Genomic DNA, 115,343 nt, shown 5'->3' with positions numbered 1-115,343 from the left:
TGCAGCGCCAGTCCGACAAAAATCAGCCAGTAAATCACCCAGAACAACACGTTCAATCCGGAATTGAAGTCCGGCACCGGGGAATTATCCCAGAATCCCTGCAGAAAGCCGGTGTTGAAGCGAATCATATCAATCATCACGTGCGCAAAATCCTGCATCACCGCGTTGATCCCTTCCCGTTGTTCACGGCTTTTTTCCATAAACCCCAGCAGTGAAATCACCGTTGATATCAGTGCCGGGATAAAAACGATCCAGCCTGCGATGCGCTTTAACAGCGCAACCCTGCCAGCCTGTTGATAGGTCATGCTTTCTCCAGTCGATCCGTTGTCTGGCAGTAAGTCTACCTGCACTGACAGAAAAGTGCCCGCTAAAAGCCTGTTTTTACGCGGCACCCGCGTCGGGAGCCGCCGCCAGTGCATTTTTTCAACGCCCGCTTCGTGCTAAGGTGAAGCAAACTGTTAAATGGAGCCGTAAAATGTCACATCGTCGCCCGGTACAGGCCGCAATTTTTGATATGGATGGTTTACTGATCGATTCCGAGCCGTTCTGGCACCAGTCCGAGCTGGAAATTTTCAGCGAACTGGGGCTGTCACTGACGGAAGCCGAGGGTATGCCCGATACCCTTGGCCTGCGCATAGATCAGGTGGTCAGCCTGTGGTACGACGCGATGCCGTGGACCGGCCCATCTCAGGCCGAGGTGGCCGAACGGATTATCGCCCGCGTGATTGCCCGGGTAGAAGAAACCCGCCCCTTGCTGCCCGGCGTGCGAGAGGCGCTTGAGCTGTGCAAACGCGAAGGCCTGAAGATCGGCCTCGCCTCTGCATCCCCGCTGTTTATGCTTGAGCGGATGATGGCGCTGTTTGACCTGCGCGGCTACTTTGACGTACTGGCCTCCGCCGGTGAGCTGCCGTACAGCAAGCCGCATCCGCAGGTCTACCTGGACGCCGCACGCGGGCTGGGGATCGATCCGCTCAACTGCGTGACGCTGGAAGATTCCTTTAACGGCATGATCGCCACCAAAGCGGCGCGGATGCGCTCCATCGTGGTGCCGGCGGCGGAGAACCGTCAGGATGCGCGCTGGGCGCTGGCCGACGTGCAGCTGGGTTCGCTGACCGAGCTGACCGCCGCGCACCTGAAAGGATAAGCGTCAGCCGCTGCGACCGCATCACGCTGGCATTATCTGGCCACTCCCCCCGGTGGTGGCCAGGATCATCGCTGTCACTCCAGTGCAAATCTAAGAAACATCTCCTTAAAATATTTGCTCTTCGTTACAGCGTCACATATTTATTCTACTGTATATATTCCCTATACTGGATACATCGACAGCTATGTAGCCAGGGATCCCCATGACGGCCGAAGGCCATCTTATTTTTGCCATTGCCAGCGCCATCTTTGCCAAGCGCGCTGAACTGACGCCGGTGCTGGCCAGCGCCGACTGGTGGCATATTATTCCGGCGGCGCTGCTTACCTGCCTGCTGCCGGATATCGACCATCCGAAGTCACTGCTCGGGCAGCGGCTGGCCTGGCTGTCGAAACCGATCGCCCGCGCGTTTGGCCACCGCGGCTTCACCCACAGCCTGCTGGCGGTGGCCGGTGGCGTGATGCTGCTGCAGACGCCGCTGCCGGCAGGCTGGCTGATCCCTGCCGATGCCTTTCAGGGGCTGGTGCTGGGCTACCTCAGCCATATCGTGGCGGATATGCTGACCCCGGCCGGCGTACCGCTGCTGTGGCCCTGCCGCTGGCGCTTTCGCCTGCCGATCCTGCGCAGCCAGAAAGGCAACCAGCTGGAGCGCGTACTGTGCCTGGCGCTGGTCGGCTACGCGATGTGGTTTCCACCGGGGGTTGCGCCTTTTGGTCAGAATGGCTGGGCCAGCGGCATGGTCAGCAGCGTGCAGAACAGCGTCAGCAGCCTGATTAACCACCAGAAAGCGCAATAATTCGGCGATTAAATACAAAAAGTTATAATCAATTCCTTTTGGATATAAGCCATGCGCTAACAAGCTGATACCATCCCGCCCCTGTACGACTTGCTGCGCGGCACAAATCAACTGCCGCCAGCCGTGACCTGCTTTGCACACCCTTCTGGAGAACCGGAAATGAATTTTCCTCTGATCGTTAACCTCGTCGCCTTTATCGCGCTGCTGCTGCTGGTCGGCAAAGCCGGCCGTAAGGGCTGGAGCCTGTCGAAGAAAGTGCTGTTTGGCCTGGTAGTCGGCGTCCTGTTCGGCCTCGCCCTGCACACCGTCTATGGCGAAGGCAGCGACGTGATTAAACAGTCCGTCAGCTGGTTTAACCTGGTCGGTAACGGCTACGTCCAGCTGCTGCAGATGATCGTGATGCCGCTGGTGTTCGCCTCGATTCTCAGCGCCGTCGCCCGCCTGCATAACGCCTCTTCACTGGGTAAAATCAGCGTGCTGACCATCGGCGTGCTGCTGTTTACCACCGCAATCTCAGCCGCTGTTGGCGTGTTTGTCACCTGGCTGTTTGGCCTCAACGCCAGCGGGCTGGTGCAGGGCGTGCAGGAGACCGCACGTCTCGCCGCAATCCAGACTAACTACGCCGGCAAAGTGGCCGACCTCAGCGCGCCGCAGCTGCTGCTCTCCTTTATTCCAAAGAACCCGTTTGCCGATCTGACCGGAGCCAACCCCACTTCAATCATCAGCGTGGTGATTTTCGCCGCCTTCCTCGGCGTGGCTGCCCTGCAGCTGCTGAAGGATGATGCGGAGAAAGGCCAGCGGGTGCTGAAAGCCATCGATACCCTGCAGTCGTGGGTGATGAAGCTGGTACGCCTGATTATGAAGCTGACGCCGTACGGCGTGATGGCGCTGATGACCAAAGTGGTCGCCAGCTCTAACCTCAGCGACATCATCAAGCTCGGCAGCTTTGTACTGGCCTCCTACCTCGGCCTGGCGATTATGTTTGCCGTGCACGCGCTGCTGCTGTCGGTTAACGGCGTCAACCCGCTGCGCTTCTTCCGTAAAGTGTGGCCGGTGATCACCTTCGCCTTTACCAGCCGCTCCAGCGCCGCCACCATCCCGCTGAGCGTGGAAGCGCAGACGCGTCGTCTGGGCGTGCCCGAGTCGATTGCCAGCTTTGCCGCCTCATTTGGTGCCACCATCGGCCAGAACGGCTGTGCCGGCCTCTATCCAACCATGCTGGCGGTAATGGTAGCCCCGACCGTGGGCATCAACCCGTTTGACCCGCTGTGGATCGCCACCCTGATCGGCATTGTCACCCTCAGCTCGGCCGGCGTGGCTGGCGTGGGCGGCGGTGCCACCTTCGCCGCACTGATCGTGCTGCCGGCAATGGGCCTGCCGGTCACCCTGGTGGCGCTGCTGATCTCCATCGAACCGCTGATCGATATGGGCCGTACCGCGCTGAACGTCAACGGCTCGATGACCGCCGGTACCCTGACCAGCCAGTGGCTGAAGCAGACCGATAAGCAGATCCTGCTGACCGATGCCGATAACGAAGCCGAACTGGCGCAGCGTTAATCGCCTTATCCGCACAGCATTATCCTCCAGCCCGGATCGCCATCCGGGCTTTTTTATATCTTAATTTCGCCCAATCGTGGCGGTCAGGTAAAGGAATCGTTAAGCGCTGTAAGCAGCAGATAATGCGGTAAGGTTAGCGCTTGTGTTTTGGCCGGCAAGCGCCGATGCTGGCGACAGTTGCAACAGGAGAACCCCCTATGAAAAAGGTGATGACCACGCTACTCGCCTTCACGCTGCTGGCCCCGACGCTCGCCTCAGCCCATCCCGGCGGCTGGGGACCCGGACCGGGCTGGCACGACGGCGGCCACGGCGGCCCGGAATGGCGCCACGGCGGCCCGGGACGGCTCTCATTTCTGTCGGATGCCGCTGCAGCGGTGCTGATCGGCGGCCTGACCTATTACGTGCTGAACGGCACTTATTATCAGCGTGAGCGTGATAACAGCTACGTGGTGGTTGACCGACCGGTTGAACGTTACAGGGGCGGCAGCATGCACGCGCTGGACTACAACGGCGAGCGCTTCTACGTTGAGGATGGCCACTACTACCGGCGCAATATCGACGGCCAGTATCTGGAAGTGCCGCGCCCGCCGGGTTTATAATTCACAGGCATAAAAAAATGGCCGCTGAACTTACAGCGGCCATTTTTATGCTCTGACGGCGGCACGGCGCGGATTCAGCGACGTACCGACGAGTGCGGTTACTGATTGGTCTGCGGGTCGGTATCGTACTCTTTACAGCTCTGGAAGCCGTAGTTCATCACCCGACCGGTGTCGTTGTAGCTGACAAAGTAGGTCTGGGTTTTGCCATCGCGCTCTTTCAGCACGTAGGTCTGGCAGGTACCGCGGGCGTGCACCATGGTGATCTCCGTGGCAGGAGGCCCGGCGAGGTCACGCACCTGAGCACGCGTCATGCCTTTTTTAACGTCCTGCACCACCGGCTTGGTGACATAGCTTTCGGCGCGGTCATAGGCAGTACAGCCCGATAAAATTGCCAGAGTGACTGCGGCACCGATCAATCCCGTCATTTTACGCATTTGTTATTCCTCATTTTTTATCCATGTCCCACTAATCCTGGAATACAAATTCAGATTAATCAAATCTGTTACAGAAAATGATACCGCAGGCGCGGCACGATGTTTATAATAAAAAATTGAGAACGATCGTTCGCATCATGCTGGCCGCTGCGGCCTCAGCGTGGGCGGCCCCCAGCAGGAGCGCATTACCGATGGTTACCCCCGCCGAAGCGCGCGATGAACGCCATCGCCTGCGCAAAGACGAAATCATTACTGCCGCCCGCCGCTGCTTCCGCCAGCACGGCTTTCACGCCGCCAGCATGGCCCAGCTGGCAACGGAGGCGCGGCTCAGCGTCGGCCAGATCTATCGCTACTTCACCAGTAAAGACGCAATCATCGCCGAGATGATTACGCGGATTATCGACTTCCGCCTGCAGGAGATGAAGAGCACCAGCGACAGCAGCCACCTGTGCGAGCTGCTGGCCTGGCGGCAGGTGCTTAACGAAGACGATGAGGCGCTGATGTTCGAGGTCGCCGCTGAAAGCACCCGCAACCCGGCGGTGGCGCAGATGATGGCCGACGCCGACGCCCGCCTGTTCAGCCACGCCTGCCAGAAAGTGCAGCAGCAGCACCCGCACCTCAGCGATGAACGTGCGCGCGCCTGCGTCGAGCTGCTGGCGGTGATGGTGGAAGGCACCTCGTGGCGGCGGCTGATGCCGCAGAAGGCATCACCGGAACAGCTCTACCCGCTCTACCAACAGTTTTATCACCTGCTATTTGATTCCGAGGCATCATGACATCTGCACACCCTAACCGTATGGGTTACGCCATTACGCTTGGCCTGCTGGCGGCCCTTGGCCCGCTCTGCATTGACCTGTACCTGCCCGCCCTGCCTTCCCTGGCCAGCGACCTGCAGACCTCCACCGCCAGCGCCCAGCTGAGCCTGACCGCCGGGCTGCTGGGCCTTGGCGTAGGTCAGCTGTTTTTCGGCCCGCTGAGCGACAAATACGGACGCCTGCGCCCGCTGCTGCTGTCGCTGGTACTGCTGCTGATCGCATCGATTGGCTGTGCGCTGGCACAGGATATTAACCAGCTGCTGCTGGCACGCCTGTTTGAAGGGCTGTCGGGTGCCGGCGGAGCCGTACTGTCGCGCGCCATCGCCCGCGACATGTACAGCGGCCACGATCTGACCCGCTTCTTTGCGCTGCTGATGCTGGTCAACGGCCTGGCTCCGATCGCCGCCCCGGTGATGGGCGGCGCGCTGATGGCGTTCCTCGACTGGCGCGGCCTGTTTATGACCATCGGCGTGATTGCGGTGCTGCTGTTTATCCTCGCCCGCCTCAAACTGCATGAGACGCTACCCGTCGAGCGGCGCAGCCAGGGCAGTATCTTCTCGGCGTGGGCCGCGCTCGGCCAGGTGGTTAGCTGTCGGCCGTTTATGGGCTTCTGCCTGACCCAGGGCTTTATGATGGCCGGGATGTTTGCCTACATCGGCGCGTCACCCTTCGTGCTGCAGGAGATCTACCAGCTGACCCCGCAGCAGTTCAGCTTCTGCTTTGCCGCCAACGGCATCGGCCTGATTATCGCCTCGCAGACCGCTGCCCGCCTCAGCCGCCATTTTGGTGAGTACAGGGTGCTGAAAGCCGGCCTGACGCTGGCGTTTGTCGCCTCTGCCAGCCTGCTGCTGGCCGGCATCAGCGGCGCGGCGCTGCCGGTAGTGCTGATCGCGCTGTTCTGCAGCGTGGCCAGCAACGGCGTCATTTCGGTAACCGCCTCGTCGCTGGCGATGCAGAGCCAGGGCCACCGGGCAGGCAGCGCCTCGGCGGTGCTGGGCGTCACCATGTTCACCCTCGGCGGCATCAGCGTGCCGGTCACCGGCATTGGCGGCACCTCGGTGATGACCATGACCGCCACCATCTTCGGCTGCTACACGCTGGCGATCCTGATGTTCACCCTGCTGGCGCAAAAGCCCAGGTCCGCCTGATTTTTCAGCAACCGACGCGAGACATAAGGGATTGATGATTGTTGTTTCGCGTCATGCGCGTTAGCTTAATCAGACGCAACTGCTTACCGCCACCGCCGGTGGCGCTGAATCTGAGGAGTACCAGATGTCTCTGCAACAGGAAATTATCACCGCGCTCGGCGTTAAACCGGCCATCGACGTTGACGCCGAAATCCGCACCAGCGTCGATTTTCTTAAGGCTTACCTGAAAAGATACCCGTTCCTGAGGTCGCTGGTGCTGGGCATCAGCGGCGGGCAGGATTCGACCCTGACCGGTAAGCTGTGCCAGACGGCAATTACCGAACTGCGCGCAGAGAGCGGCAACGGCGACTATCAGTTTATCGCCGTGCGCCTGCCGTTTGGCGTGCAGGCCGACGAGCAGGACTGCCAGGACGCCATCGCCTTTATCCAGCCCGATCGCGTGCTGACGGTCAATATTAAGGCGGCGGTGCAGGCCAGTGAGCAGGCGCTGCGCGAGGCGGGCATCGTCCTGTCCGATTTTGTGCGCGGCAACGAGAAAGCCCGTGAACGGATGAAAACCCAGTACAGCATCGCCGGCATGACGGCGGGCGTGGTGGTCGGCACCGATCACGCGGCGGAGGCGGTCACCGGCTTCTTCACCAAGTACGGCGACGGCGGCACCGATATCAACCCGATTTTCCGCCTCAACAAGGGCCAGGGTAAACAGCTGCTGCAGGCGCTGGGCTGCCCGGAGCACCTGTACCTGAAACAGCCGACCGCCGATCTGGAAGACGATCGTCCGGGGCTGCAGGATGAAGTGGCGCTCGGCGTCACCTACCAGCAGATTGACCGCTATCTGCAGGGTGAAAGCATCGAGCCGGACGCCGCGAAGACCATCGAAGGCTGGTATCTGAAAACCGAGCATAAGCGCCGCACGCCGATCACGGTATTTGACGATTTCTGGAAACAGTAACACGTTGTGCAGGGCGGAAATTTCTGCCCTGCGTACTTCTCTCAGCCAGATTACCCATTCGCCTCCTCCATGCCGCTCCTGTGTCCGGCGTTGCATCACATTATCTCTTCCCCAGCCTGTGTCACCTGTCATCTGTCATCTGTCATCTGTCATCTGTCATCAGCATTCGCAATCCGCAATCCGCAATCCATTACGATCGTCGATGCCCGCTTCGCCACCCGGCATAGCCTGCCACCGCGCATTTTTGCTGCTATACTGTACAGGCAAACAGTAATCGGAGTGATGTGTGAGTAGAAGAGCCACAAGCCCCCGCCTGGCGTTCGAGGCAGCGGCCATTTATCAGTATCCTGAGCACCTGCGGCCGTGGCTGGAAGACCTGCCCACCCTGCCCGGCGTCTATATCTTCCACGGTGAAAGTGAAACCCTGCCGCTGTATATCGGTAAGAGCGTCAATATCCGCAGCCGGGTGCTGTCGCACCTGCGTACCCCGGACGAAGCGCGCATGCTGCGGCAGGCGCTGCGCATCAGCTGGATCCCCACCGCCGGGGAGCTGGGCGCGCTGCTGCTCGAGGCGCAGATGATCAAGCTGCAGCAGCCGCTGTTTAACAAACGCCTGCGCAAAAACCGCCAGCTCTGCTCGCTGCGGCTGGATGACCAGCGCCCGCAGGTGGTGTCGGCACGCGAGGTCGATTTCTCGCACACCCCCAATCTGTTCGGCCTGTTTGCCAGCCGGCGGGCGGCGCTGGAGGCACTGCAGAAGATCGCCGACCAGCACCAGCTCTGCTATGGCCTGCTCGGGCTGGAGTCGGTGACCGCCGGGCGCGGCTGCTTCCGCGCGGCGCTGAAGCGCTGTGCCGGTGCCTGCTGCGGCAAAGAGAGCGTGGAGGCCCACCAGCAGCGGCTGCGTGTCGCGCTTGACGCGCTGCGCGTGCAGTGCTGGCCGTGGCCGGGGGCGGTGGGCGTGGTGGAAGAGCGGCCGGGTCAGAAGCAGATCCACGTCATTAACAACTGGCTCTACCTCGGTTCGGTCAGCGAGCTGGCGGACGCCACGGCGCTGACCAGCACGCCGCCGGGCTTTGACAGCGACGGCTATAAAATCCTCTGCAAGCCGTTAATCAGCGGCAGGCTGCCGGTTATCCCCCTCGGGTAAACGTTAAAAAAAACCGCCGGGGCTGACCACCGTCCTCGGACGGGTGGGCAACACCGGCGGTTTCAATTAATGCCGCGCGAGGCTAAGGCTTCAGCGCGGCACCGGACTGCTTACGGCGCGAAGTTTAGTCTTCGGCTGGCAGCATTTTACCTTCATGACGCGGCTTTTCAGTCAGACGTTTCTCAAAATTCTGGTTGAACTGTTTTTTCTGATCGGCGGTCAGCACGTTATACAGCTTGTTTTCGGTTTCCAGACGCGCCAGCGCCATCGCTTTGCCGTTGACCGTCATTTTCTCCGCCTGGGCTTCCGCTTTAGCCTTATCGAAGCTGTCCGCCGCGACGATGCTGTGCAGCGCACGGCGCTCCTCCAGCGAAGGACGTTTAAAATCTTTGTGCGCCGTTTTCAGAATGTCACGCATCTGCTGTTTCTGCGCGTCGGTCAGGTTGAGGCCTTTAAACTGATGCAGGCCGTCCGGACGCGGCGGCTTATGGTTCATCGGTTTTTCAGCCCCGGCCGGCGGCGGCGTCAGGTTGTCTGCGGCGGCATGAACAATATTGGCCGCGCCCAGAGCCAGTGAAGCGGCAACGAAGAGAGAAGTTAATTTACGCATATTATTTATCCTTACTTTTCAGTTCTCTGGCGACCGTATTGTCGCGATGTCGAAAGCAAGTTTACGGTGCTGAACGTCAATCAGTCAGAGGGTAGGTAAAGCCCTGCAAGCATAAAAGACAACTTCACGCCGATCGTGGAGAGATTACGAAGATTAATGATAAGAATTGAAAAAGAGTATGAATCAGTGGCGGGTTTGTGCAGAAATTAAGGAGGAGTGTAATAGGTCCGTAAGTCCGACGGAAGAAAAAAGTCATGGTTTTTCCTTAGTCGGACTGAACGTGCCCTGGGTAACCGCACCGGCTAAAGCGGGTCCGGCGGATAATCACTCTCCTCCACCAGCATCAGCCCGGCCCGCTGGCCGATGGCTACCGCCGGATTAGGGAACAGCACCCTCTCACGCGGCTGCTCCACCACCCAGCGCTGCTCTCCCGCTTCGGCCAGCAGCGTACCCTGCCCGAAGGCGGTAAAGTTCAGCGTCTCCGGTCCCATATGCAGGGTAAACGCCTCTGACGCCCGGGTGATCTGCTGCACCACGCGATAGCGTACCGGCGTGGCCTCCGCCAGCGGCCAGGCTTCACCCGACAGCAGCGCGCTCAGCGCGGCGTCCGCGGCGTTGAACTGCGCCAGGTCGTTGGCACCAAACGGCAGCGCCTTACCCAGCTCCAGCGTACAGCTGGCCGCCTGAAAATGTTCACCGGTGAAGTGGGTAAAAGTGCCACCCGGCGCGCGGTGGAACACCAGCGCCTCCAGCCCGGCGGCGGCCAGCCAGCACAGAAAATCCGCAGGCCAGGGGCCAACGCGCTGCGGCATCACGCCAAAACGCGGGTGCAAAGACCCGCGAATGGCGGTATGCATATCCAGGTGCCAGCGCGTCCCGGCTGACTCACCCGCCTGCCAGAACTGTTCAACCGCCTGCTCAAGGCGCAGCGCACGCCGCGCCTCGGTGCAGTCGGCCACCTTCTGCCAGCGGCCGCCGAACAGCCGGTTCATATCGACATCAAGATAGCGCCTGTTTTGCCGCAGCGCGTGCGGGTTGCCGTAAATCACCAGCAGCCGCACCGCCAGCGGCCGTTCGCCGCTCAGCAGGCGGTTAAGCAACCGATCGACAATCTCCACCGGCGCGGTCTCATTGCCGTGGACGCCGGTGGACAGCACCAGCGCCATCGTCGCCGGCTGCACCGGGGTCAGCTCCAGTATTCCTTCGTCCAGCCAGCGCCAGTCGAAACCGACCTGCCGGCCAGCGGTGCGATCGGGCTGAACGCCCGCCAGCGTCAGGGCAAGAAAATCCTTCATCGGTACTCCTTAAGTGCGTCTGCGACCGGTGCAGAGCGCGGCGCACGCCCGCCCTGCACCGCCCTGTTACTGCTGGAAACGGTAAACGTTGCCCAGGTCGAGCAGTTTTGTCAGCTCATCCAGCGCCGTGCGCCCTTCCAGCAGCAGCTGCGGGTCGGCGAGATCGGCCTGGGTAAGACGGTCGCGGTAGTGACGCTCCACCCAGCCGTTCAGGGTGGCGAACAGCGCATCGTTCATCATTACCGCCGGGTTGACCGCCGCCTGCTGCTGCGCGGTCAGCGCCACCCGCAGGCGCAGGCAGGCCGGGCCGCCGCCGTTGCACATGCTTTCGCGCAGGTCGAACACCTTCAGCTCGTCAATCACTCCGCCGCTGGCCGCCAGCTCGCTCAGGTAAGCCCAGACGCCCGGGTGACGGCGCGCCTCTTCCGGCAGCACCAGCAGCATTTTGCCGTCGGCCTTGCTGAGCAGCTGGCTGTTAAACAGGTAGGTCGACACCGCGTCGGCAACGCTGACGCGGTCGGCCGGCACCTCAATCGGCTGGAAGCCCGGCAGCTTCTCCGCCAGTTCGGCCAGCAGCTGCGGCTGGTTAACAAACGCCTGCTGGTGGCAGAACAGCGCCTGCTGGTTGCTGACCGCGATCACGTCGTTATGGAACACGCCCTGGTCGATCACCTGCGGATTCTGCTGCGCAAACACCGTCCGCGCCGGGTCCAGCTGGTGCAGCCGGGCCACCGCCTCGCTGGCCTCGCGCGTCTGCCGCGCCGGGTAACGGGTGGGTGCCAGCGCCGGGCTGGCCTCTTCACGGCCGTAAACAAACAGCTGCACGCCAGGCTCAGCGTAGCCGTTACTGAAGCGGTTATGGTTGGCGGCACCTTCATCGCCGAACATCGCCACCTGCGGCAGCGCGTCGTGTACGGTAAAGTGGTCGCGATCGCGGAATATCGCCCGCAGCAGCGCGGCGGTGGTCGGCGCTTCAATTGCCCGGTGGAATTTGTTGTTCAGGTTGGCCACCGTCAGGTGCACGCGGCCGTCGGCGCTGTCGGCGGACGGCGATACCGTGGCGGCATTAGCGACCCACATCGATGAGGCGGAACTGACGGCGGAGAGCAGCTGTGGTGCCTGTTTCGCCGCCCCCGCCACCACCCCGGCATCGCTGCCGCTAAAGCCTAACTGGCGCAGCGCCTCAACGTTCGGCCGCTCGTGCGGGGGGATCACCCCCTGGGCAAAGCCGAGATCGGCCAGCGCCTTCATCTTCATCAGCCCCTGCAGCGCCGCCAGTTTCGGGTTAGAGACCTGATGCTGAGAGCGCACCGATGCCTCGTTGCCAAACGACAGCCCGGCGTAGTGGTGGGTCAGACCGGGTAAACCGTCAAAATTGACTTCACGGGCGCTCATGGCGTCTCTCCTTTAGCGCTAAAATCGAGGCCCGGCGACAGGCTGGCGGGCAGGGATAACCCGGCGGACTCCATCGAGGCCATCGGCCAGGCGCAGTAGTCAGCGGCGTACCAGGCGCTGGCGCGGTGGTTGCCGGAGGCACCCACGCCGCCAAACGGCGCGCTGCTGGCGGCACCGGTCAGCGGTTTGTTCCAGTTAACTATCCCGGCGCGGGCTTCGATCAGCAGCTGGTCAAACTTCTCGCGGTCCGGTGAAATCAGGCCGCTGGAGAGGCCGTAGCGGGTATCGTTGGCGATGCGGATGGCGCTGTCAAAATCGTCATAGCGGATCACCGCCAGCAGCGGGCCAAACACCTCTTCGTCCGGCAGCCCGGCCACGCCGGTAATATCAACAATCCCCGGCGTGAGGATGGCGTTATCGCGCTGCGGCCAGCGCATCTCCAGCAGCACCCTGCCGCCGGCCGCAATCCGGGACTGCCACTCGGCATACACCTTCTCCGCCGCCTGCAGCGAGATCACGCTGCCCATAAACGGCTGCGGCTCGTCGTTCCAGCCGCCGGTGCGGATGTTCGCCGCCACCTCCACCAGCCGGGCGAGAAACGCATCCCCCGCCGCCCCGCGTTTCACCAGCATGCGCCGGGCGCAGGTGCAGCGCTGTCCGGCGCTGATAAACGCCGACTGGATGGCGATATGCACCGCCGCGTCGATATCCGCCGGATCGTCAACGATCAGCGGGTTGTTACCGCCCATCTCCAGCGCCAGCATCTTCTCCGGCTGACCGGCGAACTGGCGATGCAGCTGATAGCCGGTGGCGGCGCTGCCGGTAAACAGCACGCCGTCGATCTGCGCGTCCTGCGCCAGCGCCTGGCCGGTGTCACGCCCGCCCTGCACCAGGTTAAGCACCCCGGCCGGCAGTCCGGCCTGCAGCCACAGCTGCACCGTCTTCTCAGCGGTCAGCGGCGTCAGCTCGCTTGGCTTAAACACGATGGTATTGCCCGCCAGCAGCGCCGGTACGATATGGCCGTTCGGCAGGTGGCCGGGGAAGTTATACGGCCCGAACACCGCCATCACGCCGTGCGGGCGGTGGCGCAGCGAGCTTTCGCCTTCGGCCTGTTCACCGGTGCGGGCGTGCCAGGCACGCAGCGAAATCGCCACCTTATTAATCATCGCCTGCACTTCGGTCAGGGTTTCCCAGCGCGGTTTGCCGGTCTCGCGGGAGATAGTTTCGCTGAGCTCGGTTTTGGCCCCGTCCAGCAGCCGGGCAAACGCTTCGGCGATCGCCTGGCGCTCGGCAAACGGTCGCCGCGCCCAGGCGGAGAAGGCGCCGCGCGCGGCCTGAGCGGCGCTGGCGACCTGACCGGCCGAGGCGGCGTTCCCCGTCCACAGCACCTCACCGCCGACCGGACTGGTCTTGCTGAAGTGCTCCCCGCTGCCGGCCAGCCACTGGCCATTAATACAGTGCGTCATGCCTGTTTCTCCTCACGACAAAGTGTCACTACCCGCAGGCGATCGCCCGGCCGGCAGCCTAAAATTTCCGCCTGCGCGGCGGTCACGTCAATCTCGCTGGCCAGCGGGTCGGCGGGCAGCAGCATTACGCGGAAGTGCTGATAGTCCTGATTCGCCACCAGGCACAGCGGCAGGTCGCCGTTCTGTGACGCCGTCACGTTAACGCTCAGCTCACGGCTTTTGCGCACCGCACGAATGCGGTCGATATCGCACTCCAGCGTCGGGCCGCCGTCGAAAATATCGACGTAGTGCTGGAAGCTGAAGCCTTCCGCTTCCAGTACCGTCCGCGCCGGTGCGGTTTGCGGATGAACCTGGCCGATCACCGCCTGGGCTTCCGGTGACAGATAATCGATATACAGCGGGTGCTTCGGCATCAGTTCGGCGATAAACGCCTTCTGGCCGGTACCGCTCAGGTAGTCGGCATCGGTGAATGACATAGAAAAGAAGCGGCTGCCGACGCTGTCCCAGAACGGCGAGTGGCCGTGTTCATCGCTGACGCCGCGCATCTCGGCCACCACCTTCTGCATAAAGCGCTCGCGAAACGCGGCGATAAACAGAAAACGCGACTTCGACAGCAGGTAGCCGTTTTTGCCGTTACGGTAGTCGGGGTCGAGAAACAGCGTACAGAGCTCGCTGCTGCCTGTGTGATCGTTACACAGCGACAGCGTCGGCAGGCGGTTGTAGACGTTAAGCTCCTTCGAAGCGTGAACCTGGGTACCGACGCGAAAGTTGTACCACGGGTCCTGCAGCCCCACCGCCACCTCAATGGCGCAGATGCCCACCGCCAGGCCGGTTTCGCCGTCGGCCAGCACAAATACGTAGCCCTGCTCGGCGCGCGGCAGCTTGCCCTGCCAGGTGAGCAGCGATCGTTCGATGCGGGCGGCGAGCGTGGCGCTGTCTGCGGGCAGCGAGGTTAATCCCCCGCCGGTCTTACCGGCGAGGTTCATCAGCTGTGCCAGATCGTCTCGTTCAACGGGACGAATAAACATCATACGCCGGCTCCTTCAATCACCGCGCGACAGGCGCGTTCAAAACGGGCCAGCCCCTCGTCCACCTCGTCGCGGCTGATAATCAGCGACGGCGCGAAGCGCACCACGCTGGCGCCGGCGATCAGCACCATCAGCCCTTCCCGCGCTGCGGCCTGGTTAAACAGTTTAGCCTTGCCGCTGTAGTCCTGATTCAGCACGCAGCCGATCAGCAGGCCCAGCCCGCGCACTTCGCTGAACAGCTTCAGCCGCTGGTTGATCGCCTCCAGCCCCTCAACAAACCATTGATGGCGCTCGGTTACGCCGGCCAGCACGTCCGGGCGGTTGATCAGCTCCATCACTTTGCCGCCCACCGCACCGGCCAGCGGATTACCGCCGTAGGTGGTGCCGTGGCTGCCGACGTTCAGGTGCGCGGCCAGCGTTTCCGTGGTCAGCATCGCACCGATCGGGAAGCCGCCGCCGAGCGCTTTGGCGGTGGTCAGCACGTCCGGCGTCACGCCATAGTGCATATAGGCGTACAGCGAACCGGTGCGGCCAACCCCGCTCTGCACCTCGTCGAAAATCAGCAGCGCCTGGTGTTTATCACACAGCTCGCGCAGGCCGCGCAGGAACGCCGGCTCGGCAGGCAGCACGCCGCCTTCGCCCTGGATCGGTTCTACGATCACCGCGCAGGTGCTGTCATCGATCAGCGCCGCCGCCGACGCCAGGTCGTTAAAGGCCGCGTGCTGAATGCCGCCGGGCAGCGGCGCAAAGTCTTTTGAATAGGCGGGCTGGCCGCCGGCAGAGACGGTAAACAGCGTGCGGCCGTGGAAGGCGTTGTTAAACGCCACAATACCGTTTTTCTGCGGGTTGCCGTTATCCAGCGCCACCTTGCGCGCCAGTTTCAGCGCCGCTTCGTTGGCTTCCGCGCCGGAGTTACAGAAAAACGCGCGATCGGCGAAGGTGGCGTCAATCAGCTGCTTTGCCAGCCGCAGGATCGGTTCATTGGTGTAGCCGTTGCCGGTGTGCCACAGCAGCGCCGCCTGCTGCTGCAGCGCCTGCTGCAGCTCCGGGTGGGCGTGGCCCAGCGCGTTAACGGCGATACCGCCGGCAAAATCAATATAAGAGCGCCCCTGCTGATCCCACAGCGTCGATCCTTCTGCTCTGACCGGGATAAAGCTGGCCGGGGCATAGGTTGGGACAATCCATTGATCAAAGTTCTCACGGCTGACTGAAGGTTGCATGCTGGCCTCTTTTATCGCGTCATCCGGCGGCGCCGGGTGAAATTAAAGTTTAAAAAGTGTTACTGGAATGATTCATCACGCCTTCACTCTAATCTGCACGCGGCGTGCCAGCCAGCAAATAAAATGCATAAACCGATCGCAATAACAGAATATCAATAACTTACAGCAAGCCACTATTCACACCGAATGCATATAAAGTGCATAAACAAGCATATCCCTGCGATTGTCAGGCCCAAAAAAAGCGGAATTATGCAGCCGGAAAAAAAATCGTATTTCTGTGATCGCGAAAACATTTCGGTTTTAAAAAGAGGCAGTTAACGCACCTGAAACGGACGTATAGCACCGCTCTGGTGCAATCCCCCCTCAGCGTGGCTCTATCGTCCGGCCAGGCCAGGCCAGGCGAACGGGAACAGGAACAGGAACAGGAACAGGAACAGGAACAGGAACGAAACAGAAGCAGAAGCAGAAGTAGAAGCAGAAGCAGAAGCAGAAGCAGAAGCAGAAGCAGAAGCAGAAGCAGAAGCAGAAGCAGAAGCAGAAGCAGAAGCAGAAGCAGAAGCAGAAGCAGAAGCAGAAGCAGAAGCAGAAGCAGAAGCAGAAGCAGAGTGCCTGAAAAGTGAACTCTGCGGCACGGCATTTTGCCTGCCATTGACTACCACCGGCGCAACTGGTTTTTATTTGCGCAATTTAATAATACAAATTACCTATTTACACATACACATTTTGTATGACTGAGAAACCTTACAAATAATTGTTATTTAGAAAACAAAAAAACAATCTACGCTCAAAAAACATGCAAAATTAATTAGCACGCTTAGGTTGGTATTGGAAAACTTCATATTTAATCCAGCCAGAGTATTTTATAACACTATGTTCATAAACACAATTTATAAAAAACCCTCGCCCGCTAAGTGCAATTCAGACTAAACATTTCACTTTTATGAATAAGCGTTAGTTTCATTTCACACAGGCTAAAAACCGTAAAAACCAGAAATATACATTTTGTTACAAGTATTGAGTTTTTATGAAACACTTATTTATGTCATTTTCATAACCGCACTAAATGCAAAAAAAATATAAATTCGAAAACAGGATACCGTAATGATGAAGCGTTCTTTATTAGCAGTGCTGTTGCCGGTTCTTCTGGCGTCTACCGCCGCTCAAGCCAGCGAAATTTATAACAAGGACGGTAACAAGCTGGATCTGAACGGCAAGATTAACGTCGGCCATCTGTTCTCCGATGACATCAACAACGATGGCGACGTTTCTTATGCGCGTTTTGGTTTCAAAGGTGAGACCCAGATCAATCAGTATCTGACCGGTTACGGCCAGTGGCAGTACAACTTCCAGCTGAACAAATCTGAAGGCAGCGATGCGCTGAGCGGCGACAAAACCCGCCTGGGCTTTGCCGGTCTGAAGTTCGGCCAGTTCGGTTCATTCGACTACGGCCGCAACTATGGCCTGGTGTATGACACCCTTGCCTTCACCGACGTGCTGCCGAAATTCGGCGGTGACTCCGGCTTCAGCGACGTATTCCTGTCATCGCGCTCTACCGGCGTGGCGACGTACCGCAATAAGGACTTCTTCGGCCTGGTCGACGGCCTGAACTTCGGCGTGCAGTACGAAGGCAAAAATGAGCGCACCGGCACCGACGCGGTACGTCGTTCTAACGGTGACGGTTTCGCCCTCACCGCCAGCTACACCTCTGACTTCGGTCTGGGCGCGGTGGCCAGCTACGCCAGCATTAAGCGCCTTGCCGTGCAGAACGCCGCCCCGCGTGGCGACGGCGACCGCGCCGAGCACTGGGCGACCGGCGTGAAATATGATGCCAACCAGGTGTACGTCGCCACCATCTACGGCAACACCCACAACGCCACCCCGATCGGCGGCGGCTTCGCCAACAAAGCGGTGAACTTTGAAGCGGTGGCACAGTACCAGTTCCTCAACGGCTTCCGCCCGTCACTGGCCTACGTGACGTCGAAAGGTAAGGATATCGAAGGGATTGGTGATGCGGATATCGTTAAGTACGCTTCGCTGGGCGCCTACTACTACTTCAACAAAAACTTTAACGCCTATGCGGAGTACAAGTTTAACCTGTTGAAAGACAACAACGCGCTGGCGCTGAAAACCGACGACGTGAGCGGCGTAGGTCTGAACTACCAGTTCTGATCGACTAACGCTGGCGGGAAACCGTGCTGAATATAAGCAGGGGGCGGAGCGATCCGCCCCCTGCTGCGTTTGTAGCGGCGATCAGGTCAGACGGTAGCAGCGGTCCGGCACCATCGGCTCGGGCAGATCGCTCTCGAGGCTCATTTCGCGCAGGTTGATCTCAATATTCACGCACATGGCGTTCAGCGGCAGGTGGTTATTCTCCAGCCCGAACGGCATCTCCAGCTCTTCCGCCAGCGTGTCGAGCGACAGGAAGGTATAGGCGATAAACACCGACACCAGCGGCGTCATATAGTGCAGGTCCGGCACCAGCGCAAACGGCAACAGCGTGCAGAACAGGTACACCGTGCGGTGCAGCAGCAGGCCGTAGGCAAACGGAATCGGCATGCTCGCCAGCCGCTCACAGCCGCCCAGCACCTGCGACAGCTGATTGATATTGCTGTCCATATGCGCGTAAACGATATCAGAGATATTGCCGTTGCGCCGCTGCTGCGCCAGCCAGCTGGAGAGCTGCAGCTCAATAAAGTTGGTCGGCGAGCGGCGCTGCAGCACCTCGTCCGCCTCGTCCCCCAGGTAGCGCTGCAGATCGGCGCGGGCGTCGGTGCGGCGCAGCTGGTGCTTGAGGCTGTAGCAGAACGCCAGCAGCAGCGCGTTGACCCGCGGCGCGTCTGCCGGCGAGATAGCCAGCGCCATGCGCGACAGGGTCCGGCAGGCGATCAGCAGATTCCCCCAGAACATGCGTGCTTCAACAAAGCGCGCATAGCAGACGCTGTTACGAAAGCCGAGGAAGATGGCGATCGACACCCCCAGCAGGCTGAACGGCGACAGCGTCAGCTTGATGCCCAGCGTTTCGTACCAGTCAAGGCAGTAGATGGCGATTAACGACATCATTAAGTTCAGGGTCAGGCGGAACCAGATCCCGGGCAGCACGGAGCCGTGCCAGGCAAACAAACGAACAAACCAGTGGCGGTGCGGACGAATGATCATGTTTTGCAGGTGAGTAGTATTTTTCGCAGATTGTGCAGAAAAACCCTGCGGCTGGAAAGGAATTTATTGTGACTTTGATCACGTATATTTGCGGGCGGCCTCTTGACGAAAATCGCTGGCAGGCGTAATGGCGCAAGCCCCATCCCGCCTCAGGGAGCCATCAGATCGTACTGTTCCGGGTGCCAGGATTCGGTGACCGGCGTGGGCAGCGTCAGGGTGATCCAGTTTGAGGTCACCCGCTGCTGCCGGCTGTCTTCCAGCGTCACCGACAGATGATACGTATTGCTGGCCCCCGGAGTGGCATCCCACGGCGGGATAATCACGCTCCAGCCCTGCGGGTTGCGGTTATCAGCGGGCGGCGTCAGGCTCAGCGCCTGGGTATCACCCTGCCAGCTCACCGCTTTAATGCTGTTGCTGTGGCGGATCTGCAGCCGCAGCGGCAGGGTCTCGCCGGGCTGCACCTGCCACGGCGGCGTGGCGAGAAACACCGACAGCGTCTTACGCTGGCGAAACGCCATCACCGGCGTGTTGTTACGCGTCACCGTATCGTAGCGGCTGCCGCTCAGCGACTGGGCGGCGGCAACGTTGTCGGCGCTGAGCTGCCGGCGCAGCGGCACGCCGATGCGGTAGTTCATCTTCAGCGCCAGCTGATCCTGCGACTCGCCGCCTTCGCCCTCTTTATGGCTGGCGCTGAGGGTGAACAGCGGTACCGGGGTGTAGTTGATCCCCAGCGTCACCGCCGTCGGATTGCTGCGCAGGTTGCCGCTGTGAAACAGATCGACCTGATTGCCCAGATACTGCTCGTAACGCAGCGACGCGCCCAGCTGGCGGTAGAACGGCAGATAGCCGCGGGTGGTGATGTCGTATCCGCGCGCCATGCGCTGCTGCGTCTGAACGCTGGTGCTGCGCCAGCCGCCGAGCGGCTGATAGTAGTTGGCCGACAGGCGCAGGTATTCACCCCACGCCTCCGCCCCCAGCGAGCCGCGCCGCTGCGGCGTGCTCAGCAGCTGGTCGATAAAGGCGTTATAGCCCAGCCGCCAGCGGCCGAGCATCCAGCGCTGCCCCAGCCCGGCGTTGCCGACCGCGCCGTACTCCCCCTCTTCCACCCCCAGCTGGCTGAAGGTCAGGTAGCGGTAATTATCGTGGAACGGGGTAAACAGCTGCGCCGAGCTGCCGTCAAAGTTGCCGCGCTGATCGACCGCCAGCGCCACGCTGGCCTGGCCAAACGGCGACAGCAGCTGCTCGCCCTCGCTGGCGGCCCGTTCACTGGCAACGTCACGCAGCTGGTTAAACGCCCAGATGCCGGCCTGCTCGCGCAGCGAGTGATCGTTATCGCTGTTCATACTGGCTTCGCCGATGCTTTTTGCCGCCTCGGCAACGCGGGTGGCCAGCGCATTCTCCGTCTCAACGCCGCCCAGCTGCGGCAGCCGTTGCTGCATCGCGCTGAAACGGGCAGGATCGGCGAAGGGTGCGTCACGGACAGGGCTGACATCCGCTAAGGTGGCACTCATTTCACGGGCGGCATCACCGGATAACGATGCATCTGCTGAACGGTGAGCGGATTCGGTAAGCGGAAAAGCGGAAGACTGGCTGGCGGCATCGAAGGCATCAGCGCTACGCAACGGTAGCAGCGTGACCAGCAAGAGTTGTGTTGGGATCGAACGGCGAAAAACTTTCTGCATATCCTCAGCGACTAATGTAGCGAACGGTGCTGCACAGAAAACTGTGCGCTGTATCACGAAAATTATCTAATAACCTTAGCACAGGATCCTCCGCCCGACGAACCGCGAGGGCTTAATCAACTTAACACCAACAGAAACGATGCAGAACGTACACCAGACGGCCACAGCAAAACGCGTTCAGGGCACACGTCAGTACCGGCGCAAAGCGCGCACCTATTGCCCCGGCAATATCGCGAACGGCAACGACGTCACCTGATAACAGCACGACGTGCTCCGCGCCTTCAGGCGCCTGTCAGTACGGCGCAACACATAGACGTACCTGCTATGTTGAACCACACTGAGTTGTCACCGTTTAATAAGGAGAATCCTGGATGAAGAAGACGTTGTTGTGCAGTGCCCTGCTCCTCGCCAGCCTTAGCGCCGGTGCACAGGGGGTGTTTACCCTCAGCTCGCCGGATTTCAACGATAACGCGCTGCTGGATAAAAAATTTGCCGGGGCCACCAAAGGCAACCCGAGCTGTACCGGGGAGAACGTTTCACCGGCGCTGAGCTGGCAGAACCTGCCCGCCGGCAGTAAAAGCCTGGCGCTGCTGGTGTTCGATCCGGAAGGCGCGAAGGGTCTGGGCGTGTCGCATCTGGTGGCCTATAACATTCCGGCCAGCGCCAGCGGCTTTGCCCAGGGGGATTTGACTGAGGGTAAAGGCTTTACCGGCGGCAAAAACAGCCCCGGCAATAACCACTATCACGGCCCCTGCCCGCCGGCCGGCAGCGGCGCGCACCACTACGTGTTTACGCTGATCGCCAGCGACCTGCCGCCCGACGCCCTTAAAGCGGGCTTAACGCGGGAACAGCTGCTGGCGGAGCTGAAGGGGCACGCGCTGGGCGGCGCGGGGATCGTTGGCCGCTACGGCAACGATTAAGACATGATCAGGCCGCCGTCGACGTTAATCGTCTGCCCGGTAATATAACGGGCGTCGTCGGAGGCCAGAAACGCCACCAGTCCGGCCACGTCGCCGGGCTGGCCGGCGCGCTTCAGCGGAATGCCCTGCACCCACTCGGCCATCAGCTCGCCCTTGCCATATTTTTTCGTCTCGCTGCTGAGGATCTCACCCCACACGCGATCGTTGTAGTCCCACATCTCGCTCTCGATAATCCCCGGACAGAAGGCGTTCACCGTGATGTTCCACGGCGCCAGCTCCTGCGACAGGCTCTGGGTAATGCCGATCACCCCCATCTTACTGGCCGCATAGTGCGGGGTGTAGATAAAGCCCTGACGCCCCTGGCCGGAAGAGGTGTTGATCAGGCTGCCGGACCGCTGCTTCACCATATACTTCGCCGCCTCGCGGCAGCACAGCCAGACGCCGGTGGTGTTGACCGCCAGAATTTTGTCGAAGTCGGCCTTTGGCATTTTGTCGAAGGTGTCGATGGTGATCACCCCGGCGTTCTGGATCGAAACGTCGATGGTGCCGAAGCGCTCCGCCGCCTGTTGATACAGCGACTGCACCTGGGCTTCATCGGTGACGTCCACCTGCAGCGCGAGGATCTCGCCGCTGGCGATGCCGCGCAGCTGCTCTGCGGTTTCCAGCACGCGTTCGGCGTTGGAGACCATTACCAGGTTCGCGCCGTCGCGGGCGAAGCGCTCGGCGATACCGGCACCGATGCCGCGGCAGGCGCCGGTGATCACCACGGTTTTACCACTGAAATCTCGTTTCATCTGCGTTTCCTGTTCAAAAGCGTTCAGGGCGGCGAGGCTGCCGCCCGGCATTAAATTAACCACTCAGACGGGGCACGCCCGCCGCTTACGGCTGCCACAGCGTGCGCTGTACCGCCTCACGCCAGCCCTTCCAGCTCTGCTGCAGCTGCTGGTGGCGGACCGGGTCGGGCTGCCACAGGTCATGCTGCGGCATCAGCGCGGTCAGCTGTTCATCGCTGAGCCCGTCAAGCTGGCGGCGTGCCAGCAGGCCGGCACCCAGCGCGGAGAGCTCCGGCGTGGTGCTGCGCGCCACCGGGCAGCCGAGCAGGTCGGCCTGAAACTGCATCAGCCAGGCGTTCTGCGTTGGCCCGCCGTCGACCATCAGCTGGTCGAGATGGAAGCCCGGATGCTGGCGCATCGCCTCGATCACGTCAGCAATCTGGTAGGCGATCGCCTCCAGCGCGGCGCGGATCAGGTGCGCCGGGGTCACGCCACGGCTGAGGCCGCAGATCACCCCGCGCGCCTGGTCATCCCACCAGGGCGCGCCGGTGCCGGTCAGCGCCGGGACAAAATAGACGCCCAGGGTAGAGTCAATGCTGGCCGGCAGTTCGTTCAGCGCGCTGGCCAGCACCTGGCCCTTACCGTCGGTCAGTCCGGCGGCCTGCGCCATCCACGCCACGCCGTCGCCGGTGTGCGGAATATTGCCCTCCAGGCCGTAGACCATTCGTTCGCCGTCATGCCAGGCCACGGTGGTCGCCAGCGAAGTAATGCTGGTGTCGGCGGTGGGCAGCGGGGCCATCACTGACGATCCGGTGCCGTAGGTGGCTTTCACGCCGCCAGGCGCGCCCAGCCCGTGGCCGTAAAGCGCCGCGTGCGAATCACCAACCATCGCCAGCACCGGAATATCATCCGGGATGCCCTGCAGCCCACGGGTAACGCCGAAGCGGCTGGCCGACGGACAGATTTGCGGCAGCGCCGCGCGTGGGATGCCGAACAGCGCCAGCATCTCCGCGTCCCAGTCGCCGCTGTGCAGGTTCAGCAGCTGGGTGCGTGCGGCATTGGAGGTGTCGCAGCGGAATTCGCGTCCGCCGGTCAGGTGCCACAGCAGCCAGCTGTCGATGGTGCCGAGGCAGATCTCGCCGCGCGCCGCCCGCGCCGCGCCGTCTGCGGTGTTATCCAGCAGCCAGCGCATTTTGGAACCGGAGAACAGCGGCGCAACCGGCAGGCCGGTGATTTCACGAATGCGCGCGTCCTGATGATCGTGACGCAGCTGCTCACAGAAGGCCGCCGAGCGTGAACACTGCCAGGTCATCGCCGGCGCGATCGGCTGGCCGCTGGCGCGATCCCAGCCCATCGCGGTTTCCCGCTGGTTGCTGACGGCCAGCGCGGCCACCCGCTCCGCGCCGACCTGGGCAATCACCTCGCGCAGCACGGTCAGCGAACCGTTGAGCAGCGTCATGCCGTCCTGCTCCACCCAGCCCGCCTGCGGCGTGGCGACGGACAGCGGGCGGGATGCTTTGCTCACCACCTGCCCCCGCGCATCGATGGCCACCGCCTTAACGTTGCTGGTGCCCTCATCCAGGGCAATAATCAGATCCTTAGCCATGGCTCACCTCAGTACCCGGCGTCGCCGCCAGCTTTTTCTCATGACGGCGCATCAGCACCACCTTGCTCTGTAGCTTCTGCTGGAACTGGTCGATGACCACGGCGGTAACGATCACCAGCCCTTTAATCACCATCTGCCAGAAGTCGCTGACGCCCATCATCACCATGCCGTCGGCGAGGAACACGATGACGAAGGCACCGATAATCGAACCGGAGACGCGGCCACGGCCGCCGGCCAGGGCGGTGCCGCCGAGTACGGTGGCGCCGATGGCGTCCATCTCAAACATGTTGCCGGTCATCGGGTGGGCGGTCTGCAGCTGTGAGGCCACCACCAGCCCGACCAGCGCGGCGCACAGCCCGGAGAAGGCGTAGACAAACACTTTGACCTTAATCACCGGCACGCCGGCCAGACGGGCGGCGGACTCGTTGCCGCCGGCGGCGTAGATATAGCGGCCGAGCGGGGTTTTACGGGTGATATACAGGCCGACCAGCAGCAGGCCGACCATCAGCCAGATCGGGAAGTAGACGCCGAGAAACGACCCGCTGCCGAGCAGCGCAAAGCCGGTGTTGCCCAGCTGCGGCGTGCCGACCAGGTTGGCGTAGGTGCTGCCGTCGTTAAACAGCAGCGCCGCGCCGCGCGCCACGTACATCATGCCCAGCGTACAGATAAAGGGGGCCACGCCGAGGCGGGTAATCACCGTGCCGTTAATCAGCCCCAGCACCACGCCAAACAGCGCCACGCAGAGGATCACTTCCGGCACGTTGAGAAACAGCGTCTGGCCGCCCCAGATCGGCACGCCGCTGGTCAGCAGCGCCCCGGCGACCATGCCGCAGATGCCCGCCACCGCGCCCACCGACAGGTCAATGCCGCCGGTGAGGATCACCAGCGTCATGCCGATCGCCAGCAGCCCGGTGATCGCCACGTGCTGGGTCATGATCAGCAGGTTAGACGGGGTTAAAAAGTTCGGCACCATAATGCTGAAGAAACCAACCACGATCAGCAGCGCAATAAAGGTTCTGGCCTTCAGCAGGTACATGTACAGCAGGTATTTCTGATTCATTTTATTATCCTCAAGCCAGCTTATTCTTGCGGTGTTGATGCGGTGATTAACCGTTCCCGGGTCGCTTCGGCACGGGTTAAATCGGCGGCGATACGGCCGTCGGCCATCACCAGAATGCGGTCGGCCAGCGCCATCACCTCGTCCAGTTCGGAGGAGGAGAACATCACCGCCAGCCCTTCATGCGCCATGCGGCCAATCAGCTGATAGACGTCGGTTTTCGCGCCCACGTCGATGCCGCGCGTCGGTTCATCCAGCAGCACCACCTCCGGCCCGGTCATCAGCGCCTTGCCCAGCACCACCTTCTGCTGGTTGCCGCCGCTCAGCGAGGTGATCGGCAGTTCGCTGTCGCTGACCTTGATCGCCAGCCGCTGGATCATCCCGCCAACCTGCTGTTCCTCCTGCTTAGGGCGCAGCAGGCCCAGCGCCCGGCGGAAGCCGCGCAGGCTGAGGTCGCTCAGCGTCATATTGGTTTTGATCGACATCAGGCTGATAATGCCTTCGCCCTTGCGGTCTTCCGGCACCAGCGCGATGCCTTTTTTCAGGCGATACGCAAAGTCGCGGCGCTCAAGGGATTCGCCGTTCAGCGTCACCCTGCCGTTCTGGCACGGCATCAGGCCAATCAGCCCCTTAAACAGCTCGGTGCGCCCGGCGCCCAGCAGGCCGTAAATGCCGACCACCTCGCCTTTGCGCAGGCTGAAGCCCACCTCATTAAGCTTATAGCCGCCGTCCTGGCGCAGCGCGGTCATGCCGCTGACCTCCAGCACCACTTCGCCCTGCGGCGCCGGGGCGTAATCAAACTGTTTCTTCTTGTCGCCGACCATCTGGGCGATGATCCACGGCACGCTGGCGTCACGCACCTCGCGTTCGCTGATAAAGCGGCCGTCGCGGAAGATGGTGATGTGATCGCCGATCTCCATCAGCTCTTCCAGCCGGTGAGAGATGTAGATAATGGTGACGCCGCGGCGCTTCAGCGCCTCGATGACGTTAAACAGCACTTTCACTTCCGACTGGCTGAGCGCCGAGGTCGGTTCATCCATAATCAGTACCCGGGTGTCTTTCGACAACGCACGCGCAATCTCCACCAGCTGCTGGTGGCCGATGCCCAGTTCCCCGAGCGGCGCGTAAGGATCCACATCCAGCTCCAGCCGTTCCAGCAGCGATTTCGCCAGCTGGTACTGGTATTTTTCATTAATCCGGCCGCGCTGGAAAAACTCATTACCGATAAAGATGTTGTCCATCACGTTCATGTTCGGGAACAGGTTCAGTTCCTGAAAGATGATGCTGATGCCGTGCTTCTCCGCCGCCATCGTCGAGTGCAGCGATACCGGCTCGCCGTCGAGCAGGATCTGACCGGAGGACGGCACTTCCACCCCGGCCAGCATTTTCATCATCGTCGACTTACCGGCACCGTTCTCGCCGATCAGCACGTTGACCTTGTTGCGGTAAACGCGATAGTTCACCTGGTCCAGCGCGGTGACGCCGGGGTAGATGCGGGAAACGTCGCGGGTTTCAATAATCACGTCCGGCTGCGCGTCAGCGGCCGGCTCGCCTGCGGTCAGATGTTCTGCCATTCCCAGCTCCTCACTGACGAACTACGCGTGCGGGGGTAATGTCCGCCGGGGTTTGCGGCACGTCCCAGCTGCTGAATACGCCGTCGACTTCAACGCTGTCGCCGACTTTCGGCTGCAGCTTTTTAATCTCATCGGACGCGAGGGTGTTGATCGCCTTGCCATAGTCGCCAAACAGCACCTGGTCGTTAAAGTCCTGATAGCTCACGCCCTTATAGGCGTCGCGCAGCGCGGTACCGCGGATGGTCGGCCCGATCTGCACCGCAACCTCAAGCCCGCTGGCGTCTCTGACGGTCATTTTGCCGCTGCGTGAGGTGGTATTCACCGCGGTAACGGTGCCCAGCACCTTCACCGTGAACACGCACGGGTTCTCTTCCTGACTGCGGTAGCCGAACTGCTTACAGGCGGCGTCAAAATCTTTTGCACCCTTAAGGGCACTCATCAGCTCAGCCAGCGGCTTCGCCTCGCTGAGGATCTGCGGCACAATTTTCTGCTGATAGGTGGTGGTTACATTGGCCAGCGCGGGATTCGGTGGATTTTTCAGATCCTGAAGCTCCTGCTGCGACACAATACGGCAGCCCCCGAGGGCTAAAGTGGCTACTGCCAGCCAGACACGCCTGGACATAATTCGCTCCTTTGCGCCCCTTGCGGGGCGCAGCGTTAACATCAGGATTTGAAGTTGAAGTCCTGGACCTTGTCAGCATTCTCCTGGTTGATCAGAATGCCGCGGAACATCACGCGCTGTTTCTCCGGCTTCACGCCTTTCTGAATGAAGTTATCCAGGTCGGTCACGCCCTGCGCGGCAATCGCCTGCGCCTGCAGCATCACCGTTGACTTCAGGGTGCCGGCTTTCACCGCGTCACGCTCGTCGTTGCTGCCGTCGATGCCCACCACGATCACATCGCTGCGGCCGGCGGCCTTCAGCGCGGCGATCGCACCCAGCGCGACCGGGCCGTTACCGCAGATCACGCCCTTCACGTCCGGGTGCGCCTGCAGGATGCTGTCCATGATGCGCTTGCCGTCGATCAGGGTGCCTTTGGCATCCTGCTTCGCCACGCTCTGCATGTCCGGGTACTGATCCAGCACCTGGTGGAAGGATTTAGAGCGGGTCACGCAGTTGTTGTCGGCAAGGTTACAGGCCAGTTCGGCGTATTTGCCCTTCTCGCCCATCTTCTCAACGAAGACGTTGGCGACGTCAGAACCTGCCTGGAAGTTGTTGTGGGTGATCTGCTCCAGCGCCACGTCATCCACCGGGATTTCGCGGTTGATCAGCACCACCGGGATCCCGGCGTCCTTGGCCTTCTGGATCGCCGCCACGCTGGCGGTGGAGTCGGCGTTGTCCAGAATGATGCCCTGCACTTTTTTACCGATGGCGGCGTCGATCAGTTCGCTCTGCTTCTTCACGTCTTCACCGTGGGACAGCACCGACGTTTTGTAGCCCAGCTCCTGCGCCTTCAGGTTGGCCCCTTTGGCTTCGGAGGCGTAGTACGGGTTATCCAGGGAGTTAACCAGGATCATGATGGTGCCTTTTTCCGCCGCGCTGACCGCGTGGGAGAAGGAGCAGGCGGTAGCCAGGGCTAACAGGGTTAAACGCATTTTCATGGTGACGTTCTCGCTATAATTGTTATGTGTAGGTACAGCGTTTTTTGGGTACTGCGGTTTCACTGGTGTGGCGGGCGGCGATTACCAGATGGTAAAGCCACCGTCGATCATCAGATCCGCACCGGTGATCATGTCGCTGCCGTTGCCGGCAAAGAACAGCACCGCGGCGGCAATCTCATCGGTGTAGGCAAAACGCCCCATCGGGATCAGCTTCTTCATCGCTTCGCCCTTCTCACCGCGCCAGGCCTTCTCGCCCATCGGCGTCAGCACCACGGTCGGTGACAGGGTATTCACGTTAATTTTGTGCGGCGCGAACTCTTTCGCCATCACTTTGGTCATGCCCAGCAGGCCCGCTTTGGCCGAGGTATAGGCCACGTGGTTGTCGATGGCGATCGACGCCGCCTGTGAAGCGATATTGATAATTTTGCCGCCGCGGCCGGCCTTAACCATGCGTTTGCCCACCGCCTGCGAGGTGAGGAACGGCCCGGTCAGGTTCACCGCCACCTGCTTCTGCCACTCGGCGAAGTCGGTTTCCAGTACCGGCTGCAGCATCACGTAGCCGGCGCAGTTGACCAGAATATCGATGTGGCCGTAGTGCGCTTCCACCTGGGCAATCGCCTGCTCGACGGAATCCGGGTCGGTGACGTCGCACTGGACGAACTGCACGCGGTCGGCGTCAAACTGGCTGGCAACGTCGGCGACTTTGCCCTGCTCAAAGGCCGGGTAGAGCAGCGCCAGGCTGGCGCCTTTCGCCAGCAGCATCTCGTTGCTGGCCATGGCAATGCCGCCCAGCCCGCCGGTCACCACGGCAACCTTGCCGCTGAGGTCAGTGTTGATATCCACGCCGTGACGCAGGTTTACGTCGTATTCGTTACTCATGTGCCGTTGCTCCTTAAGCGGTGACGGTCAGTTGTTCTGAAGGGGTTCGCAGGCCGAAAAGCTGACTTCTTGCGGGTTCAGTAGCGACCATTGATTTTCGAATAAAAATATACGCTATCGTTTGTCGACAGAATGTGGAGAAGATCATGTTTCAAACAAAAACAAACGAAAACGTTAAATACCTGTAAAACTTAGTTTTTTTGATTAACACCGCTGTGTATGCTGCTGCCTTGTCAGACAAATCTGATATAAATCAAGCATGTGCCAAAAAATGACTTTCGTTCGAAAATGAAAAACCTTTTATGGCAGCCCTCGCATTTGCCTTAGTCGGCGGGTAATATCCAGCGCAAGGGGTTGACTGGCATGCAGGTTTGGCGGTAATCAGGCAAACGGAGTGTTTCACTTGAAAAGCAAAAATGAACAATTGGCTGATATGCTGCAGCGGCGTGAAAAGATTCTTGAGATGATCCGTGAGGACGGCACGGTGACGGTGAAGGCGCTGACCGAAGCGTTTAATCTGACCGAAGCCACCATCCGCACCGACCTGCGCGTGCTGCAGAAAGAGGGGTACGTGCAGCGCTATCACGGCGGGGCCACGCTGATGACCGGCAAGCAGAACACCGGCGCGCTGCTGCTGGAGCGGCAGACGCATATGGAAGCCAAGGACGCCATCGGTCAGCTGGCGGCGCAGCAGATCGAAAACGGTGACACGGTGATTTTCGATAGCGGTACCACTACCACCGCCATCGCCAACCATATGAACCATATCCGCCGCCTGTCGGTGGTGACCAACGCGGTGAATATTGCCCTTAAGCTGGGCGGTGAACCGGGCATTAATATCCTGCTGACCGGCGGCACCTTCAAATTTCCGACGCTCTCCACCTCCGGTGAGAAGGCGGCCGGTTTCTTTGAAAACGTGCTGGCCGAGAAGCTGTTTCTTGCCACCGCCTGCATCTCACCGCGCCTCGGCCTCAGTTTCCCCAGCGAAACCGATATCAAGGTGAAAAACGCGATGATCAACTCGGCCAACACGGTTTACGTGGTGGCCGACTCCAGCAAAATTGACAAGGTGTCGATGTTTGCGCTGCCCTGCGACTGGAACAAAATCCAGTACCTGATCACCGACAGCGGCATCTCTCAGCAGTCGGTGGCGGCGTTTGAGGCGTTAGGCGTGAAGGTGCTGGTGGCCGCCTGAGGTGCGGCCGCCGGGTCAGCACCCGTTATCCTCCTGCCCGTTATCCTCCTGCCCGTTCTGCGCACGGCGCCGACTCCGCATGATGCATCGCGGCCTGCGCCGCCGTGTATAACCCCACCACGTCACCAATAATCAGCAGCCCCGGCGACTGCGGCTGCTGCTCCGCTACCGTGGCAGCCAGCCTGTCCAGCCGGGTGACCAGCACCCGCTGATCGGCGCGGGTGCCGCGTTCAACGATCGCCACCGGGGTGGCGGCGTCGCGGCCGTGGGCGATCAGCTGTGCGCTCAGCTCCGCGCACCAGGTCAGCCCCATATAGAACACCAGCGTCTGCTGCGCATCGCGCAGGCTGCGCCAGTCGTGCTCTGGCTTGCCGCTGCTGTGGTGGCCGGTGATAAAGCGCACCGACTGCGCCAGCCCGCGGTGGGTCAGCGGAATGCCGCTGGCCGCCGCGCAGCCGGTGGCGGCGGTGATCCCCGGCACGATATGGCAGGCTATCCCCGCCTGCTGCAGCCACTGCATCTCCTCGCCGCCGCGGCCGAACACAAAGGGGTCGCCGCCCTTCAGCCGCAGCACCTGCTGGCCGGCGCGGGCCAGGTCGACCAGCAGCTGGTTGATCTGCTGCTGGCTCATGGCGTGAAAGCCCGGCGTTTTACCCACGTCGATGCACAGCGCCTCAGGTGGGATCAGCGCCATCACCCCGGCGCTGACCAGCCGGTCATAAACCACCACCTGCGCCTGTTCGATCAGCCGCAGCGCCCGCACCGTCAGCAGATCGGCGGCCCCCGGCCCGGCCCCCACCAGCCAGACGCTGCCGGGGACGTTTTCGCCGCCGTTGGCCTCGCCGTTATCCCCGCTGCCGTCAGCGTTATCGCTTCCCGAACCGTTAGCGCGGTCGGCGCTGGCTTTCGCGCGCGCCAGCAGCGTTTCAATGCCGGCAATATTCAGCGTCATGGTCGCTCCTTACGCGGTAATCGCGTCTTTTATGCTGGTGACAATCAGCGGCGCGGCCGCTACCCACACCTGGCCCTGCTCTATCTTCACCGGCCAGCAGCGCAGCGCCAGCTGCGGATTATCGAGGCTCTGGCCGTCGCGCAGGCGGAAGCGCTGTTTGTACAGCGGCGAAACAACCAGCGGTTCACCGGCGGCGTCGCCGAGCAGGCCGCGTGACAGCACGCTGGCCGTGGTGCCCGGTTCGTTATCATCCAGCGCCCACACCCGGTCGCCGTGGCGGAACAGCGCGATGCGCTGGCTGCCGAGCCGCGCGCCGATCCCGGCGTCAGACGGGATCTGCTCCAGCCGGCACACCGCGTTCCAGGCGGCAGGCGGCGCCACCACCGGCAGCACCGGCGGCAGGTCGCTGGCCGGGCGGATCTGGCCGCGGGTCTGCTGCCAGCGGATGGTTTCGTCCGCCTCGCTGCTGTTCACCGTGCTGCGGAACAGCGCCAGCCGGTCGTCGTCCGCCAGCGTGGTCTGCCACTCGCACTGGTAGCTCGCCACCACCTGCGCCATCTCCTGCTCCAGCTCGGCATTGATGCCCAGCACGTCCTCAATCACCACCTGGCGCAGGTAGTCCAGCCCACCCTCAAGGTTATCCATCCACACGCTGGTGCGCTGCAGACGATCGGCGGTGCGGATATAGAACATCAGCAGGCGATCGACGTAGCGGATCAGCGTGTCATCGTCCAGGTCGCTGGCGAACAGATCGGCGTGGCGCGGCTTCATGCCGCCGTTGCCGCAGACGTAGAGGTTCCAGCCGTTCTCGGTGGCGATCACCCCGATATCCTTGCTCTGCGCCTCGGCGCACTCGCGGGTGCAGCCGGAGACCGCCATTTTGATCTTGTGCGGCGCGCGCAGCCCTTTGTAGCGGTCTTCCAGCCGGATGGCGAAGCCGGTGGAGTCCTGCACGCCGTAGCGGCACCAGGTGGAGCCGACGCAGGATTTCACCGTGCGCAGCGACTTACCGTAGGCGTGGCCGGTCTCAAAGCCGGCGTCGGTCAGCGTCTGCCAGATGGCGGGCAGCTGCTCAAGGGTGGCACCAAACAGGTCGATGCGCTGGCCGCCGGTGATTTTGGTGTACAGGTTGTAGCGCGCGGCCACCTCGCCGATGACGATCAGCCCCTGCGGGGTGATCTCGCCGGCCGGAATGCGCGGCACCACCGAGTAGGTGCCGTCCTTCTGGATATTGGCAAAGTAGCGGTCGTTGGTGTCCTGCAGCGGCAGGTGCTGCGGCTTAAGCAGATACTCGTTCCAGCAGGAGGCCAGCAGCGAGCCGACCAGCGGTTTACAGACTTCACAGCCGCGCCCGCGGCCGTGGGCGGCGATCAGCTGGTCAAAGGTTTTGATGCGGTTAACGCGGATCAGCGAGTGCAGCTCCTGGCGCGACCACGGGAAGTGTTCACAGACGTCTTTCTTCACCTCCACACCCTGCGCCGCCAGCTGGTACTCCATCACCTGTTTCACCAGCGCGGTGCAGCCGCCGCAGCCGGTGCCGGCTTTGGTACAGCTTTTGACCGCCGGCAGATCGCCGCAGCCGTCCTGCACCGCGCGGCAGATATCACCCTTGCTGACGCTGTAGCAGGAGCAGATCTGCGCGCCGTCCGGCAGCGCGGCGACGCCCAGCGCTCTGGCCGGTGCGCCTTCACTCTGCGGCAGGATCAGGCTCTCCGGTGACGCCGGCAGCGCCATGCCGTTGAGCATCATCTGCAGCAGCGTGCTGTACTCGCTGCTGTCGCCGACCAGCACGCCGCCGAGCAGGCTTTTGCCGTCCGCCGACACCACGATCTTCTTGTAGACCTCTTTCGGTTCACTGGTCCAGCTGTAGCTCTGGCTGCCCGGCGTGCGCGCGTGGGCGTCGCCCAGCGACGCCACCTCCACCCCCAGCAGCTTCAGTTTGGTGCTCATATCCGCGCCGATAAACGCCGCGCTTTCGCCGGCCAGCGTGGCGGCCAGCACCCGCGCCATCTGGTAGCCGGGGGCCACCAGGCCAAACAGCTGACCGTTCCACAGCGCGCACTCGCCGATCGCCGAGATGCTGGGGTCTGAGGTCGTGCACAGGTCGTTGATCTCAATGCCGCCGCGCGCGCCCAGCCGCAGCCCGCAGGCCGCCGCCAGCCGATCGCGCGGGCGGATGCCGGCCGAGAACAGCACCAGGTCGGTGGCCAGGCTGCTGCCGTCGGCAAAATCGAGCCGCAGGCTACCGTCCGCTTCGGTGACAATCTGCTGGGTGGACTTGCCGGTATGCACCGCGACCCCCAGCGCGCCGATCTTGCGCCGCAGCATCGCCGCGCCGCCGTCGTCCAGCTGCACCGCCATCAGGCGTGGGGCAAACTCGACCACCGCCGTCTCCAGCCCCAGCTGCTTCAGCGCGTTCGCCGCCTCCAGCCCCAGCAGGCCGCCGCCGATCACCACCCCGCGCGTGGCCCCCGCCGCCCTGGCGGCCAGCGCGTCCAGATCGTCCAGCGTGCGGTAGACAAAGCAGGCCGGCCCGTCGCCGCCCGCCAGCGGCGGGACAAACGGATAGGAGCCGGTGGCCAGCACCAGCCGATCGTACCGCTGCTCGCGGCCGTCCGCCTCGGTGACGCACTGCCGCTCGCGGTCGATGGCCACCACCTCGCGGCCGGTACGCAGCTCAATGCCGCTCTGCTCGCTAAAGCCTTCTGCCACCAGCGACAGCTCGGCGTGGCCCTTACCGGCAAAATACTCCGACAGATGCACGCGATCGTAAGCCACGTGCCGCTCTTCACCGTAGACGATCACCTGATAACGCAGGTGCAGCCCTTTACTGACCAGTTGCTCAAGAAAATGGTGGCCGACCATGCCGTGCCCAACCACCACTAATGTTGCTTTACTCATTGTTATCCTCCGGCAGTCTCAGCTGCGCTAAATGTGACAACGTCACCTGGCCTCAGGCGGCCCGCTGTTTTTCATACAGGAACTGCAGTATCTGCTGGCGCAGATGGTGGTAATGCGCGTCATCTGCCAGCGCCACGCGGTTACGCGGGCGCGCTAAACCGGTACTGAGGATCTCGCCGACGGTGGCCGCCGGACCGTTGGTCATCATCATCACCCGGTCGGAGAGCAGCACCGCCTCGTCAACGTCGTGGGTGATCAGCACGATGGTGGTGTTCAGCTTCTGCTGGATGGCCATCACCGCGTCCTGCAGGTGCGCGCGGGTCAGCGCGTCCAGCGCGCCAAACGGCTCGTCCATCAGCAGCACCTTCGGCTTCATCGCCAGCGCGCGGGCAATGCCGACCCGCTGCTTCATGCCGCCGGAGATCTCCCCCGGCCGCTTGTGCTGCGCGTGGCCCATCTGCACCAGCTCAAGGTTGTGCGCGATCCACTCCTGCCGTTCGGCGCGGCTCATGCGGCCGCGGAACACCTGGTCCACCGCCAGCGCCACGTTGTCAAAGGCGCTCAGCCACGGCAGCAGCGAGTGCTGCTGAAACACCACCGCCCGCTCCGGCCCCGGCCCGGCGATTTCGCGGTTATCGCACAGCAGCACCCCTTCGGTCGGGCGGGTCAGCCCGGCGATCAGGTTGAGCAGCGTTGACTTGCCGCAGCCGGAGTGGCCGATCAGGCTGACCGTTTCGCCTTCGGCAATGTCAAAGCTGACGTTGTCCAGCGCCAGAAACTCGCCGCTGGCGGTGTTAAAGCGCTGGCTGACCTGCTGTACCTGAATAATCGGTTTCATTATTTGCCCCCTTTGCTGGCGTCATCCCAGGAAAACCGCCGGGCCAGCAGCATCAGCGCCTGCTCCAGCAGCAGCCCGATCGCGCCGATAATGAAAATGGCGATCAGAATGTGTTCCACGTTGAGGTTGTTCCACTCGTTCCAGATCCAGAAGCCAATGCCGAGGCCGCCGGTGAGCATCTCCGCCGCGACGATCACCAGCCAGGCGATGCCGATCGACAGACGCACCCCGGTCAGCAGCGCCGGCAGTACCGCCGGGAACAGAATTTTGCGCATCACCGTCCACTCGGAGAGCTGCAGCACCTGGGCGACGTTGAGGTAGTCCTGCGGCACCCGGCGCACGCCTTCGGCGGTGTTAATCACCATCGGCCAGATCGAGCAGATAAAAATGGTCCAGCTGGAGGCCGGCTCGGCCTTCTGAAACAGCAGCAGGCCGATCGGCAGCCAGGCCAGCGGGCTGACCGGGCGCAGCAGCGCGATAATCGGGTCAAACATGCGGCCGACAAACGCAAAGCGGCCGATCAGGAATCCGGCCGGGATCCCGACCAGCGCGGCGAGGCCAAAGCCCACCGCCACCCGCTGCAGCGAGGCCAGCACGTTCCAGCCAATCCCCTGGTCGTTCGGGCCGGCGTTGTAGAAGGGATCGGCGAACAGCGTCACCGCCGCGTGCCAGGTGCTGAGCGGGCCGGGGAAGCCGTGGGCGTTCAGCGCGGCAATCTGCCAGACGGTCAGCAGCAGCAGCGCACCGCAGATGGCCGGGATCAGCCGCTGCAGCAGCGGACGTAACGGATTAGTCATAGTGATGCTCCTCAGCGTTTCATCGCAAAGCTGGCGGCGTACTCCGCCGGTTTCGTGCCGTCCCACACCTTGCCGTCCATCAGCGTGCTGCTGCGCAGCGGGCTGGCGGGGTTGCTGATGCCGCCTACCGCCGTCGCCGCCTGCTGCCAGATATCCGTGCGGTTGACCTGTTTCGCCACCGCCAGATAGTCCGGATCGGCTTTCAGCAGCCCCCAGCGCCGCTGCTGGGTCAGGAACCACATGCCGTCCGACAGCCACGGATAGCTGACCCGGCCCTCGTCAAAGAAGCGCATCGGGTGCGCGTCCTGCCACTGGCGGCCGATGCCGTTGTCATACTGGCCAAGCATGCGGCCTTCGATGGTCTCCGGTCTGGTATTCAGGTACGCGCGTCCGGCGATCACCTGCGCCGTCTCGCGGCGGTTGGCGTCAGAGGCATCAATCCAGCGCGCCGCCTCCAGCACCGCGGCGGTCAGCGCGCGGGCGGTGTTCGGGTTCTCCTGCACCCACTGGCTGCGGGTGGCGAGGATCTTCTCCGGGTGATCCGGCCAGATCTGCTGGCTGGTGGCGGCGGTAAAGCCGATGTTTTCCGCAATCGCCCGCTGGTTCCACGGCTCGCCGACGCAGTAGCCGCTCATATTGCCGATCTTCATGTTCATCACCATCTGCGGCGGCGGCACCACCACGGTGCGCACGTCGTTAAACGGGTGGATGCCCGCCTCGGCCAGCCAGTAGTAGAGCCACATCGCGTGGGTGCTGGTCGGAAAGGTATGGGCAAAGGTGAAGCTGCCCGGTTCCTGCCCGCTGACCGCCTTTTTCAGCGCGGCGGCGTCGGTGACGCCCGCCGCCTTCAGCTGTGCGGAGAGGGTGATCGCCTGGCCGTTCTGGTTCAGCGTCATCAGGTTCGCCATGTCGTGCTGCGGCCCGGCCACCCCCAGCTGCAGGCCGTAAATCATGCCGTACAGCGCGTGCGCCGCGTCCAGTTCGCCGGAGGTCAGCTTGTCGCGTACCGCCGCCCAGCTGGCTTCCTTACTCGGCTGCAGGCTGATGCCGTACTTTTTGTCGAAGCCTTTTATCGCCGCCATCACCACCGGCGCGCAGTCGGTCAGCGGAATAAAACCAACGCGCACCACGCTTTTTTCCGGCGCGTCCGACCCTGCGGCCCAGGCCCGGTTCAGCATGCCCGGCAACAGATAACTGCCGCCTAGCGCCGCGCCGGCGGTAAGAAAATGACGCCTGGTCAGCGTTAATCCCGGTTTGCTCATCGTCTGGCTTCCTGAAAAAAGAGAATAAAAAAAGGCGTCCTCCGACATGCACGGGGCATGCGGCTGGACGCCTTTATCCAAAGCACTCGCTCTGCCGCCATTGGCAAAACAAATGCATGTTTGTTGTTACTCTCTCTTGCAAGCCCTGTGCCAGAGCCGGAATTTTCCTGCACCCCCCGCCGTTAGCGGGACGGAGCGGTTGGTACTTTCCCCCTGACCGTGGTGAGACCGTCCTGCTGCCCTGCGGTGAAGCAGGATATGCACACTCTTCGTGCAGGCTTTAGCCCTGCTCCTCGCCGAAGGCCGGCGCGACCGCCAGCAGCGCGGCGGCGATCTCACCGATGCGCTTATTCTGGTTCATCGCCATTTTGCGCAGGGTCTGGAACGCCCGATCTTCACTGTAGCCCTGCAGGCGCATCAGCAGCAGTTTGGCGCGGTCCACCTGCTTACGCTCCTCGATTGAGGCGCGCATCGCCGCCAGCTGGTCGTCCTGATCCTGCAGCCGCTTCGACTGCTGCTGAATCAGCTCCAGCACCGAGCGGCCGAGCTTTGGCGTCAGTCCGCCCGCCTCAAGCGGCGCCTGCTGCGCACCCTGCCACGCCTCCCCGGTCAGCACCAGGCTGAACGCCGGGGCCGCCTGCGCCTGCGGCACCCGCAGCTGCAGTTCGGCCGCCGACAGCGGCGCCCCGGCCTCGGCGATGCTCTGGCGGCAGCGCTGCATCAGCGCCACGGCCAGCTGGTCTTCCACGGTTTTCAGGCCGTCGATGCGCCGGGTCAGCCGCTGATACCAGTGCAGCGCCATCGCCGCGCCCTGCCGATCCGGGCGGGAACCGGTACAGGCGATGCGCCGCAGCCGTTCCATCTCCCCTTCCGCACCGCCCAGCCCGTGCCAGCACTGCAGGCTGTTCGCGTCGGCAAACTGCTCAAAATAGCTGAAGCAGCGCTCCTGCGCCTCAATCAGCGCCACCATCTGCTGGCTCTGCGCCGGGGTAAACTCACCGGCGGCAAAGCCGGCAGACCCGATGGCACGCTCCTGCCCGGCCAGCTCCTTGGCGTGCATAAAGCTGAACATCGCCAGCAGCGCCCGCGAGACGCCCGGATCCGAAGCGGTATCCACCATCTCAAACACCAGATTCAGCAGCTGACCGATGGCGTTATTAAAGGTGCTCATCGCGGTGGCGTGGCTCACCGCCAGCAGCCGGACCGACTGACGCAGCGCGTCCAGCGCCTCCAGCGCGCAGAGCGCGGCGGCGATGCGGCTGAACAGGCGACTGTTACCGGCGCGCGGGCTGTCGGCAGCGGGCAGCGGCGGCAGCAGCGCCAGCACGCTCTGCAGAGAGCGGCCGACGTCGCGCCCGCGCTGCGGCAGCTCGTCGCCAAACAGCTGCCCCTGCGAGCAGAGCCAGATATTGCTGGCACCGCGCTCGCGCTGTAAAACGTGGATCAGCTGACTGATTTCACCGGTGAGTCGCCCGGCCTGCAGCAGCTGCTGCAGGCCGGCAATTTCGCTCTGGCGTGAGGCCGCCAGCCAGGCAAGGGCGGAAGAGGAGGCGAGGCGCATTCTGTTCTCCAGTCATAAAATACTGACCACAAACAAGCAAAAACCATGCCGTTGCTGCGGACATACGCGTAGTGCAGGCTCAGCGAGCTGATTATAAAGCAGTGCGCGCGCGCGTTATTGACGCTAATCAAATTGCCGTTTCCACGGCTATCAGGCACACTCTGCCAGAGCGGACCTGCGGCGGTAACATGTTCAACCTGACTCTGCAATGGTTCCCATTCTTAAAAGCGTCAGGTAAACTTATGGCCGATTTTATCTTGATGTAATTCAGGGCAATTTTCCTGACTGCAACCTTACGGGGATCATAGTGAAAATTTATCTCGCGTTAACCCTGCTGGCCGTACTGAGCGTGGCGGGATGTAAAGCCCCTGGCACCCCCCCGACGGATGACACCCTGGTGACCAGCGAGGTTAACGGTGTCCGCCTGACGCATCGCTATGCGGTACAGCCGCCGCAGACTTTTACACCGATCGATCGGGCGTATCGCGCCCTGTATAAGGCGTCGGTGATGACCCGCCCGGACTACAGCGGCAAGGTGGTACGTTACCTGGAGAACGGTAAGCCGTTTACCGCGCTGGGGATGGCGGACGGCTGGCTGGCGGTAGCCGACACCGACGGCACCGAGTTGCTCGGTTACGTGCCGCAGAAGGCGGCGGTAAAAAGCGAGCTCTATGATGCCACCCTGCGCAACGACCGCCCGCGCCCGCGTAAGAGCAGTAAAAAAGTCTGCGTTGACGTCGGCGGCGAAGGGAAAGCCTGCCGTAACGGCAGCACGGCGACCTGGATCATTCAGTAAACGCCGGCACGCCCGCACAGTTATCCCGTCAGGATCGCGCCACCCGCGCCTGACGGTTCACAGCCGAGAATAACGACACCCAATGACGCCGGAACTTCCTGCCAGCACGGCCGCCGTAAAGGTCCAGGATTATCGCCTGCTGACCGCAGCCGCCCCGTTGCTCAACGCCATTGTGCAGATCCGCCAGGCCGCCACCCATGACGACCCGGCCGGCCTGCGCCAGCAGCTGGTGGATGAAATCCATCAGTTCGAGGCCGTTGCCCGCCAGAGCGGGTTGCCCTTCGAAACGCTGATCGGTGCCCGCTACTGCCTGTGCGCGGTGCTGGATGAGGCGGCGGCGAAGACGCCGTGGGGCAGCCGTGGCATCTGGTCCGGCAACGGCCTGCTGGTCACCTTTCATAACGAAAGCTGGGGTGGCGAAAAGGTGTTTCAACTGCTGGCGCGCCTGTCGCAGCATCCGGCGGCACATCTGGAGCTGCTGGAAGTGATCCACTACTGCCTGCTGCTCGGCTTTGAGGGGCGCTATCGCGGTGCGGAACAGGGCCGCCAGCAGCGGGAAGCGCTGCGCGAACGCCTGGCGCAGCTGATCCGTGATACCCGCAGCCGGCAGGCAGATGCCCCAATGCCGGCGGAGGAGGAGCCGGCGATCGTGCGGCCGCGCTGGCAGGCGCCGATCCCGCTGTGGGTCTGCGCCGCCTGCGCCCTGCTCTGTGGTTCGCTGGTGTTCTCCACCCTGAACTGGCGGCTGGGTAAGGCCACCGAGCCGGTACTGCAGCAAATCTGGCAGATTCCGCTGCCGGCGGCGCTGCCGGGGCTGCGCGGTAACCCGTCGCAGACCCTGCAGGAGCTGCAGCAGCGGCTAAGCGATCTGATCAACGCCCGTCAGCTGGACGTCACCGACAGCGAAAGCGGCAGCAAGATTATTTTGCCCGCGGACCGCCTGTTCGTCGCCAACAGCGCCGAGCTTACTGCGCAAGGCCGGGCGCTGATCGCCCGCGTGGCGGCGGCGCTGGAAACGGCAAAAGGCACGCTGCTGGTCTGCGCTTACACCGACGACAGCCCCGTTGAGTTCAGCCGCTTCCCCACCCGCTGGGACTATACCCAGGCTCAGGCGCACAGCGCCGGGACGCTGTTACAGCAGCTGCTGGCCCAGCCGGGCATGACGCTACGCAGCGAGGGCCGCGGCGACAGCCACGCGCGCCTGCCGAACGACAGCGGTGAAAACCGGGCAATCAACCGTCGGCTGGAGATCATTCTGCAGCCTGCACCGGACGACGGCGGCAATGACAGCAAAAATTCTGGAAAATCCTGATGCCTCACCTCGTGCGTTTCCTCTCTAACCGCCGCCTGTTCTGGGGGCTGACCGGCGTGCTGGCGCTGTCGGCGCTGATCTGGCTGGTCGCCCCGCTGCTGCCCGCCACCCGGTTTGGCGATCCCGGCAGCCGCCTGAGCCGCCAGCTGCTGATCGCGCTCTGCCTGCTGCTGTGGTTCCTGCTGCAGCTGCTGCCGCAGCTATGGCGCAGGCGGACGAACGCCCGCCTGCTGGCTCGTCTGCAGATGAGCGGCGAGGAGCAGGCCGAACTGCAGGCGACCGGCGAGATGCTGGACGACCGTTTTCTGCAGGCGCTGCAGCTGCTGAAAACCGCGCAGTTTGGCAGCGCTGCGCCGCGTGGACTCGCCGGCTGGCTGGCCCACCGCCGCGCGCCTTACCTCTATCAGCTGCCCTGGTACCTGATTATCGGCGCGCCCGGTGCCGGTAAAACCAGCGCGCTGGTCAACTCCGGGCTGGAGTTTCCGCTGGCAAGCCCGCTGGGCAACACCGCGATGCGCGGCATTGGCGGCACCCGTCACTGCGACTGGTGGTTCAGCCGCCAGGCGGTGCTGCTGGATACCGCCGGGCGCTATGCGCTGCAGGAGAGCCAGCGCACCCGTGACGCCGGCGAATGGCAGACCTTTATCAGGCTGTTAAAGCGCTACCGCCCGCGGCAGCCGATCAACGGCGTGATCGTCACCCTCAGCGTCGCCGACCTGCTTGGCGACGCCGCCTCGGCGCGTCAGGCGCAGGCCAGCGCGTTGCGTCAGCGTCTGGAAGAGCTGCATCAGCAGACCGGTATTACCTTCCCGGTCTACGTGATGGTCACTAAAACCGATCTGCTGCAGGGCTTTGTTCGCTACTACCAGCAGCTGGACAAGAGCGAGCGTGCGCAGCGGATGGGCATCAGCTTCCCGTGGCCGGAACCGGTCAGCCACGCGCAGCTGCTGGCCGAGTTCACCCCGCGCTTTCAGCAGCTGTGCGGCCAGCTGACCGCCGGGCTGGCGGATCGCATGGCCCAGGAAACGGATCTCAGCCTGCGCGCCGAATGCTTTCAGTTTCCCCAGGAGTTCGCGGCGCTGGCCCCGCTGCTGACCGACTATCTCAGTACGCTGTTTGCCAGCGACCGGCAGCCGGCGGGCTGCATTCCCCGCGGGCTCTTCTTCACCAGCGCCACCCAGGAGGGGCTGCCCTTCGATCGGGTAATGGGCGAGCTGTCGCGCAAGCTGCAGCTGCCGCCGCGCCGGCAGCCGTCGCTCTCCGACTGGGACAGCGTCAGCCGCCAGACACCGATCCCGGCCGGTAAAGGCCAGAGCTTCTTTATCCACGATCTGCTCACCCGGGTGGTGTTTGCCGAGCACAGCCTGGCGGGCAGCGACGGCCGCTGGGAACAGCGCCAGCGCCTGCTGCACCGGCTGGGGTACGCCGCGCTTGGCGGCGGCCTGCTGCTGTGCTGCGCGCTGTGGCTGACCAGCTATCAGCGCAATCAGCAATGGCTGCAGCAGGTCGGACAGCAGCTGCCCCGGATGCAGCAGCAGGCCAGCCGCATCGGCAACCCTGACGGCGAAAGCTTTGCCGATCTGCTACCCTTGCTGAATTCGCTGGCGTCGCTGGCCCACGGCGACGCCTTCGCGCTGGATGCGCCGCCGGCCGCGCTGCGCGCCGGGCTGTATCGCGGCGATCAGGTCGGGGAAGCGGCGACCAGCGTCTACCAGGTCGCGTTAAAATCGCTGCTGCTGCCGCAGGTAACGCTGTTGATTACCGCCACCCTGCGTAATGACGACGGCCAGGACCCGCGCTACAGCCGCCGGGCGCTCAGCGCCTATCAGATGCTGTATCAGCCGCAGCATTACAACGGCGCGTTTCTGCGCGGCTGGGTGATGCAGCAGTTAACGCTGAGCGCGCCGCGGCTGACCGACCAGCAGCGCTCGCAGCTTGAAGAGCACCTGAGCGCGTTGCTGGTCGGTCAGGTGCAGCGCTCACCTTTTGCCCGTGACAACCAGCTGCTCAGAAGGGGGGACGATGATCGCCAGCAGTGAACTACAGTGGTACGGCAAGCTGCCTGCGGCGGGAGACTTCGTGCAACGACGGATGCCACCGGCGCTGAACACGCGCTGGTCACACTGGTTCCAGCAGGGACTGATTGACCGCCAGCATCACCTGCCTGCGGGTGACGTACCGCTGAGCAGCGGGCCGGTGTGGAATTTTGTACTGCCCGCCACCCTCGGGGTGCAGAAGGTCCAGCTGGGCTGCCTGCTGCTCTCGCGCGATCGCGTTGGCCGCACCTGGCCGCTGCTGGCGCAGCACAGTCTTACCGTCTGCGAGTGGCACCCGGCGCAGCTGGACGTCGCCGGGCAGTGGTTTAACGCGCTCGGCGCCACCCTGCTCGCCGCCGTGAACAATGCCACCCCGGCCGACCAGCTGGAGCAGGCGCTGCAGGCGCTGGCGCCGCTGAGCCGCCCCGCGCAGGATGTCAGGCTGGCGGAGCTGGAGTCCGGGGATCGGCCCTGCCGGCTGGCGTGGCAGGAGGTTGCCCGTCGGTTCGATCCGCTGCACTACACCAGCTACTGGTGGACCAATCAGGCCGGCCACGCTCCCCTGCAGACCCACCGCCACAGCGGTAACCTGACCGCCCGGCTGTTTACCCAGCTGTTTCATCCCACCGCCGGCAAACGGGCGGGCCGTCACGGCTTCTATCCGCCGATGTTTGACTAGCCGCGCGTTACAGCAGGAAAATCCTATGCGACTGACCCTTTTATCTCCGCCCGCGTCACTGGCCGTCCACTACTACGATTTTATCGCGCCGGGCGGCACGCTGGGGCGCAGCCCCGATAACCAGCTGGTGCTGCCCGACCCTGAACGGGCCATCTCGCGGTTGCAGGCGCTGATCCACGTCGCCCCCGGCGGCGAATGTCGCCTGACGTCACAGGGCAGCGTCACCCCGGTGTGGCATAACGGCGTGGCGCTGACGCGCGGCGACCAGGTGCTGCTGACCCACGGTGACCGGCTGGCGATCGGCCCCTGGCAGCTGGCGGTCAGCGACCCGCAGCGGCAGCGGGATGAGCCGGTACGCGACGATCCGCTGCTGCTGTTTGGCGAAGACGCAGCGGACGACGACCCGCTGGGCCTGCTGGATGAACCGGTACCGGCAGCGGATCGCATCCCCCCGACGTTCAGCGCTGAACAGCTGGAAGAGCGCGCGGCCCGTGACGCCGCCGCCCGGCTGGCGATCGACCCGCTGCGCCCGCCGCGCGACGACGCGGATGCGGCGCTGCCGGAACAGCAGCGTCTGCTGCAGGCGCTGGTGGACGGGCTGGGGCTGGAAAACGCCAGCGATGCCCCGCCGCTGACCGAACAGCAGATGTACACCACCGGCCGCATGCTGAGCCTGTTCACCCAGGGCACCGTGGCGCTGCTCTCGTCCCGTTCGATCCTCAAGCGCGGGGTAAAGGCCGAGATGACCCAGATCCTCAACGAGGCAAATAACCCGTTTAAAATCCTGCCCTCCGGCAAAATGGTGATGCGGCAGATCTACCAGAACCCGCTGCCCGGCTTTATGCCGCCGGAACAGGCGGTACGCGATGCGCTGGTCGATCTGCAGGCGCATCAGCTGGGGATGATTGCCGGCATCCGGGCGATTATCGCCGCCATGCTGCAGTCGTTTAACCCGCAGCGGGTGGAGGACGACGCCGTGCGCGAAGGGGTTCTGCCGCGCATCGGGCTGAGCGCCACGCGCAAGGCGGCGCTGTGGGACGCCTTTACCCGCCACTATCAGCACACCGCCGGCGAGATCGAAGATGACTTCCATACGCTGTTTGGCGAGGCTTTCCTGCACGCCTACGAGATGGAGGTTCATCAGTACAAAGACTCGCAGACGCCGGTGGAGGAAGGATGAAAATCAGCGTCGCCTCCTGCTCTGAGGCTGGCCACCGCCAGCGCAATGACGACGTGCTCGGCAGCTGGATCGGCGAGCACGGTGCCTGTTTCGTGGTGTGTGACGGCGTGGGCGGCTACGCGGGAGGCGATCGCGCCGCCACGCTGGTGCGCGATCTGCTGCTGGCCCAGGTCAGCCAGCTGGAGCAGCTGACCCTGCAGAACACCACGGCGGCGGTTGCCGGCGTTGAGGAGGCGATCTGCGCGGCACAGCTGAACGATGCCGGGTGCGCGCAGATGAGCACCACTCTCGCCGCGCTGTTTACCGACCGCGAGCGGCAACGGGTGTGGTGGGCACACGCCGGAGACAGCCGCATTTACCATTTCCGGCGAGGTCAGCTGGCGGGCGTCACCCGCGATCACAGCCTGCGCCAGCAGTTTGCCGACGCCGGTTATGAAAATGCAGGCATAAACGGCCATCTGCTCTATAATGCGCTCGGCGGCCATCACGCGCCCTACGTCAGCTGGCACAGCGAGCTGAACGTGGAAGACGGCGATGCCTTTCTGCTGTGCAGCGACGGTTTCTGGAACCCGCTGAGCGCCGGGGATATGGCGCTGGCGCTGCGGCTGGTCAACTCTCCCGACGAGTGGCTGGCGCTGCTGCTTCAGGCCATCGCGCCGGCGGCCAGAAATGACAATCTTAGCGCCGTGGCGGTCTGGTTTGGTTCGCCGCAGGAAACCACCTTACTGATCTCGCCGACCGACGCCGCCCGGTTTCTGCCGCCACGAGAATAAACGCAGGGATTACGATGAAATTTTGGTCGTCCGCAGCCGCGATGCTGCTGTTCGCCGCCGCCGCCCACGCCGGTGATTATCGCGTCGTCTACTCCCCCAGCCTGGCGCTGGAGGTGTATATCGACGACGTCAGCAGCAGCGAGGCGCAGGCCTGGTGCCGCCAGACGCTGCCGCTGCGTATCGTCGCCGGTAAACCCGCTGATGCCACGGTGCTGAACGGCTTTCTGCCGCAGGTAGGCAATCTGTTACAGAACCAGTGTTCGCGGCTGCTGGAGCTGCCGTGGCAGCTCACCGACGGCCAGGGCGCGGTGCTGGCCAGCGGCAGCGCGGTAAAAGAGCAGCGCTGGCGCCCCATCGTCACCGCCGGTGATGAGGCGCTGCCGACCGACCTCTCGCCGCCGGCCAACGCCGAGCCGCTGCCGCGCTTTGCGCTGCCCGGCGGCTGCCATTTTCGCACCGGCTGGGATCGCAACAGCGGTTCGCTGTTTATTCCCGCGGCCGCCACGCTGCGCTGCAATGCGCAGGGCTGGCTGGAGGGCAATGGCCAGCTGGAGCTGCTGAAGGCGGATAAAACCGACGCGCGGCCGGTGACCTTTATTGACGGCTACCCGCTGGCGCATCTGCAGCCTGCGGCGACCGGTGCTACGGTGCTGGCGGCCAACAATCAGCGCCTGGTACTGGCCCGGCAGGATGCCGCCGACAGCTGGCTGCTGCTGCCCTATGACGCCCGCCAGCAGCTGTGGTCGTTCAGCGGCACCCTGCTGGTCAAAAGCAGCCGCGACGCCGCCGGTGATGCCGCCGCGCTGAAGCAGCGCGTCAGCGATCTGCATAACCGCTGGGCGGCAACGGTCGACCCGACGGTGACTATTCATGTGCTGCTGGTTGATGACCTGCACGCCGAGCTCGCTGACCCGGCCATTGCGGCCTGGCGCAGCGTTAATTAAGCAGCGGCTCAGCCGACCTGCAGGAGAGTGGCGTTCATGTCATCGAATCTTCAGTCTACGCCGCCCGCCGGTGCCCTGGCCGCCGGCTATCGCTTTAACGAATTTGAAATCAGCGAAGCCATCGGCGGCGGCGGCTTCGGCATCGTCTACCGCGCCTGGGACCACCAGCTGGAACGCACGGTGGCGATCAAAGAGTATATGCCGGCCACGCTGGCCAGCCGCAACGCGGACGGATCGCTGCAGCCGCGCAGCGAGCGCCAGCAGAAACTCTACCAGGCCGGGCTGACCAGCTTTATCCAGGAGGCGCGCCTGCTGGCCCGCTTCAACCATCCGGGGCTGCTCAACGTGCTGCGCTTCTGGGAACAGAACGGCACCGCCTATATGGTGACGCTGTTCTACAGCGGTTCCAGCCTGAAGGCGCTACAGCTTAACGACCCGGCGCGCATCAGCGAAGCCTGGATCCGCCAGCTGCTGCCGCCGCTGTTCAGCGCCATCGCCACCCTGCATCAGGAGGGCTACCTGCACCGGGATATCTCGCTGGACAATATCCAGATCCAGGATAACGACCAGCCGGTGCTGCTGGACTTTGGCTCGGCGCGCAAAGAGATCGGCAACCTGGAGGATGAAACCGAAATCATGCTCAAGCCCGGCTATGCGCCGATTGAGCAGTACAGCGAAGAGGGCGAGCGCGAACAGGGGCCGTGGACCGATATCTACGCGCTGGGTGCGGTGCTGCACACGCTGATCGCCGGCAGCCCGCCGCCGGTCAGCGTCGTGCGCTGTATTGAAGACCGCTACCCGCCGCTGACCGACCGTCGGCCAGCCGGCTGGTCGCTGCCGCTGCTGTACGCGGTGGACCAGGCGCTGGCGATGGCGCCAGGCGAACGGCCGCAGTCGCTGGAGCAGCTGGCGGCGCTGATCGCGCTGCCGGAAGCCGAGGTTGAAGCGCGGCTGCAGCGGGCCAACCTTACCTCCTCAGCGTTACCGGCATCGATGGTGACAGCGGAGAGCAGCGCAGGAACTGACGTGGTTGCCGGGGCAGCACCGGCAGCGATTCCCGCCGCTGATATTGCTGCACAGCCGGCAGCAGCATCAGCGGGTCTGACGCCAGCCGCCGCTCAACCCGCCTCCGTGGCGATTAACCACGCGGCGGCAGCGGCGGCGCCAGTCACCCAGGCGGCGACGCCGCGGCGGCTGTCGCCCGCGCTGCTTGGGTTAAGCCTGCTGTCGCTGGCGGCGGTGGCGGGCGTGGTGTGGATGCTGAATCGCGATGATGCGCCGGTCGCCGCCGCACAGGGTTCTGCCGTCGCCACGCCAGCGGCCCCTGCGGCCAGCTTAGCCACGGTCTATCTGCGGCTGAACAGCGGCGAGTCGCTGCTGGTGAACGGTAAGGTGCAGGCGGTGAAGGCGGACAGTGATGGCCTGGCGGTGCTGAACCTGGCAGCGGGCAGCTGGCAGCTGCAGGTGAAAAGCGCCGGCGGCGTGCGCCAGCAGCAGCTGACTATCGATCGTGCGGGCACCTGGCTGGTAAACCCGCAACCCTGAGGCCGACGTCAGCCGGCCAGCCCGTTATGGTTCTGCTGCAGGTCGCGCACCTTCTCCACCAGCCCGGTCAGGCAGTTATCGGCCATTCCGCGCTGCTGCAGCTCCTGCTCCAGCGAGAACAGATACTGCGCGTTGGTACCCAGCGGCCCGCTGGCCTGGGCGATCAGCGGCGCGATGGTCTGCGGGCAGGAGTCGGACTCATACAGCGGATGGCGCGGGTCCATAATAAACACCAGCGCCGTCACCGTACGGCCGTCATCCAGCGTCAGCCCGCACCAGGTCGGCAGGTAGCAGCCGGTGATCATCTCCCGCTTCCACAGCAGCTCCAGCTCCTCCTGCAGTTTCTCCTCCGGCAGGCGAAACGCCAGACCGCTGGTCTGCCCGCCCTCTTTCAGCGCCAGCATCCGTCCGGGCTGGTTGCGGGTGGCACGCCCGGCGGTCAGCCGCAGGCAGAATGCGCGGTGCCAGCCCTGCAGGGTGCCCGGCGCCGCTTCATCGGCCTCAAATACCGGGTTCCACATCAACGAGCCGTAGCCAAATATCCACACCGGGCTGTGATCGGGCCGGCTCGCCAGCGTCGCCGCCAGCGAGGCCGCACGCTGCTCTTCGCTTAACAACAGCGCCAAATCAATATCGCCAAAGGCGGTCTTACAGTCCGCCCGTGCTAAAAAATCTCTGGTTAACATACCCCTCCTGCACCACTGCGTAACGTCCTGTTATTCATTGACTCACTTCCTGAAACTGGCCGTTTTACGATAAAAAACCGACCCGTCTGATGACCATATGCATTTCAGGGCCGTTCGGCAAGCCTGTAACCGGCTTCATAACAAAAAAGTGTTTTTTATCCCGCTGAAACACTAAGCGTTCTCACGGACAGCGCCCGCAGTATCAAAAAACGCCGGCTGAATCGTGCAAAATGGTGGGTGCAGAACCTACAAAAATCATGGTTAACGTTCAAAATAATGGGTATTATACCCATACTTACTGACAGGGACAGCAGATGAGTAGCGAGGAGTTGATCCGGCAATTGCGGGCTGATGGTTGGCTCAGGCAGCGGCAATCTGGCAGTCATGTGACGCTGAGCAAGCCTGGAGTCATTAAAATTATTACCGTTCCCTATCCTCGCAAGGATCTGTCAAAGGGGATTATCAGACAGGCACAGGAAATATCAGGACTGAAACTGTTTTGAGCCTGATATCCGATTTGCCTGTTTACTGTTGAAATCGTCATTCTTAATCTGGTGAGGCTACGATGCTCTATCCAATCTTTGTTTTCATTAATGAAAGTGGCACCTATGACGGCTATTTTCCCGATGTTGACGGGTGCTTTTTCTCCGGTGATAACCTGGAAGCGGCCGTACGTGATGCTGAAACGGCATTCGGCCAGCATATGGAAGTGTTCACTGAGATGGGCAATCCGGTGGTCGTTCCCCGCGATCCGGCCGCCTGGCTGGGGGACAGCCGTCTGAAAGAAGATGGTGGCTTTCTCACCCTGATTGAGCTGGATCCGGCGAAATATGAGAGAAAAGCGATCAAATTCAATCTGACGATGCCGGGGAATTTGCTCACGGCGATAGACCGTTATATTGAGAAAAACGGTCACTTTCGCAATCGTTCTTCCTTCCTCTCTGAGCTGGCGCGGAAAGAACTGGCCAGAGGGTAACGCCCTAAAAAGTCTCTGCGGGCGCCTGGTTTCGTGATACAGGTGCCCGCCATACTTTTTACCCCGCCGCTGCATGCGTACTTTCCTTTATCGCATCGCATCGCATCGCATCGCATCGCATCGCATCGCATCGCATCGCATCGCATCGCATCGCAGTCAGCGTAATTCCAGGTCGCAAAACAAGAACGGAATTCTTCCATTTTTTGCTAAACCAGTTTAGCTTACGCGTAAATGACCTTAAGGAGAGTGACGATGAGTAACAAAATCTGGGTGCTGGGCGATGCGGTGGTGGACCTGCTGCCGGAAGCGAATAACCGGCTGCTGCAGTGCCCCGGCGGCGCGCCGGCCAACGTGGCGGTCGGCGTGGCCCGGCTCGGCGGCGAGAGCGCCTTTATCGGCTGCGTCGGCGACGATCCGTTCGGTGAGTTTCTGCGCAGCACGCTGCAGCAGGAGCGGGTGGACACGCGGTATATGACCCGCGAAACCGGGCAGCGCACCTCCACGGTGCTGGTCGGTCTGGATGCCGACGGCGAGCGGCAGTTTACCTTTATGGTGCGCCCTTCCGCTGACCTGTTTCTGACCGCTGAACGGCTGCCGCGCTTTGCCGCCGGTGAAGGGCTGCACCTCTGTTCGATCGCCCTGAGCGCCGAACCGAGCCGCAGCGCGGCGATGCAGGCGATGGCGGCGGTGAAGCAGGCGGGCGGCTGGGTAAGCTTCGACCCCAACCTGCGCGACGACCTGTGGCCGGACGCCGCCGAGCTGAACCGCTGCCTGCAGGCGGCGTTTCAGGCGGCAGATATCATTAAGCTGTCCGAGGACGAACTGAACGTGCTGAGCGCGGCGGCCAGCCTGAGCGATCGCATCCACGATTTTGCGGCACGTTACCAGCCGGCACTGCTGCTGGTGACGCTGGGCGGCGCGGGCGTTTACGTCTGGCACCGTGAGCAGCTGCAGCACTATCCTGCCCCGAAAGTCAGCGTGGTGGATACCACCGGCGCGGGGGATGCCTTTGTCGCCGGGCTGCTGGCGGCGCTGGCGCAGGAGGCCAATCCGCTGGCCCCGGCCCGGCTGGCCGCAGCGATTGACCAGGCCCAGCGCAGCGGTGCCGCCGCCACCACCGCCAAAGGGGCGATGACCGCCCTGCCGTACGCCCGCGATCTCGCCGCAGCAGACTGAATACCGGCAGTAACCGCCCACACGAAGGCACAAACTGCTAACCCGGTCACAGTTCCTGAACCGGGTTAGCAAATCTGATTGAAAGGATCGGCCACGATCTTTTACCCTTCCTATCGAACCGGTTTAGCAAAAAAATAAAACAACGCATACTCAGGGAACCGTTACGATGAAAAAAATAAGCACGCTGGCGCTGGCAATCGGTATTGCCCTTGCCACCCCTCTTTCCCAGGCCGCCACCCTTGATAGCCTGGAAGCACGGCTGATCGCTATGGAACAGCGCCTGCAGCAGGCGGAAAAACGCGCCAGTGACGCGGAGCAGCGCGCCGCCAGCGCAGAGAAAACCGTCGCCCGGCTGGAAACGCAGCGCGGCAACGCGCAGGCAACGGCCGGTGCTGCGGGTGCGGGTACGGCGGCCTTTGCCAGTGCGCCAGCCTCTACAACTCCGGCAGCCCCAAATACCGGCACCGCGTCTGCCGCAACCCCGGCCACGCCTGCGGCACCCGCCCCCGCGCCGGTGGCCGGCAAACCGTCCTTTGCCGATGGCTTTGAATTCCACGGCTACGCCCGCTCCGGTCTGATTATGAACGACTCGGCGGCCGGCACCCAGAGCGGCCCTTACCTTACCCCGGCCGGCGAGACCGGCGGCGCGGTCGGGCGTTTAGGCAATGAAAACAACACCTACGTTGAGCTGAATTTCGAACATAAGCAGCAGCTGGCCAACGGTGCCACCACCCGCTTCAAGGCGATGCTGGCCGACGGTCAGCGCAGCTACAACGACTGGACCGGCGGCACCAGCGAGCTGAACATTCGTCAGGCCTTCGTCGAACTCGGCGAGCTGCCGGCGTTTAACGGCGTCTTCGATCACAGTACGCTGTGGGCCGGTAAACGCTTTGACCGCGACAACTTCGACATCCACTGGCTGGACAGCGACGTGGTGTTCCTCGCCGGTACCGGCGGCGGCATCTACGACGTGCAGTGGCGCGACGGGCTGAAAAGCAACTTCTCGGTCTACGGACGTAATTTTGGCAATATTGAAACCATCGATAACACCATCGAGAACTATATCGTCACCGCCAACACCTTTGCCGGCCCGTGGCAGCTGATGGTCAGCGGCATGCGCGCCAAAGACAACGATGAACGTATCAATGAGAGCCGCAACAACGCCAGCGCCGGCGACACCGGCGCACACGCCATGCTGGCGCTGCATAACGACAGCTTCTGGGGGCTGGCCGACGGCCAGGCGAAAACCGCGCTGCTGTACGGACGCGGGCTGGGGGCGGAAGTCAAAGGGCTGGGCTCTGACGGCAACCTGACGCAGCAGGCGCAAACCTGGCGGCTGGCCAGCTACGGCGTGACCCGTCTGAACCCGAACTGGAGCTTTGCCCCGGCCCTGCTGGCGCAGAGCAGCCGCGATCGCTATGCCGCCGGCGACGACTATCGCTGGGCGACGCTGAACGCCCGCTTTATTCAGGAGATTAACCCGAACTTCGCCATGGCCTATGAGGGCAGCTATCAGTATATGGATCTCGACCCGCAGGGCTATAAGCAGCGCCAGGCGGTTTCAGGCGGCTTCTGGAAGCTGACCGTGGCACCGACCTTCAAGGTGGCGGATATCGGCGACTTCTTCACCCGTCCGGAAATCCGCCTGTTCACCAGCTGGATGGACTGGAACAGCTCGCTGGACCGCTACGCCAGCGATGACGCCTTTGGCAGCAGCGGCTTCAGCGCCGGCGGCGAGTGGAATTTTGGCATTCAGATGGAAACCTGGTTCTGACCAGCGGCCACCGTCTTAACGTATAACAGGGGATAACATGGATATTGAAAAAACGGCCCGCGAACTGCTGCCGCTGCTTGGCGGCCGCGAGAATATCGCCAGCGCCGCCCACTGCGCCACCCGCCTGCGGCTGGTGATGGTGGACGACAGCCTGGTTCAGAAAGAGGCCATCGAGGCGCTGGAGGGCGTGAAAGGCTGCTTCCGTAACGCCGGGCAGATGCAGATTATTTTTGGCAGCGGGCTGGTTAACAAGGTGCATGCCGCCTTTATCCAGGCCGCCGGCATCAGCGAGTCGAGCAAGAGCGACGCGGCGAACATCGCGGCGAAAAAACTCAACCCGTTCCAGCGCCTGGCGCGGGTGCTGTCGAACATCTTTGTACCGATCATTCCGGCGATCGTCGCCTCCGGCCTGCTGATGGGCCTGCTGGGGATGGTCAAAAGCTACGGCTGGGCCGATGCCAGCAGCGCGCTGTTTATCATGCTGGATATGTTCAGCTCGGCGGCGTTTATCATCCTGCCGATCCTGATCGGCTTCACCGCCGCCCGTGAGTTCGGCGGCAACCCCTATCTGGGGGCGACGCTGGGCGGTATCCTCACCCACCCGGCGCTGACCAACGCCTGGGGCGTGGCGGGCGGTTTCCAGACCATGAACTTCTTCGGCCTCGACGTGGCGATGATCGGCTATCAGGGCACGGTGTTCCCGGTGCTGCTGACGGTGTGGTTTATGAGCCACTGCGAGAAGCGGCTGCGTCGGGTGATCCCGGACGCGCTGGACATCATCCTGACGCCGTTCCTGACGGTGGTGATCTCCGGCTTTGTCGCGCTGCTGATTATCGGCCCGCTGGGGCGCGGGCTGGGCGACGGCATTTCGCTGGTACTCAGTACGCTGATTGCCCACGCCGGCTGGCTGGCCGGGCTGCTGTTCGGCGGGCTCTATTCGGTGATCGTGATTACCGGGGTTCACCACAGCTTCCACGCCATTGAGGCCGGGCTGCTGGGTAACCCGTCGATCGGCGTCAACTTCCTGCTGCCGATCTGGTCGATGGCCAACGTCGCCCAGGCCGGGGCCTGTCTGGCGGTGTGGTTCAAGGTGCGCGACGTGAAAACCCGCAGCATCGTGCTGCCTTCCGCCTTCTCCGCGATGCTGGGCATTACCGAAGCGGCGATTTTTGGCGTAAACCTGCGTTATATCACGCCGTTTATCGCCGGCCTGGCGGGCGGCGCGGCGGGCGGCGCCTGGGTGGTGATTATGCACGTCAATATGACCGCCGTCGGGCTGACCGCCCTGCCGGGCCTGGCGATCGTGCAGGGCAGCTCGATGCTCAGCTATCTGGTCGGGATGGCGATCGCCTTCGGCGTGGCGTTCACGCTGTCGCTGCTGCTGAAAATCAGGCCGGAGAGTAAAGCATGAGTGAGTCCCGTTTACTGAACCAGGCGCTACGCGCGGTGCTCAGCGGCCAGCCGCGCGCTGCCGCCGACCGTCATCGCCCCGCCTGGCACCTCGCCCCCACCGTGGGGCTGATGAATGACCCGAACGGCTTTATTCAGTTTAACGGCCGCTATGTGCTGTGCTACCAGTGGAACCCGCTGGCCTGCGCCCACGGTGCCAAGTTCTGGGGCCAGTGGAGCTCGGCCGACCTGGTTCACTGGCGGCACGAACCGCTGGCGCTGGCTCCGGCAGAAGAGTATGAGAGCCACGGCTGCTACTCCGGCAGCGCGGTGGATAATCAGGGGGTGCTGACGCTGGTCTACACCGGCAACGTCAAATTTGCCGACGGCGGCCGCACCGCCTGGCAGTGCCTCGCCGAACAGCAGAGCGACGGCAGCTTCCGCAAGCTGGGGCCGGTGCTGGCGCTGCCGGAAGGGTACACCGGCCACGTGCGCGACCCGAAAGTGTGGCAGCACGACGGGCAGTGGTACATGGTGCTGGGCGCACAGGATCAGCAGCTGCAGGGCAAAGTGCTGCTGCTGCGCTCCGCTGACCTGCACGACTGGACGCTGCTCGGCGAAATTGCCGGCAGCCGGGTCAACGGGCTGGGTGATTTTGGCTATATGTGGGAGTGCCCGGACCTGTTTACGCTGGACGACAGCGACGTGCTGCTGGTCTGCCCGCAGGGGCTGCCCGCCGAACAGTACCGCTGGCGCAATACCTTCCAGAGCGGCTACTTCTGCGGCACGCTGGATTACCCGGGCGTGCAGTACCGCCACGGCGACTTTCACGAGCTGGATCACGGCTTCGAGTTCTACGCGCCGCAAACCACCCTGGCCGACGACGGTCGCCGGCTGCTGATCGGCTGGATGGGCATTCCCGACGGCGATGAATTCGCGCAACCAACCCGTGAGCACGGCTGGATGCACACTATGACCTGCCCGCGCGAGCTGACGCTGCACGGCGACCGGCTGCGCCAGCGGCCGGTGCGGGAGCTGCAGCAGCTGCGCGGGCAGGAGACGCAGCTGCGGGGCATCGCAGAGAACCTGCCCGCCGTCGATATCGGCAGCGCCGAGCTGGAGCTGACGCTGACCGGTAGCTGTCATTTCAGCTTTGCTGACACCCTGCATTTGAGCGCCGATCGCCACGGCCTGACCCTGCGGCGGCATAATCTGCGCAGCGGTGAAGAGGAGACGCGTTACTGGCGCGGCGAGGTACGGCAGCTGCGTATTCTCTGCGATCGCTCCAGCGTCGAAATCTTTATCAACGACGGCGACGCGGTAATGTCTTCACGCTATTTCCCGCAGCCGGAGCCGCGGCTGCGCCTGACCGGCAACGCGCAAATTACCCTGCGTCACTGGAGGTTGCAGCAATGCGTGATAGAATGAGCCATTGAGCCTTTACGCGTAAGCCACTGTGACCAAAAGCAAACGTATCACCATCAACGATATCGCCAGGCTGGCCGGAGTCTCCAAGTCCACCGCCAGCCTGGTGCTCAACGGTCGTGGCAAAGAGCTGCGCGTGGCCGAAACGACCCGCCAGCGGGTGCTGGACGTGGCCCGCGAACAGCACTACCAGCCGAGCATTCACGCCCGCGCCCTGAACTCCAGCCGCAGCAACACCCTCGGGCTGGTGGTCCCGGAGATGACCAACCACGGCTTCGCCCGTTTTTCCCACGAGCTGGAGATGCTGTGCCGCGACGCCGGGCTGCAGCTGCTGATCGCCTGTACCGCAGAGAACGCCAGCCAGGAGACGCTGGCGGTAAGCAATCTGATCCAGCGCCAGGTTGACGGGCTGATCGTGGCCTCCAGCCAGCTAAACGACAGCGACTATCAGAAAATTAACCAGCAGCTGCCGGTGGTGCTGTTTGACCGCCATCTCGGCGAGTCGACGCTGCCGCTGGTCATCACCGAAGCCACCTCTCCCACCGCCACCCTGCTGGAAGCCGTGGCGCGTGAGGGCTATGAAGAGATCTACTTTTTCGGCGGCCAGCCGCGCATCTCACCGACCCGCGATCGGCTGGCGGGCTATCGGCTCGGGCTGGAACGCGCCGGGCTGGCGGTCAGGCCGGAGTGGATTATGCACGGCCATTACCATGCCAGTTCAGGCTATGAGATGTTCGCCGAGCTGTATGCGCGGTTGGGCCGGGTGCCGCAGGCGCTGTTCTGCGCCGCCTGCGGGCTGCAGGAGGGGGTGCTGCGCTACCTGAGCCAGCACGGGCTGTTAAACACGCCGATGCACCTGTGCAGCTTTGACGACCACTATCTGTATGATGCGCTGTCGGTGCGTATTGATACCGTTGAGCAGGACGAGCGTCTGCTGGCGTGGAACTGCTTTGAGATGATCGGACAGCTGATTGAGGAGCGCCCGCTGGAGCAGCCGCAGCGCTGTCTGCCGGCGCGGCTGAAGTGGCGGCGGGCAAAACCGCTGTAATCTTCACTGGTTGAGAGCGGTTGTTTTTCAAGCTACCATTTATAACTGCCTGACTAACTTTTAGTTGTTACAGTGCTGTTTTAGGGCTTAACCAGCCGCATTAACATCACTTTAACCCTGCAAATGACGTTTATCGCAGTCGCAATATCACTAATTTATATAGTCTTATTCAGGATGCTTATGACAAATAGCATCTCCATTCATTTTTTACGATTATTCCGTAAAATTCCGTAAAGTCTCCACGAGCCCCCTTAAAAAAGGTTACACTTTAGGCACTTGTCGCTGATACTTCATGCGACACCTTTAAACTGACCGGGAATTTCCCTTTTCAGGTCATGGAACAGAGCAGGAGCGTTAGCCTATGAGTGCATCCGAGAGCAAGACCCGTCACAAAGAGTACTCCCTGATTTTGACTGCTGCCGCGATGGCCGTTTTATGGTTATGGGGCGGAACTAACTCATTACCCGCAGTGATCGGTATTAACCTGCTGGCGCTGGTCGCCATTCTCAGCAGCGCCTTTAGCGTGGTGCGCCACGCCGACGTGCTTGCCCACCGTCTCGGCGAACCTTACGGCTCGCTGATCCTCAGTTTGTCGGTGGTGATCCTTGAGGTGAGTCTGATTTCTGCGCTGATGGCGACCGGCGATGCCGCACCGGCGCTGATGCGCGATACGCTTTATTCCATCATTATGATCGTTACCGGTGGTCTGGTCGGTTTTGCGCTGCTGCTTGGCGGGCGCAAGTTTGCCACCCAGTACGTGAATCTGGCCGGGGTGAAGCAGTATCTGATTGCGATTTTCCCGCTGGCGATGATCGTGCTGGTGTTGCCGGACGCGTTGCCGGGTGGCAATTTCACCACCGGCCAGGCGCTGCTGGTGTCGGCGATTTCCGCGGCGATGTACGGGGTGTTTCTGCTGATCCAGACCAAGACGCATCAGAGTCTGTTCGTGTATGAGCATGAGGATGACGGTGACGATCCGCATCATGGTAAGCCTTCCGCGCATTCCAGCGCCTGGCATACCGGGATGTTAGTGGTGCAGTTGATTGCGGTTATTGCGGTGACTAAGATGAACGCCAATACGTTGGGTTCATTGCTGGAGACGCTGAAGGCGCCCGAGGCCTTTACCGGTTTCCTGGTGGCGTTGTTGATTCTGTCTCCCGAGGGGCTGGGGGCGATTAAGGCGGTGCTGGCCAATCAGGTGCAGCGCGCGATGAATCTGTTTTTTGGTTCGGTGCTGGCGACGATTTCTCTGACGGTGCCGACGGTGACGATTATTGCCACGCTGACCGGGCAGGAGTTGATTTTCGGGCTGGAGTCGCCGCAGATGGTGGTGATGGTGTCGGCGCTGGTGCTGTGTCAGATTTCGTTTTCGACCGGGCGCACGAATGTGCTGAACGGGGCGGCGCATCTGGCGCTGTTTGTGGCGTATCTGATGACGGTGATGCTGTGATCCTTTTTGGATTCGGTGCTTGAGTTTTCTGTGGGCTTCGGTGCTTAAGTCGTCTGTGCGATCGAGAGTGCCAGCCGTCATGCGGGCGACCCTCCGCGGGTTACCCCGCTACGGGCTCATCCCACTGCCCTCCCTGATAATGGGCGTCAGTGTTGTCTGAGTTAGCTACATTGACTAGGTTGGATGGGTTGGCAAGATTAGGCTGGTTGGGTGGGTATTATGCGAAAAAAAGCCACCTTTTTAGGGTGGCTTTTTTGCGTCTGGCGATCGGGCGCGGGTTTAGTTGCTGGTGTCGAGCGCCGGGAAGCTTTTGACCAGGTCGTCGATGGCTTTCATCTGGGCGAGGAACGGCTCAAGTTTGTCCAGCGGCAGCGCGGATGGGCCGTCGCATTTGGCGTTGGCCGGGTCCGGGTGGGCTTCGATAAACAGGCCAGCGATGCCGACGGCCATGCCGGCGCGCGCCAGTTCTGCCACCTGGGCGCGGCGGCCGCCGGAGGCAGCACCGAGTGGGTCGCGGCACTGCAGGGCGTGGGTGACGTCGAAGATCACCGGGCTGTTGCCGGAAACCTGTTTCATGATGTTGAAGCCGAGCATGTCTACAACCAGGTTGTCGTAACCGAAGTTGGCTCCGCGATCGCAGAGGATCACTTTGTCGTTGCCGCCTTCGGCGAATTTGTCGACGATGTTACCCATCTGGCCGGGGCTGACGAACTGTGGTTTTTTCACGTTGATCACCGCGCCGGTTTTGGCCATCGCTTCCACCAGATCGGTCTGGCGGGCGAGGAACGCCGGCAGCTGGATGACGTCGACCACGTCGGCCACCGTCTGCGCCTGGCTGGCTTCGTGCACGTCGGTGATGATTTTAACGCCGAAGGCCTGTTTCAGCTCCTGGAAGATTTTCATCCCCTCTTCGAGGCCCGGGCCACGATAAGAGTGGATAGAGGAGCGGTTGGCTTTGTCAAACGACGCTTTGAATACGTAAGGGATGCCCAGCTTCTGGGTCACGGTAACGTAATGCTCGCAGATACGCATCGCCAGGTCGCGTGACTCCAGCACGTTCATACCGCCAAACAGGACGAATGGCAGGTCGTTTGCGACCGGGATATCGCCAATATTAACCACTTTCTGATTCATTTCATCGCCTTATCATTCAGGTTCACTGAAGTTAGTGAAGGGTAATCTGTTTCTGTTCAATCGAGTGGATCTGCAGCTTAATCATGTCGCTGATCGGATCTTCCGGGCACTGTTCAACAAAGTAGGTCAGGTCGTTCACCGCCACGTGCTCGCAGTCGAGCTGGGCGAAGATCAGCCCACGGTCGCGGATTTCATAAGGGTCTTCCGGATCCATATCAATCAGCAGCTGGCTGACCTGCAGCGCCATTTCCATCTGCTTTTCATCCATCAGCGCCGCTTTCAGGGTGTCGAGCATTTTGCGCAGCACGCTGAGCGGTTCCGATTCCTGTAAATCTTCTTCATACAGCTCGGCCACCGGGCCAATATTGCCCTTCAGCCAGACTTCCAGCGTGTGGTCGTCGAGGGTATCACCGTCAAACGGGTTAATCAGCGACACCTCCTCGTTTATCCACTCGGCACGCAGGATCAGCTGGGTGGGGAAAATTACCGGGTAGAGCGGCAGCTCCAGTTCGCCGGCGATATGCAGGAAGATCACCCCCAGCGAGACGGCGGTTCCCTGGCGGGTATGCAGTACCTTATCCAGCCACAGGCAGTCAGACAGGCGATACACGCCGCTGGCACCGCCAAACCCCCACTGGTGCCAGAACAGCGCGATCAGCTGCTCCAGCTGTAAGTCGGCGGCCAGATCGGTCGGGATGGCGGCCCGCGCCTCGGCGACCAGCTGCGCCAGCTGCGCGCGTACCTCGGCCGACGGGAAGTCACCGCGAATGCTTTCTGACGCGCTCAGCACCGCCTCACTCAGCGGCGCGGCGGTAAAATCAAATTCAGCTATGGACGTCATACAAACCCCAACAGTGGCATTTTAGTTGTAGCTATCCTTACGATTGCCACCAGCGCGGCCAGGGCCACAATAAACGCAATCCAGCGCACCTTCTGCGCGCGTGGACGTTTGCCCAGGGCGATAAAACCGAGAGCGATATAGATAATAACGCCAAACAGCTTCTCAGTCAGCCAGCTGCCCTGCGGTGAAAAGGGATAAAAGTGGGTAACCGTGACCAGCAGCACGCCGGACAGCAGCAGCAGCGTGTCGTTAAGGTGGGGGATAATGCGCACCCAGCGCTGTTGTAACAGCGGTGAGCCGCGCAACAGCCAGCAGAAACGCAGGATAAACATCAGCGCGGTAAGGACAACCGTCAGCAGATGAAAGTGTTTCAGCGGCAGATACCATTCGGCCATAAGACTCCTTAAATACGCGTTTTTTGCCCGCAGGTGACCCGATCGTTGCCGCCGTAGTCCTGGCAGGTGGCAATATGGGCAAACCCCTGAGCGGCGAGGATCTGCCGTACGGCAGCCCCCTGCTGCCAGCCGTGCTCCAGCAGCAGCCAGCCGTTGTCCAGCAGATGCGCGGGCGCGTCGGCGGCAATCGCCCTGATATCGGCCAGGCCATGATCGTCCGCCACCAGCGCGCTGGCCGGTTCAAAGCGCACGTCACCTTCGGACAGGTGGTGGTCGGCGGCATCAATATAGGGGGGATTGCTGACGATCAGCGCAAACTGCTGCCCGGTCAGCGCGCTGAACCAGTGGCTGTGCAGGAAACGGGCGTTGGTCAGCGAGAGCTTCGCGGCATTATGCTGCGCCACCGCCACCGCGGCCGGGATACGATCGACGCCAGCGATCGCGCACTCCGGCCGCTCGCTGGCGATGGCCAGCGCAATCGCGCCGGTGCCGGTGCCGAGGTCGAGCACCTGGCCGGGGCCGGCGGGCAGGCGCAGCAGCGCCTGTTCCACCAGCACTTCGCTGTCCGGCCGCGGGATCAGCGTCTCCGGTGACACGCTGAGCGGCAGCGACCAGAACTCGCGCTCGCCGGTCAGGTACGCCACCGGCTCCCCCGCTTCGCGGCGCGCCAGCAACGGCTCCAGCGCGGCCAGCTGCTGCGCGTCCAGTTCGCGATCGTCAAAGGCGATCAGCCAGCTGCGTGTTTTGCCGGTCACCTGCCCCAGCAGGATCTCCGCATCACGCTTCGGGCTGTCGCTGGCGGCCAGCCGCTGGGTGGCCGCACGCAGCCAGCTGCGGATCTGCATCAATCCTGCCCGGCGAGTGCCGCCAGCTGGTCGGCCTGATACTCCTGCACGATCGGCTCGATCAGCGCATCAAGCTTGCCTTCCATCGCCTCATCCAGGCGGTAGATGGTCAGGTTAATGCGGTGGTCAGTAACGCGCCCCTGCGGGAAGTTGTAGGTACGGTTACGGTCGGAGCGGTCGCCGCTGCCCAGCAGGTTACGCCGGGTAGAGGACTCTTCCTGATGGCGACGGGCCATCTCGGCGGCGTGAATACGCGCGCCCAGCACCGACAGCGCCTTGGCTTTGTTTTTGTGCTGCGAACGCTCATCCTGACACTCCACCACGATGCCGGTCGGCAGGTGGGTGATGCGGATCGCCGAGTCGGTGGTGTTCACGTGCTGACCACCGGCCCCGGAGGAGCGGAAGGTGTCAATTCTCAGATCGGACGGGTTAATGTCCGGCAGCTCGGCCTCCGGCAGTTCCGGCATCACCGCTACCGTACAGGCCGAGGTGTGAATACGCCCCTGCGATTCGGTTTCCGGCACGCGCTGCACGCGGTGGCCGCCGGATTCAAACTTCAGACGCCCGTAAGCGCCCTCGCCGATCACTTTGGCAATCACCTCTTTGTAGCCGCCGTGTTCGCCTTCGTTAGCGCTCATCACCTCCACCTTCCAGCGGCGGGATTCGGCGTAACGGCTGTACATACGGAACAGATCGCCGGCGAAAATCGCCGCTTCGTCGCCGCCGGTGCCGGCGCGCACTTCGATAAAGCAGCTGCGTTCGTCATCCGGATCCTTCGGCAGCAGCAGGACCTGCAGCTGCTGCTCAAGGCTTTCGCTGGCGGCGCGGGCCGCGGTCAGCTCTTCCTGCGCCATTTCACGCATTTCAGGATCGCCGAGCATCATTTCTGCGGTTTCGATATCTTCCTGGGTCTGCTGCCACTGGCGGAAGCACTGGGTGACATCCGTCAGCTGCGCATACTCCCGCGAGAGCGCGCGAAAACGTTCCTGGTCGGCGATCACGCCGGCGTCGCCCAGCATCGCCTCCACTTCTTCGTGGCGCTCCTGCAGGGCTTCCAGTTTAGCAACAATAGAAGACTTCATTGATGGTGTTTTACCTTGTCAAAAAGAGGCGTAAACGCTATTCCAGCCCGAGGCCGTCGCGTAAAATTTGCAGGCGTTCGCCATCGCCATCGCGGGCGGCCTGCTGAAGGGATTTGGTTGGCGCGTGGATCAGGCGGTTGGTCAGTTTGCGGGCGAGGTCACGCATCACCTCTTCGGCGTTGGCACCGTTCTGCAGCGCCGCCAGCGCGCGCTCTTCCAGCTCGCTGCGCACCTGCTCGGCCTGCGACCGGTACTCGCGAATGGTTTCCACCGCGCTCTGCGCACGCAGCCACGACATAAATTCGCCGCTCTCCTGCACCACGATGGTTTCCGCCTGCACGGCAGCGGCTTTGCGCTGCGCCAGGTTGCTTTCAATAATCGCCTGCAGATCATCCACGCTGTAGAGGTAGGCGTTAGCCAGTTTGCCGACTTCCGGCTCCACATCACGCGGTACCGCAATATCCACCAGCAGCATCGGCTGGTTACGGCGCTGCTTCAGCGCGCGTTCAACCATACCTTTACCGATAATCGGCAGCGGGCTGGCGGTAGAGCTGATAATAATATCGGCTTCGGCCAGCCGTGCATCAATCTCCGGCAGGCTAATCACCTCCGCCCCCACTTCATCGGCTAACGCCTGAGCGCGTTCGCGGGTGCGGTTGGCGATCATCAGTTTTTTTACTTTATGCTGACGCAGATGGCGCGCGGCCAGTTCAACGGTCTCGCCCGCCCCGACCAGCAGCACGGTCACGTCGGCAAGGGATTCGAAAATCTGTCGCGCCAGGGTACAGGCGGCAAACGCCACCGATACCGCATTGGCACCGATTTCTGTTTCGGTACGCACGCGTTTGGCGACGGAGAAGGATTTCTGGAACAGGCGTTCAAGCTCGCTGGAGAGCGAGTGGCCGCGCTGGGAGTCGGCAAAAGCTTTCTTCACCTGGCCCAGGATCTGTGGTTCACCCAGCACCAGCGAGTCCAGCCCGCTGGCCACGCGCATCAGGTGGCTGACCGCCTCGTCACCCTGATGCCAGTAAAGGCTTTTACGCACCTCATCGACGCTGAGCTGATGGTAATCACACAACCAGCTGACCAGCTGCTCCTGCAGGTTCTCCTGCTGTTCTACACTGAGGTAGAGCTCGGTGCGGTTACAGGTAGATAGCACCACACCGCCCTGCACCAGAGGCTGCGCGTGCAGGCTGTTGAGCGCCAGCTCAAGCGTGTCTGGTGAGAAGGTCACACGCTCGCGCAGTGCAACAGGGGCCGTTTTGTGATTGATGCCGAGAGCCAGTAACGTCATGGTACGAGGTTGGGGTAATCCCACAGTTGTCAGGGTTTTGTGAAGCGCATTCTACAAGATGCGCGGGATCAATAAAAGCTATGCTTCATCTATCACTGTAACAAGCTCTGCCTCATATCCTTATTTTTGAGACCTTTTAAGCATTGACGCCGCCGCGTTAGCTGGTTAGCGTGACGGCTTGCGCGGCATGACTGCCCGAAACGAGTACAAGGAGCTTTTCTGACTATGTTAATGCCGACTCGCCGCCTGATGCGGCTGCTTCCTCTGGCCGCCGTGGTGCTGGCTGGCTGCGTAAGCACTACCGACCAGACCGCAAAACCGGGCCAGAGCCCCGACTCCCCGCAGTGGCGCCAACACCAGCAGGCGGTGGCTAAAATCACCCAGTTCCAGACCCGCGGTGCCTTCGCCTACCTGAGCGATAAGCAGAAGGTGTATGCCCGCTTTAACTGGCAGCAGACCGCGCCGGATCGTTACCGCCTGCTGCTGACTAACCCGCTGGGCAGCACCGAACTTCAGCTTGACCAGCAGGGCCAGGTGGCACAAATCGTCGATAACAAGGGCAAACGCTACGTCAGCCGTGATGCCGCCGATATGATCTCCCAGCTGACCGGTATGGCGATCCCGCTGGAGAACCTGCGCCAGTGGATGCTCGGCCTGCCCGGTGAAGCCAGCGACTACCGGCTGGATGACCAGTACCGCCTGCGTGAGGTTAACTACAGCCAGGGCGGTAAACAGTGGCACGTCACTTACCAGGGCTACGACAGCAAGCAGAACCCGACGCTGCCATCGAACCTTGAGCTGACCGAAGGCAGCCAGCGCATCAAACTGAAAATGGACAGCTGGACCGTTAAATGACAACCGAATGGCCTTCGCCGGCAAAGCTGAACCTGTTTCTTTACATCACCGGCCGTCGCGCTGACGGCTATCACGATCTGCAAACGCTGTTTCAGTTCCTCGACTACGGCGACACCCTGCGCATTGAGCCAACGCAGGATGGCGAACTGCGCCTGCTTACGCCGGTGCCCGGCGTGCCGGATGCTGAAAACCTGATCGTGCGTGCCGCCACGTTGTTGCGCGATCGGGCGGCAGCACGGGGTACCCTGCCCGAATCTGCCGGAGCGCGGCTGGCGGTAGACAAGCGCCTGCCGATGGGCGGCGGGCTGGGCGGTGGCTCTTCCAATGCGGCTACGGTACTGGTGGCGCTTAATCACCTGTGGCAGACCGGCTTCAGCCTGGCCGAGCTGGCCGAATTCGGCCTGCAGCTGGGTGCCGACGTGCCGGTATTCGTGCGGGGCTTTGCCGCCTTTGCCGAGGGCGTGGGTGAACAGCTGACGCCGGTGACACCGGCCGAGAAGTGGTATCTGGTAATGCATCCGGGCGTCAGTATCGCTACGCCACAGGTGTTTAACGATCCCGACCTGATTCGCAACACGCCAAAGCGACCTCTGGTGCAGCTTTTACAGGCAGATTTCCACAATGATTGTGAGTCAGCCGTAAGAAAACGTTTTCGCGAGGTTGAATCGCTGCTTTCATGGCTGCTAGAATACGCGCCGTCGCGCCTGACCGGAACCGGTGCTTGTGTGTTTGCCGAATTCAATACCGAGCAATCCGCCCGTCAGGTGCTTGAGCTGGCCCCGAAAGGGCTGCAGGGTTTTGTTGCGCGGGGCGTTAACGTCTCGCCGCTGCACCGCACTCTTTCAGAGCAACTGAGCTGATGTGACAGTGTCACCCGATCCGGATACTGCACATCGCTAACCATTTAACCCTGAGTAGCCGGTACCGCGTACACTATACTCAGGGGGAAATACACCCGTATGAAAACGTTTGCGGTATGTCGCCCGGTACCGTTTACGCTTTTTCATTCTCTGGACGCAAGCCTGAGGTTCTTCTCGTGCCTGATATGAAGCTTTTTGCTGGTAACGCCACCCCGGAACTAGCACAACGTATTGCCAACCGCCTTTACACCAGCCTGGGCGACGCCGCCGTCGGTCGTTTCAGTGATGGTGAAGTGAGCGTACAAATCAATGAAAATGTACGCGGTGGTGATATTTTCATCATCCAGTCCACCTGTGCCCCAACCAACGACAACCTGATGGAACTGGTTGTGATGGTTGACGCCCTGCGTCGCGCTTCCGCTGGTCGTATTACTGCGGTTATCCCTTACTTTGGCTATGCACGTCAGGACCGCCGCGTGCGTTCTGCCCGTGTGCCTATCACCGCCAAAGTGGTAGCCGACTTTCTCTCCAGCGTAGGCGTTGACCGCGTTCTGACTGTGGATCTGCACGCTGAACAGATTCAGGGCTTCTTTGACGTCCCGGTTGATAACGTATTTGGTAGCCCGATCCTGCTGGAAGACATGATGCAGATTGGCCTGGAAAACCCGATCGTGGTTTCCCCGGACATCGGCGGCGTGGTTCGCGCCCGTGCTATCGCTAAGCTGCTCAACGACACCGATATGGCGATTATCGACAAGCGTCGTCCGCGTGCTAACGTCTCCCAGGTGATGCATATCATCGGCGATGTTGCGGGCCGTGACTGCGTGCTGGTTGACGATATGATCGATACCGGTGGCACCCTGTGTAAAGCCGCAGAAGCGCTGAAAGAACGCGGCGCTAAACGCGTCTTCGCTTACGCAACTCACCCAATCTTCTCGGGTAACGCGGTGGAAAACCTGCGTAACTCGGTGCTCGATCAGGTGGTAGTGTGCGATACCATCCCGCTGCCTGCTGAGATCAAGGCGCTGCCTAACGTGCGCACCCTGACCCTCTCCGGCATGCTGGCTGAGGCGATCCGCCGCATCAGCAACGAAGAGTCTATCTCTGCGATGTTCGACCACTGATCGCCCTCGCCCGCCTGTCCGGCGGGCCTGGCCATCGGCTAAAGGGACCGGCTTAACCGCCGGTCCTTTTTTTATGGCGCAAGGCCGATGTGTTCTGCCAGATAGTCAATCAGCACCCGCAGTTTTGGCAGCAGATGGCGGTTGCCCGGCCACAGCAGGGAAAACTGCCCACCGGCGGTAATATGCGCATCCAGCACGCTGGACAGTTCTCCGCATTCCACATATTCCTGCACCGCGAAATCCGGCACGTAGATCAGCCCCAGTCCGCGCCGGGCGGCGGAGATCTGCGCCTCCAGGTTGTTAAACACCAGCGGGCCACTCAGTGCCAGCCCGCTCTCTGCCCCACCGGTAAACTGCCACGGCTGCAGCTGGCCGCTGCCGGAAAAACGGTACAGCAGGCAGGCATGAGCCGTCAGATCCTGCGGCCGCTGCGGTACGCCTCGCGCGGCAAGATACTCTGCTGATGCCACCAGCCGGAAACGAAAGCTGCCGAGCCGGCGTGCCTTCAGCCGCGAGTCGGCAAAATCACCGCTGCGCAGCACCGCGTCATAACCTTCGCCGATCACGTCCACCAGCCGGTCGTTAAAATCCAGATCCAGCTCTATCTCCGGATAGCGGGCAGTAAAGCCGGGCAGCAGCGGCAGCAGCAACCGGTAGCCTATCGCCGGAAAACTCAGCCGCAGCCGCCCGCGTGGCTCTGCCATCAGCCGCGACAGCTCCTGCTCCGCTTCTGTCAGCTCCTGCACCACCCGCAGACTGCGCTCAAAAAACAGCAGCCCCTCTTCGGTCAGGCTCAGGCTGCGGGTGCTGCGGTTAAACAGGCTGACGCCGAGGCTGCTCTCCAGCCGCGCCACGCTTTTACCAATCGCCGAGGCCGACACGCCCAGACGCTCGGCGGCGGCCACAAAACTGCCCAGCTGCGCCGCCTGCACAAAGGCATGCAGCCCGCTCAAACTTTCCACGCTGCTCATTCGCGACTTTTTGTCCTTTATCTCCGGTCCTAAAGCCCGTTTATCACTCTGTCACGCCAATTTATCCTGCTTCTTTAATAATGAGAAGTGGAGATTACCGATGAGTTCACTGACCCTTGCGGCACATAGCAGCCGCTGGAGCATTGTGGCGGTGTGCAGCGCCGCGCTGATGCTGCCGCTGAGTTTTTCCGCCGGGGTGATCGCCACCCCGGCCATCGCCGTCAACCCTGGTGGTTCGCCGCTGGCACTGAGCTGGATAACCAACGCCTTCCTGCTCAGCTTCGGCAGCCTGCTGATGGCGGCAGGCACGCTGGCTGACCGCTATGGCCGCAAACGGCTGTTTATGACCGGCGTCAGCCTGTTTACCCTGCTGTCGCTGCTGACGCCGTGGCTGCCATCGGTGGTATGGCTGGATGCCGTGCGCGCGCTGCAGGGCGCGGCGGCAGCGGCGGCACTGGCGGGCGGCAGCGCCGCGCTGGCTAACGCCTTCGAGGGCCACGCGCGGGCGCGCGCCTTCAGCCTGCTCGGCACCAGCTTCGGCGTCGGGCTGGCCGCCGGGCCGGTGATCGCCGGGGTGTTGCTGGCGTTCAGCGGGTGGCACAGCGTGTTCCTGTGCTGCGCGCTGTTTGGCCTGCTGGCACTGCTGACCGGCCAGCGGTACCTGCCCGAATCACGTAACGATGACCCGCGTCCGCTCGACTGGCCGGGGATGATCGGCTTCAGCCTGGCGCTGACGCTGTTCACCTGGGCACTGCTGCAACTGGCCGCCAGCGGCAGCAGTACCCTGACCAGCCTGCTGCTGGCAGGCAGCCTGCTGACCTTTGTACTGTTTGTGGTTATCGAACTGCGCAGCGCCCAGCCGATGCTCGACCTGAGCCTGTTCCGCTACGGTCGCTTTATCGGCGTGCAGCTGCTGCCGGTGGCCACCTGCTACTGCTTTGTGGTGCTGCTGGTGCTGTTGCCGCTGCGTTTTATGGGTTTCTACGGCTTTGATGCCTTCACCACCGGCCTGCTGATGCTGGCGATTTCGCTGCCGATGCTGGTGGTGCCGGGGCTGGCGGTCAGCCTGACCCGCCGCTACTCCCCCGGAGCGGTGAGCTGTGCGGGACTGCTGCTGGCCGCCGCCGGCATTGTGCTGCTCAGCCAGGTGACGCCACAGAGTTCCCTGTTTCTGACCCTGCTGGCGATGGTGCTGATCGGCAGCGGCAGCGGCCTGCCGTGGGGGCTGATGGATAATCTGTCGGTCAGCGTGGTGCCGCCGCAACGGGCGGGGATGGCCACCGGTATTTTTAGTACGGTGCGCGTGGCCGGTGAAGGCGTGGCGCTGGCGACGGTGAGCAGCCTGTTTAGCCTGCTGGTGGCACGCGGAATGAATGCACACCCACAGCTGTCCGGCACGCCACCCGATCTGAACAGTGCAACCCTGTTGAAGCCGACGTTACTGCCGGTAATGGAAACGGCCTTCAGCCAGCTGCTGATCCTGCTGGCCATCGTCACGCTGCTGTGCGCGCTGGTTATCGGCCTGTGCCTGATACCACGCCGCATCAGAGGCTGACAGCCCACCGCGTAACTTTTTTTGCAGGCTGAGAGTGCTTCCTCTTTTGGCGGATATTCATTAATGATACTTTGCTGTCATTATTATCTTAGGAATAATCCGAATATGGCGCTTGACGTCTACACGCTGTTCGTCTGCGAACTCAGTGTGCTGATGTTTTTAATCATCGTACTGCTGTTCGCATGGCGCGGCGCCCAGTACAACCCGGTGCTGGGGATCAACTGCCTGTCACTTACCGCCACGCTGTTAGCGATCGTTTTCAGCAGCCTGCGTAGCCAGGGTTATGTGTTTCTACCGCTGGTGGTGGGCAATCTGCTGATGCTGTTCGCCTACGGCATTTTACTCTGCGCGTTCCGCTATTTTCGCGGCGCGCGCGCCGGCAAGCTGTGGATGGCAGGCATGGCGGTGTGGGCCTTACTCTGCCCGATACCGGCCTTCTATCAGTCGATGCCCCTTCGGGTACTGGTAATCTGCGTATTGTGTATTCTCTACACGGCCGCGATGATGCGCGAACTGTGGCGCGCGCGCAGCCTGCTGCCGGTCACCTTCTGGCCGGCGCAGCTGCTGCTGTGGATCCATCTGCTGTTCCACGTCGCCCGCATACTGCTGGATGGCGGTATTCCCAGCCCGTTACACGGTGCGATCGGCGGATCTGTGTTCTCGGTTTACGTGATTCTGGAGTCAATTCTGATGGTGATCGGCATGAGCGTAACGCTGATGGCGATGGTTAACGAACGCACGCTGCTCAGGCATAAGCAGGCTGCCCTGCTCGATCCGCTGACCGGCGTCTGGAACCGGCGGGCGCTGTTTGAAAAGGGCGAAATCACCCCGGCGGGCTGTGTCACCCCGCTGAGCGTGATGCTGCTGGATCTCGACCATTTTAAAAGCATCAATGACCGGTTCGGCCATAATCAGGGGGACAAAGTATTAATTGATTTCTGCTGCCAGGTGAAATCGGTGCTGCCGCCCGGCGGCTTTTTTGCCCGCCTTGGGGGCGAGGAATTTGCCACCGTATTAACGCTGGGTGAACGGGAAACGATGACCTTCGCGGAGAGTATACGCGCGACGGTTGAGCACTCTACCCCCGGCGGCGTTAGTTATACGGTAAGTATCGGCGTGGCCAGCTGTCAGCCGGGGCACGACCATCTTGACGCGTTGCTCAGCGCCGCCGACGAGGCCCTGTACCAGGCTAAAACCGACGGCAGAAACCGTGTGAAGGCTTTTACACCGGCATTAGGGGCTGAGATGAGTATCGCATCGTCAGCGACAGGTTAGGCCGAAGCAGCGAACGGCAGATTAAAACCCCTGCGGAGCGACGAAATAAGCCGCCGTGTGCGGTCACAGGCAAAGCTGACACAGACTTTGCGCCACAATAGCAACGCCTGCAGCGAACGGAGTCGCCGAAGGCGGAGACGTTATCAGGGTGGCAATGATGCTCAGTTGCCACCAGCCCGGCACTCAGTGCGGGCGATGATGTGAAGCGCGGTCCCCGTGGCGGCAGCGCTTGTCACCGCAGTGACGCACCCAGTAATAGCGGTCGGTGATCTTTTCGCGACCGCTGACGCGGGCGCCCACCAGCCACAGCAGCGCACCCAGGAAGATGCTGAAAATGGCCCCCTGCACCAGAAACTCATCAGAAGAGAACTGCGGCATCTGATTGACCACCGCGTAGGCCACGCCGGCGACCATCATCAGTAGCCCCAGGCCCATCAGACCATTACCTGCTATATGCGTATGTTTGCGTTTCATTAACCACCTCCAGTCCATCGTCGGGGCAAGATCCATTGCCGGATAATGCAAGTGTAGGAAATTGATCGTGCGGGTGGTGCTGCTTTGATCACACTTTTGGTACATTCTTTGACACAACTTTACGTCTAACCCGCTGAATTTGTATCAAAATTGAATAATCACCTGACTGAATTATTGTGAGCCAGCGCACAGAACGCCCCGCCCTTTGAGTTATCCGCCGCGCTTCAGTAAACTAGCCGCCTCGAACCGACCCTTCAGGGAATACACCACGTGAGTAGCATTAAACTGATTGTTGGCCTTGCCAACCCGGGCGCAGAGTACGCCGCCACGCGCCATAACGCAGGGGCGTGGTACGTCGATTTACTGGCTGAACGGCACAATCAGTCGTTAAAGGAAGAGAGCAAGTTCTGGGGTTATACCGCGCGCCTGAACCTCGGCGGTGAGGATGTACGCCTGCTGGTGCCGACCACCTTTATGAATCTGAGCGGCAAGGCGGTGGCGGCGATGGCGACCTTTTACCGCATTGCCCCGGAAGAGATTCTGGTGGCACACGACGAGCTGGATCTGCCGCCCGGGGTGGCAAAGTTCAAACAGGGTGGCGGCCACGGCGGCCATAACGGCCTGAAAGACATCATTAGTCGGCTGGGTAACAACGTCAATTTCCACCGCCTGCGCATCGGCATCGGCCACCCGGGCGATCGTAACAAGGTGGTCGGCTTCGTGCTGGGTAAACCGCAGGCGGCAGAGCAGACGCTGATTGATAATGCGGTGGATGAAGCGGCGCGCTGCACCGAGGTGTGGCTGAAAGAGGATCGCCTGAAGGCGATGAACCGCCTGCACAGCTACAAAGCGGGCTGAGTTGAACGGGCGGCGGCAAACGACGCGGCCCGCAGCGTTATCCGGCGGAACCGCCCTGCTCCAGCGCGCTGAGCGCCACAGATGGCGCAAAATAGCCCTGCACGCCCCACACCTTACTGCGCGCCAGAATGGCGATCTGCGCCTGAGCGCTGACCCCCTCGACGATCACCCGGTTGGTGTACTGACGAATATGGCTAATCAGCACCGAAAAAAACGGCTTGCTGACGTTATTCAGATAGAACTGGCGATCGAGCTTAACCGCCTCAAACAGGCTCGACTGCAGCGCGTGCAGGTTAGCATCCCCGGCGCCCAGATCGTCCAGCCACAAAATATTCAGCTGTTCATGCAGCGCGCGCAGCAGCGGATTATCCATGCCGTCATGCAGGTTGGGAAAATCCTCCGACAGCTTGAGCCGGATAAACGGCAGGTGCGTCAGGATCTGCTGCACAAACGGCGACTCGATAATCGCGCGTGCCAGTTGAAAATCGATCGCCACGCTGCACAGCAGCCCGCGTTGACGGAAATAGCCGGCGTACTCTTCAACGATCAGCAGTTGATTGAGCAGGCGATCTTCCGCACTGACCGGCCGCAGCAGCGTCTTTGAGGCCGTATCATGAATCTGCGGCCGGTAGCTGAGGTCGATGGCCACCAGCTCGCCGGTAAGTGACTGAACAGGAATACAAACAAAGTCATTTTTCATGCCATTGAGCCAGTTAACAGGCATCCTGCCCTGAATATATGCGCTGAGCAGATTGATTATAGGAGAAAATTCTTTAATCGCCGCCCCGATAAACGGGATAACCCTATTATCGGCAGCGGCGAGTTCAGCTTTATGGTTCAGGCATCATTGCTGGCGACTTTATAGTCGGGATCGTCCAGTTCGTGGCTGCAGAACGGGCCGGCCTGCTTAAGCAGGCTGATGCAGTCTTCACTCAGATGCCGCAGGCGCAGCGTTTTACCGGCCTGCAGATAGCGCGCGGTCAGCTTATCGACAGCCTCAACGCCGCTGGAATCCATCACCCGGGTACGGGCAAAGTCGATCACCACCGTCTGCGGATCGTTTTCAGGCTCGAACAGCTCCTGGAAGCTGGCGACCGAGCCAAAGAACAGCGGGCCGTCCAGCCGGTAGGTCTTCTGGTCGTTCTCCTGCTGCTGCGAGACGATGGTAATGCGCGCATGCTGCCATGCGAATACCAGCGCCGAGATAATGACTCCGCAGATCACCGCCATCGCCAGGTCGGTAAAGATGGTGATCAACGTTACCGTCAGCATCACCACCGTGTCCGCCTTCGGCATGCGCTTAATTCGCTTCAGCGTGCTCCATTCAAAGGTGTTGATGCACACCACAAACATAATCCCGGCCAGCGCCGCCACCGGCAACAGCGCGATCCAGGGCGACAGGCTGATCACAAACAGGATCAGCAGCACCGCGCCGACCAGGTTGGAAATGCGTCCGCGCCCGCCGGAGGTGAAGTTGATAATTGACTGACCGATCATCGCGCAGCCGGCAAAGCTGCCGAAGAAGCCGCAAATGGTGTTGCCGATGCCCTGCGCCACGCACTCCTGGTTGCCCGCTCCTTTTTTACTGCCCATCTCGTCCAGCACCGCCAGCGTCAGCAGCGACTCGATCAGGCCAACCAGCGCGATCACCACCGCATAGGGCAGCACGATGGTCAGCGTTTCCCAGTTGAGCGGCACGGTGGGCAGGTGGAACGACGGCAGCGTGCCGGAAATATCCGCCAGGTCGCCAACGCGCTTGGTGTCCAGCCCGAAGCCAATGGCGATGGCGCTGATGACGATTAGCGCCGCCAGCGAGCCGGGGATTGCTTTGGTGATTTTCGGAAACAGCCAGACGATCAGCATCGCCAGCGCTACCAGCGCGTACATCACCGGGCCCTGCCCTTTAATCATCGGCAACTGGGCCAGCATAATCACGATTGCCAGGCCGTTGACAAAGCCGTATATCGCCGGCTGCGGCACCAGGCGGATAAACTTGCCCAGCCGCAGCACGCCGATCGCCAGCTGGATCAGCCCGGCCAGAATAGTCGCCAGCAGCACGTACTCGTAACCGTGCTGGACGATCAGGCTAATCAGCACCACGATAATCGAACCGGCCGCGCCGGAAATCATCCCCGGCTTACCGCCAAAGAAGGCGGTGACCAGGCCGAGGATAAAGGCGGTATGCAGGCCGATGGTTGGCGACAGGCCGGCCAGCAGAGAGAAAGCGGTGGCTTCGGGGATCAGCGCCACTGATACCACGGCTCCCGCCAGTACGTCATTTTTGACGCTTTTAGCGCTGAAGTTGTTCAGGTTAAACATGTTTTTCCACTATTTTTTTCATATGCAGGCGTACACCCCGTCGTGCGGGGCGTGAGTGTTGTCGCAGGGACAACGGCAGGCAACGTGGCGTTGCGCAGACAGGGTCGCGGTTTCAGGGTGGCGTGGGCAGCGAGCGAGGCATCTGCGCAGTTCTCCGGCATTCGTCAATTTTCGTCAGTATGAAAAAATGTGAGCGCTTTCACAAGTGAAAGCTGACTCGCCGCCGAGAAATCTGCGCCATCGCCACGATAATTACGTGTATAATGCGCGGTAACTTTTTCGGACATTCGTCGCTGACGACGTTGGGGTGCATTAACCGCCCCGATTTTTAGCTTATTAAGGTGATTCAAACATGGGATTCAAATGCGGTATCGTGGGCCTGCCAAACGTTGGTAAATCCACCCTGTTCAATGCGTTAACCAAAGCGGGTATCGAAGCTGCTAACTTCCCGTTCTGTACCATTGAGCCGAATACCGGCGTGGTGCCAATGCCTGATTCACGTCTGGACCAGCTGGCGGAGATCGTTAAGCCACAGCGCATCCTGCCGACCACCATGGAGTTCGTCGACATCGCTGGCCTGGTAAAAGGGGCGTCGAAAGGTGAAGGCCTCGGCAACCAGTTCCTGACCAACATCCGCGAAACCGAAGCCATCGGCCACGTGGTGCGCTGCTTCGAGAACGACAACATTATCCACGTGAATAACAAAGTGGATCCGGCCGACGATATTGAGACCATCAATACCGAGCTGGCGCTGTCTGACCTCGACACCTGTGAACGCGCCCTGCAGCGCGTGCAGAAAAAAGCCAAAGGCGGCGATAAAGACGCCAAAGCCGAACAGGCCGCGCTGGAGAAGTGCCTGCCGCACCTGGAGAAAGCCGGCATGCTGCGCGCGCTGGACCTGAGCGAAGATGACAAAGCGGCGATCCGCTACCTGAGCTTCCTGACCCTGAAGCCAACCATGTATATCGCCAACGTGAACGAAGACGGTTTTGAAAACAACCCGTACCTCGATATCGTGCGCGCTATTGCTGCAGAAGAAGGCTCCGTAGTGGTACCGGTGTGTGCCGCCGTCGAGTCTGATATCGCCGAGCTGGAAGACGGCGACCGCGAAGAGTTTATGGCCGAGCTGGGCATTGAAGAGCCGGGCCTGAACCGCGTGATCCGCGCCGGCTACGCCCTGCTGAACCTGCAGACCTACTTCACCGCCGGCGTTAAAGAAGTGCGTGCCTGGACCATCCCGGTCGGTGCCACCGCGCCACAGGCCGCGGGTAAAATCCACACCGACTTCGAGAAAGGCTTTATCCGCGCCCAGACCATCGGCTTTGACGACTATATCGCCTGCAAGGGCGAGCAGGGTGCCAAAGAAGCCGGCAAAATGCGTTCAGAAGGGAAAGACTACGTCGTGAAAGATGGCGACGTGATGAACTTCCTGTTTAACGTGTAATCCGTTTAACGATTTCAAAACGTTTCGTACGGGACGATTGAATTGTTGAAAGTAAAGCCGCATCCGGATGCGGCTTTACTGTTTTATGACCTGAAAAGCTGATTCCTCAAGTCACTGACTGTAATTAGCGGGGGACTTTATGCCGGGCTTTCGCAAAGCGAGCGTTAATGCTTCCAGCGTTTTCCTCAATAAACAACGTGCGGGCAAATGCGCTGACCGGTTTTACGGAACGGTAACACTCAAGCACCCTGGTGGTAAAATCAGTTTTACGGCGAAACCCTAAAGTCTTAATAAACTCAAGCATGATTCCTCCCGTTGATATCGCTTTTAATATTTATCCGCCAGATATCGCTAATTTTTGCCTTCTGCAATTATCATGAAAATGCGCCTTTTCTCCAGTTCCAGAAATCTTTGATTGCACGTTAGGGTGTTCTGACGAGGAGATCCCTTCAGAACGGGCTCAATCCTTTGCACGGCGTTATCCGTAAGAATGCTCAGGCAATTATCGCGGTTTAACGTCCTCGTCTCTCAGTCCGCTATATACCGCCTCACGCAAATCCGTCACAAACTGACCGTCCATGCCCTCATACAGCGTATTGGTCAGCGCCACCACGCTTAGCCCCTGCGTACGGTCGACAAACCATGAATGGCCGTAAACGCCGCCCCAGCGCCAGGAACCGTTGGAGAGCGGCATCCCGGTCATGCCGGCATCACGCACCACGGCAAACCCGAGGCCAAAGCCAAAACCAGGCATCTCCGGCAGCTCACGGCCGCAGGTGTGATCGCGTTCCATCTCCTTCACCAGCGCCTCCGGCAACAGCTCGCCGCGGCCTGCGCGCAGCGCTTCCAGCAGCCGCAATACATCGCCGGCGGTACCGGCCATGCCCGCACCGCCGGAAGGATACGCACTGGCATTAAAGATGCGCGCCGGGCTGAAATGCACGCCTTCCGTAACCTCGTCAAAAGGCACGCGTTCGCCTTCCGCCAGCCGGTGCGGCTGCGGCGTGTCATTCACGTAGGGCACGGCAACGCGCAGCGGATCGCGGGCGATAAAGGCGCTATCGCTCATGCCCAGCGGGCCGGTCACCAGCTGTTCGACCGCCTGCGGCAATGGCACGCCCTGCACGGCGGCGATCAGCGCGCCCAGCACGTCGGTGGCCAGCGAATAGTTCCAGTTGCTGCCCGGTTGATAAGGTAGCGGCACGCTGGCGATACGGCGTAGGTTCTCAGCAAGGCTCACGTCGGACGCATCCAGCCCGTCAGAGACGCCGGCCCGCGCATAATCCTGCCCGCCTGCCGCCTCGGAAAAGCCATAGTTCAGGCCAGCGGTATGGCTGAGCAGCTGGCGGGCGGTAATCGTCGCCGGATGCCCGTCCGCCAGAGTGGGCCGGAACTCCGGCAGCCAGCGTTCGACGGGGGCATCAAGCTCAAGTTTGCCCTGCGCCACCAGCACCAGCGCTGCGGCAGAAACGATCGGTTTGGTGACAGAGGCCAGGCGGAACACCGTATCCAGCGCCATCGGCCTGCCGTTTTCACGGTCGGCCAGCCCGAAAGCCTGCTGGTAAATCAGCTTGCCGTGACGCGCCACCAGCACCACCGCGCCAACCAGCCGCTGGTCGGCCTGCGCCTGCTGGATCACCGCACTGACCGTACTGGTCAGTGAAGCCGGTGTGCTACCCTGCGGCAGCGGCTGAACAAAATGGGTCATGATTGATTACCTCTTAAATCAGTCGTGCCATGACAGTAGAAAGTTCAGCACAGAAGAACAACCGGCCAGACGTTCCATTTTGTGCGGTGATCCCGGCAGTGATGACACCTTCCGCCCGGAGGGACGCATTATTTCTCGGGATAACCCTGTAACAGCTTCACGGTACTGACCTGATCGGCATCACGGCAATATTGTTGAATCCACCTGCGCAGAAGGAGGCTGAATTTAGCAGAGTACGGTACATCACCGCCTGCCAGCTGTTCTTGTTATTGTCACAGGCTGATTCCCAGCGATCTTTAAGATACTTTTCCACTCCTCGTTGCCCTTTACGCTTAAACAGCCGTTGCAGGGTTAATTTTTCCCGTGACATCGCCGATGCAGCATGCGTTGCATAGAGATTATCAATACCCAGTGTTCTGAGGTGATAACGCATTCTCTGACGTAATGCGAAACGTTGAGGCACGTTATCATTAACATAAAAAACCAGCGCCGGAGAAGCTCCACCTTTCAGGCTGGCGGAAAGCCAGACAATATCATGCAGTCTGTCGAAAAAAGGATGGAAGGTTTGATTTTCTTTATCACTGTTTACCGTATCCAGTTTAGCTTTATTACACTCAATACAAGCCGGGTAGAGATTCACCCGCGAAATGGCATACTGAGGATAATGTGCTTTTGGCAGATAGTGATCGAGTGTTCCCACCAGTCGCTGGCTGCACAACGGGCAGAGATCACCGATGGCCGAATCCCGGATACGTGTATAGATAACATTACCGCTTTTACTTTTGTACAGACGGTTTTTATACAGCTTTTCCATTTCATCTTTGGTCATCGTCTGGGTAAAGGCTTTTTTTAATACCGGCAATGTGTTCAGTGATGCCGTCTTTCCCTTAATGCGGTAAATTGTGTCAAAGAACGTCACACTATCGCAAAAGTCTTCTTTTCTCAGCAGTAACTTGAACTTATCACCCTCCTTGATACAGGAAAAAATATCAAAAGGATTATCCTCAGGCAGCGGTAATTCGTACATTACAGGCCCCCGTTTAGTCATCGCTCAGTGCAATAAGAATGGCGACAGCTTCACTGCCCAGTTCCCCACCCGTCCGATCCATAACTCTATCGAAGCTGCGATACCTGGCGACCAGCCGATTAATCACCTTGACGTAACCGGTACGATCTAATTCCAGATGAAAAGCCGAATGAGTCAGCACCGAGACATTCTCACCAAAGGTTTCGTTATCAGGTCGCCGGGCGCGAATCGCATCACCTGTGCGTCTGAGTACCGTTACACAACGTCGTGGCGTTTCCTGCAGCACTACCGGCGAGTGGGTCGCCACGATGGCCACACCATTGCAGGATTTCAGCAGGGCAGAAATCAGACGCATTAGCGCCGATAACAGCGGCGGGTGCAGGTGGGTCTCAGGTTCGTCAATCAACAGCAGGGTTTTCTCTTCAATCACTTCCACCAGTTTAAACACACTGAGTATCACAATTTTATGCCCTGAACTCAGACGTTCAAATACCTCAGCGGCGGCCTGCAAATCTTCAGCGGCATCCAGCAGATGATCAAAGGGTAATTCTGCCAGTAATGGGTCATAACACAGATGTTCCAGGCAATCTTTGAGCAGGCTCTTTTTAGGTTCGTAGCGACAGGCTTTCAGGCTGTCACTGAACTCGTTGAAAAAATCCTGCTCTGTTTTACCGATGGTTACCGGCTTGTCCTCAAGATACATCACCTTTTTTGAACCGATATAGCTGTAGGTGACGTCATTATTTTTATCCAGCGTTATAATCGGTTTTGTTTCGAATTTCTCAAATGAACCAAAGGACATGGCTACTACGTTGGCAAAGGTTCCGCCGGAATGGTTGATCACTTGCCTGCTGCTGTCCCGCTGACGTCCGGTAACAAGATCAGAGATATCACGCAAAATAGTCGATTTGCCGACACCATTACTGCCGATAATCGCATGGATATTGCTGGGCAGAACCGAGTTTTGGTCAACAGAAAATTCGATGCTGATTTTTTCATTTTCGTGATTAACGTAAGAGAAAATGAATTCTGACAGTTGCCGTGCCCCTGCAAGTATGCGGCTAAAGTGGCCCTCAATGGTCGCAGTGGAAACATAACGTTGAAGCGAATCGGTCATCGCCTCACTGTTTTTATTTCTGAAATAGAGCTGCGGATTAAAGACGATATCATTCAGGCTGGTCAGAATACTTTCTCTCAGCTCAGGGCTGAGAGACATGATTTTCTCATAATATTCAGCATGCTGCCCTAACGAATAACAAAACCCCGGTAAGCGGTTGCTTTTCGTATCCAGCAGCGGGCGTTTATCCTGCAGATAATCTAACGGGCAACCTATTTTCAGATATCCCAAATCATGCCTTTTTGCCAGCCAGTCATAATACACCGCATAATACTTAGTATTAAACACGCCCCAGTCATCCCAGTTATCTTCCAGCAACAACAGAGTGCCTGGCTCTGGATCAAAATTGTGTTCATTTTTTTTAACAACATGCAACGTCAGTGACATAATCCCTCCATGATAAACGTCGTTTAATTTGCGTTAAGGCGCAATTAGTTCAACTTTTCTTTAGACTGAAATAATGAATAAAAATCTACCCTGTGTCAATTTCCGAGTTCATCTCAGGACGTCAGAAAAAAAGAGAAAAAATAGCTAGTAAAACAGCGATACAACGCTAATCTCCCTGTACCTGCGTACCAGAAAACGGAGAATGGATGTTAACCTCACAAACCCGCCAGAAATTCGCCATTTACGGCCTGATGTTTTTGCCCGGCTTCACCTGGGCTTCATGGGTCAGCCGCACGCCGGTGATGCGCGACTCGCTCAGCGCCACCACCGAGATGATGGGGCTGATCCTGTTTGGTTTCTCCTGCGGGTCGATGTTCGGCGTATTTATCACCGGCAAGCTGATCGCCTGGATTGGCACACGGCGCAACATTTTATACGGCATTCTGGTGCTGCTGGCGGGCGTGGTTACCCTGATGCTGGGTCTTGAAGAGCAGAGCCGGGCGCTGACCTTTATCAGCCTGATGTTGCTCGGTGCGGGCACCGGCATGGTTGATATCGTGGTCAACGTTGAAGGTGCGGCGTTTGAGCAGACGCTGAGTAAGTCGATCATGACCGTCATCCACGGCTTCTTCAGCCTCGGCACGCTGGTCGGCGCGCTGGCGGGCATGGCGATGACCGCGCTGGATATCTCAACCCTGTATCATTTCACCGGCGTGCTGGCGGTGATCGTCGCCATGACCGCCATCGTGCTGCGCCACTTCCCGACCGCCAGCGCCCAGGCGCACGCCGACAATCCGCCGACCGGCAGCTTCACCGCTCAGGTGATGCGCGAGCTGCGCGACCGTCAGCTGTTGATCCTCGGCGTGGTAATCCTCGCGATGGCGCTGGCCGAAGGTTCGGCCAACGACTGGCTGCCGCTGATTATGATCGACGGCCATAATCTCGGCCACACCGCCAGCACCCTGGTTTACGTCGGCTTCACCGCCGGGATGACCGCCGGGCGTTTTCTCGGTGGTTATCTGGTCGACCGGCTCGGCCGCGTATGGATGCTGCGCGCCAGCGCGGTGTCGGCGGCGGTTGGGCTGGTGATTGTAATCTTCGTTGACCAGCCGTGGCTGGTCGGTGCGGCTGTGCTGTTCTGGGGCATTGGTGCGTCGCTCGGCTTCCCGCTGACCGTTTCCGCCGCCGCAGAAGGCGGCAACAGCGCGGTGCGGGTGACCATTGCCGCCACTCTGGGCTACTTCGCCTTCCTCGTTGGCCCGCCGTTCCTCGGCTTCCTCGGCGAGCACGCCGGCCTGCGTCTGGCGATGCTGCCGGTGCTGGTGATGGTGCTGCTGGCGCTGTTCTGCTCGGGTTCGGCGAAAAAGGCGCAGACGGCCTGACGGCAGGTTAACTGGCGGGCGCGGGCTGTTTATCCCTCGCGCCCGCAGCCGGGTATCAGGTACACAGTCCCCACAGGGTTGATACGGTGCCCACCGCTTTCAGAGCACAACATCCGTAGGGTGCCCGAAAATCACGCAACCGCCTGCGGATGCCACTGCCGTTTGCCATCAAGCGCATCGAATCAAAGGGGTCAACGCGTGTTGTACGGCTCAGTCAGCGGCAGTAGGTGGTTCAGCCGTACTTTTGCTGGTGTTTTTTCTTCCGCGCCAGATAGTCCTTATCCTCGCGTAGCCTGTCCCAGCAGGCCTTAAACACCGCGGCAGCGGCTGCCTTCTCTTCATTGAGTTGATAAGGCAGGATCTTCTTATCCGCATCGTACTTGCGCCCGCCCGGATGATTGGCATAACGGCGGGCGCGGGTGTAGCCCATCTGAATAAATTTGCGAGCCATATCCATGCCGACGAAATCATCCTGCTCACGATACTGTTCGAACAGCTGCATGATTTTTTTCGACGACTGTTCGGCTGCTGCGACATCCTTAAAACGCCAGTAAGGCAGGATCTCACTTTTATAGGGTTCGACCATTAATACCCCCTGTTCGCCGCGCCCGACCTGATAGCGTTGCGGATCCCTGCGGAAGTCGATCTGTTTAAAGTCCTGCTGGTAATCAAACGCCTTCATGCCCAGGCTCCTTTCGTCCATACCGTTAATGTGCCGCTGTCTGTTCAGTGCCTCCGTAAGCCTGGCACAAATCCGCTGATGCCCCACCCTGGCAGGATGTTGAACATTACCTCTGCGCCAGGCTTATCGGAGGGCTCGGGCTGGCCATGGTGTCGTCTGGGGGGGCGCTTCGGAGTCTGCGCCTGGCTTATCGGRGGGCTCGGGCTGGCCATGGKGTCGCTGGGGGGTCGCTTCGGAGTCTGCGCCTGGCTTATCGGAGGGCTCGGGCTGGCCATGGTGTCGCTGGGGGGTCGCTTCGGAGTCTGCGCCTGGCTTATCGGGGGGGACATCCGGAACGCGGACACGCTGTAAATACGTCCCTGTACGCTCGGCGCCGCGCATCCCTGCGCGTCGACGGTCCGCTTATCCGGATGTCCCCCCCGATTGCCCTCTGTCTCTTTTGTCGCTGCCTCAAAACCTATCTATCAGCAATCGGCATATGAAATCCACCACTGACTGCAACACAATTGCATGACTATTTACCTGAGTAGAAAGCTACACCGTTAACAGCAACGCAAGTGCCCGTAAGGGAGGCCGTTGGTGAACAGGTTAGCCGGGCGTATGCCGCAGGACGCGGCATCCGAGCCTACACGGAYGTATTTACGGCGTCCCGGCGTTCTGTCACCAACGGCCGAACCCGGCACCCAGACAAAAAGCGATGCCCTTRATACAGCAACGCAAATGCCAGCAAGGGAGGCCGTTGGTGAACAGGTTAGCCGGGCGTATGCCGCAGGACGCGGCATCCGAGCCTACACGGACGTATTTACGGCGTCCCGGCGTTCCAAACCCGGCACCAGGACATACAGCGGTGCCCTTACTTACTACAGCAGTTCCGTTATCGCCTCTGCACTGAGCTGAACCAGCCCGGTTACCCCATAGTGGTAGCCGGTTTTAGCGTGGCGAATGCGGATTTCACGGATGTGCGGATTCGGGCTGGCGTCCAGCATCTGCCGGGTCAGCGGCAGAATCGCATCGCCGTAATCCTCAAACAGCTCACCGGTGGCAATCACCAGGCGGATATTGTGGATCGGTGCCGTACAACAGATGGCGAAAAACAGCGCTTCGGCAGTGCGCTGCACGCCGGCGGCGCGATCGTCCCCGGTGACGTTAAACGCCTGCTCGATCCCCCCCGGCCAGGGCAGGTGCACAATCTCCGGGTAAAAACCGTTCTCCCCGAGCCCAGGCACGCCGTGGGTGCTGTAGCCATAGCCGAGGCTGCCGAAACCCGGCATAAAGGCGACGTAAGACTCCCCCTGTGAACGCTTCGCCAGCAGCGAGTTGGTACAGTGGGCGATATTGTAGATACGGGTGACAATCCCGGTAGCCGCCTCAATCAGCGCCCTGAGGTTCACGTGGGTTTCGCGAAACAGCGGACAGTAGCGCACCACGCCGGTGTCCTGCTCAATTCCGCCCTGCAGCGCCAGGCTTACCACTCTGACCCGCGAGCGTGCCACACGGGGGACGGCACAGAGCGCGGCAATGGTCGCTTCGGTAAAGGCCACCAGCTCATCGGGGGCCAGCCGCGCGGGCAGCAGTATCTGATGGCTGGCGAGGGGGGCGGCCTGGGTCTGATAATCGTTAAGCGTGGCCTGCAGGCTACTCTTGCGCAGCATAATGTTAATGCTGAACAGGCTGCCGGACTTCACCGCCAGCCTCTGCTGCGGGCGGCCAAAGGTCACGTCGGCCATTTCCCGCTCCTCAATCAGCCCCTCGGCCAGCAGCTGTGCGGTCAGCTTGGTAATGTAAGCTTTGGTCACGCCAAGCCGCCGGGTCATCTCCGCCCGTGAAGCGTTTTCGCTGTGCAGGATGTTGAGGATCTGCTTCTTATAATCCACGTAAAAGTGCCTTAGCCTGTCCGGTTGCTTTGATCCCGCTAATCATAGCACTGCGACAGGCGGCTGGCTTTTGGTCACTCAGAGAAATTGCGCGGGGTGGTGAGGCAATCTGGCCGGGCAGGCGATTACTTCACCGTCACAATTATCCGCCGGTATGAGGTCAGCGACGGTTTGCCGTTATCGGTTACCGCGAGGATCAGATGCTCCGTGCCCGGACGCAGCGCTTTCACCTCAGCCTGTTCACCGCCGTTGTTACCCAGCGACAGCACCGCAGGCGCGTTCAGCCGGTCTTCACCCATGGTGCCCTGCAACGCATCCAGCGCCACCGGCGTTGAAATCGCTGAGGTGGCTTCCGGGTAGCGGAACCAGTTGTAGCTGAGTTTATCGCCGTCAGGATCTTTACTGCCTGCCGCATTCAGCGTCATCACGTCACCGGCCTTCGCCGTCAGCCTCAGCACCTGCTGACTGCTGTCGCCGTTGACCACCACCTGCGGATTATGGTTAACCTGCTCAAACGGCTTGATCCCCCACTGCATTCGCGCCGCGAAATCATGCTGGAACGCCTCACGCCAGCGCCAGATCGTTGCCTGGTTAGAGGTTACCGTTTTTCCGTCAGCGCCGGTCACCGTATCCGCACCGTTCGGGCTGCCGGGATAGAAATCGCCGCCGCTGGTCCAGACTGGCCGGGATTCATGCAGCGGCTGGCGCACGATATAACGCCCGCCCCAGCCGCCCCAGCCGGGGTTCTGCTCGCTGTTCAGGCCGTTACGGATCAGGCCGAGAAATGCCGGGGTATCGCCTTCCATAATAAACATATACTTCAGATAGCCTTTGCCCATCGGCCCCTGGCTGCGGATGTGCTGATCCAGCCAGTGCTGCGACACGGTGGTGAAATCAGCGCCACTGCCGTTGCGGTAGTACATATCGCCGCTGATCCCGGTCCAGGTGGCACGCGCATAGTCCTCACCGCTCTGGCTGGACGGGTCGACGATATAGGTTATCTCCGGGTAGTGTTCCCGCACCCAGCTGCCCGCATCGTCCTGGTCGGAGATGGAGTAAACGATCAGGTTGCGGGTCAGCGCGCGCACCTGCTCCGCCGTCTGCTGCTGCGACAGATCCTGCAACGCCTGCGCCAGAGTATTGGCCCCGCCCCACAGGTTGATATACAGCGGTCTGGCGCTATCCGTGCTGCGCTCAATGGCCTTCAGCAGCAGCGCGGAACCGTCGGTGGCTTTACCCGCACCGGTTGCGGCCATGCCGTAGCTGGCCTGCCCGGGGGCGATCAGCGTCTGCAACTGCGCCACCGCCGGATAGCCCGCTGCGTGTTTCAGCAGGTTCGGCTGCACTTCGCCATAGTGCCCGACCACCAGCTTAATCATATCGGTGTGCACTTTTTCCTTCTGCCAGGTGCTGGTGGTCGCCACCAGCCCTTCCACCTGCATCTCGTTGGCGTACAGCAGGAAACGGGTCAGCGACATCTGGTCGTCCGGCTCGTTACCGATGTCGGTCAGCACAAAGACGCGCGGTTTCTGCTGGTACGGCAGCACCTTCCCGGCCAGCGCCTGGATCGTCGTTTCCGCCTGCACGGTGACCGGCATCGCCGCCACCAGCGAGCCGCACAGCGCGGCCAGCAAGGTTATTTTCATTGTTACTGTCTGCTTCTTCGCCATCACTTTCCCGTTTCCCTGTTGTTGCGCGTAGCGCCTGAATCACCGGCGTTCAACATAGTTAACCAAGGAAACAAAGTAAAAATAATTGGGCTGTTTTTGTGATATGGGTTGGATTATTCCTACGACACTACTTTACAAAGAATAACTTGTATCCAGCCCGCTAACCCTTATCATAGCGCGCACTGACTCAATGAGATCCTTAATGCGCACGCGACACACTCACGCCAGATGGCTTCTGCTGATTACCTGCCTGATCATGGCCCTGTGCCTGATCCAGCGGTCGTGGCTGCTGCGTGATGCACCCGGTGAAACGTCGCCGCAGGCGCAAACCCTGTCGGCTGTGTCAGCCACCGGGGCGTCGGTGCAGCAGGATCTCACCGTAAGTGGTAAACCCTGTGAGCTCAGCGCCCAGTCACTGTTGGGCGCGCAACCGCTATTCTTCGATAGCGCGATCCCCGTACTGATCTCCTTCCTGCTGCTGCTCGCCGTGTTCAGCGAACTGCGGCTCGAAATCTGGCGGGACAAACCCGACCCTCTTCCCCGATCCCGAATCCATCTGCAAAACTGCGTTTTCCATGAATAAATAACGGCCTTTATTTCATTTAAGGTCAAAAAATTTCACTGGAGAAAATAGAATGTTAGCTACCATCAGGGGTGTATTCCTCCTGTTGCTGCTGTGCGCCGGTATTGCGCAGGCGGCAGACACAGGCTGGATGCAGACCCCACAAAATACTCACGCCCGCGTTCGTATCAGCGCGGAACAGAATCAGAACAGCGTTAACGCACTGCTGCAGGTTGAACTGGCCCCCGGCTGGAAAACCTACTGGCGTTCACCCGGCGCGGGCGGCGTTGCGCCGGCAATTAAGTGGAGCGGCGACACCCGCGCGCAGTGGTTCTGGCCAACCCCGCAACGTTTCGATATCTCTGGGATCAGCACCCAGGGCTATGACCGGCAGGTAACGATCCCGCTGGTTATTGAGCACAGCGGGACCGCACCGCTGTCCGGCACCCTGACGCTGTCTACCTGCAGTAACGTCTGCGTGCTCACCGACTATCCGTTTACCCTCGATCTCAATCAGGGGGCCGACGCGCAGTTTGATCGCGCATTCAGCGACGCCATGGCAACCATCCCTGCTCAGGACGGGGTAACCCAGGAAGTCAGCGCGCGCCAGCAGGGCGACCAGCTGCTGATCACCGCCCGTACGTCCGACAACTGGCAGCTGCCGTCGGTCTATTTTGATCCGTTAAGCAACGGCGTTACGCCAGGTGAACCCACGCTTGAGGTGAACGGCAGCGAGCTGACCGTGAAGGTGCCGGTCACCGACGAATGGGGCGAAGGGGCAGGCAACCTGAGCGGTGAACCGCTCTCAATGGTGATTGCCGACGGCGACAAAGCACAGTACGTAACGGCGACGATTAACCAGGGTGACGCGACTGCCGGAACGCAGCCCGCCGCCGCCGGTTCACTCTGGGCCATGCTGCTTATGGCGCTGGCCGGGGGGTTGATCCTCAACCTGATGCCGTGCGTGCTGCCGGTGATGGGTATGAAGCTCGGTTCGGTGCTGAGCGCCGGTGCCGATCGTCAGCGCATCCGCCTGCGCTTCCTGCTGACCACCGCCGGGATCCTGACCTCGTTTGCCGTACTGGCCGCGCTGGTCACCGCGCTGAAGCTGAGCGGCATCACGCCGGGCTGGGGCACCCAGTTCCAGAACCCGTGGTTTATCGGCTTCCTCGTTGTCGTTTCGTTCCTGTTTGCGCTCAGCCTGCTGGGGCTGGTACAGCTGCTGTTACCGTCCGCGCTGAACAACCGGCTGGCGACGGCCGGTGGCAACTCGCTGTCCGGCAGCTTCTATGAAGGAGCATTCGCCACGCTGATGGCAACCCCGTGCTCCGCGCCGTTCCTCGGTACCGCCGTCGCCTGGGCGTTCTCGGCCTCACTGCCTGAGATGTGGCTGATTTTCCTGACGCTGGGGCTGGGTATGAGCCTGCCGTGGCTGCTGGTAGCCCTCGTTCCACGCGTGGCGCTGTGGCTGCCTAAGCCTGGTCGCTGGATGAATACGCTGAAAGTGCTGCTGGGACTGATGATGTTCGGCTCCAGCCTGTGGCTGGTTACGCTGCTGAGCAGCCATACAGGACCAACGGTGGTCGCGGTGATTTCGCTGGTGATGGTCTGGGTGACGCTGGAAGCCTTACTGAAAACCCAAGATAAAACGCATCGTGGTGCCCTGCTGCTCACCGCCGTGCTGGCCGCCGCCGGTGGCTGGCAGATCCATGCGCTGGTCGATCCGACCTATGTGAATGAAAAAACCAGCCGCAGTGCCGCCATCAACTGGCAGCCACTGAGTGAAGAGGCGCTGAGCCAGGCACTGGCCGCCAATAAAAAAGTGTTTGTCGATGTATCAGCGGACTGGTGCATCACCTGTAAGGTTAACGAACTGCGCGTTCTGAAGCGTCCTGAAGTGATCGAGGCACTGAATCAGCCCGACGTAGTGGCGCTGCGCGGTGACTGGAGCCAGCCTTCGCAGGCCATCAGCGACTTTTTGCAAAAGCGTAACGCTTACGCTATTCCATTTAATCAGGTGTATCAGCCCGGCGACGATCGCGGCCATACCCTACCCACGCTGCTGGATACCTCCGGTTTGCTTGATGCACTAAACAAGAGCAATTAATGATGAAAAAACTTATCCTTGCCACGCTGCTTTTCTCCGCCTCACTGCAGGCGGCGGCCCCCTTCACCGCGGAACAGGAAGCGCGTATTCAGGCGCTGGTGCAGGAAACCCTGCTCGCCAACCCGCAAATTCTGGCGCAGGTGGCGGAAAAACTGAATCAGCAGAACACGGCAGCCAGTGATGCACAGTTCCGCAAAACGCTGCAGGAGAACCATGACGCCCTGTATAACGATGCCAACTCACCGCGCATCGGCGCAAAAAAAGCCGACCTGACGCTGGTGGTGTTCAGCGACTATAACTGCCCGTACTGCAAAAAATTCGATCCCTACATGGAAAAGATCGTGGAGAAGTACCCCAACGTCGCCGTGGTGATCAAGTTCCTGCCCTACCGCTCGGAAAGTTCGCTGACCTCAGCACGCGATGCGCTGACGCTGTGGAAACAGCAGCCCGATCAGTTCCTTAAGTTTAACAAGGTGCTGATGTCTAAGGTCGGCTACCACGATGACGCCAGCATCGCTGCGGCGAAGAAGAAAGCCGGTGTCAGCCTGACCAAAGCCGATGAGCAGAGCAGGCAGACCGTTGAACAGAGCCTGGCGCTCGCCGAAAAGCTGGGCATTCAGGGCACACCGGCCACGCTGATTGGCGATCAGATGCTTTCCGGCTGGGTGCCATATGAGCAGTTTGAAGCGATGGTTGGCGAAGCGCTGAAGAACGCGAAATCATAATCTTAGCGGCAGGCGTTAGGCGCCTGCCGGGCAAACGGAGTGAATTATGCCTTACCGGTATCTGACTTTGCTCACGGCTCTGCCGCTGATGGCCGGGGCCAGCGAAACGCTGCCCCCGGCCGTGCAGCACATTGAGAAACAGGGCATCACCATTATTAAAGAGATTAAAACACCGGGCGGGCTGCGCAGCTGGCTCGGTGAGTATCAGGGGACCGGGGTGAATATCTGGCTGACGCCGGACGGTCAGCACGCCATTTCCGGTTATCTGTACGATGCCGAGGGTAGTAACCTCAGTGAGCAGGTGATTACCCGTGAGCTGTACGTGCCTCAGGGGCGTGAACTGTGGAAAAAACTCAGCGCAACGGCGGGGATCCGCGAAGGTAACCCGGCGGCAAAACGCCAGGTGGTGGTATTTGCCGACCCGTTCTGCCCGTACTGTAAGCAGTTCTGGGCCGCCGCCCAGCCGTGGCTGAAATCCGGCAAGGTACAGCTCAATACGCTGCTGGTGGCGGTGATGAATCCGCAAAGCGGCCCCCACGCTGCCGCGATCCTGAACGCCGCCGATCCGGCTAAGGCATGGAGCGACTATGAGCTTTCCAACGGAAAAACGCTGCCGCCGTTCCCGGAACAGACGCCGAAGGCGATTTTCAACGCCCTGCAGTATCACCAGCGGCTGATGGACGAAACCGGCGCCAACGCCACCCCGGCTATCTACTATATGAATGAAAAGCAGGAGCTGCAGCAGGTGGTCGGCATGCCGACGGAACAGCAGCTGCAGGCGATGTTTGGCGAGAAGTGATTGCTGAAAAAACGGCACTCTCAGTACGCTGAAACAGAACGTTTGCTTAGCGGTCCTGCGACTTACGGATTATATCAGCGGTTATAGCGTAACAGAGAAGCACTCTGCGTCCAGCAGGGTGAAACTGAACTGACGCTGCGACGAGCAGATCACCTGCCGATCGCGGGTAACGAAAATGGCCTCAATTTCCGGCTGATCTTTAAGACATCTCAGACCCTGCTCCACGCCCATGCCATACAGCAGCGTGGTCCAGATATCGCCGTCGATCGACTGGTCTGAGATTACCGTCACACTGAGCAGTTCGTTATCCAGCGGATAACCGTTTTGCGGGTCAAGGATATGGTGATAGCGGCGGCCATTCAGCTCAAAATAGCGTTCATAAACACCCGAGGTCACCACCGATTTTCCGCTGACCGAGACTACACCGATCGGTTCGCCTTCGCTGCCATACGGCCGCCTCAGGCCAACCCCCCACGGCTGCCCGGCACTGTTGCCCAGCGTCTGCACGTTGCCGCCCAGATTGATCAGCGCATCCACCACGCCCTGCTGGCGCAGATAATCACGCACCACGTCGGCGATATAGCCTTTGGCAATTGCGCCGAGGTCGATTTCCATCCCGGCCTGCGGCAGAAACACCGAGCGGGCGGCCGGATCAAGCACCACCTGACGGGCATCCGTCAGCTTCAGCAGCGCGGTAACGTCGGCCTGCGGCGGCACGCTGTTGCCCTGAAAGCCGATTTTCCAGCGCTTGACCAGCGGGCCGATGGCGAAGTTAAAGGCGCTGCCGGGCAGCACGCTGACCTGGTGTGCCCGCGCGATCAGGTTGAACACCGGCTGACTGACCTGCACCGGGTACTGACCGGCCGCCAGATTGACCGTCATCACCTGGGACAGCGCGGTGCGGTCCGCAGCGGCATCCGGCAGCGGACGGTTAACGGTCAGCAGGTTCTCCTGCTGTTTAATCAGCCGAAAAACGTTGCGGGCCAGCGGCTCGTCCGGCTGCGGCAGCTTTAGCAGGATCGGCGACCCCATCATGACAGCCTGGTAGGCGTAGAATCCCGGTTGTGACATTGTCACGTCTCCAGTAAAAAAGGCAGGGAGTTCTCCCTGCCTGTATGCGGCGTTAGCGTCAGATAATATGCTGTGCACATTCCTTCAGACAAGCGCACGGGTTGCACCGGTTTACTTCATGCCGCCAGCCCCGCTCATACGCCAGACTCACTAAGCAGGGTTAGCAACTCAGCAACTAAGCCTGCGCCCCCTGCCTGGCAAACGCCGCCGCGTTCCGCCCGGAGAGGATACCGAAGATAATAATATCCGCCACCGCGTTTCCGCCGATGCGGTTAGCGCCGTGAATGCCGCCGACCACTTCACCAGCGGCCCAGGCCCCCGGGATCACCTGCTGCTGTGCATCCAGCACCGCGGTATCGGTATTAATGGTCACGCCGCCCATGGTGTGGTGCACGCCGGGGGCGATGCGGATGGCGTGGTACGGGCCCTGATCCAGCGGGTGGCGCAGCGCGGTAGTACGGCCAAAGTCTGCATCGTTCTGCAGCTCAACGAAGCCGTTATAGCGTTCCAGCGTGCTCTGCAGGCTGGCCTTGTCCATATTCAGCTTCACCGCCAGCTCGTGCGGCGTTGGCGCGGAGATCACAAACCCTTTGGCGATATACTCATCGGCGGCCTTATTGTTGCGCCGCACCTGGTCGTCAAAGACGATCCACGCGCTCTTCTCCGGCAGGGCGATAATCTCAGCCGATACCTTATCGCGGGTCTCCATTTCGTTACAGAAGCGCTGACCGGCCTGGCTGACCAGGATCGCTCCGCCGCCGCGAATCGCCTCAGAAACGAGGTAAGAGGTGGTCTGCTCAACGGTCGGGTGGATCTGAATTTCGCCCATATCCACGGTGCCGGCGCCAATCTTCTGCAGCATGGCAATGCCGCTGCCGGTCGCCCCTTTATGGTTGGTGGTAACAAAACCGTCCAGCTCCGGCCGGTACTTCACCACCATCTCACGGTTGGCGCTGAAGCCGCCGGTGGCAACAATCACGCTTTTAGCATTCAGGATGCGGCTGTCGTTATATTCGTCCACCACCTTCACGCCGCAGACCGCGCCGTTCTCGGTCAGGATCTCCTCGACCGAGGTCTCCAGCAGCACCTCGATATTGCGCTGGTTAACGTTCTTGACCAGGCCGCTAATCAGGAAGCCGCCGACCGCCGAACGGTCCGCCGGGCGGTGGGTGCGGTCAATGCTCATGCCGCCGGTAATGGTAATATCGTTCAGCTCGATGCCGTTGCCCGCCAGCCACTCAATGGCCTCCGGCGCCAGGTTGACGAACTCGCGCAGCAGCTGCGGGTTGTTTTTAAACTTGCCGCCCTTCAGCGTCTCGTCATAAAACAGCTCTTTGCTGTCCTCAATACCTTTCAGCTTCTGGAAGCGGGTTTCTGCCGCGTTCATGCCCACCGAAGCTTTAATGGTGTTACCGCCGATGGTCGGCATCTTCTCGATAATCACCACGTGCGCCCCGGCGTCGCTGGCCTGAATCGCCGCCGCCAGCCCACCGCCGCCGCTGCCGATCACCACCACATCGTAGTTCTGCGGCGCCTGCGGGTTACCGCCCTCTTCAATCACGTGCTCTTTGCTGGAGGTGGTCATCGCGCGGGAAACGGCTTTTTTCAGCGCCTCGCTCTGGGTGGTCGCCCCGGTAATCGCATCGACGTGCGGGCTGTTGGCCACCAGCATACGGTTACGCAGGCTCTCGAAGGTGCTGGTAAAATCGACGTCCAGCGAGTCGTCCGGCACCAGGGTAATATCGGTGATACGGTCAGTATCCAGCGTGACGTTGATTTTCAGCTTCAGCGCTTCGGCTTCCACCTTCTCCTGATAGACGCCGGCCTTGTATTTACGGCCACCGACGCTGACGTCGCGGATCATCGCATCGACCAGCGAGAAGCGCCACAGCGGTTCGGGAATGTTCAGCTCTTCACGGCGGGTGCTGTCGATAAACAGCTCCAGATGGTCGTTATTGATAATCCGGTCGGCCCAGTCCGGGTAGGCGATACAGGCTTTACCGATCGCCACCAGATCGTAACCGTGTTCCAGCGCGCTTTCGGCATCAGCCTTGTTGATCACCCCGCCCACGCCGATCACCGGCACCTGCGCCAGCCGCGCCGAGCGCTCGGCCAGGTAACGGGTGATCAGCGGCGTCGGGTCATCGCGATCGACAATCGACGGGCGCAGCAGCTGGCCGACCGAGAAGTGCACGTAGTCCAGCCCCTTTTCAGCCAGCTTATCCAGCAGGAACAGGGTGTCGTCGAAGCGGATGCCCGGCACCTCAATCTCTTCCGGCGAGAAGCGGTAGCCGATAATAAAGTCGGCGTCGGCAAAGCGTTGCGCCATTTTATGGGTGATATCCAGCACCGCCAGCGGGAAACGTGCGCGGTTATCGCGGCTGCCGCCCCACTGGTCGTCACGCTGGTTGGAGTTCGGCGAGAAGAACTGCTGGATCAGGTAGGTATTAGCGCCGTGGATCTCCACGCCGTCGAAGCCGGCCTTAATGGCGCGGTTTACCGCATCACCAAATTTGGTGATCATCACTTCGACCTCTTCACCGCTCAGCGCGGCGGGCACGGTGGCCCCGGCACGCGGCGCGGCAATGGCGCTCGGTGCCACCGGCGTGCGGCCGCCGATCAGCTCCGGCTCGACCATGCGGCCGCCGTGGTAAATCTGCAGAATCGCCTTCGAGCCGCGCGACTGGATCGCCTCGGCGATACGCGCCAGGCCAGGAATTTTGTTATCGCTGTCGATGGCGATGGCGCCGGGGAACGCCGGGCCTTTGGCATCGATAAAACAGCACTCGACGATCACCGTGCCGATGCTGCCGGCGCGGTCGCGATAGTAGTCAACCAGTTCGCGGGTCACCGAGCCATCGTGAAAGCCGGTACAGGTGGTCATCGGTGCCATCAGCAGGCGATTTTTCAGCACGGCACCGTTAGGAAGTGTGAGTGGGTTCAGGACTGGGGTGAGCGTACTCATGAGGTGAACTCCAAATTAAACGTTTTGAATTCTTTTGCAAGCGCCAACTTTTTCAAGTGGTCAGACAACATGGAATTAATATACCCGTTTACATGGCTTAATTGCTATTAATTTAGTAATTCGCTGCGTTAAAAAACAGACGTTATTTAATTGAAGAAGGAAGGTGATCGCCAGACACTGATTGTTAACCAGGCATTGACAAAAATCAACTTTTCATTTACAAGATAAATAATCCCTTCGTGATCATAACGTTAAATTCATGCACTGGACTTGTCGTGCAGGGCGACTACAGTTAAGTGGGTCAAAATCTCACTGTAAGAAAATCCTTACTATTTAAATGATGACGATTTAACGCAAATAAAAGCTCAGCCCGATTTTTATTGATCCAGATCAAACTTCTTATTTACGGAAGTCGCATCATATTCACATAAAGCCAATATCGTCAGATGTGCTAAGACACAAACGATAACCCAGGCAGATGCTCAGGTTAAGTAACCGGACGATTACAAAAAGCACCTGTCATGCCGGGGCGCAAAACGATTCTTCTCAACGTGCAGATAAAAACTATGAAAACAACAGTGATAAATGACCCGCGCAAGGCGCAAGCCTCACCGGGCGCAAAGAAACACCTGCTGATGCTGTTCCTTCCGGTACTGGTCGCGGTACTGCTGCTGCTGGTGCCGGTTCCCGCCGGGCTGGAACCCTATGCCTGGCACTTCTTCGCCATCTTCGTTGGGGTGATTGTCGGGCTGATCTTTGAACCGCTGCCCGGCGCGGTGATCGGCCTGACCGGGGTGGTGATTATCGCCCTGTTCAGCCAGTGGCTGCTGTTCAGCCCGGCCGAGCTGGCCGATCCGAAGTTCAAAACCGCCACCCAGGCGTTTAAGTGGGCGGTGAGCGGCTTCGGTAACTCGACGGTGTGGCTGATCTTCGGTGCCTTTATGTTCGCCGCCGGCTACGATAAAACCCAGTTTGGCCGCCGGCTGGCGCTGATCCTGGTGAAATATCTTGGCCGCCGCAGCCTGACGCTCGGTTACGCGATTACCTTTGCTGACCTGCTGCTGGCCCCGTTCACCCCGTCGAACACCGCGCGCAGCGGCGGCACCATCTACCCGATTATCGCCAACCTGCCGCCGCTGTACGGTTCCAAACCGAACGACCCGAGCGCGCGTAAAATTGGTTCTTATCTGATGTGGGTGGCGATCACCGCCGCCTGTATCACCAGCTCGATGTTCCTCTCGGCGCTGGCCCCGAACCTGCTGGCGCTGGCGCTGGTGAAAAGCGTGGTCGGCTTTGATATCTCCTGGGGCATGTGGTTCCTCGCCTTCCTGCCGCTTGGCCTGCTGCTGCTGCTGACCATGCCGCTGCTGGCTTACTGGCTTTACCCGCCGGAAGTGAAGTTCAACGACGAAGTGCCACGCTGGGCGGTCAGCGAGCTGGAAAAACTCGGCCGCCTGAGCCGCAACGAGATCCTGCTGCTGGTGTTTGTGGTATCGGCGCTGCTGATGTGGATCTTCGCTACCGCGTGGATTGAACCGGCGATGGCCGCGCTGCTGGTAGTGGTGCTGATGCTGTGGACCGGCGTGCTGAACTGGAACGACATTACCAGCAACAAACCGGCCTGGAACACCTTCGCCTGGTTCGCCACCCTGGTGGCGCTGGCGGACGGCCTGGCCCGCGTTGGCTTTATCGCCTGGCTGGGCAAAGAGGGCGGCGAGCTGCTGCAGGGCTATGACCCGCAGGTCTCCGCGGTGGTGCTGATGATCGCCTTCTACCTGCTGCACTACCTGTTCGCCAGCACCACCGCGCATACCACCGCGCTGCTGCCGGCGATGCTGACCATCGCCGCCGCCATCCCGGGCATCAATATGCCGGTGTTCTGCCTGATGATGTGTACCTCACTGGGCGTGATGGGCATTATCACCCCGTACGGCACCGGCCCGAGCCCGATTTACTACGGCAGCGGCTATCTGCCAACCAAAGACTACTGGCGTCTGGGCACCATCTTCGGCCTGCTGTTCCTGGTGCTGCTGATGCTGATTGGCTACCCGTGGATGGTGTTGATGTTCTGATTCGTCCAATCGGAGATGAAGATGTTGCGTTAGTGTTATATCATCCTTTCCCGCCGCCCCTCCCGTGGGGCGGCACCATAAAAATAAACTGCATTTCCATTTAGCCTGAACCGCAGCGGACTCCGTGCGGCTGCGGCTGATTAAGTGAGCAAACCATGTCAAACAAAGCGTTTTACTATCAAAACCCGTTTCCCCTCGCGAAAGAAAAAACCGAATACTATCTGCTGAGCAAAGAGCACGTCTCAGTCGCCGAGTTTGACGGCCAGCCGGTGCTGAAGGTCGAACCACAGGCGCTGACCCTGCTGGCGCAGCAGGCGTTCCACGATGCCTCGTTTATGCTGCGCGCCTCCCATCAGCGCCAGGTCGCCGCGGTGCTGGCCGACCCGGAAGCCAGCGAAAATGATAAGTACGTGGCGCTGCAGTTCCTGCGTAACTCCGAAATTGCCGCCAAAGGCGTGCTGCCCACCTGCCAGGACACCGGCACCGCGATTATCCTCGGCAAGAAAGGCCAGCGGGTGTGGACCGGCGGCGGCGACGAAGCGGCGCTGTCACAGGGGGTGTATAACACCTACCAGACCGATAACCTGCGCTACTCGCAAAATGCCGCGCTGGATATGTACAAAGAAGTGAATACCGGCACCAACCTGCCGGCGCAGATCGACCTCTACAGCGTCGATGGCGAAGAGTACAAATTCCTCTGTATGGCCAAAGGCGGCGGCTCGGCCAATAAAACCTACCTGTATCAGGAAACCAAAGCGCTGCTCAGCCCCGGTAAACTGCTGGCGTACCTGACCGAGAAGATGCGCAGCCTCGGCACCGCCGCCTGCCCGCCCTACCATATCGCCTTTGTGATTGGCGGCACTTCCGCCGACAGCACGCTGAAAACGGTGAAGCTGGCCGCCACCCACTACTACGACGAACTGCCGACCGAAGGTAACGAACACGGCCAGGCGTTCCGCGACACAGAGCTGGAGCAGCAGCTGCTGCTGGCCGCGCAGCAGCTCGGCCTCGGCGCACAGTTCGGCGGCAAGTACTTTGCCCACGATATCCGCGTGGTGCGTCTGCCGCGCCACGGTGCCTCCTGCCCGGTGGGCATGGCGGTCTCCTGCTCGGCCGACCGTAATATCAAGGCGAAAATTAACCGCGACGGCATCTGGATCGAGAAGCTGGAAGAGAATCCGGGGCAGTATATCCCGCTGGAACTGCGCCAGCAGGGCGAAGGCGACGTGGTGCAGGTAGACCTTAACCGGCCGATGAGCGATATCCTTGCGGAGCTGACGAAGCACCCGGTCTCCACCCGCCTGTCGCTGAGCGGCACCATTATCGTGGCGCGCGATATCGCCCACGCTAAGCTGCAGGAGCGCATCGACAGCGGTGAAGGCCTGCCGCAGTACGTCAAGGATCACCCGATCTACTACGCCGGTCCGGCCAAAACGCCGGAAGGCTACGCATCAGGCTCCCTCGGCCCGACCACCGCTGGCCGCATGGACTCCTACGTCGACCAGCTGCAGGCCAACGGCGGCAGCATGATTATGCTGGCCAAGGGCAACCGCAGTAAGCAGGTCACCGACGCCTGCCACAAACACGGCGGCTTCTACCTCGGCAGCATCGGCGGCCCGGCGGCGGTGCTGGCACAGCAGAGCATCAAGAGCCTGGAGTGCGTGGAGTACCCGGAGCTGGGTATGGAAGCGATCTGGAAAATCGAGGTGGAGAACTTCCCGGCGTTTATTCTGGTGGATGATAAGGGCAATGACTTCTTCCAGCAGATTAACGACAGCGCCTGCGGGAAGTGCGTGCGCTAGGTTTTTCAGGCCACCACCGTACTCGCCAGCGCCCGGTACAGCTTCTCCTCCGTCACAGTGAAGGGTAAATGGACGGCGCTGGCAGGCGGGACGTGAATATCGCGGGCGATCTGCCGAAGGATCGCCTGCGGCTCAGGCCCCAGCGCCGTCAGGCTCAGCGGGCTGTTAAAACGTTGCAGCAGTTGCAGTAACTGCGGGTCGGCCACGCCATCATACTCCAGCAGCGACTGGATCAGCAGGCTGTAGCCGACCACTTCACCGTGCAGCAGACCGTGCAGCTGCGGCTGATGGGTCAGCCGGTTGTGGATCTCGTGCGCCACCCCCGCCGTCGGCAGCGCATCCTGAATGCTGTTCGCCAGCCCGGCCAGCACAATACTGGCTTCGATGGTTTTTTCCAGCGCCAGATTAACCCGCTGCTGTGATACCGCCGTCACCGCCCCCTCCCCCCAGCGCAACAGCGCGTCCCGCGCCTGAGCGGCAGCCGCGACCTTAAGCTCCAGCCCCAGCCGGTGCGGGTTCTGCCGCAGGTAAGGGGCAAATTCATACCACTTGGCCAGCGCGTCGACGATCCCCGCCTCAAGATAGCGCACCCCGGCGCGGGCGATTACCTCGCTGTCGGCCAGCGCCAGCAGCGGCAGCTTTTCCAGCAGCACGCTTTTCTGATGGCCGCCGTGGGGATGGTAAATCACCGCATAGGGCGACCAGGCCGCGCAGGTGGCGGCCTGGGTGGCGAAGCAGAATACCGCCACGCCGGGCAACGCGGCACCGGCAGCTTTGCCGCAGTCCAGCACCCGGCCACCGCCGATCGCCAGAATACCCTGCGCCCCCTGCGCCAGCGTGCGCTGCTGCAACCCGGCAATGGCGTCGTCGCTGCACTCGCCGTCAAGATAGTCAAGTTGCCAGCTTATCCCGGCGCGTTCCAGGCTGTGGCTCAGCGCCGGCTCCACCGCCTGCCAGGCACGCGGTGAGGTCAGGATACGCAGCGTGGTGGCATGCGGGCGGATCAGTTCGCCGGTGCGGGCGGTCAGTCCCGCTTCCAGCAGCCACGCCTGTGGCGAAAGAACAGAGAGCATAGGTTTTTCCTGTGGGTTTCAGAGTGAGCAGGACGCGCTGACAAACGCAGGCTGCTGCCATGTCGTCACGTCCGGCAGCAACTGGCCGATGGATCAGGGCCGCTATTCCCGGCGGATGCGCCGCGCCAGGCGGCTGCCCGCGCTCTGGATCAGCTGCACGATAACGATCAGCACCAGCGCGGTGAACAGCGTGGCAAAGGCGTCAAAACGCTGATACCCGTAGGTGATGGCCAGATCGCCAATCCCGCCGCCGCCGACGGTGCCGGCCATCGCCGTTGCGCCAAGCAGGCCGATGGTGGCGGTGGTCAGCGCCAGCGCCAGCGACGCCGCCGCTTCCGGCAGCATAAAGTGCCAGATGGTCTGCAGCACCGTGGCGCCCATCGCATCCGCCGCTTCGAGAATGCCGTCATCCACCTCCAGCAGCGAGTTCTCCACCAGCCGCGCAATATAGGGAGCGATAAACACCACCAGCGGCACGATCGCCCCGGCCGTCCCGATGGTGGTGCCGACCAGCATGCGGGTCACCGGCAGAATGGCGATCAGCAGAATAATAAACGGCAGCGAACGCACGACGTTAATCAGCGGGTTAAGCACCCGGTGAACGCTGCGCAAGGGGGCGATGCCGCCGGGGCGGCACACCACCAGCAGAATGCCCAGCGGCACCCCGAGCAGCGAACCCAGCCCCAGCGAGACGCCAATCATCAGCAGCGTATCGTGCAGCGCCAACAGAAACTGCTCGCCGGTTACGGCGGTATCAAAGAACTCAAACATGGCTGATTGTCACTCCTGAAGCGCGCAGATCCCCGGTTGCACGGGCGACGGCCTGCGCATCCCCGTCTATCTGCACGATCATAAAACCGAGCAGGGTCTGCTGCACGTCGGCCATACTGGCGAACAGGATATTCACCTCAATGGCGTGATCGCGGATAATGCGGTTAATCACCGGCTGCTGTGCGCTGGCTCCGGCAAACTCCAGCCGTAAGGCCGGCTTCTGCGGCGTCTGTTGCAGGTAGTCCAGCACCTGCTGCGGCAGACGATCGTGCAGCACCGACTGCACAAAACTGGCCGAAACCGGGTGCTGTGGCCGGGCAAACAGATCGAGGACCGATCCCTGCTCCACCACCCGCCCCTGCTGCATCACCGCCACTTTGTGGCACAGCGTCTGGATCACCGACATCTCATGGGTAATCAGCACGATGGTGATGCCGTAACGCTGGTTGATCTCGCGCAGCAGCAGCAGGATCTGCCGGGTGGTGTGCGGATCGAGCGCCGACGTGGCTTCGTCACACAGCAGCACCGACGGATTGGTGGCCAGCGCGCGGGCGATGCCCACCCGCTGTTTCTGCCCGCCGGAGAGTTCGTTGGGGTAGCTGTGCGCTTTATCACTCAGGCCGACAAACGCCAGCAGCTCCGTCACCCGCGCCGCAATGGTGGCCTTATCACGCCCCAGCAGGATCAGCGGCAGCGCGACATTGTGAAATACGGTGCGCGAATTCAGCAGATTAAAATTCTGGAAAATCATGCCGATCTCTTTTTTCACCGCCCGCAGCCGCTGCGCACTGATGCCGCCCAGCGATTCACCGTTAATCACTACTTCGCCACCGTCCGGCTGCTCCAGCCGGTTAATCAGCCGCAGCAGGGTACTTTTACCCGCGCCGCTGTAACCGACAATGCCGAAAATATCGCCTTTATCAACCTGCAGCGTCACCGCATCCAGCGCCTGGATGCGCCGGCCTTTGCGGGTAAAGGATTTACTCACCTTATTGAAGGCGATCATCGCCGCACTCATTTCAGATAATCGGGCAGCAGATACCCCTGATATTGTGGCGATGACTGAATATAGGATTTAAATTCCGCCGAGTGATAACCGGCAATAATATCCCTGGCAAACGCCGCCTGTTTATTTTTCCCGGCCACCGTCACCACATTAATAAAATTACTGCTGGCGTCTTCCAGCTTCAGCGCCGAGTTCAGCTTAATGCCGCTGGAGACGGCAAAATTACCCTGAATCAGGCCGTAGTCGACATCCGGCAGCGAACGCACCTGCTGGGCATTGTCGATCTCTTTCAGCACGATCTTATACGGGTTCTCACTGATATTACGCTGCGAGAAAGTGGCCGGGTCGCTGTCTGCGCTGAGTTTAATCCAGCCGAGGCTTTGCAGCACCAGCGCGGCACGGTACTCATTAGAGGCCTGATTCGGAACGGAAACGGTGGTGCCCGGCGCGGGCGGCGTGGCCAGAGTTTTCAGCTTACCGCCGTACAGCCCCATCGGAGGCGTCGGCACCTGCACGATGCCGGTATTGTCGATACCGAGACGCTCATTAACCGACTTCAGGTACACCGGGTGCTGCATAATGTTGGCATCAATGCTGCCCCGCGCCACCGCGTCGTTGACCTGAATACCGTCGCTGAAATCTTTATATTCTATCTTATACCCCTGCTTAATTAACCACGGGGCCACGCCTTTCTCAAACTGCTCTTTATACGGGCCGGGGTTAAAGCCGACACGGATCAGCTTACCCTCTGCCGCCTGTGCGATATTTACCCCGGCCATGCTGGTCAGCAGGGTCAGTACCGCCGCTGAAATAAGGTTCTTTTTCATTATGATTTTTCCGTTGTGTTTTAGCTATTTCGGATTAAACCACATCATTTTTCGGGTTGTAAGCGTCTGCGCCGGGTTTCATTTTGCTTTTTTATCACATCGATAATTGCCGCTGGCATATTCAGAAACCGGCAGCCGTTAGCGGATATTATTCTTAAGCGCGGCAGGCAATCGCTGCCCGGACGGCGCAGCGCTGTGAGATAGTAGATTAAAATAAACAGACAGAGAAACATCATGGCCGACTTTGCTGCCTCCCCGCTGGTTAACGCGCTGGAGGAGAATATTTTTAGCATCCTGGAAAAACTGGCCGCCGGTATCAGCAGCCCCACGCTGCCGCTGATTGACCTCTCCAGCGGCAGCCCGCGCCAGCCCACGCCGCCGGAAGTGGTCGACCGCCTGCAAAGCGCGGTGCTCGACGAAGCGAACCATCAGTATCCGTCGTTCTGGGGCAAGCCGCAGCTGCGCCAGGCCATCGCCCGTTTTTACCAGCGGCACTACGACGTGGAACTGGACCCGGACCATGAAGTGGCGGTGTTTCAGGGCTCGCATATCGGCGTCAGCGGCATTCCGCGCGCGCTGCTGCAACCGGGACAGTACCTGATCTCCACCGATCCCTGCTACCCGATCTACCGCTCGGCAGCGCTTCAGGCACAGGCGCAGTTTTACGGTATCCCGCTGGAAGCCGGGCGGCAGTTTCTGCCCGACTTCAGCGCGGTTCCGCAGGACGTTGCACGTCAGGCCGGACTGTTAGCGCTGAACTATCCGCACAACCCGACCGGGGCGATGGCCACTCCTGAGCTGTTTGATGACGCGCTGGCGTTTGCCGAACGCTATCAGCTGCCGGTGTTGCATGACTTCGCCTATGCGGCGATTGGCCGTGAACCGGCGGATGCCCCGGTCAGCCTGCTGACACGCCCCGGTGCCAGAGCGCGGGCGGTGGAAACCTATACCCTGTCGAAAACCTTTATGATGGCGGGCTGGCGGGTGGGCTTTGCGGTGGGGAACGCCTCGATCATCGCCGCCTTTAAAAAGCTGCACAGCCACAGCTACAGCACGGTATTTGGCGCGGTGCAGGATGCGGCGATCGCCGCGCTGGCGCTGCCTGCCTCACGTATTGCACAGGGGGTGGCGGTATACCACCAGCGCCGTCAGCGGGTGCTGGCGCGGCTGGCGGCGATCGGCTGGCCGGTACCGCCCGATCAGGGCAGCTTTTTCCTCTGGCTGCCGGTGCCCGCCGGCTTTCGCGCCCAACAGTTTACCGAGTGGCTGCTGCACAAGGCGCATATCCTGGTAGCGCCCGGCAGCGGCTTCGGCCCCGGCGGCGAAGGCTATATCCGCATCAGCCTGACCACCGACGATCGGGCGCTGGAAGAGGCGCTGACGCGTATTGCGCAGCTGAAATTGTTTGCTGGCTAAGCCGCCGGACCGACCTGTTAAATTCCTGGCGCATCTTCTCCCGGCATCAGGCACCGGATAAACCGGAAGCGAAGCGGTAACCCGACTGAAAGTTATACACAACTGCTGTCGTGATAAACCACAGGCTTTCGGCTGGCAATGTGCGAAAGATCGGTGGCAGGTTGCGGCCTGTTTTCAGGAGCCAGGCCCCCCCGGGCAGGATGCTTAAGAAGTGTTAATTCGGGTGTTAATAAAATCCCGGCGTAAGGCCGGGATTTTTAAGAGAACATGGAATTGCACAGGGCGTACGGGTAAAAATGCGGCGATCCGCAGATCGGCGGGCCGCCATGATAACAACGAAAGGATTAATGCAGGCTGACCTGCTCGCCGCCAGCCGGGGCAGTGGTCGGCCATTTGCGGAACGCCAGCACGGCGATGGTCAGCGCCATCACGCCAAACCCGGCACCGGCGTAGCCCACCGAATTCAGCGACAGGTTCATACTGACCGACTTGCCCAGCAGCGCGCCAAGCCCGATGCCGATATTAAAGATGCCGGAGAACATCGCCATACCGATATCGGTGGCCTGAGGTGCCAGCGTCAGTACCTTCAGCTGCATGCCCATGCCGATAATCATAAAGGACATGCCCCACAGCATGCTCAGCGCCACCAGCCCGTAAGCGCTGTGCGCCACCGTCATCATCGCGGTCAGGCACAGGGTCAGCATGGCAATCGCGGTAATCATCAGGCCGGAGAGGTGCTTATCCGCCAGACGGCTGAAGATAACGCTGCCGGCAATGCCCGCCAGGCCGAACAGCAGCAGCAGCAGGGTGGCAAAGTTGTGGCTCAGCCCGGCGATCTCCTGCACAAACGGCTCGATATAGGTGAAGGCGATAAAGTGCGCCGTTACCACCACCACCGCCAGCAGATAGAGGCTGAGCAGCGCCGGGTTGCGCAGCAGGCCCGGCAGGCTTTTCACCGAACCGCTCTGCTCCGAGGTCACTTTTGGCATAATCTTCACCAGCACCGCCAGCAGCAGCATCGCCGCCACGCCAATCGCCAGGAAAGTGAAGCGCCAGCCAAAGCTCTGACCGATGATGCGGCCGAGCGGCAGCCCCAGCACCGAGGCCAGCGCGGTAGCGGTCGCCAGCAGGCCGAGTGCCTGGGCGCGCTTGCCCGCCGGGGCCAGGCGGATTGCCAGCGAAGCGGTGATCGCCCAGAACAGCGCGTGGGCCAGCGCCACGCCGGCGCGGCTCACCAGCAGCACGTTAAAGTTCCACGCCACAAACGACAGCGCATGGCTGGCAGAAAACAGGACGAACAGGCAGAGCAGCAGCACCCGCCTGTCGACCTTACTGGTCATCAGCATCAGCGGCAGCGACATCAGGGCGACGATCCACGCATAGATGGTCATCATCACCCCGGCCTGGGCACTCTCCATGCCAAAGCTGGCGCCGATGTCTGACAGCAGACCGACCGGGATATATTCGGTGGTGTTGAAGATAAATGCCGCAACGGCCAGCGCCAGTACGCGCAGCCACGCGACTTTGCGTGACACGAGAGTAACGTCAGACATGATGGACTCCGCCAGAAAAAGAGGACAAGTAAACAGCGCGCTTATGATAGAGCCGCTGCCGCCCCGCCTTCAAGCGAAATGTGATCAACATCCCATTTTTTACACAAACTGCTTGCACTGATAAATACAGCTAATCCAGTTAATTAGAAACCTTTATCCCAAAAGGGATTGACGCCGTTATCACGCTGGAATCTCTGTACGAAATGCGTCACCAGCTTACGCTTTCAGACTGTTTGTATCAGATGCGGTGCATATCTCTCCTTGAAGTTGGTACGCGGCTTCGCTTAGCACGACGAACCACACAGTCACATCAAAATATCGCAGGCACCACCCAGCCTGGTTCATCGTCCTGCCTGCACACGCGGCTAAAAGAGAAACTTTGCCGACGTCATACAGAGTGCGGCCACGCCGAGAATGGTGGCGGTGATCCATTTTGTCTGTGCGCTGATCTCCCGGTGAAGCCCACTGACCTCACGGTGTAAATCCGATTTAGTTGCAAACTCTTCGCAGCGGGCAGTCAGTTTAGCCAGCTCCGTTTTGGTGGCAAACTCATCGCAGCGCGCGGTCAGCTTAGCCAGATCCGTTTTGGTGGCAAACTCATCGCAGCGCGCAACCAGCTTAGCCATATCCGTTTTGGTCGAAAATTCTTCCGAGCGGGTGACAAGCCGGGTCAGGTCGACTTTTATCTGGCCGACGTCGGTCTCCAGGTGTTCCACTCGTTTCTCAAGTCTTTCCAGCATAGTGCCTCCTTTATTTGCCACTCGCCTGGCGCCGGGCTGATACGACAACGCCCTGTCAGAAGCCACACAATTAACGCAATAATTCATCGCGTCATCCTGTATCAGAACATTCATCGCCAGACTCCTGTCATTGCTGAACCCGTCATTTTCCGGCCTGGGCAGACGGTAAATACCACCGCCGAATTCATTTTCATTAAACTATTCACGGCTTCCTCATGCTTTCTGCCCTGACATGCGTTGAGATTAACATGATGCAGGATTATCTTCGTTTATCTTTTGCACACGGCAGCGTAAAAAGCATCTAAAGCAAAAACACAACACCATGTTAACAATGAAAAAAACCTAAAAACCCTCTTATTTCTCGTCAGCGCCAGGGTTTATTTATAAAAACTGGAACAGAGCTCGCAAATATCACAGACATGGAGTGTGGCATTAACAAAACACCTAATTAATGAGGGAGGTTAAATAAACGAACAGTGAGGTTTACCTGATGGAGTACGTGAGTGGAATTCTGGTAACGACATTGTGTAACATGATTCAATAAATAACATCAGCTGCCGCACCGTTTTTTCGGTGTGCTGATCCTGCCAGATAATCGCGCTGTACAGCGGCAGGCGGCTTTGCACATCCCATGCCACCACACTCTCGCCCTGATGCGTCAGGCCAATGGCATCAAGCACTCCACAGTAGTTCAGACAGGTACGGATGTTGCGCAGGATCTCCAGCGGGTCGTGCTCCACCCAGCCCGGATGAGGGGTGAGCTGCTTGTAGGCGATGGCCGCCGGTGAGATCTGGCGCTGTTTTACATCCTGCTTATTTCAACCTGATCGTTTTTCGAGCAAAAAATGTTTTTTTAGAAATAGAAACAATTGCTAATAATAAAACAGCCATGTCTTACTTATTCGTTACACGCTTTCCGGTGTCAGCCGTTTGGCAATAACCTTTAAAACACTTCCCTTACAACACGTCCCCACTGCTTTTTAGGAATAATACTCAAACCCTGCTACGTTAAAATGATCTATAGTTCTCCTACCAACAGATAAAAAGGTGACACCATGAAAACCAAACTGATTATTCTTTCCGCACTGCTGGCTACTTCCAGCGCCTTTGCCGCGACGACTACCCACTCTTCTGATGCGGCAGTTGCTGAAGCGCACAAGGGTGCCGACACGGCCAAAGAGAAACTGCACCAGTCACAGAACGAAGGCAAAGAGCTGAAATTGAAAGCGGAACATGCTAAAGAAGGTAAAACTGGCACTACCGGCAGCAAAATTTCTGAAGGATCACAGAAAGCCTGGAATAATACCAAAGAAGGGACCGAAAAAGCCTGGGATAAAACCAAGCAGGGTTCTGAAGAACTAAAAAACAAAGTCACTAACTAATCGTTATCAGGTCTGGTTAGCGTTTAGAAATAACCCCGGCGTGCATTGCGCCGGGGTTATTTTTTTCGTCTGGTTCTGCAACGCTTTTATCCCCTTGTCGCATCCTGTTTCAGGTGCATTACATTCTCCATACTCTGTCATCTACCGGCGTCAGATTGCACCCTGGGAGACCCTCCGTCGCGATCTGAACAGGCAGGAGGAGCAGATTGTCGCCTGACGGCACTTGCCTGCCGCTCCGGTACCTGCTGACAGGCACTGCGCACCTGCGCCATATCTCTGCCGCCGCGGTGACGAGCCTGCCGCAATATCGCCGGGGCGGTTGAAAACCGCCCACCCGCCGTGTGCAACGCCACGCCGTTTATCCCTTGCGGCACCCCGTGCCCTGCCATTAGGATAGAAAGCCAAAAAATCTTTAAATCCGATAAAAGGACTCTGCATGGCGCTACGTCGCACGCTTGCCACCCCGCTGCTGTTCACCTTTGGCCTGTTCTCCGTTGCCGCACTCCCCGCCCACGCGGCCTCCTTCGACTGCCAGAAAGCCAGCGCCGGTATTGAGCAGGCGATTTGTGCCAGCAAAACGCTGAGTACGCAGGATGAACAGCTGGCAGAGCACTATCAGCAGCTGATGACGCTGTCACCGCAGACCGGCCGTGTGGCGCTTCGCAACGCCCAGCGCGACTGGCTGAAGCAGCGCAACGCCTGCAGCAGCGACGCCGCCGCGCTGACTGCCTGCCTGACGCAACAGCTGACATCCCGCGACGCCGTGCTGGTACAGCAGTTGCAGCAGGCCACGGATGCCACTGACGCCGCCGTGGCACTGATCCCGCGCGATCCGGCCGCAGCCGCGCGGCAACTGCGCCAGATGGGTGGCCTGCAGGCCGCTGCCTGGCGGGTCTATCTGCAGCAGTTCGAGCCAGCCAGCGGCATCAGCCATCAGGATGCGCAGCAGGCGCAGAAAGAGGCGGATGCGGCGCTGGCCAGCCAGGACAGTTTCGCCTGGTCGATCCTGCAGGATACGCGTAAAGATGCCAAATCCACGCCTGCAGACGCTGCCCTGCTGCTGCTGCGCATGAGCATCGAGCAGGATCCGTACCGTGAGACCGGCCCGGCCGGTAAACCACGCGCGGAGACCCACTGCTTCGTGTTCAGCCGCCAGGGCGATGCTGCGTACGAGGCGTTCGGCCCGCTGTACGGCTCCACCCGCGACGGCTTTGCGCCGATCTGTGCCCCGCAGGGTGGCCTGTTTGAGAAAGCGGCGTGGAAAGCGCTGGATACGCAGTTCGACGCGCCGGAACGGGCCGTTTCCTCCGGCGCAGGCACCATCCGCTTTGCCAGCTTCGCAGCCTGGCGCGTTCTTGCGCTGCGCGCCACGCTGACGCCGAAGGATTTCCTGAAAACGGACAATGACCAGCCAGCCGACGATGGCGCACAGCGCATTAAAGAGTGGACCGACGAGAAAGTGTGGCCGCAGACGCAGCGTCAGCAGGCGATTGCCGCCATCGAGCCGGCCGTTGCCGCCACCGTGAAGTGGCTGCAACAGGAACGCGGTTTCAGCGAAGCGGACGCGCAAACGGCGGGTAAGAATATCGTGCAGCAGTGGCTGACGGAGCACCTTGACTACCTGAGCGATAACAGCGACAGCGAGTAACAGATCGTCCGCCCCGGTGGGTCCGGGGCGGCGATACGCAGCGAACGCGCCCGTCACCGCCTGCCCGTTGGTTAAGCCGCTGCCTGTTGTCGTTACGCTGCCTGTTTATCCGGGGTTCGCCCTTTCTTCCCTTCCGGCGATCAGAAACCGCTCTCCCTTAATCCCAGCGCCGCCACCCGCCGCCAGACACTACTGAACAGCGATTCGGCGTGCCCGTTGATCAGCACCACGCCGCGCAGCGGTTGCTGTACCACCGCGCTGCCCGGCTCCGGCTCCATCTCAACGCTGTACCACGCCTGAACCGGGCGCGGGCGGCTCTGGTCGTCACGCCGTACCGCGATCGGGCCGCCGCGATCCGAGGCCAGCGTTTCGCGATCGAGGACGGATGCCCCGGTCGGGGCGATCGCCGTCAGCCGCACGCTGATGGCCGCCCGCCCCGCATCGTCGGCAATAAAGCGGCCGGTTTCACCCGTTGCCAGCCGGTTAAGCTGCTCTTCCGGCAGGTAACCGCGCAGCCGCGCGGTCTGCTGGCTGACCACCCGCAGAAGGGGCAGATCGGCCGCCAGCCAGCGTCCGGCAGTCAGGTCATTCGCCAGGTCGCGCACCTGGCCATCTGCCGTGGCGCGGATCTGCAGCCGCTGCTGCTGCGCGGCCAGCCCGCGATACTGCGCCAGCGACTCGGCCAGCTCCTGTTGCAGCACCAGTGCGTCGGCTACCGTGTCCTGGCGTGCCGCCTGGCGTTTCAGCTGCAGCTGCAGAATGGCGATATGCTGGCGGGCAATGGTCAGCTGCGCCTCCAGATCCGGCGAAGCCAGCTCCAGCAGCAGCTGCCCGGCCTGCACCGGCTGGTTGTTCTGCACGTGCAGCCGCAACAGTTGTGACGCTACCGGGGCGTACAGAGTGCTGACCTTCTCCGCTTCCAGCACCGCCGGCAGGGTCACCTGGCTTTTCCACGGTACAAACAGCACCAGCAGCAGCGCCGCGGTCACCAGCCCGCTGCGCAGCAGGTTGCCACGCTGGCTGAACTGGCGCTGCTGCCACCAGTGGCGCACCTCTTTTATCACCGGCAGGCCAATAAACCAGGCCACTTCAACCATCATCAGAAAGATCCCCAGCACCTTGAAAAAGTAGTGATAAACGGTCAGCGCAATGCCCATAAACAGGAAAAAACGCCACAGCCAGGAGGCGTAACCCCATGTCAGCAGGCGGCGTGACATGCGCGGCGACCAGCGCTCCGGCGGCTGCTCGCCGTAGCCAAACAGCCGCTCGCGCAGGTGCCAGCGGCACAGCGCAAAGGCGCGCCCCTGCAGGTTATCCACCCGCAGCAGGTCGCTGAGCATAAAGTAGCCGTCAAAGCGCATCAGCGGGTTGATATTGACCAGCACGGTGGTAACCCAGGTGGCGCTGGAGAGCAGAAACGCGGCGGTGTGCAGCGGGCCGTCCGGCAGCAGCGACCAGGCCAGCAGGGCGACCACCGCCAGCAGCAGCTCCGCCAGAATGCCTCCCGCGCCGATCAGCAGCCGCGTGCGGTGGCTCTGTACACGCCAGGCGTCGCTGACGTCGGTGTAGAACATCGGAAACATGACGATAAAGGCCACGCCCATACTGCGCACCCGGCAGCCGGCGCGTTTGGCCATATACGCATGGCCCAGCTCGTGAATAAATTTGGCGAACACCAGCGCCACCCCGAAGGTGGCGGCCCCGGTCAGGCTGAACAGCCAGGAGAAAGAGTGGGTGTAGCGCGGCCAGTCACGGCTGACCAGGAACAGCCCGCTGAGCAGCATCAGCGGCATCAGCCCGGCCAGCAGCCAGACACCGTGTCGCTGCAGCAACGGCCAGCTGCGGTTGAGAAAGCGGTCCGGCCGCCACAGCGGAATGCGGAAGAACAGGTACTGGTGCAGCGCCCGTTTCAGCAGGCTCTGTTTGCGCATCGCCGCTTTCATCGCGTAGCTGCCGCGCTGTTCGGCATCGCTGGCGGCGATCAGGTCGTGGCTGCGCAGAAAGCGCAGCAGCTCGTCGAGATCGTCCTGGCCCAGCGGCAGCCCGGCTTCGCGGTTGGCGGCCACCAGCACCCGATCGCTGTCGCCCAGCCGCCAGTGACGCAGCAGGCGCAGCGCGGTGACGTTGAGTTTGAAATACTGGCCGCTGAGGGCATCGGCCAGCGTCCACTGCGGCGCGCCGTCCAGCGCCGGGGCGGCCGGGGTCAGCTGCAGGTCGTCGCGCAGCGCCGGTAACAGGGCCATCGCTTACACTCCCAGCGTTTTACGCAGCGCCGCCAGCGGGCGACGGAACAGATAAACGCCCAGCGCCACCTTCTCACCGCTGACCCGCGCGGTGCCACGCAGGCCGATGCGCGGGGCACGATCGGTAAAGCGGGCGTCCAGCCGGTAGGCCAGCCCACCGCCGGGTGTCTGTGCAGCTTCATAGGCTACCCGTTCCAGCCGGGCATCGTAGCGCGTCAGCGGGTCGCTGTCCGGGAACAGCGCCACCGCCGCCTGCGCCGGGAATTCAATCGCATCCCCCACGTCGAGTTCAATTTTCAGCTCTGACTGCGCCGGATCGGCCAGTTCCATCAGCCGTTCACCGGTGCGCAGCGGTTTGCCGGTCATGCGGTCGGCATCAGCAAACACGGCAATGCCGTCGCGTTCGGCACGGACTTCACTGCGCTGTAGCAGATCCTGCGCGTAGGCCAGCTCGGCGCGCTTCTGCGCCACTGTGGCCGCCAGCAGATCAAGCCGTGATTTCGATTCGGCGTCCTGGAAGGCACGCTGGGAACCGGTATGCAGTTCAGCTTCGGCCACGCCAAGGGCGCGGGCGGCAACATCGGCCTGCGCTTTCTGCACGGTGTTGTCGAAGCGTACCAGCAGCTGGTCTTTCTTCACCGGCTGGTTGGGTTTAACCATAAATTCCGCGATTACGCCGTCCAGCGGCGCGGTGACCACCCGGCCGCCAAGCGGTACCACTTCCGCCGGGGCGAGCACCGTCTGGCGCACCGGGAACAGCAGGGCCAGCGCCGCCAGCACCACCGCGACGATCGCTTTCCGGCGTAAGCGCTGAGGTTGCCAGATTTTACGCGGCTCCAGCGCCAGCCAGGCGTGGCTCCAGGCCCCGGCCAGCTGTTCGCCCAGCAGGCATTCGGCCGGTTGCCAGGGGCGATCGCGTGCCAGCCAGACGCCGCCGAACACGCCACCGTCGCGCCCTTTCAGCGGCAGCCACAGCGCTTCCGCCGCCGACAGCGCCTGCCAGTCGTCACGGCTGGCCGCGTCCAGCCACTCTGCGCTGACCACGCCCGCCGCAGCGTGATGGTCGCCCTGCTGCAACTGTAATGCCGCCCGTTCGATAAAGGCGATAAACGGCGCGTGCGGGTCCGGTACCGATACCCCGGTCACCGCCCGCACCCGGCCGCCGATCAGCAGCGCCACATGACGAAATTCAAACAGGCCAAGGCCGTCGTTCACGATGCTGTAAGCGAGGGCTTCACTGCTGGCCGCCGCCCGGGCCTGATTCTCCAGCTGCAGGAAGGTGGCAAACGCGCGTTCGCCGGCGCTCTGCTGTGGCGCGGTCACGGCGCCACCGCGAACTGCGCGCTGCCGCTCATGCCCGAGAGCAGGCCGTCAGCGTTACCGACCACTTTGCCGGTCAGGCCCAGCGTCTGGCTGCTTTCATCGATGCGTGCGCCGGGGCGCAGCACTTCTGCCGCCAGCGGCGTGCCGGTTTCATCCGGGGTAAAGGTAAACTTCTGCCCCGGTTTCAGCTGCGCCAGCCAGCGCGAAGGCACCAGCAGGTGGATCTCCAGGTGACGGTTGTCAACGATCTCCAGCAGCGGCATGCCCTGGCCGATAAACTCGGACACCTGCGCCTTGCGCGTCACCACCTGCCCGGCGAAGGGGGCGATCACTTTGCAGTGGCTGGTCTGGATCTGATAGACCTGGCTTTCCGCGGCGGCCTGCGCCACTTTCGCCTCCGCCAGCGCCACCGCGTTGCGGCCGACCGACTTCAGGTCGGCCAGCTGGCGGTTCTGGCTCAGCTCCTGCTGTGCGGCGCGCATCGCCGCCTGTGACGCCGCCAGCTGCGCCTGATAGACGGCGCAGTCGAAGCGCACCAGCAGGTCGCCCTTCTGGAACGCCTGACCTTCGCGGAACGGCATCTCGACGATGCGGGCGTTCAGCTCGCTGGAGAGTGTGGCCTGATCGACGGCGCGCAGCACGCCGCGCGCCTGTTTACCGGCATCCGCCGTGGCCGCCGGTGCCGTTGTCTGCAACGGGTCGGCCAGCGGGTCCGGCGCTGTCTCTGCCGCCGGCAGCGGCGAGGCCGCTGCCAGCAGTGCCGCCATCATCCAGCGGGCGGCACGATTATTTGCTCTGTTCACGGGGAATTCCTGCTTAGCGTGCAATGTTACCGGCATCCCAGCGTTTTTCCGTCTGCGCCAGCGCGCGCTCTACCGAAGCCAGATCGGTCAGCTGCTGGCCGCCTGCCAGCGGGTCAAGACCCACGGTTACGAAGATCTGACCGTAAGCGTTGCGCAGCTCGGCGTAGGCAAGATCGTTACGCAGCGAGGTATTGACCGCGTTCAGTTCGCCCTGGATCAGCTGCAGTTCACCAATGCTGCCCGCCTGGAAGCGGTTGTTCAGCTGGGTGAGGATGTCGGCATCCAGCTGCTGCAGCTCTTTGCCGGTGTGGTACTGACGCTGCGCCTCGTTAAAGTTGGCGCGCGCCACGTACAGCTGCGCGAGGATCGCCATCGACATCGCCTGACGGCGCACTTCAGAGACGTCCTCACCGGCTTTCGCCACTTTATACGCCTGCGGGCCGCTGAACAGGTTAAACAGGTTCCAGGTCACTTTCGCCCCGGCGTCCACCCAGTGCTGATTGACCAGGAACGAGTTGCTGTCGTAGTTGCCGCCCACGGACAGCTCAATGCCCGGCAGCATGCGCAGCAGCGATTTACGCGTTTCCGCCGCGCTGATGCGCACCTGGTAATCCTGTTCGCGCAGCTCCGGGCGGTTAACCAGCGCCGCGTTTTCCAGTTCGGCGAACGGCACCTTCAGCGCCGGTTCCACCAGCTGCCCTTCCGCCGGCAGCGCCAGCTTATAGTCGCTGCCCAGCGGCAGGTTCATCAGCGTGGCCAGTTCGGTTTTCGCCAGCGACAGCGCGCGGCGCTGCTCTTCCAGCTGACGGGTGGCATCCAGCAGCGCACGCTGGTAGCTGTAGGCTTCGACGATATCGCCCACTTTGCGCACCGACTGGGTGCGGCTGTTTTCACGCGCCATATTGACCCGCTCAATTAGCGCATCGATGCGGCCCAGCAGGCGCTCGGCCGCCACCGCACGCCAGTACGCGGACTGCACGTCCTGCACGATGGTATGGGTGACCTTACGGCGGCGCTCTTCGGCGATCCAGCGTTTATCCGACTGCTGATGCGCGGTAACGTAGCTGACGCCGAAGTCGAGGATGTTCCACACCATGGTCAGATCGCCAACTGAACGGGTCTGATCCTGCGAGGTGGACGGCTCCAGCGACTGGTTACCGGACAGCACGCTGCGGCTGCTGGAAGCGCTGATATTGTCACGGGTGGTGTAACCGGCCTGCGCCGCCATTTTCGGCAGCATATCAAAGCGCGACAGATCGACCTGCTGCTGTGCCAGCGCGCTCTCCATCACCTTCAGGCGCGATTCAAGGTTGTATTTCAGCGCCCGCGCGGTGGCGTCATTCAGGGTGATCGGCGCGGTGACCGGCTCCTGGTTGCTGAACATGGTCTTCAGATCGGCAGCCGCGCGCTGGCGGCTTTGATCTTTGTTGATCTGCTGGGTAGAGACGGCACAGCCGCTGACGATTAAGGCCAGCAGGGTCACACTGAAAACTTTTGCGCACTTATGCATATTCTTTTTTCACCCTTAATGGTGGTTTAGTTGTACGTGGTTCACCGATGCCCTGATTAAGCCTGCGGTGTGATGTCTCGTAATGCGCTTTCCAGCGCGGCGATCTGTTCTGTCCGTTCCGCTTCCGGCTGGCTCAGCTGCTGGCTGAACAGCGGCGTACCAAATACCGAGGTTGGCTGTACGGTCTGGTTAATAGTGTTGTCACTGACCTGCTGCCAGCTGCTGCCGGAGAACACTTCCAGTCCGGTGGCGCCCGGCAGCGACGGGATAGCGAACTGGGCGGCAAGGCTGGAGCGGCCACTCATATCGCCGTTGACGTCGCTGCCGTGGCTGCGGCCGTCCACAGGCTGATAGTGGTTAACACCGTTCTGGCTGAACACGCCTGCCAGGGTTGAGGATCCGCTGCCGTCACCGCCCTGCTGGCCGCTGCTGAACGCCGCCGTAATCGATGGTGCATCGCCTGCCGGGGTGCCCTGCGGAGTAAACAGCGAGCCGCTCTCCTGCGGGCTGCCGTCACCCTGCGCCAGGCCGAGCAGGGTCAGCTGTTCGCGGGAATAGCTGGCGTTTTGCCCGCTGTCCACCGCGCTGTGACGCTGCTCGCTGCGGAACTGCGGATCGCCGTTGAGGAAGTCGGCGGTACGCAGGGTAAAGCTGCTGCTGACCGATTCACCGAAGTGGTCGGTGGCGGTGATGCGCACGGTGATACTGCCCGCCAGCGTTGGCGTGCCGCTCAGCGTGCGGGTGGCCGGGTCGAAGCTCAGCCAGCCGGGCAGAGCCGAGCCATCGGCCAGCGTGGCGCTGTAGCTCAGCGCGTCTGCGCTGTCCGCATCGCTGAACGCACCGGCCGGCAGCGTCAGGCTGAACGGCTGCTGCTGGGTGGCCAGCGCATCGTTCAGCCCGCGGGTTTGCGGGGTGCTGTTGCTGTACGAAGCGTTGCTGATATCGCTGCCGACGCCGTTACCTGCGGCATCCGTCGCCAGTGATGCGCTGGCGTTATAGCGCAGCTGCAGCGTGCCGTTGCCGGTGACGTTGGTCAGCTGGATCTGCCAGTGCGTGGCATCAATAGCGGTAACCGAAGTCAGTGTGGCGTTCAGCGAACCCGTGGTCAGCAGGCTGAAATCGGCCACGCTGAGACCGCTGACCCCTTCCGACATTTCCAGCTGATAGCTCAGCGTCTGCGCTTCGCCACCGGCGTTCAGCGTCAGGCTGACCGGCTGCGGATGCTGCGTGTCGATGGTGAAGTTGCCGGACGACACCAGGCCCTGTCCGGTATTGCCTGCGGCATCGCGCACCCAGGTCTGGTTGAGCACCAGCTGGTTAGTCGCATCGGTCACGTCGGCGTTCGGCGTGTAGGTGCCGGTCCATGTGATTCCACCGTCGGTGGTAATCAGCTCGGACAGGGTGCCGTTTGGCGCGGTCAGCGCTTCGCGGGTCAGGCCGGAGACGGCTTCGCTGAAGGTGATGGTCACGGTGGATGTCTCACCCNACCCGCACGCAGCGCGGTATCGCTCAGCTGGATGGTGGCGGTTGGCAGCTGCGTGTCGATGGCGAAGTTGTCCGAGGACACCAGGCCCTGGCCGATATTGCCTGCGGCATCACGAACGTACGTCTGGTTCAGGACGATCAGGTTAGTCGCGTCGGTCACGTCGGCGTTCGGCGTGTAGGTGCCGGTCCAGGTCACGCCGCCGTCTGTGGTGATCAGCTCGGACAGGGTGCCGTTTGGCGCGGTCAGCGCTTCGCGGGTCAGGCCGGAGACGGCTTCGCTGAAGGTGATGGTCACGGTGGATGTCTCACCCGCCTTCAGCGCCGTATCGCTCAGCNGGCGCGGTCAGCGCTTCGCGGGTCAGGCCGGAGACGGCTTCGCTGAAGGTGATGGTCACGGTGGATGTCTCACCCGCCTTCAGCGCCGTATCGCTCAGCTGGATKGTGGCGGTTGGCAGCTKCGTGTCGATGGCGAAGTTGTCCGAGGACACCAGGCCCTGGCCGRTATTGCCTGCCGCGTCACGAACCCAGGTCTGGTTCAGCACCAGCTGGTTAGTCGCGTCKGTCACGTCAGCGTTCGGCGTGTAGGTGCCGGTCCAGGTWATACCRCCGTCGGTGGWGATCAGCTCGGACAGGGTGCCGTTCGGCGCGGTCAGCGCTTCGCGGGTCAGGCCGGAGACGGCTTCGCTGAAGGTGATGGTCACGGTGGATGTCTCACCCGCCTTCAGCGCCGTATCGCTCAG

At 61.2% G+C, this 115,343-nt stretch carries 100 protein-coding genes and 2 pseudogenes (1 of these 102 running past the window's edge); 44 read left to right on the top strand and 58 right to left on the bottom strand.

Annotated elements, in window-relative coordinates:
* Positions 1–305: the 5' portion of a YniB family protein gene (locus tag ASF13_RS08000; protein ID WP_056234566.1), read on the bottom strand. 235 nt of this gene lie to the left of the window's left edge; 305 of the gene's 540 nt are visible here — the first part of the coding sequence; the start codon lies at positions 303–305; its stop codon lies beyond the left edge, outside the window.
* 170 nt (positions 306–475) lie between these two features.
* On the opposite strand from ASF13_RS08000, the gene hxpB reads away from it, so the two are divergent.
* From hxpB to ASF13_RS07980, 4 genes are all read left to right on the top strand, one after another.
* Complete coding sequence (hxpB, locus tag ASF13_RS07995) at positions 476–1,144, top strand: hexitol phosphatase HxpB (RefSeq protein ID WP_056234563.1); 669 nt, start codon at positions 476–478, stop codon at positions 1,142–1,144.
* A gap of 202 nt (positions 1,145–1,346) precedes the next feature.
* Entirely contained in the window at positions 1,347–1,937 is a 591-nt protein-coding gene (locus ASF13_RS07990; protein ID WP_056234559.1) for a metal-dependent hydrolase, read from the top strand.
* A gap of 159 nt (positions 1,938–2,096) precedes the next feature.
* Positions 2,097–3,494, top strand: coding sequence for an L-cystine transporter (locus tag ASF13_RS07985; RefSeq protein WP_056234556.1), 1,398 nt, complete (start codon positions 2,097–2,099; stop codon positions 3,492–3,494).
* Between the two features lie 197 nt (positions 3,495–3,691).
* The gene (locus ASF13_RS07980; RefSeq protein WP_056234553.1) at positions 3,692–4,093 is read left to right on the top strand and encodes a DUF6515 family protein; all 402 of its coding nucleotides are present in this window, start codon (positions 3,692–3,694) and stop codon (positions 4,091–4,093) included.
* 98 nt (positions 4,094–4,191) lie between these two features.
* Here ASF13_RS07980 and osmE read toward each other — a convergent pair whose 3' ends face one another.
* On the bottom strand, positions 4,192–4,527 hold the full coding sequence (gene osmE / locus ASF13_RS07975; RefSeq protein WP_056234550.1) for an osmotically-inducible lipoprotein OsmE: 336 nt from the start codon (positions 4,525–4,527) through the stop codon (positions 4,192–4,194).
* A gap of 191 nt (positions 4,528–4,718) precedes the next feature.
* On the opposite strand from osmE, the gene ASF13_RS07970 reads away from it, so the two are divergent.
* The 4 genes from ASF13_RS07970 (at position 4,719) to cho (ending at position 8,592) form a co-directional block, all read left to right on the top strand.
* A complete protein-coding gene (locus ASF13_RS07970) occupies positions 4,719–5,303 on the top strand; it encodes a TetR/AcrR family transcriptional regulator (RefSeq protein WP_056234546.1) in 585 nt (194 codons plus the stop codon).
* Positions 5,300–6,490, top strand: coding sequence for a multidrug effflux MFS transporter (locus ASF13_RS07965; RefSeq protein WP_056234542.1), 1,191 nt, complete (start codon positions 5,300–5,302; stop codon positions 6,488–6,490). The genes ASF13_RS07970 and ASF13_RS07965 overlap by 4 nt, the downstream gene beginning before the upstream one ends.
* 124 nt (positions 6,491–6,614) lie before the next feature.
* A complete protein-coding gene (nadE, locus tag ASF13_RS07960; RefSeq protein WP_056234539.1) occupies positions 6,615–7,442 on the top strand; it encodes an ammonia-dependent NAD(+) synthetase in 828 nt (275 codons plus the stop codon).
* Positions 7,443–7,728: 286 nt separating this feature from the next.
* Positions 7,729–8,592, top strand: a complete 864-nt coding sequence (gene cho / locus ASF13_RS07955) for an excinuclease Cho (RefSeq protein WP_056234536.1) — start codon at positions 7,729–7,731, stop codon at positions 8,590–8,592.
* 124 nt (positions 8,593–8,716) lie between these two features.
* Here cho and spy read toward each other — a convergent pair whose 3' ends face one another.
* The 7 genes from spy to ASF13_RS23395 all read right to left on the bottom strand — a co-directional run bounded on the left by spy (position 8,717) and on the right by ASF13_RS23395 (position 16,238).
* Complete coding sequence (gene spy, locus ASF13_RS07950; protein ID WP_056234534.1) at positions 8,717–9,202, bottom strand: ATP-independent periplasmic protein-refolding chaperone Spy; 486 nt, start codon at positions 9,200–9,202, stop codon at positions 8,717–8,719.
* A gap of 302 nt (positions 9,203–9,504) precedes the next feature.
* Positions 9,505–10,497, bottom strand: a complete 993-nt coding sequence (astE, locus tag ASF13_RS07945) for a succinylglutamate desuccinylase (protein ID WP_056234531.1) — start codon at positions 10,495–10,497, stop codon at positions 9,505–9,507.
* A 66-nt stretch (positions 10,498–10,563) separates the two neighbouring features.
* Positions 10,564–11,892 (bottom strand): N-succinylarginine dihydrolase, encoded by a 1,329-nt coding sequence (gene astB, locus ASF13_RS07940; RefSeq protein ID WP_056234530.1) that lies wholly within the window; start codon positions 11,890–11,892, stop codon positions 10,564–10,566.
* Positions 11,889–13,358 (bottom strand): succinylglutamate-semialdehyde dehydrogenase, encoded by a 1,470-nt coding sequence (astD, locus tag ASF13_RS07935; protein WP_056234527.1) that lies wholly within the window; start codon positions 13,356–13,358, stop codon positions 11,889–11,891. Before astD ends, astB begins: the two co-directional genes overlap by 4 nt.
* The gene (astA, locus tag ASF13_RS07930) at positions 13,355–14,389 is read right to left on the bottom strand and encodes an arginine N-succinyltransferase (RefSeq protein WP_056234524.1); all 1,035 of its coding nucleotides are present in this window, start codon (positions 14,387–14,389) and stop codon (positions 13,355–13,357) included. Before astA ends, astD begins: the two co-directional genes overlap by 4 nt.
* Positions 14,386–15,606 (bottom strand): bifunctional succinylornithine transaminase/acetylornithine transaminase, encoded by a 1,221-nt coding sequence (locus ASF13_RS07925; RefSeq protein WP_056234522.1) that lies wholly within the window; start codon positions 15,604–15,606, stop codon positions 14,386–14,388. Before ASF13_RS07925 ends, astA begins: the two co-directional genes overlap by 4 nt.
* A 374-nt stretch (positions 15,607–15,980) precedes the next feature.
* Positions 15,981–16,238, bottom strand: a complete 258-nt coding sequence (locus tag ASF13_RS23395; protein WP_200929778.1) for a hypothetical protein — start codon at positions 16,236–16,238, stop codon at positions 15,981–15,983.
* 469 nt (positions 16,239–16,707) lie between these two features.
* On the opposite strand from ASF13_RS23395, the gene ASF13_RS07920 reads away from it, so the two are divergent.
* Positions 16,708–17,775: a porin gene (locus ASF13_RS07920; RefSeq protein WP_056234519.1), complete on the top strand. Its 1,068-nt coding sequence runs from the start codon at positions 16,708–16,710 to the stop codon at positions 17,773–17,775.
* A gap of 81 nt (positions 17,776–17,856) precedes the next feature.
* On the opposite strand, the gene ASF13_RS07915 is transcribed toward ASF13_RS07920, so the two are convergent.
* Positions 17,857–18,762: a bestrophin family protein gene (locus ASF13_RS07915; RefSeq protein WP_056234515.1), complete on the bottom strand. Its 906-nt coding sequence runs from the start codon at positions 18,760–18,762 to the stop codon at positions 17,857–17,859.
* Positions 18,763–18,911: 149 nt separating this feature from the next.
* Complete coding sequence (locus tag ASF13_RS07910; RefSeq protein ID WP_082502317.1) at positions 18,912–20,444, bottom strand: YchO/YchP family invasin; 1,533 nt, start codon at positions 20,442–20,444, stop codon at positions 18,912–18,914.
* Between the two features lie 371 nt (positions 20,445–20,815).
* Between ASF13_RS07910 and ASF13_RS07905 the strand changes: the two genes are divergently transcribed.
* Complete coding sequence (locus tag ASF13_RS07905; protein WP_056234511.1) at positions 20,816–21,364, top strand: YbhB/YbcL family Raf kinase inhibitor-like protein; 549 nt, start codon at positions 20,816–20,818, stop codon at positions 21,362–21,364.
* Here the strand turns inward: ASF13_RS07905 and ASF13_RS07900 are convergent.
* From ASF13_RS07900 to ASF13_RS07870, 7 genes are all read right to left on the bottom strand, one after another.
* A complete protein-coding gene (locus tag ASF13_RS07900) occupies positions 21,361–22,158 on the bottom strand; it encodes a glucose 1-dehydrogenase (protein WP_056234652.1) in 798 nt (265 codons plus the stop codon). The two genes, ASF13_RS07905 and ASF13_RS07900, sit on opposite strands and share 4 nt — an antisense overlap.
* 85 nt (positions 22,159–22,243) lie before the next feature.
* On the bottom strand, positions 22,244–23,743 hold the full coding sequence (locus tag ASF13_RS07895; RefSeq protein ID WP_056234508.1) for an FGGY family carbohydrate kinase: 1,500 nt from the start codon (positions 23,741–23,743) through the stop codon (positions 22,244–22,246).
* Positions 23,736–24,803 (bottom strand): ABC transporter permease, encoded by a 1,068-nt coding sequence (locus ASF13_RS07890; RefSeq protein WP_056234505.1) that lies wholly within the window; start codon positions 24,801–24,803, stop codon positions 23,736–23,738. Before ASF13_RS07890 ends, ASF13_RS07895 begins: the two co-directional genes overlap by 8 nt.
* Before the next feature lie 20 nt (positions 24,804–24,823).
* Positions 24,824–26,374: a sugar ABC transporter ATP-binding protein gene (locus ASF13_RS07885; protein WP_056234503.1), complete on the bottom strand. Its 1,551-nt coding sequence runs from the start codon at positions 26,372–26,374 to the stop codon at positions 24,824–24,826.
* Positions 26,375–26,384: 10 nt separating this feature from the next.
* Positions 26,385–26,996 (bottom strand): DUF2291 family protein, encoded by a 612-nt coding sequence (locus ASF13_RS07880; protein WP_056234500.1) that lies wholly within the window; start codon positions 26,994–26,996, stop codon positions 26,385–26,387.
* A 41-nt stretch (positions 26,997–27,037) separates the two neighbouring features.
* On the bottom strand, positions 27,038–27,973 hold the full coding sequence (locus ASF13_RS07875; RefSeq protein ID WP_056234497.1) for a D-ribose ABC transporter substrate-binding protein: 936 nt from the start codon (positions 27,971–27,973) through the stop codon (positions 27,038–27,040).
* 81 nt (positions 27,974–28,054) lie between these two features.
* Positions 28,055–28,852 carry a GolD/DthD family dehydrogenase gene (locus ASF13_RS07870; protein WP_056234494.1) on the bottom strand — a complete coding sequence of 266 codons (798 nt, stop codon included), beginning with the start codon at positions 28,850–28,852 and terminating at the stop codon, positions 28,055–28,057.
* Between the two features lie 403 nt (positions 28,853–29,255).
* Between ASF13_RS07870 and ASF13_RS07865 the strand changes: the two genes are divergently transcribed.
* A complete protein-coding gene (locus tag ASF13_RS07865; protein ID WP_056234491.1) occupies positions 29,256–30,047 on the top strand; it encodes a DeoR/GlpR family DNA-binding transcription regulator in 792 nt (263 codons plus the stop codon).
* Between the two features lie 40 nt (positions 30,048–30,087).
* On the opposite strand, the gene cobA is transcribed toward ASF13_RS07865, so the two are convergent.
* From cobA to ASF13_RS07835, 6 genes and pseudogenes are all read right to left on the bottom strand, one after another.
* Positions 30,088–30,999, bottom strand: coding sequence for a uroporphyrinogen-III C-methyltransferase (gene cobA, locus ASF13_RS07860; RefSeq protein ID WP_082502316.1), 912 nt, complete (start codon positions 30,997–30,999; stop codon positions 30,088–30,090).
* Between the two features lie 9 nt (positions 31,000–31,008).
* Positions 31,009–33,906, bottom strand: a pseudogene (gene nirB, locus ASF13_RS07855) (nitrite reductase large subunit NirB); the annotation flags it as partial.
* Between the two features lie 46 nt (positions 33,907–33,952).
* On the bottom strand, positions 33,953–34,738 hold the full coding sequence (locus tag ASF13_RS07850; RefSeq protein ID WP_056234487.1) for an ABC transporter ATP-binding protein: 786 nt from the start codon (positions 34,736–34,738) through the stop codon (positions 33,953–33,955).
* Entirely contained in the window at positions 34,738–35,541 is an 804-nt protein-coding gene (gene ntrB, locus ASF13_RS07845) for a nitrate ABC transporter permease (protein ID WP_235514965.1), read from the bottom strand. The genes ASF13_RS07850 and ntrB overlap by 1 nt, the downstream gene beginning before the upstream one ends.
* A 5-nt stretch (positions 35,542–35,546) precedes the next feature.
* Positions 35,547–36,797, bottom strand: coding sequence for a CmpA/NrtA family ABC transporter substrate-binding protein (locus ASF13_RS07840; protein ID WP_056234484.1), 1,251 nt, complete (start codon positions 36,795–36,797; stop codon positions 35,547–35,549).
* Positions 36,798–37,077: 280 nt separating this feature from the next.
* Positions 37,078–38,358, bottom strand: a complete 1,281-nt coding sequence (locus tag ASF13_RS07835) for a nitrate regulatory protein (RefSeq protein WP_056234482.1) — start codon at positions 38,356–38,358, stop codon at positions 37,078–37,080.
* A gap of 304 nt (positions 38,359–38,662) precedes the next feature.
* Here ASF13_RS07835 and ASF13_RS07825 point away from each other — a divergent pair, with 304 nt between their 5' ends.
* The 8 genes from ASF13_RS07825 to ASF13_RS07790 all read left to right on the top strand — a co-directional run bounded on the left by ASF13_RS07825 (position 38,663) and on the right by ASF13_RS07790 (position 47,623).
* Positions 38,663–39,154 carry an SH3 domain-containing protein gene (locus tag ASF13_RS07825; protein ID WP_369814369.1) on the top strand — a complete coding sequence of 164 codons (492 nt, stop codon included), beginning with the start codon at positions 38,663–38,665 and terminating at the stop codon, positions 39,152–39,154.
* An 82-nt stretch (positions 39,155–39,236) separates the two neighbouring features.
* Positions 39,237–40,466 (top strand): type IVB secretion system protein IcmH/DotU, encoded by a 1,230-nt coding sequence (gene icmH / locus ASF13_RS07820; RefSeq protein ID WP_056234473.1) that lies wholly within the window; start codon positions 39,237–39,239, stop codon positions 40,464–40,466.
* Positions 40,466–42,505, top strand: coding sequence for a type VI secretion system membrane subunit TssM (tssM, locus tag ASF13_RS07815; RefSeq protein ID WP_056234470.1), 2,040 nt, complete (start codon positions 40,466–40,468; stop codon positions 42,503–42,505). Before icmH ends, tssM begins: the two co-directional genes overlap by 1 nt.
* Complete coding sequence (gene tagF, locus ASF13_RS07810) at positions 42,489–43,181, top strand: type VI secretion system-associated protein TagF (protein ID WP_056234467.1); 693 nt, start codon at positions 42,489–42,491, stop codon at positions 43,179–43,181. The genes tssM and tagF overlap by 17 nt, the downstream gene beginning before the upstream one ends.
* Before the next feature lie 25 nt (positions 43,182–43,206).
* On the top strand, positions 43,207–44,361 hold the full coding sequence (gene tagH / locus ASF13_RS07805) for a type VI secretion system-associated FHA domain protein TagH (protein ID WP_056234464.1): 1,155 nt from the start codon (positions 43,207–43,209) through the stop codon (positions 44,359–44,361).
* Positions 44,358–45,134 carry a PP2C family serine/threonine-protein phosphatase gene (locus ASF13_RS07800; RefSeq protein WP_056234461.1) on the top strand — a complete coding sequence of 259 codons (777 nt, stop codon included), beginning with the start codon at positions 44,358–44,360 and terminating at the stop codon, positions 45,132–45,134. Before tagH ends, ASF13_RS07800 begins: the two co-directional genes overlap by 4 nt.
* Positions 45,135–45,148: 14 nt before the next feature.
* On the top strand, positions 45,149–46,078 hold the full coding sequence (locus ASF13_RS07795; protein ID WP_056234459.1) for a hypothetical protein: 930 nt from the start codon (positions 45,149–45,151) through the stop codon (positions 46,076–46,078).
* A gap of 36 nt (positions 46,079–46,114) precedes the next feature.
* Positions 46,115–47,623 carry a serine/threonine-protein kinase gene (locus tag ASF13_RS07790; RefSeq protein ID WP_056234456.1) on the top strand — a complete coding sequence of 503 codons (1,509 nt, stop codon included), beginning with the start codon at positions 46,115–46,117 and terminating at the stop codon, positions 47,621–47,623.
* 8 nt (positions 47,624–47,631) lie between these two features.
* Here ASF13_RS07790 and ASF13_RS07785 read toward each other — a convergent pair whose 3' ends face one another.
* Complete coding sequence (locus ASF13_RS07785) at positions 47,632–48,309, bottom strand: gamma-glutamylcyclotransferase (protein WP_056234453.1); 678 nt, start codon at positions 48,307–48,309, stop codon at positions 47,632–47,634.
* Between the two features lie 314 nt (positions 48,310–48,623).
* Here ASF13_RS07785 and ASF13_RS07780 point away from each other — a divergent pair, with 314 nt between their 5' ends.
* From ASF13_RS07780 to chaA, 8 genes are all read left to right on the top strand, one after another.
* A complete protein-coding gene (locus ASF13_RS07780; RefSeq protein WP_056234451.1) occupies positions 48,624–48,812 on the top strand; it encodes a type II toxin-antitoxin system HicA family toxin in 189 nt (62 codons plus the stop codon).
* Between the two features lie 62 nt (positions 48,813–48,874).
* The gene (locus ASF13_RS07775) at positions 48,875–49,285 is read left to right on the top strand and encodes a type II toxin-antitoxin system HicB family antitoxin (protein WP_056234447.1); all 411 of its coding nucleotides are present in this window, start codon (positions 48,875–48,877) and stop codon (positions 49,283–49,285) included.
* Positions 49,286–49,537: 252 nt separating this feature from the next.
* A complete protein-coding gene (locus tag ASF13_RS07770; RefSeq protein ID WP_056234444.1) occupies positions 49,538–50,461 on the top strand; it encodes an aminoimidazole riboside kinase in 924 nt (307 codons plus the stop codon).
* A gap of 166 nt (positions 50,462–50,627) precedes the next feature.
* Positions 50,628–52,235, top strand: coding sequence for a carbohydrate porin (locus tag ASF13_RS07765; protein ID WP_056234441.1), 1,608 nt, complete (start codon positions 50,628–50,630; stop codon positions 52,233–52,235).
* 37 nt (positions 52,236–52,272) lie between these two features.
* The gene (locus tag ASF13_RS07760; protein WP_056234438.1) at positions 52,273–53,646 is read left to right on the top strand and encodes a sucrose-specific PTS transporter subunit IIBC; all 1,374 of its coding nucleotides are present in this window, start codon (positions 52,273–52,275) and stop codon (positions 53,644–53,646) included.
* On the top strand, positions 53,643–55,052 hold the full coding sequence (locus tag ASF13_RS07755; protein ID WP_056234436.1) for a sucrose-6-phosphate hydrolase: 1,410 nt from the start codon (positions 53,643–53,645) through the stop codon (positions 55,050–55,052). Before ASF13_RS07760 ends, ASF13_RS07755 begins: the two co-directional genes overlap by 4 nt.
* Before the next feature lie 28 nt (positions 55,053–55,080).
* Complete coding sequence (locus ASF13_RS07750; RefSeq protein ID WP_056234432.1) at positions 55,081–56,097, top strand: LacI family DNA-binding transcriptional regulator; 1,017 nt, start codon at positions 55,081–55,083, stop codon at positions 56,095–56,097.
* A 361-nt stretch (positions 56,098–56,458) separates the two neighbouring features.
* A complete protein-coding gene (chaA, locus tag ASF13_RS07745; RefSeq protein WP_056234429.1) occupies positions 56,459–57,547 on the top strand; it encodes a sodium-potassium/proton antiporter ChaA in 1,089 nt (362 codons plus the stop codon).
* Between the two features lie 279 nt (positions 57,548–57,826).
* Here chaA and kdsA read toward each other — a convergent pair whose 3' ends face one another.
* The 6 genes from kdsA to hemA are packed head-to-tail and all read right to left on the bottom strand — an operon-like array spanning position 57,827 to position 63,138.
* Positions 57,827–58,681 (bottom strand): 3-deoxy-8-phosphooctulonate synthase, encoded by an 855-nt coding sequence (gene kdsA, locus ASF13_RS07740; protein WP_056234426.1) that lies wholly within the window; start codon positions 58,679–58,681, stop codon positions 57,827–57,829.
* A 31-nt stretch (positions 58,682–58,712) separates the two neighbouring features.
* On the bottom strand, positions 58,713–59,522 hold the full coding sequence (sirB1, locus tag ASF13_RS07735) for an invasion regulator SirB1 (RefSeq protein WP_056234423.1): 810 nt from the start codon (positions 59,520–59,522) through the stop codon (positions 58,713–58,715).
* A complete protein-coding gene (locus ASF13_RS07730; protein ID WP_056234421.1) occupies positions 59,519–59,917 on the bottom strand; it encodes a SirB2 family protein in 399 nt (132 codons plus the stop codon). Before ASF13_RS07730 ends, sirB1 begins: the two co-directional genes overlap by 4 nt.
* An 8-nt stretch (positions 59,918–59,925) precedes the next feature.
* Complete coding sequence (gene prmC / locus ASF13_RS07725) at positions 59,926–60,762, bottom strand: peptide chain release factor N(5)-glutamine methyltransferase (RefSeq protein ID WP_056234418.1); 837 nt, start codon at positions 60,760–60,762, stop codon at positions 59,926–59,928.
* Complete coding sequence (gene prfA / locus ASF13_RS07720; RefSeq protein ID WP_056234416.1) at positions 60,762–61,844, bottom strand: peptide chain release factor 1; 1,083 nt, start codon at positions 61,842–61,844, stop codon at positions 60,762–60,764. The genes prmC and prfA overlap by 1 nt, the downstream gene beginning before the upstream one ends.
* A gap of 37 nt (positions 61,845–61,881) precedes the next feature.
* Positions 61,882–63,138, bottom strand: a complete 1,257-nt coding sequence (gene hemA, locus ASF13_RS07715) for a glutamyl-tRNA reductase (RefSeq protein WP_056234413.1) — start codon at positions 63,136–63,138, stop codon at positions 61,882–61,884.
* 225 nt (positions 63,139–63,363) lie between these two features.
* Between hemA and lolB the strand changes: the two genes are divergently transcribed.
* The 3 genes from lolB to prs all read left to right on the top strand — a co-directional run bounded on the left by lolB (position 63,364) and on the right by prs (position 65,977).
* Entirely contained in the window at positions 63,364–63,993 is a 630-nt protein-coding gene (gene lolB / locus ASF13_RS07710; RefSeq protein ID WP_056234409.1) for a lipoprotein insertase outer membrane protein LolB, read from the top strand.
* The gene (ispE, locus tag ASF13_RS07705) at positions 63,990–64,853 is read left to right on the top strand and encodes a 4-(cytidine 5'-diphospho)-2-C-methyl-D-erythritol kinase (RefSeq protein ID WP_056234405.1); all 864 of its coding nucleotides are present in this window, start codon (positions 63,990–63,992) and stop codon (positions 64,851–64,853) included. Before lolB ends, ispE begins: the two co-directional genes overlap by 4 nt.
* 176 nt (positions 64,854–65,029) lie before the next feature.
* Positions 65,030–65,977: a ribose-phosphate diphosphokinase gene (gene prs, locus ASF13_RS07700; protein WP_146005531.1), complete on the top strand. Its 948-nt coding sequence runs from the start codon at positions 65,030–65,032 to the stop codon at positions 65,975–65,977.
* Between the two features lie 71 nt (positions 65,978–66,048).
* Here the strand turns inward: prs and ASF13_RS07695 are convergent, their stop codons facing one another.
* Positions 66,049–66,939 carry a LysR family transcriptional regulator gene (locus ASF13_RS07695; protein ID WP_056234649.1) on the bottom strand — a complete coding sequence of 297 codons (891 nt, stop codon included), beginning with the start codon at positions 66,937–66,939 and terminating at the stop codon, positions 66,049–66,051.
* Between the two features lie 109 nt (positions 66,940–67,048).
* Here ASF13_RS07695 and ASF13_RS07690 point away from each other — a divergent pair, with 109 nt between their 5' ends.
* Both ASF13_RS07690 and ASF13_RS07685 read left to right on the top strand, forming a co-directional pair.
* Positions 67,049–68,503 carry an MFS transporter gene (locus ASF13_RS07690; protein WP_056234399.1) on the top strand — a complete coding sequence of 485 codons (1,455 nt, stop codon included), beginning with the start codon at positions 67,049–67,051 and terminating at the stop codon, positions 68,501–68,503.
* Positions 68,504–68,608: 105 nt separating this feature from the next.
* A complete protein-coding gene (locus ASF13_RS07685) occupies positions 68,609–69,778 on the top strand; it encodes a diguanylate cyclase (RefSeq protein WP_056234396.1) in 1,170 nt (389 codons plus the stop codon).
* A 183-nt stretch (positions 69,779–69,961) separates the two neighbouring features.
* Here the strand turns inward: ASF13_RS07685 and ychH are convergent, their stop codons facing one another.
* Entirely contained in the window at positions 69,962–70,252 is a 291-nt protein-coding gene (ychH, locus tag ASF13_RS07680) for a stress-induced protein YchH (RefSeq protein WP_056234395.1), read from the bottom strand.
* A 270-nt stretch (positions 70,253–70,522) separates the two neighbouring features.
* Between ychH and pth the strand changes: the two genes are divergently transcribed.
* Positions 70,523–71,110 carry an aminoacyl-tRNA hydrolase gene (gene pth / locus ASF13_RS07675; RefSeq protein WP_056234392.1) on the top strand — a complete coding sequence of 196 codons (588 nt, stop codon included), beginning with the start codon at positions 70,523–70,525 and terminating at the stop codon, positions 71,108–71,110.
* 37 nt (positions 71,111–71,147) lie between these two features.
* Here the strand turns inward: pth and ASF13_RS07670 are convergent, their stop codons facing one another.
* Together ASF13_RS07670 and ASF13_RS07665 are read right to left on the bottom strand one after the other, a co-directional pair.
* Positions 71,148–71,810: an EAL domain-containing protein gene (locus ASF13_RS07670; RefSeq protein WP_056234390.1), complete on the bottom strand. Its 663-nt coding sequence runs from the start codon at positions 71,808–71,810 to the stop codon at positions 71,148–71,150.
* Positions 71,811–71,947: 137 nt separating this feature from the next.
* Positions 71,948–73,429 (bottom strand): SulP family inorganic anion transporter, encoded by a 1,482-nt coding sequence (locus ASF13_RS07665; protein WP_056234387.1) that lies wholly within the window; start codon positions 73,427–73,429, stop codon positions 71,948–71,950.
* A 352-nt stretch (positions 73,430–73,781) separates the two neighbouring features.
* On the opposite strand from ASF13_RS07665, the gene ychF reads away from it, so the two are divergent.
* Positions 73,782–74,873: a redox-regulated ATPase YchF gene (ychF, locus tag ASF13_RS07660; protein WP_056234386.1), complete on the top strand. Its 1,092-nt coding sequence runs from the start codon at positions 73,782–73,784 to the stop codon at positions 74,871–74,873.
* A 124-nt stretch (positions 74,874–74,997) separates the two neighbouring features.
* Here the strand turns inward: ychF and ASF13_RS07655 are convergent, their stop codons facing one another.
* The 4 genes from ASF13_RS07655 to ASF13_RS07640 all read right to left on the bottom strand — a co-directional run bounded on the left by ASF13_RS07655 (position 74,998) and on the right by ASF13_RS07640 (position 79,112).
* Positions 74,998–75,177 (bottom strand): hypothetical protein, encoded by a 180-nt coding sequence (locus ASF13_RS07655; protein WP_056234384.1) that lies wholly within the window; start codon positions 75,175–75,177, stop codon positions 74,998–75,000.
* A gap of 198 nt (positions 75,178–75,375) precedes the next feature.
* Entirely contained in the window at positions 75,376–76,581 is a 1,206-nt protein-coding gene (locus tag ASF13_RS07650; protein WP_056234381.1) for a serine hydrolase, read from the bottom strand.
* A gap of 157 nt (positions 76,582–76,738) precedes the next feature.
* Positions 76,739–77,608 carry an HNH endonuclease gene (locus ASF13_RS07645; protein WP_056234380.1) on the bottom strand — a complete coding sequence of 290 codons (870 nt, stop codon included), beginning with the start codon at positions 77,606–77,608 and terminating at the stop codon, positions 76,739–76,741.
* Between the two features lie 13 nt (positions 77,609–77,621).
* Complete coding sequence (locus ASF13_RS07640) at positions 77,622–79,112, bottom strand: AAA family ATPase (RefSeq protein ID WP_082502314.1); 1,491 nt, start codon at positions 79,110–79,112, stop codon at positions 77,622–77,624.
* Between the two features lie 206 nt (positions 79,113–79,318).
* Here ASF13_RS07640 and ASF13_RS07635 point away from each other — a divergent pair, with 206 nt between their 5' ends.
* Positions 79,319–80,494, top strand: coding sequence for an MFS transporter (locus ASF13_RS07635; RefSeq protein WP_056234375.1), 1,176 nt, complete (start codon positions 79,319–79,321; stop codon positions 80,492–80,494).
* 232 nt (positions 80,495–80,726) lie between these two features.
* Here ASF13_RS07635 and ASF13_RS07630 read toward each other — a convergent pair whose 3' ends face one another.
* From ASF13_RS07630 to ASF13_RS07615, 3 genes are all read right to left on the bottom strand, one after another.
* Positions 80,727–81,176: a DUF4385 domain-containing protein gene (locus tag ASF13_RS07630; protein WP_056234371.1), complete on the bottom strand. Its 450-nt coding sequence runs from the start codon at positions 81,174–81,176 to the stop codon at positions 80,727–80,729.
* A gap of 860 nt (positions 81,177–82,036) precedes the next feature.
* Positions 82,037–83,050 (bottom strand): helix-turn-helix domain-containing protein, encoded by a 1,014-nt coding sequence (locus tag ASF13_RS07620; RefSeq protein WP_056234365.1) that lies wholly within the window; start codon positions 83,048–83,050, stop codon positions 82,037–82,039.
* 125 nt (positions 83,051–83,175) lie between these two features.
* Positions 83,176–84,696: a DUF1593 domain-containing protein gene (locus ASF13_RS07615; protein ID WP_156365571.1), complete on the bottom strand. Its 1,521-nt coding sequence runs from the start codon at positions 84,694–84,696 to the stop codon at positions 83,176–83,178.
* Between the two features lie 226 nt (positions 84,697–84,922).
* On the opposite strand from ASF13_RS07615, the gene ASF13_RS07610 reads away from it, so the two are divergent.
* From ASF13_RS07610 to dsbG, 4 genes are read left to right on the top strand one after another with little or no spacing between them, the layout of a single operon-like run.
* Positions 84,923–85,303 carry a hypothetical protein gene (locus ASF13_RS07610; protein ID WP_056234359.1) on the top strand — a complete coding sequence of 127 codons (381 nt, stop codon included), beginning with the start codon at positions 84,923–84,925 and terminating at the stop codon, positions 85,301–85,303.
* A 52-nt stretch (positions 85,304–85,355) separates the two neighbouring features.
* Positions 85,356–87,389, top strand: coding sequence for a protein-disulfide reductase DsbD (locus tag ASF13_RS07605; RefSeq protein WP_056234355.1), 2,034 nt, complete (start codon positions 85,356–85,358; stop codon positions 87,387–87,389).
* Positions 87,390–87,391: 2 nt separating this feature from the next.
* A complete protein-coding gene (locus tag ASF13_RS07600; protein ID WP_056234353.1) occupies positions 87,392–88,114 on the top strand; it encodes a DsbA family protein in 723 nt (240 codons plus the stop codon).
* A 46-nt stretch (positions 88,115–88,160) separates the two neighbouring features.
* Positions 88,161–88,913: a thiol:disulfide interchange protein DsbG gene (gene dsbG, locus ASF13_RS07595; RefSeq protein WP_056234350.1), complete on the top strand. Its 753-nt coding sequence runs from the start codon at positions 88,161–88,163 to the stop codon at positions 88,911–88,913.
* 81 nt (positions 88,914–88,994) lie between these two features.
* Here the strand turns inward: dsbG and ASF13_RS07590 are convergent, their stop codons facing one another.
* Positions 88,995–89,984: an FAD:protein FMN transferase gene (locus tag ASF13_RS07590; RefSeq protein WP_056234347.1), complete on the bottom strand. Its 990-nt coding sequence runs from the start codon at positions 89,982–89,984 to the stop codon at positions 88,995–88,997.
* Between the two features lie 175 nt (positions 89,985–90,159).
* Positions 90,160–92,949: a flavocytochrome c gene (locus ASF13_RS07585; protein ID WP_056234345.1), complete on the bottom strand. Its 2,790-nt coding sequence runs from the start codon at positions 92,947–92,949 to the stop codon at positions 90,160–90,162.
* Positions 92,950–93,515: 566 nt separating this feature from the next.
* Between ASF13_RS07585 and ASF13_RS07580 the strand changes: the two genes are divergently transcribed.
* Both ASF13_RS07580 and fumA read left to right on the top strand, forming a co-directional pair.
* The gene (locus ASF13_RS07580) at positions 93,516–95,021 is read left to right on the top strand and encodes a DASS family sodium-coupled anion symporter (protein WP_056234647.1); all 1,506 of its coding nucleotides are present in this window, start codon (positions 93,516–93,518) and stop codon (positions 95,019–95,021) included.
* 155 nt (positions 95,022–95,176) lie between these two features.
* Positions 95,177–96,823 (top strand): class I fumarate hydratase FumA, encoded by a 1,647-nt coding sequence (fumA, locus tag ASF13_RS07575; RefSeq protein ID WP_056234341.1) that lies wholly within the window; start codon positions 95,177–95,179, stop codon positions 96,821–96,823.
* Positions 96,824–96,828: 5 nt separating this feature from the next.
* On the opposite strand, the gene ASF13_RS07570 is transcribed toward fumA, so the two are convergent.
* The 4 genes from ASF13_RS07570 to ASF13_RS07555 form a co-directional block, all read right to left on the bottom strand.
* Entirely contained in the window at positions 96,829–97,896 is a 1,068-nt protein-coding gene (locus ASF13_RS07570; RefSeq protein WP_056234339.1) for an iron-containing alcohol dehydrogenase family protein, read from the bottom strand.
* A 102-nt stretch (positions 97,897–97,998) separates the two neighbouring features.
* Positions 97,999–98,667 (bottom strand): methionine ABC transporter permease, encoded by a 669-nt coding sequence (locus ASF13_RS07565; RefSeq protein WP_056234336.1) that lies wholly within the window; start codon positions 98,665–98,667, stop codon positions 97,999–98,001.
* On the bottom strand, positions 98,660–99,673 hold the full coding sequence (locus ASF13_RS07560) for a methionine ABC transporter ATP-binding protein (RefSeq protein ID WP_056234643.1): 1,014 nt from the start codon (positions 99,671–99,673) through the stop codon (positions 98,660–98,662). Before ASF13_RS07560 ends, ASF13_RS07565 begins: the two co-directional genes overlap by 8 nt.
* Before the next feature lie 8 nt (positions 99,674–99,681).
* Positions 99,682–100,452: a MetQ/NlpA family ABC transporter substrate-binding protein gene (locus tag ASF13_RS07555; protein WP_101506534.1), complete on the bottom strand. Its 771-nt coding sequence runs from the start codon at positions 100,450–100,452 to the stop codon at positions 99,682–99,684.
* Between the two features lie 282 nt (positions 100,453–100,734).
* Here ASF13_RS07555 and ASF13_RS07550 point away from each other — a divergent pair, with 282 nt between their 5' ends.
* Positions 100,735–101,916, top strand: a complete 1,182-nt coding sequence (locus ASF13_RS07550) for an aminotransferase class I/II-fold pyridoxal phosphate-dependent enzyme (RefSeq protein WP_056234331.1) — start codon at positions 100,735–100,737, stop codon at positions 101,914–101,916.
* 344 nt (positions 101,917–102,260) lie between these two features.
* Here the strand turns inward: ASF13_RS07550 and ASF13_RS07545 are convergent, their stop codons facing one another.
* The 3 genes from ASF13_RS07545 to ASF13_RS07535 form a co-directional block, all read right to left on the bottom strand.
* Complete coding sequence (locus tag ASF13_RS07545) at positions 102,261–103,469, bottom strand: sugar transporter (protein ID WP_056234328.1); 1,209 nt, start codon at positions 103,467–103,469, stop codon at positions 102,261–102,263.
* Positions 103,470–103,834: 365 nt separating this feature from the next.
* Complete coding sequence (locus ASF13_RS07540) at positions 103,835–104,209, bottom strand: hypothetical protein (RefSeq protein WP_056234325.1); 375 nt, start codon at positions 104,207–104,209, stop codon at positions 103,835–103,837.
* A gap of 461 nt (positions 104,210–104,670) precedes the next feature.
* Entirely contained in the window at positions 104,671–105,000 is a 330-nt protein-coding gene (locus ASF13_RS07535) for an FGGY family carbohydrate kinase (protein ID WP_082502313.1), read from the bottom strand.
* Positions 105,001–105,264: 264 nt separating this feature from the next.
* On the opposite strand from ASF13_RS07535, the gene ASF13_RS07530 reads away from it, so the two are divergent.
* Positions 105,265–105,591: a hypothetical protein gene (locus ASF13_RS07530; RefSeq protein ID WP_056234318.1), complete on the top strand. Its 327-nt coding sequence runs from the start codon at positions 105,265–105,267 to the stop codon at positions 105,589–105,591.
* Between the two features lie 436 nt (positions 105,592–106,027).
* On the top strand, positions 106,028–107,239 hold the full coding sequence (locus tag ASF13_RS07525) for a lysozyme inhibitor LprI family protein (protein WP_072166326.1): 1,212 nt from the start codon (positions 106,028–106,030) through the stop codon (positions 107,237–107,239).
* A gap of 140 nt (positions 107,240–107,379) precedes the next feature.
* Here the strand turns inward: ASF13_RS07525 and ASF13_RS07520 are convergent, their stop codons facing one another.
* The 7 genes and pseudogenes from ASF13_RS07520 to ASF13_RS25295 form a co-directional block, all read right to left on the bottom strand.
* Positions 107,380–109,482 (bottom strand): HlyD family efflux transporter periplasmic adaptor subunit, encoded by a 2,103-nt coding sequence (locus ASF13_RS07520; RefSeq protein ID WP_200929777.1) that lies wholly within the window; start codon positions 109,480–109,482, stop codon positions 107,380–107,382.
* A 3-nt stretch (positions 109,483–109,485) separates the two neighbouring features.
* A complete protein-coding gene (locus ASF13_RS07515; protein WP_056234316.1) occupies positions 109,486–110,805 on the bottom strand; it encodes an efflux RND transporter periplasmic adaptor subunit in 1,320 nt (439 codons plus the stop codon).
* Positions 110,802–111,608 (bottom strand): efflux RND transporter periplasmic adaptor subunit, encoded by an 807-nt coding sequence (locus ASF13_RS07510; RefSeq protein ID WP_233209013.1) that lies wholly within the window; start codon positions 111,606–111,608, stop codon positions 110,802–110,804. The genes ASF13_RS07515 and ASF13_RS07510 overlap by 4 nt, the downstream gene beginning before the upstream one ends.
* Before the next feature lie 13 nt (positions 111,609–111,621).
* Complete coding sequence (locus tag ASF13_RS07505) at positions 111,622–113,118, bottom strand: TolC family protein (protein WP_056234314.1); 1,497 nt, start codon at positions 113,116–113,118, stop codon at positions 111,622–111,624.
* Between the two features lie 56 nt (positions 113,119–113,174).
* A pseudogene (locus ASF13_RS25305) lies at positions 113,175–114,603 on the bottom strand (Ig-like domain-containing protein); the annotation flags it as partial.
* Position 114,604: 1 nt separating this feature from the next.
* A partial coding sequence (locus tag ASF13_RS25300; protein ID WP_369814367.1) for an Ig-like domain-containing protein occupies positions 114,605–114,937 on the bottom strand: 333 nt, incomplete at its 3' end.
* Positions 114,938–114,939: 2 nt separating this feature from the next.
* Positions 114,940–115,328, bottom strand: a 389-nt coding sequence (locus ASF13_RS25295) for an Ig-like domain-containing protein (RefSeq protein ID WP_369814368.1), incomplete at its 3' end; no start/stop codon positions are given.
* Positions 115,329–115,343: the final 15 nt, after the last annotated feature.

This window comes from Erwinia sp. Leaf53 (assembly GCF_001422605.1).
Classification (GTDB): Bacteria; Pseudomonadota; Gammaproteobacteria; order Enterobacterales; family Enterobacteriaceae; genus Erwinia.
Note: the sequence above shows the minus strand (reverse complement) of the source record. Positions and strands in the feature narration are given on the sequence as shown.

What these genes read in the sequence shown, in the direction of transcription:
- ASF13_RS07545 (WP_056234328.1), bottom strand. Translation starts at nt 103,469, where the DNA reads ATGTCTGACGTTACTCTCGTGTCACGCAAAGTCGCGTGGCTGCGCGTA.
- ASF13_RS07555 (WP_101506534.1), bottom strand. Translation starts at nt 100,452, where the DNA reads ATGGCCGGGGTAAATATCGCACAGGCGGCAGAGGGTAAGCTGATCCGT.
- tagF (WP_056234467.1), top strand. Translation starts at nt 42,489, where the DNA reads ATGATCGCCAGCAGTGAACTACAGTGGTACGGCAAGCTGCCTGCGGCG.
- ASF13_RS07770 (WP_056234444.1), top strand. Translation starts at nt 49,538, where the DNA reads ATGAGTAACAAAATCTGGGTGCTGGGCGATGCGGTGGTGGACCTGCTG.
- ASF13_RS07885 (WP_056234503.1), bottom strand. Translation starts at nt 26,374, where the DNA reads ATGGCAGAACATCTGACCGCAGGCGAGCCGGCCGCTGACGCGCAGCCG.
- ASF13_RS07580 (WP_056234647.1), top strand. Translation starts at nt 93,516, where the DNA reads ATGAAAACAACAGTGATAAATGACCCGCGCAAGGCGCAAGCCTCACCG.
- ASF13_RS07670 (WP_056234390.1), bottom strand. Translation starts at nt 71,810, where the DNA reads ATGAAAAATGACTTTGTTTGTATTCCTGTTCAGTCACTTACCGGCGAG.
- tagH (WP_056234464.1), top strand. Translation starts at nt 43,207, where the DNA reads ATGCGACTGACCCTTTTATCTCCGCCCGCGTCACTGGCCGTCCACTAC.
- ASF13_RS07875 (WP_056234497.1), bottom strand. Translation starts at nt 27,973, where the DNA reads ATGAAAATGCGTTTAACCCTGTTAGCCCTGGCTACCGCCTGCTCCTTC.
- nadE (WP_056234539.1), top strand. Translation starts at nt 6,615, where the DNA reads ATGTCTCTGCAACAGGAAATTATCACCGCGCTCGGCGTTAAACCGGCC.
- fumA (WP_056234341.1), top strand. Translation starts at nt 95,177, where the DNA reads ATGTCAAACAAAGCGTTTTACTATCAAAACCCGTTTCCCCTCGCGAAA.
- ASF13_RS07790 (WP_056234456.1), top strand. Translation starts at nt 46,115, where the DNA reads ATGTCATCGAATCTTCAGTCTACGCCGCCCGCCGGTGCCCTGGCCGCC.
- tssM (WP_056234470.1), top strand. Translation starts at nt 40,466, where the DNA reads ATGCCTCACCTCGTGCGTTTCCTCTCTAACCGCCGCCTGTTCTGGGGG.
- ASF13_RS07800 (WP_056234461.1), top strand. Translation starts at nt 44,358, where the DNA reads ATGAAAATCAGCGTCGCCTCCTGCTCTGAGGCTGGCCACCGCCAGCGC.
- ASF13_RS07765 (WP_056234441.1), top strand. Translation starts at nt 50,628, where the DNA reads ATGAAAAAAATAAGCACGCTGGCGCTGGCAATCGGTATTGCCCTTGCC.
- hxpB (WP_056234563.1), top strand. Translation starts at nt 476, where the DNA reads ATGTCACATCGTCGCCCGGTACAGGCCGCAATTTTTGATATGGATGGT.
- astD (WP_056234527.1), bottom strand. Translation starts at nt 13,358, where the DNA reads ATGACGCACTGTATTAATGGCCAGTGGCTGGCCGGCAGCGGGGAGCAC.
- ASF13_RS07685 (WP_056234396.1), top strand. Translation starts at nt 68,609, where the DNA reads ATGGCGCTTGACGTCTACACGCTGTTCGTCTGCGAACTCAGTGTGCTG.
- ASF13_RS07785 (WP_056234453.1), bottom strand. Translation starts at nt 48,309, where the DNA reads ATGTTAACCAGAGATTTTTTAGCACGGGCGGACTGTAAGACCGCCTTT.
- ASF13_RS07890 (WP_056234505.1), bottom strand. Translation starts at nt 24,803, where the DNA reads ATGAATCAGAAATACCTGCTGTACATGTACCTGCTGAAGGCCAGAACC.
- icmH (WP_056234473.1), top strand. Translation starts at nt 39,237, where the DNA reads ATGACGCCGGAACTTCCTGCCAGCACGGCCGCCGTAAAGGTCCAGGAT.
- ASF13_RS07530 (WP_056234318.1), top strand. Translation starts at nt 105,265, where the DNA reads ATGAAAACCAAACTGATTATTCTTTCCGCACTGCTGGCTACTTCCAGC.
- ASF13_RS07965 (WP_056234542.1), top strand. Translation starts at nt 5,300, where the DNA reads ATGACATCTGCACACCCTAACCGTATGGGTTACGCCATTACGCTTGGC.
- ASF13_RS07760 (WP_056234438.1), top strand. Translation starts at nt 52,273, where the DNA reads ATGGATATTGAAAAAACGGCCCGCGAACTGCTGCCGCTGCTTGGCGGC.
- ASF13_RS07840 (WP_056234484.1), bottom strand. Translation starts at nt 36,797, where the DNA reads ATGAGCAAACCGGGATTAACGCTGACCAGGCGTCATTTTCTTACCGCC.
- sirB1 (WP_056234423.1), bottom strand. Translation starts at nt 59,522, where the DNA reads ATGACGTCCATAGCTGAATTTGATTTTACCGCCGCGCCGCTGAGTGAG.
- ychH (WP_056234395.1), bottom strand. Translation starts at nt 70,252, where the DNA reads ATGAAACGCAAACATACGCATATAGCAGGTAATGGTCTGATGGGCCTG.
- ASF13_RS07570 (WP_056234339.1), bottom strand. Translation starts at nt 97,896, where the DNA reads ATGCTCTCTGTTCTTTCGCCACAGGCGTGGCTGCTGGAAGCGGGACTG.
- ASF13_RS07520 (WP_200929777.1), bottom strand. Translation starts at nt 109,482, where the DNA reads ATGGCCCTGTTACCGGCGCTGCGCGACGACCTGCAGCTGACCCCGGCC.
- lolB (WP_056234409.1), top strand. Translation starts at nt 63,364, where the DNA reads ATGTTAATGCCGACTCGCCGCCTGATGCGGCTGCTTCCTCTGGCCGCC.
- kdsA (WP_056234426.1), bottom strand. Translation starts at nt 58,681, where the DNA reads ATGAATCAGAAAGTGGTTAATATTGGCGATATCCCGGTCGCAAACGAC.
- ASF13_RS07775 (WP_056234447.1), top strand. Translation starts at nt 48,875, where the DNA reads ATGCTCTATCCAATCTTTGTTTTCATTAATGAAAGTGGCACCTATGAC.
- ASF13_RS07650 (WP_056234381.1), bottom strand. Translation starts at nt 76,581, where the DNA reads ATGACCCATTTTGTTCAGCCGCTGCCGCAGGGTAGCACACCGGCTTCA.
- ASF13_RS07640 (WP_082502314.1), bottom strand. Translation starts at nt 79,112, where the DNA reads ATGTCACTGACGTTGCATGTTGTTAAAAAAAATGAACACAATTTTGAT.
- hemA (WP_056234413.1), bottom strand. Translation starts at nt 63,138, where the DNA reads ATGACGTTACTGGCTCTCGGCATCAATCACAAAACGGCCCCTGTTGCA.
- astA (WP_056234524.1), bottom strand. Translation starts at nt 14,389, where the DNA reads ATGATGTTTATTCGTCCCGTTGAACGAGACGATCTGGCACAGCTGATG.
- osmE (WP_056234550.1), bottom strand. Translation starts at nt 4,527, where the DNA reads ATGCGTAAAATGACGGGATTGATCGGTGCCGCAGTCACTCTGGCAATT.
- ASF13_RS07505 (WP_056234314.1), bottom strand. Translation starts at nt 113,118, where the DNA reads ATGCATAAGTGCGCAAAAGTTTTCAGTGTGACCCTGCTGGCCTTAATC.
- ASF13_RS07910 (WP_082502317.1), bottom strand. Translation starts at nt 20,444, where the DNA reads ATGCAGAAAGTTTTTCGCCGTTCGATCCCAACACAACTCTTGCTGGTC.
- ASF13_RS07795 (WP_056234459.1), top strand. Translation starts at nt 45,149, where the DNA reads ATGAAATTTTGGTCGTCCGCAGCCGCGATGCTGCTGTTCGCCGCCGCC.
- ASF13_RS07550 (WP_056234331.1), top strand. Translation starts at nt 100,735, where the DNA reads ATGGCCGACTTTGCTGCCTCCCCGCTGGTTAACGCGCTGGAGGAGAAT.
- ASF13_RS07590 (WP_056234347.1), bottom strand. Translation starts at nt 89,984, where the DNA reads ATGTCACAACCGGGATTCTACGCCTACCAGGCTGTCATGATGGGGTCG.
- ASF13_RS07915 (WP_056234515.1), bottom strand. Translation starts at nt 18,762, where the DNA reads ATGATCATTCGTCCGCACCGCCACTGGTTTGTTCGTTTGTTTGCCTGG.
- ASF13_RS07990 (WP_056234559.1), top strand. Translation starts at nt 1,347, where the DNA reads ATGACGGCCGAAGGCCATCTTATTTTTGCCATTGCCAGCGCCATCTTT.
- ASF13_RS07560 (WP_056234643.1), bottom strand. Translation starts at nt 99,673, where the DNA reads ATGATCGCCTTCAATAAGGTGAGTAAATCCTTTACCCGCAAAGGCCGG.
- astB (WP_056234530.1), bottom strand. Translation starts at nt 11,892, where the DNA reads ATGAGCGCCCGTGAAGTCAATTTTGACGGTTTACCCGGTCTGACCCAC.
- ASF13_RS07870 (WP_056234494.1), bottom strand. Translation starts at nt 28,852, where the DNA reads ATGAGTAACGAATACGACGTAAACCTGCGTCACGGCGTGGATATCAAC.
- ASF13_RS07880 (WP_056234500.1), bottom strand. Translation starts at nt 26,996, where the DNA reads ATGTCCAGGCGTGTCTGGCTGGCAGTAGCCACTTTAGCCCTCGGGGGC.
- ASF13_RS07635 (WP_056234375.1), top strand. Translation starts at nt 79,319, where the DNA reads ATGTTAACCTCACAAACCCGCCAGAAATTCGCCATTTACGGCCTGATG.
- ASF13_RS07600 (WP_056234353.1), top strand. Translation starts at nt 87,392, where the DNA reads ATGAAAAAACTTATCCTTGCCACGCTGCTTTTCTCCGCCTCACTGCAG.
- ASF13_RS07895 (WP_056234508.1), bottom strand. Translation starts at nt 23,743, where the DNA reads ATGGCTAAGGATCTGATTATTGCCCTGGATGAGGGCACCAGCAACGTT.
- astE (WP_056234531.1), bottom strand. Translation starts at nt 10,497, where the DNA reads ATGAAGGATTTTCTTGCCCTGACGCTGGCGGGCGTTCAGCCCGATCGC.
- ASF13_RS07905 (WP_056234511.1), top strand. Translation starts at nt 20,816, where the DNA reads ATGAAGAAGACGTTGTTGTGCAGTGCCCTGCTCCTCGCCAGCCTTAGC.
- ASF13_RS07645 (WP_056234380.1), bottom strand. Translation starts at nt 77,608, where the DNA reads ATGTACGAATTACCGCTGCCTGAGGATAATCCTTTTGATATTTTTTCC.
- prmC (WP_056234418.1), bottom strand. Translation starts at nt 60,762, where the DNA reads ATGCAGATCCGCAGCTGGCTGCGTGCGGCCACCCAGCGGCTGGCCGCC.
- ASF13_RS07925 (WP_056234522.1), bottom strand. Translation starts at nt 15,606, where the DNA reads ATGCAACCTTCAGTCAGCCGTGAGAACTTTGATCAATGGATTGTCCCA.
- spy (WP_056234534.1), bottom strand. Translation starts at nt 9,202, where the DNA reads ATGCGTAAATTAACTTCTCTCTTCGTTGCCGCTTCACTGGCTCTGGGC.
- ASF13_RS07655 (WP_056234384.1), bottom strand. Translation starts at nt 75,177, where the DNA reads ATGCTTGAGTTTATTAAGACTTTAGGGTTTCGCCGTAAAACTGATTTT.
- dsbG (WP_056234350.1), top strand. Translation starts at nt 88,161, where the DNA reads ATGCCTTACCGGTATCTGACTTTGCTCACGGCTCTGCCGCTGATGGCC.
- ASF13_RS07985 (WP_056234556.1), top strand. Translation starts at nt 2,097, where the DNA reads ATGAATTTTCCTCTGATCGTTAACCTCGTCGCCTTTATCGCGCTGCTG.
- ASF13_RS07615 (WP_156365571.1), bottom strand. Translation starts at nt 84,696, where the DNA reads ATGAAAATAACCTTGCTGGCCGCGCTGTGCGGCTCGCTGGTGGCGGCG.
- ASF13_RS07970 (WP_056234546.1), top strand. Translation starts at nt 4,719, where the DNA reads ATGGTTACCCCCGCCGAAGCGCGCGATGAACGCCATCGCCTGCGCAAA.
- ASF13_RS07630 (WP_056234371.1), bottom strand. Translation starts at nt 81,176, where the DNA reads ATGAAGGCGTTTGATTACCAGCAGGACTTTAAACAGATCGACTTCCGC.
- ispE (WP_056234405.1), top strand. Translation starts at nt 63,990, where the DNA reads ATGACAACCGAATGGCCTTCGCCGGCAAAGCTGAACCTGTTTCTTTAC.
- ASF13_RS07900 (WP_056234652.1), bottom strand. Translation starts at nt 22,158, where the DNA reads ATGAAACGAGATTTCAGTGGTAAAACCGTGGTGATCACCGGCGCCTGC.
- ASF13_RS07610 (WP_056234359.1), top strand. Translation starts at nt 84,923, where the DNA reads ATGCGCACGCGACACACTCACGCCAGATGGCTTCTGCTGATTACCTGC.
- chaA (WP_056234429.1), top strand. Translation starts at nt 56,459, where the DNA reads ATGAGTGCATCCGAGAGCAAGACCCGTCACAAAGAGTACTCCCTGATT.
- ASF13_RS07690 (WP_056234399.1), top strand. Translation starts at nt 67,049, where the DNA reads ATGAGTTCACTGACCCTTGCGGCACATAGCAGCCGCTGGAGCATTGTG.
- ASF13_RS07605 (WP_056234355.1), top strand. Translation starts at nt 85,356, where the DNA reads ATGTTAGCTACCATCAGGGGTGTATTCCTCCTGTTGCTGCTGTGCGCC.
- prfA (WP_056234416.1), bottom strand. Translation starts at nt 61,844, where the DNA reads ATGAAGTCTTCTATTGTTGCTAAACTGGAAGCCCTGCAGGAGCGCCAC.
- ASF13_RS07585 (WP_056234345.1), bottom strand. Translation starts at nt 92,949, where the DNA reads ATGAGTACGCTCACCCCAGTCCTGAACCCACTCACACTTCCTAACGGT.
- ASF13_RS07525 (WP_072166326.1), top strand. Translation starts at nt 106,028, where the DNA reads ATGGCGCTACGTCGCACGCTTGCCACCCCGCTGCTGTTCACCTTTGGC.
- ASF13_RS07835 (WP_056234482.1), bottom strand. Translation starts at nt 38,358, where the DNA reads ATGCGCCTCGCCTCCTCTTCCGCCCTTGCCTGGCTGGCGGCCTCACGC.
- ASF13_RS07980 (WP_056234553.1), top strand. Translation starts at nt 3,692, where the DNA reads ATGAAAAAGGTGATGACCACGCTACTCGCCTTCACGCTGCTGGCCCCG.
- ASF13_RS07665 (WP_056234387.1), bottom strand. Translation starts at nt 73,429, where the DNA reads ATGTTTAACCTGAACAACTTCAGCGCTAAAAGCGTCAAAAATGACGTA.
- ASF13_RS07850 (WP_056234487.1), bottom strand. Translation starts at nt 34,738, where the DNA reads ATGAAACCGATTATTCAGGTACAGCAGGTCAGCCAGCGCTTTAACACC.
- ASF13_RS07540 (WP_056234325.1), bottom strand. Translation starts at nt 104,209, where the DNA reads ATGCTGGAAAGACTTGAGAAACGAGTGGAACACCTGGAGACCGACGTC.
- ASF13_RS07730 (WP_056234421.1), bottom strand. Translation starts at nt 59,917, where the DNA reads ATGGCCGAATGGTATCTGCCGCTGAAACACTTTCATCTGCTGACGGTT.
- cobA (WP_082502316.1), bottom strand. Translation starts at nt 30,999, where the DNA reads ATGACGCTGAATATTGCCGGCATTGAAACGCTGCTGGCGCGCGCGAAA.
- ASF13_RS07755 (WP_056234436.1), top strand. Translation starts at nt 53,643, where the DNA reads ATGAGTGAGTCCCGTTTACTGAACCAGGCGCTACGCGCGGTGCTCAGC.
- ASF13_RS07565 (WP_056234336.1), bottom strand. Translation starts at nt 98,667, where the DNA reads ATGTTTGAGTTCTTTGATACCGCCGTAACCGGCGAGCAGTTTCTGTTG.
- ASF13_RS07920 (WP_056234519.1), top strand. Translation starts at nt 16,708, where the DNA reads ATGATGAAGCGTTCTTTATTAGCAGTGCTGTTGCCGGTTCTTCTGGCG.
- ASF13_RS07780 (WP_056234451.1), top strand. Translation starts at nt 48,624, where the DNA reads ATGAGTAGCGAGGAGTTGATCCGGCAATTGCGGGCTGATGGTTGGCTC.
- ychF (WP_056234386.1), top strand. Translation starts at nt 73,782, where the DNA reads ATGGGATTCAAATGCGGTATCGTGGGCCTGCCAAACGTTGGTAAATCC.